90 protein-coding genes (1 of these 90 running past the window's edge) are annotated in these 115,343 nt (G+C 66.6%); 47 read left to right on the top strand and 43 right to left on the bottom strand.

Annotated elements, in window-relative coordinates; genetic code table 11:
- The 5 genes from DRB17_RS07400 to phnD form a co-directional block, all read right to left on the bottom strand.
- Positions 1-20,249: the 5' portion of a right-handed parallel beta-helix repeat-containing protein gene (locus DRB17_RS07400; RefSeq protein WP_114581566.1), read on the bottom strand. The gene continues 8,527 nt to the left of window position 1, outside the view; only the first 20,249 of its 28,776 coding nucleotides appear in the window; the start codon lies at positions 20,247-20,249; its stop codon lies beyond the left edge, outside the window.
- 531 nt (positions 20,250-20,780) lie between these two features.
- Complete coding sequence (phnE, locus tag DRB17_RS07395) at positions 20,781-21,587, bottom strand: phosphonate ABC transporter, permease protein PhnE (RefSeq protein WP_114581565.1); 807 nt, start codon at positions 21,585-21,587, stop codon at positions 20,781-20,783.
- Positions 21,581-22,375: a phosphonate ABC transporter, permease protein PhnE gene (gene phnE, locus DRB17_RS07390; protein WP_241503769.1), complete on the bottom strand. Its 795-nt coding sequence runs from the start codon at positions 22,373-22,375 to the stop codon at positions 21,581-21,583. Before phnE (DRB17_RS07390) ends, phnE (DRB17_RS07395) begins: the two co-directional genes overlap by 7 nt.
- A 2-nt stretch (positions 22,376-22,377) precedes the next feature.
- Positions 22,378-23,178, bottom strand: a complete 801-nt coding sequence (gene phnC, locus DRB17_RS07385; RefSeq protein ID WP_114581563.1) for a phosphonate ABC transporter ATP-binding protein — start codon at positions 23,176-23,178, stop codon at positions 22,378-22,380.
- An 85-nt stretch (positions 23,179-23,263) separates the two neighbouring features.
- Positions 23,264-24,247: a phosphate/phosphite/phosphonate ABC transporter substrate-binding protein gene (gene phnD / locus DRB17_RS07380; RefSeq protein WP_114581562.1), complete on the bottom strand. Its 984-nt coding sequence runs from the start codon at positions 24,245-24,247 to the stop codon at positions 23,264-23,266.
- Between the two features lie 188 nt (positions 24,248-24,435).
- On the opposite strand from phnD, the gene DRB17_RS07375 reads away from it, so the two are divergent.
- The 3 genes from DRB17_RS07375 (at position 24,436) to hutH (ending at position 27,715) form a co-directional block, all read left to right on the top strand.
- Positions 24,436-25,257, top strand: a complete 822-nt coding sequence (locus tag DRB17_RS07375) for a DeoR/GlpR family DNA-binding transcription regulator (protein WP_114581561.1) — start codon at positions 24,436-24,438, stop codon at positions 25,255-25,257.
- Positions 25,254-26,075, top strand: coding sequence for an HAD-IIB family hydrolase (locus DRB17_RS07370; RefSeq protein ID WP_114581560.1), 822 nt, complete (start codon positions 25,254-25,256; stop codon positions 26,073-26,075). Before DRB17_RS07375 ends, DRB17_RS07370 begins: the two co-directional genes overlap by 4 nt.
- Before the next feature lie 92 nt (positions 26,076-26,167).
- A complete protein-coding gene (gene hutH / locus DRB17_RS07365; RefSeq protein ID WP_114581559.1) occupies positions 26,168-27,715 on the top strand; it encodes a histidine ammonia-lyase in 1,548 nt (515 codons plus the stop codon).
- A 78-nt stretch (positions 27,716-27,793) separates the two neighbouring features.
- Here the strand turns inward: hutH and DRB17_RS07360 are convergent, their stop codons facing one another.
- The 10 genes from DRB17_RS07360 to DRB17_RS07315 all read right to left on the bottom strand — a co-directional run bounded on the left by DRB17_RS07360 (position 27,794) and on the right by DRB17_RS07315 (position 39,944).
- Positions 27,794-28,942 carry an acyl-CoA dehydrogenase family protein gene (locus DRB17_RS07360; protein WP_114581558.1) on the bottom strand — a complete coding sequence of 383 codons (1,149 nt, stop codon included), beginning with the start codon at positions 28,940-28,942 and terminating at the stop codon, positions 27,794-27,796.
- Positions 28,943-28,993: 51 nt separating this feature from the next.
- Positions 28,994-29,695 carry an SDR family oxidoreductase gene (locus DRB17_RS07355; RefSeq protein WP_114581557.1) on the bottom strand — a complete coding sequence of 234 codons (702 nt, stop codon included), beginning with the start codon at positions 29,693-29,695 and terminating at the stop codon, positions 28,994-28,996.
- A gap of 265 nt (positions 29,696-29,960) precedes the next feature.
- Positions 29,961-31,175: an ABC transporter permease gene (locus tag DRB17_RS07350; RefSeq protein WP_114581556.1), complete on the bottom strand. Its 1,215-nt coding sequence runs from the start codon at positions 31,173-31,175 to the stop codon at positions 29,961-29,963.
- Positions 31,175-31,912 carry an ABC transporter ATP-binding protein gene (locus DRB17_RS07345; RefSeq protein WP_114581555.1) on the bottom strand — a complete coding sequence of 246 codons (738 nt, stop codon included), beginning with the start codon at positions 31,910-31,912 and terminating at the stop codon, positions 31,175-31,177. The genes DRB17_RS07350 and DRB17_RS07345 overlap by 1 nt, the downstream gene beginning before the upstream one ends.
- 12 nt (positions 31,913-31,924) lie before the next feature.
- Entirely contained in the window at positions 31,925-33,208 is a 1,284-nt protein-coding gene (locus DRB17_RS07340; RefSeq protein ID WP_114581554.1) for an efflux RND transporter periplasmic adaptor subunit, read from the bottom strand.
- 119 nt (positions 33,209-33,327) lie between these two features.
- On the bottom strand, positions 33,328-34,500 hold the full coding sequence (locus DRB17_RS07335; protein WP_114581553.1) for an isovaleryl-CoA dehydrogenase: 1,173 nt from the start codon (positions 34,498-34,500) through the stop codon (positions 33,328-33,330).
- 119 nt (positions 34,501-34,619) lie between these two features.
- Entirely contained in the window at positions 34,620-35,657 is a 1,038-nt protein-coding gene (locus tag DRB17_RS07330) for a proline racemase family protein (RefSeq protein WP_114581552.1), read from the bottom strand.
- 27 nt (positions 35,658-35,684) lie between these two features.
- Positions 35,685-36,149, bottom strand: coding sequence for a PaaI family thioesterase (locus DRB17_RS07325; RefSeq protein ID WP_114581551.1), 465 nt, complete (start codon positions 36,147-36,149; stop codon positions 35,685-35,687).
- A 92-nt stretch (positions 36,150-36,241) separates the two neighbouring features.
- Positions 36,242-37,642: a magnesium transporter gene (gene mgtE, locus DRB17_RS07320; RefSeq protein WP_114581550.1), complete on the bottom strand. Its 1,401-nt coding sequence runs from the start codon at positions 37,640-37,642 to the stop codon at positions 36,242-36,244.
- Positions 37,643-37,649: 7 nt separating this feature from the next.
- Positions 37,650-39,944, bottom strand: a complete 2,295-nt coding sequence (locus tag DRB17_RS07315; protein WP_114581549.1) for an NADP-dependent malic enzyme — start codon at positions 39,942-39,944, stop codon at positions 37,650-37,652.
- A gap of 251 nt (positions 39,945-40,195) precedes the next feature.
- On the opposite strand from DRB17_RS07315, the gene lipB reads away from it, so the two are divergent.
- Positions 40,196-40,864 (top strand): lipoyl(octanoyl) transferase LipB, encoded by a 669-nt coding sequence (gene lipB / locus DRB17_RS07310; RefSeq protein ID WP_114581548.1) that lies wholly within the window; start codon positions 40,196-40,198, stop codon positions 40,862-40,864.
- A gap of 64 nt (positions 40,865-40,928) precedes the next feature.
- On the opposite strand, the gene DRB17_RS07305 is transcribed toward lipB, so the two are convergent.
- The 8 genes from DRB17_RS07305 to DRB17_RS07275 form a co-directional block, all read right to left on the bottom strand.
- Entirely contained in the window at positions 40,929-41,519 is a 591-nt protein-coding gene (locus DRB17_RS07305; protein WP_114581547.1) for an exopolysaccharide biosynthesis protein, read from the bottom strand.
- A 444-nt stretch (positions 41,520-41,963) separates the two neighbouring features.
- On the bottom strand, positions 41,964-42,308 hold the full coding sequence (locus DRB17_RS07300) for a hypothetical protein (protein ID WP_114581546.1): 345 nt from the start codon (positions 42,306-42,308) through the stop codon (positions 41,964-41,966).
- 394 nt (positions 42,309-42,702) lie between these two features.
- On the bottom strand, positions 42,703-42,870 hold the full coding sequence (locus tag DRB17_RS20190; RefSeq protein ID WP_161958735.1) for a hypothetical protein: 168 nt from the start codon (positions 42,868-42,870) through the stop codon (positions 42,703-42,705).
- 165 nt (positions 42,871-43,035) lie between these two features.
- Complete coding sequence (locus DRB17_RS07295) at positions 43,036-44,505, bottom strand: catalase (protein WP_114581545.1); 1,470 nt, start codon at positions 44,503-44,505, stop codon at positions 43,036-43,038.
- Positions 44,506-44,967: 462 nt separating this feature from the next.
- A complete protein-coding gene (gene gluQRS / locus DRB17_RS07290) occupies positions 44,968-45,825 on the bottom strand; it encodes a tRNA glutamyl-Q(34) synthetase GluQRS (protein WP_114581544.1) in 858 nt (285 codons plus the stop codon).
- A 93-nt stretch (positions 45,826-45,918) separates the two neighbouring features.
- Positions 45,919-47,157, bottom strand: coding sequence for an MFS transporter (locus DRB17_RS07285; RefSeq protein ID WP_114581543.1), 1,239 nt, complete (start codon positions 47,155-47,157; stop codon positions 45,919-45,921).
- A gap of 185 nt (positions 47,158-47,342) precedes the next feature.
- A complete protein-coding gene (locus tag DRB17_RS07280; RefSeq protein WP_114581542.1) occupies positions 47,343-48,023 on the bottom strand; it encodes a GntR family transcriptional regulator in 681 nt (226 codons plus the stop codon).
- 66 nt (positions 48,024-48,089) lie between these two features.
- The gene (locus tag DRB17_RS07275) at positions 48,090-50,165 is read right to left on the bottom strand and encodes an aminopeptidase P family protein (RefSeq protein WP_114581541.1); all 2,076 of its coding nucleotides are present in this window, start codon (positions 50,163-50,165) and stop codon (positions 48,090-48,092) included.
- A 141-nt stretch (positions 50,166-50,306) separates the two neighbouring features.
- Here DRB17_RS07275 and DRB17_RS07265 point away from each other — a divergent pair, with 141 nt between their 5' ends.
- Together DRB17_RS07265 and DRB17_RS07260 are read left to right on the top strand one after the other, a co-directional pair.
- Positions 50,307-51,278 (top strand): glucosaminidase domain-containing protein, encoded by a 972-nt coding sequence (locus tag DRB17_RS07265; RefSeq protein ID WP_147274835.1) that lies wholly within the window; start codon positions 50,307-50,309, stop codon positions 51,276-51,278.
- Between the two features lie 263 nt (positions 51,279-51,541).
- Entirely contained in the window at positions 51,542-52,072 is a 531-nt protein-coding gene (locus DRB17_RS07260) for a YjiS-like domain-containing protein (protein ID WP_114581538.1), read from the top strand.
- Here DRB17_RS07260 and DRB17_RS07255 read toward each other — a convergent pair.
- The 3 genes from DRB17_RS07255 to DRB17_RS07245 all read right to left on the bottom strand — a co-directional run bounded on the left by DRB17_RS07255 (position 52,045) and on the right by DRB17_RS07245 (position 54,582).
- Positions 52,045-52,971, bottom strand: coding sequence for a 50S ribosomal protein L11 methyltransferase (locus DRB17_RS07255; protein WP_114581537.1), 927 nt, complete (start codon positions 52,969-52,971; stop codon positions 52,045-52,047). The two genes, DRB17_RS07260 and DRB17_RS07255, sit on opposite strands and share 28 nt — an antisense overlap.
- Positions 52,972-53,009: 38 nt before the next feature.
- On the bottom strand, positions 53,010-53,630 hold the full coding sequence (gene gmk, locus DRB17_RS07250; RefSeq protein ID WP_114581689.1) for a guanylate kinase: 621 nt from the start codon (positions 53,628-53,630) through the stop codon (positions 53,010-53,012).
- A gap of 79 nt (positions 53,631-53,709) precedes the next feature.
- Complete coding sequence (locus DRB17_RS07245; protein ID WP_193725728.1) at positions 53,710-54,582, bottom strand: YicC/YloC family endoribonuclease; 873 nt, start codon at positions 54,580-54,582, stop codon at positions 53,710-53,712.
- 172 nt (positions 54,583-54,754) lie between these two features.
- Here DRB17_RS07245 and DRB17_RS07240 point away from each other — a divergent pair, with 172 nt between their 5' ends.
- On the top strand, positions 54,755-55,528 hold the full coding sequence (locus DRB17_RS07240; RefSeq protein ID WP_114581535.1) for an SDR family NAD(P)-dependent oxidoreductase: 774 nt from the start codon (positions 54,755-54,757) through the stop codon (positions 55,526-55,528).
- Here the strand turns inward: DRB17_RS07240 and mltG are convergent.
- From mltG to fabD, 5 genes are all read right to left on the bottom strand, one after another.
- Positions 55,525-56,508, bottom strand: a complete 984-nt coding sequence (gene mltG / locus DRB17_RS07235) for an endolytic transglycosylase MltG (RefSeq protein ID WP_114581688.1) — start codon at positions 56,506-56,508, stop codon at positions 55,525-55,527. The two genes, DRB17_RS07240 and mltG, sit on opposite strands and share 4 nt — an antisense overlap.
- A 13-nt stretch (positions 56,509-56,521) precedes the next feature.
- Positions 56,522-57,787, bottom strand: a complete 1,266-nt coding sequence (gene fabF, locus DRB17_RS07230; RefSeq protein WP_114581534.1) for a beta-ketoacyl-ACP synthase II — start codon at positions 57,785-57,787, stop codon at positions 56,522-56,524.
- A gap of 64 nt (positions 57,788-57,851) precedes the next feature.
- Positions 57,852-58,094, bottom strand: coding sequence for an acyl carrier protein (locus DRB17_RS07225; protein WP_114581533.1), 243 nt, complete (start codon positions 58,092-58,094; stop codon positions 57,852-57,854).
- Positions 58,095-58,249: 155 nt separating this feature from the next.
- The gene (gene fabG / locus DRB17_RS07220) at positions 58,250-58,984 is read right to left on the bottom strand and encodes a 3-oxoacyl-[acyl-carrier-protein] reductase (RefSeq protein ID WP_114581532.1); all 735 of its coding nucleotides are present in this window, start codon (positions 58,982-58,984) and stop codon (positions 58,250-58,252) included.
- A gap of 54 nt (positions 58,985-59,038) precedes the next feature.
- On the bottom strand, positions 59,039-60,007 hold the full coding sequence (fabD, locus tag DRB17_RS07215; protein ID WP_114581531.1) for an ACP S-malonyltransferase: 969 nt from the start codon (positions 60,005-60,007) through the stop codon (positions 59,039-59,041).
- Between the two features lie 307 nt (positions 60,008-60,314).
- Here fabD and rpsF point away from each other — a divergent pair, with 307 nt between their 5' ends.
- The 17 genes from rpsF to DRB17_RS07135 all read left to right on the top strand — a co-directional run bounded on the left by rpsF (position 60,315) and on the right by DRB17_RS07135 (position 74,327).
- Positions 60,315-60,695 carry a 30S ribosomal protein S6 gene (gene rpsF / locus DRB17_RS07210; protein ID WP_114581530.1) on the top strand — a complete coding sequence of 127 codons (381 nt, stop codon included), beginning with the start codon at positions 60,315-60,317 and terminating at the stop codon, positions 60,693-60,695.
- Between the two features lie 16 nt (positions 60,696-60,711).
- Positions 60,712-60,969 carry a 30S ribosomal protein S18 gene (gene rpsR / locus DRB17_RS07205; RefSeq protein WP_114581529.1) on the top strand — a complete coding sequence of 86 codons (258 nt, stop codon included), beginning with the start codon at positions 60,712-60,714 and terminating at the stop codon, positions 60,967-60,969.
- Between the two features lie 36 nt (positions 60,970-61,005).
- On the top strand, positions 61,006-61,620 hold the full coding sequence (rplI, locus tag DRB17_RS07200; RefSeq protein WP_114581528.1) for a 50S ribosomal protein L9: 615 nt from the start codon (positions 61,006-61,008) through the stop codon (positions 61,618-61,620).
- 243 nt (positions 61,621-61,863) lie between these two features.
- Positions 61,864-63,090: an SAM-dependent methyltransferase gene (locus DRB17_RS07195; RefSeq protein ID WP_114581527.1), complete on the top strand. Its 1,227-nt coding sequence runs from the start codon at positions 61,864-61,866 to the stop codon at positions 63,088-63,090.
- A 111-nt stretch (positions 63,091-63,201) separates the two neighbouring features.
- Positions 63,202-64,707, top strand: a complete 1,506-nt coding sequence (locus tag DRB17_RS07190; protein ID WP_114581526.1) for a replicative DNA helicase — start codon at positions 63,202-63,204, stop codon at positions 64,705-64,707.
- 19 nt (positions 64,708-64,726) lie between these two features.
- Positions 64,727-65,851, top strand: a complete 1,125-nt coding sequence (gene alr, locus DRB17_RS07185) for an alanine racemase (protein WP_241503768.1) — start codon at positions 64,727-64,729, stop codon at positions 65,849-65,851.
- 4 nt (positions 65,852-65,855) lie between these two features.
- Complete coding sequence (locus DRB17_RS07180; RefSeq protein ID WP_114581687.1) at positions 65,856-66,629, top strand: MlaE family ABC transporter permease; 774 nt, start codon at positions 65,856-65,858, stop codon at positions 66,627-66,629.
- Positions 66,626-67,420 carry an ABC transporter ATP-binding protein gene (locus DRB17_RS07175; protein ID WP_114581524.1) on the top strand — a complete coding sequence of 265 codons (795 nt, stop codon included), beginning with the start codon at positions 66,626-66,628 and terminating at the stop codon, positions 67,418-67,420. The genes DRB17_RS07180 and DRB17_RS07175 overlap by 4 nt, the downstream gene beginning before the upstream one ends.
- A gap of 119 nt (positions 67,421-67,539) precedes the next feature.
- Positions 67,540-69,690, top strand: a complete 2,151-nt coding sequence (gene uvrB, locus DRB17_RS07170) for an excinuclease ABC subunit UvrB (RefSeq protein ID WP_114581523.1) — start codon at positions 67,540-67,542, stop codon at positions 69,688-69,690.
- A gap of 117 nt (positions 69,691-69,807) precedes the next feature.
- On the top strand, positions 69,808-69,951 hold the full coding sequence (locus DRB17_RS20185) for a hypothetical protein (protein WP_153242365.1): 144 nt from the start codon (positions 69,808-69,810) through the stop codon (positions 69,949-69,951).
- A gap of 56 nt (positions 69,952-70,007) precedes the next feature.
- The gene (locus DRB17_RS07165) at positions 70,008-70,523 is read left to right on the top strand and encodes an MOSC domain-containing protein (protein WP_114581522.1); all 516 of its coding nucleotides are present in this window, start codon (positions 70,008-70,010) and stop codon (positions 70,521-70,523) included.
- A gap of 357 nt (positions 70,524-70,880) precedes the next feature.
- A complete protein-coding gene (locus DRB17_RS07160) occupies positions 70,881-71,264 on the top strand; it encodes a DUF6746 family protein (RefSeq protein WP_114581521.1) in 384 nt (127 codons plus the stop codon).
- Between the two features lie 189 nt (positions 71,265-71,453).
- Entirely contained in the window at positions 71,454-71,984 is a 531-nt protein-coding gene (locus tag DRB17_RS07155) for a universal stress protein (RefSeq protein WP_161958734.1), read from the top strand.
- A 9-nt stretch (positions 71,985-71,993) separates the two neighbouring features.
- Positions 71,994-72,569, top strand: coding sequence for a Pycsar system effector family protein (locus tag DRB17_RS07150; RefSeq protein ID WP_114581519.1), 576 nt, complete (start codon positions 71,994-71,996; stop codon positions 72,567-72,569).
- Between the two features lie 96 nt (positions 72,570-72,665).
- Positions 72,666-73,082: a peptide-methionine (R)-S-oxide reductase MsrB gene (msrB, locus tag DRB17_RS07145; protein ID WP_114581518.1), complete on the top strand. Its 417-nt coding sequence runs from the start codon at positions 72,666-72,668 to the stop codon at positions 73,080-73,082.
- Between the two features lie 2 nt (positions 73,083-73,084).
- On the top strand, positions 73,085-73,864 hold the full coding sequence (locus DRB17_RS07140) for an SDR family oxidoreductase (protein ID WP_114581517.1): 780 nt from the start codon (positions 73,085-73,087) through the stop codon (positions 73,862-73,864).
- Positions 73,865-73,907: 43 nt separating this feature from the next.
- Entirely contained in the window at positions 73,908-74,327 is a 420-nt protein-coding gene (locus tag DRB17_RS07135) for a dihydroneopterin aldolase (protein WP_114581516.1), read from the top strand.
- A 370-nt stretch (positions 74,328-74,697) separates the two neighbouring features.
- On the opposite strand, the gene DRB17_RS07130 is transcribed toward DRB17_RS07135, so the two are convergent.
- On the bottom strand, positions 74,698-75,348 hold the full coding sequence (locus DRB17_RS07130; RefSeq protein ID WP_114581515.1) for a CPBP family intramembrane glutamic endopeptidase: 651 nt from the start codon (positions 75,346-75,348) through the stop codon (positions 74,698-74,700).
- Positions 75,332-76,063, bottom strand: a complete 732-nt coding sequence (locus DRB17_RS07125; RefSeq protein WP_114581686.1) for a GNAT family N-acetyltransferase — start codon at positions 76,061-76,063, stop codon at positions 75,332-75,334. The genes DRB17_RS07130 and DRB17_RS07125 overlap by 17 nt, the downstream gene beginning before the upstream one ends.
- A 305-nt stretch (positions 76,064-76,368) precedes the next feature.
- On the opposite strand from DRB17_RS07125, the gene uvrC reads away from it, so the two are divergent.
- Genes uvrC through moaE form a run of 6 tightly spaced genes read left to right on the top strand, consistent with a single transcriptional unit; the run spans position 76,369 to position 81,449 of the window.
- On the top strand, positions 76,369-78,267 hold the full coding sequence (uvrC, locus tag DRB17_RS07120) for an excinuclease ABC subunit UvrC (RefSeq protein ID WP_241503776.1): 1,899 nt from the start codon (positions 76,369-76,371) through the stop codon (positions 78,265-78,267).
- 50 nt (positions 78,268-78,317) lie between these two features.
- On the top strand, positions 78,318-78,902 hold the full coding sequence (gene pgsA, locus DRB17_RS07115) for a CDP-diacylglycerol--glycerol-3-phosphate 3-phosphatidyltransferase (RefSeq protein WP_114581514.1): 585 nt from the start codon (positions 78,318-78,320) through the stop codon (positions 78,900-78,902).
- Between the two features lie 37 nt (positions 78,903-78,939).
- A complete protein-coding gene (gene mobB, locus DRB17_RS07110) occupies positions 78,940-79,470 on the top strand; it encodes a molybdopterin-guanine dinucleotide biosynthesis protein B (protein ID WP_114581513.1) in 531 nt (176 codons plus the stop codon).
- Positions 79,471-79,474: 4 nt separating this feature from the next.
- On the top strand, positions 79,475-80,728 hold the full coding sequence (gene moeA / locus DRB17_RS07105) for a molybdopterin molybdotransferase MoeA (protein WP_114581512.1): 1,254 nt from the start codon (positions 79,475-79,477) through the stop codon (positions 80,726-80,728).
- Positions 80,725-80,976 (top strand): molybdopterin converting factor subunit 1, encoded by a 252-nt coding sequence (gene moaD, locus DRB17_RS07100; protein WP_114581511.1) that lies wholly within the window; start codon positions 80,725-80,727, stop codon positions 80,974-80,976. Before moeA ends, moaD begins: the two co-directional genes overlap by 4 nt.
- A 5-nt stretch (positions 80,977-80,981) precedes the next feature.
- On the top strand, positions 80,982-81,449 hold the full coding sequence (moaE, locus tag DRB17_RS07095; protein WP_114581510.1) for a molybdopterin synthase catalytic subunit MoaE: 468 nt from the start codon (positions 80,982-80,984) through the stop codon (positions 81,447-81,449).
- Between the two features lie 28 nt (positions 81,450-81,477).
- Here the strand turns inward: moaE and DRB17_RS07090 are convergent, their stop codons facing one another.
- Complete coding sequence (locus DRB17_RS07090) at positions 81,478-82,977, bottom strand: leucyl aminopeptidase (RefSeq protein ID WP_114581509.1); 1,500 nt, start codon at positions 82,975-82,977, stop codon at positions 81,478-81,480.
- 241 nt (positions 82,978-83,218) lie between these two features.
- Between DRB17_RS07090 and lptF the strand changes: the two genes are divergently transcribed.
- From lptF to rsmA, 6 genes are all read left to right on the top strand, one after another.
- A complete protein-coding gene (gene lptF, locus DRB17_RS07085) occupies positions 83,219-84,346 on the top strand; it encodes an LPS export ABC transporter permease LptF (RefSeq protein WP_114581508.1) in 1,128 nt (375 codons plus the stop codon).
- Entirely contained in the window at positions 84,346-85,482 is a 1,137-nt protein-coding gene (lptG, locus tag DRB17_RS07080) for an LPS export ABC transporter permease LptG (protein WP_114581507.1), read from the top strand. The genes lptF and lptG overlap by 1 nt, the downstream gene beginning before the upstream one ends.
- A gap of 52 nt (positions 85,483-85,534) precedes the next feature.
- On the top strand, positions 85,535-87,688 hold the full coding sequence (locus DRB17_RS07075) for an LPS-assembly protein LptD (protein WP_161958732.1): 2,154 nt from the start codon (positions 85,535-85,537) through the stop codon (positions 87,686-87,688).
- 100 nt (positions 87,689-87,788) lie between these two features.
- Positions 87,789-89,039 (top strand): peptidylprolyl isomerase, encoded by a 1,251-nt coding sequence (locus DRB17_RS07070; RefSeq protein ID WP_114581505.1) that lies wholly within the window; start codon positions 87,789-87,791, stop codon positions 89,037-89,039.
- Entirely contained in the window at positions 89,036-90,097 is a 1,062-nt protein-coding gene (gene pdxA / locus DRB17_RS07065) for a 4-hydroxythreonine-4-phosphate dehydrogenase PdxA (protein WP_114581504.1), read from the top strand. The genes DRB17_RS07070 and pdxA overlap by 4 nt, the downstream gene beginning before the upstream one ends.
- A complete protein-coding gene (gene rsmA / locus DRB17_RS07060; protein WP_114581503.1) occupies positions 90,090-90,959 on the top strand; it encodes a 16S rRNA (adenine(1518)-N(6)/adenine(1519)-N(6))-dimethyltransferase RsmA in 870 nt (289 codons plus the stop codon). The genes pdxA and rsmA overlap by 8 nt, the downstream gene beginning before the upstream one ends.
- A gap of 43 nt (positions 90,960-91,002) precedes the next feature.
- Here rsmA and metH read toward each other — a convergent pair whose 3' ends face one another.
- The 5 genes from metH to DRB17_RS07035 form a co-directional block, all read right to left on the bottom strand.
- Complete coding sequence (metH, locus tag DRB17_RS07055; RefSeq protein WP_114581502.1) at positions 91,003-94,512, bottom strand: methionine synthase; 3,510 nt, start codon at positions 94,510-94,512, stop codon at positions 91,003-91,005.
- A 3-nt stretch (positions 94,513-94,515) separates the two neighbouring features.
- Positions 94,516-95,382, bottom strand: coding sequence for a methylenetetrahydrofolate reductase [NAD(P)H] (gene metF, locus DRB17_RS07050; RefSeq protein ID WP_114581501.1), 867 nt, complete (start codon positions 95,380-95,382; stop codon positions 94,516-94,518).
- The gene (locus DRB17_RS07045; protein ID WP_114581500.1) at positions 95,379-96,356 is read right to left on the bottom strand and encodes an ArsR/SmtB family transcription factor; all 978 of its coding nucleotides are present in this window, start codon (positions 96,354-96,356) and stop codon (positions 95,379-95,381) included. Before DRB17_RS07045 ends, metF begins: the two co-directional genes overlap by 4 nt.
- 562 nt (positions 96,357-96,918) lie before the next feature.
- On the bottom strand, positions 96,919-97,590 hold the full coding sequence (locus tag DRB17_RS07040; RefSeq protein ID WP_114581499.1) for a Fe2+-dependent dioxygenase: 672 nt from the start codon (positions 97,588-97,590) through the stop codon (positions 96,919-96,921).
- A 138-nt stretch (positions 97,591-97,728) separates the two neighbouring features.
- The gene (locus tag DRB17_RS07035) at positions 97,729-98,577 is read right to left on the bottom strand and encodes a methyltransferase domain-containing protein (RefSeq protein WP_114581498.1); all 849 of its coding nucleotides are present in this window, start codon (positions 98,575-98,577) and stop codon (positions 97,729-97,731) included.
- Between the two features lie 137 nt (positions 98,578-98,714).
- Here DRB17_RS07035 and DRB17_RS07030 point away from each other — a divergent pair, with 137 nt between their 5' ends.
- From DRB17_RS07030 to DRB17_RS07020, 3 genes are all read left to right on the top strand, one after another.
- Entirely contained in the window at positions 98,715-99,665 is a 951-nt protein-coding gene (locus tag DRB17_RS07030; RefSeq protein ID WP_421778532.1) for an ArgK/MeaB family GTPase, read from the top strand.
- Between the two features lie 100 nt (positions 99,666-99,765).
- Entirely contained in the window at positions 99,766-101,556 is a 1,791-nt protein-coding gene (locus tag DRB17_RS07025; protein WP_114581497.1) for a chloride channel protein, read from the top strand.
- Positions 101,557-101,643: 87 nt separating this feature from the next.
- Positions 101,644-101,859, top strand: coding sequence for a hypothetical protein (locus DRB17_RS07020; protein ID WP_114581496.1), 216 nt, complete (start codon positions 101,644-101,646; stop codon positions 101,857-101,859).
- 168 nt (positions 101,860-102,027) lie between these two features.
- Here the strand turns inward: DRB17_RS07020 and DRB17_RS20180 are convergent, their stop codons facing one another.
- Positions 102,028-102,201: a hypothetical protein gene (locus tag DRB17_RS20180; RefSeq protein ID WP_153242364.1), complete on the bottom strand. Its 174-nt coding sequence runs from the start codon at positions 102,199-102,201 to the stop codon at positions 102,028-102,030.
- Positions 102,202-102,510: 309 nt separating this feature from the next.
- Between DRB17_RS20180 and DRB17_RS07015 the strand changes: the two genes are divergently transcribed.
- Positions 102,511-104,790 (top strand): ATP-dependent helicase, encoded by a 2,280-nt coding sequence (locus DRB17_RS07015; RefSeq protein ID WP_114581495.1) that lies wholly within the window; start codon positions 102,511-102,513, stop codon positions 104,788-104,790.
- A gap of 25 nt (positions 104,791-104,815) precedes the next feature.
- Here DRB17_RS07015 and DRB17_RS07010 read toward each other — a convergent pair whose 3' ends face one another.
- Positions 104,816-106,402, bottom strand: coding sequence for a cisplatin damage response ATP-dependent DNA ligase (locus DRB17_RS07010; protein ID WP_114581494.1), 1,587 nt, complete (start codon positions 106,400-106,402; stop codon positions 104,816-104,818).
- Positions 106,399-107,454 (bottom strand): ligase-associated DNA damage response exonuclease, encoded by a 1,056-nt coding sequence (locus DRB17_RS07005; RefSeq protein WP_114581493.1) that lies wholly within the window; start codon positions 107,452-107,454, stop codon positions 106,399-106,401. The genes DRB17_RS07010 and DRB17_RS07005 overlap by 4 nt, the downstream gene beginning before the upstream one ends.
- Positions 107,455-107,613: 159 nt before the next feature.
- On the opposite strand from DRB17_RS07005, the gene DRB17_RS07000 reads away from it, so the two are divergent.
- From DRB17_RS07000 to pdeM, 7 genes are all read left to right on the top strand, one after another.
- Positions 107,614-108,312 carry a c-type cytochrome gene (locus tag DRB17_RS07000; RefSeq protein WP_161958731.1) on the top strand — a complete coding sequence of 233 codons (699 nt, stop codon included), beginning with the start codon at positions 107,614-107,616 and terminating at the stop codon, positions 108,310-108,312.
- Positions 108,313-108,315: 3 nt separating this feature from the next.
- The gene (locus DRB17_RS06995; RefSeq protein WP_206607810.1) at positions 108,316-108,681 is read left to right on the top strand and encodes a c-type cytochrome; all 366 of its coding nucleotides are present in this window, start codon (positions 108,316-108,318) and stop codon (positions 108,679-108,681) included.
- 58 nt (positions 108,682-108,739) lie between these two features.
- A complete protein-coding gene (locus DRB17_RS06990) occupies positions 108,740-109,870 on the top strand; it encodes a multicopper oxidase domain-containing protein (protein WP_114581490.1) in 1,131 nt (376 codons plus the stop codon).
- Positions 109,871-109,919: 49 nt separating this feature from the next.
- On the top strand, positions 109,920-110,873 hold the full coding sequence (locus DRB17_RS06985; protein ID WP_114581489.1) for a multicopper oxidase domain-containing protein: 954 nt from the start codon (positions 109,920-109,922) through the stop codon (positions 110,871-110,873).
- 159 nt (positions 110,874-111,032) lie between these two features.
- The gene (locus DRB17_RS06980) at positions 111,033-111,464 is read left to right on the top strand and encodes an Rrf2 family transcriptional regulator (protein WP_114581488.1); all 432 of its coding nucleotides are present in this window, start codon (positions 111,033-111,035) and stop codon (positions 111,462-111,464) included.
- A 90-nt stretch (positions 111,465-111,554) separates the two neighbouring features.
- Positions 111,555-114,029 carry a ligase-associated DNA damage response DEXH box helicase gene (locus tag DRB17_RS06975; RefSeq protein ID WP_114581487.1) on the top strand — a complete coding sequence of 825 codons (2,475 nt, stop codon included), beginning with the start codon at positions 111,555-111,557 and terminating at the stop codon, positions 114,027-114,029.
- Between the two features lie 12 nt (positions 114,030-114,041).
- Entirely contained in the window at positions 114,042-114,776 is a 735-nt protein-coding gene (gene pdeM / locus DRB17_RS06970; RefSeq protein ID WP_241503767.1) for a ligase-associated DNA damage response endonuclease PdeM, read from the top strand.
- A gap of 109 nt (positions 114,777-114,885) precedes the next feature.
- Here pdeM and DRB17_RS06965 read toward each other — a convergent pair.
- The coding region (locus tag DRB17_RS06965) for a transposase (RefSeq protein ID WP_147274834.1) at positions 114,886-115,343 on the bottom strand (458 nt) is incomplete at its 5' end.

Genomic DNA, 115,343 nt, shown 5'->3' with positions numbered 1-115,343 from the left:
TCGCTGTCGAAGCCGGTTTGGCTGTTATTTGCGACCGAGATCGCCGTCGTGCCGTCCAGGGCGAACAGGTTGTTGCGCAGGCGGACGTCGTGGGCCGTTGAATCGACCCGCACCGCCCAAGCACCCGCGATGTCGAAGGTGACGTTCTCGACCAGATGGTCGTCGCCGTCGCTCAGCCGAATGCCGCGCCCGTGGCCGGTGATCAGCGCATTCCGGATGGCCACGGTCTCCGAGCCGAAGACATCGACCCGGATCGCCTCGTCATTGCTGTCGTAGCGACCGCCCAACACCGTTGCCGGATCGGTGATCCGCACGCCGATGCTATTGTCGTAGACGCGGTTGTCGCGCAGTTCGCCGCCCGATTGATTGATGCCGATCCGGTTGCCGTAGACCACGTTGCCGTCGGCGAAGCCCGACTCCAGCCGCAGGCCGTAGTCGCCCGATCCCGTCTGACCATAGATCGTATTGTCGACGACGCGGCTGCGTGTTCCGGCGTTGATACCCCCGTCGTCATTGCTGTGCACGAGGTTGCCAGTGATCAGCGCATCGCGGCCGTCGATACGCAGGCCGGTCCTGTTGTCGTGGACGATCACCCCCTCGATCCGGGCGTCGTCGCCGTCGACCTCGATGCCCGTGCTGAAGAAGGCGAAGGTCCCGCCGGTAACGGTCAGGCGGTCGCCCCGGACAAATACGCCGGTGCGCCCCGACGACTCCACGCCGGAGGCTTCCAGATCGGTGATGGTCAGGTCGTGGTTGCCGTCCTCGAAACGCACGCCATAGTCGTCCATCCCGCCGAGCGTCAGGCGTTCCAGGTCGATATGATGGCTGCCGGCGTTGCGCTCGGCATGGATGGCGTTCTCGCCGCCCGTGACGGTGAGGTCGCGCAGCGTCAGGTAATCGGCGCCGGTGAACTCGAAGGTATAGGCGCCGGAAGCCTGGTTGGCGCGGTTCAGGATCGCCTCGCCGGCATCGGCGGTCGGCCCGACGATGTGGACGCGCTCGCTTTCCGAATCGCCGCTGCCCGAGAGCGAGGGGCCGAGTTGCACGGCCGTGGCCAGCTCGTAACGACCGGCATCCACGAACACCGTATCGCCCGGCTCAAGGTCGTAGCTGCGCAACAGCGTCGCCAAATCCGCCATCGGCTGATCCGGCGACTTGCCTGTGTTGGTATTGTCGCCAATGGCCGTCGTGTACTGGTCGCCCGCGGTGTCGCCGTCGTTGATGTAGAATGCCGCGCCGTTGTTCGCCAGGCGAAGCGGCTGCCGGCTTTCGCCCATCACCTGGCTTGTCTCGTCGACCACCCGGAACAGCACATCGGTGTCCGCGAAGGTGTCGGTCGGGGTCCAGGTGAACTGCCCGGCGCCGAAGCGCGAGACAGCGATGCCAGTCGCAATGTCGGTCCAGCTTGCGCCGCCGTCGGCGGAAACCTGGACGCTTGCCGTCGGCGCGACCTGGCCGTCCGGGTTCGCCTGCAGGATCTCGATGGCGTAGACCTCGGGCCGCCGGCTGGACTCGCCCCGCCGCAGTTCCAGGTTCAGGCCCTCGCCACCCTGGACCGCCGCCGCGACGTCGAAGGTGACCGGTACGTCCTCGCCACCGGCGAGGGCCCTGGGATCGACGCCGCTTGCCACGACGCTGCCATTGACCAGGACGTCGAAGACACGGTCGCCCGCATCGACGAAGCCGCTGTCCTCCATCAGATGCAGGCGCAGCGTATAGCTGCCGTCTGGCAGGCCGTCGAATTGGTAGTTCAGCGAGTCGCCATTGGTATAGGCGTAGCGTTCGTAAAGCCCGGCCGGTCCGGCAAGGGGATCGCTGAGTTGCAGATTGTCCGGGTTTCCGGATGTCGCATTCCCGTTGACCCGGAAATCGTCTTCCAGCCAGCGCCCGTTGCTGCCGGTCGAGATGGCCTCGCCGCCGGCATTGATCAGGGCCACCGGCCTCTCCGCCGTCAGACCGGCGGAGCGCCAGGCGATCTGCAACGGCTCTCCGACCTCGGGCTTGGCAAAGCGGTTCGGCGAGAGAAGCTGGATAAGCTGCGCCGGGCTGGCAGCGGCATCGGCGCTGTGGCCGTTGACGCCGATGTTCACGCGCTCGCCGCTCGGCACCGTTTCGGCGTAGTGAGCGCGGTTCGGGTTGCCAGCGTCGATGGCGGGCGAGCCGGTCTGCAGGCTGAAGTCGTCGTCCACGCCCTTCGCCCCGCCGATCTTCTGCAACAGCACCGCATCGGCGGCTACGCGCCCGTTGGCGTAAGCCTGCGGCAGACGCACGGTCAGGCTGTCGCCGACGACACGCACGAAGCCAAGCACCTGGAAGGGACGCCCGCTATCCTCGATGTCGCTGCGCGGGGCGTCGTCGCGCTGATTGATCTCGTAGCTGGCGACGACCTGCCCCTGGTTCTCGACCAGGAACCGGCTACGCGTACCCAGCTCGTTGAAGCCGAAGACATCGGCCCAGGTGACGGCGACCTGATACGTCGCGCCGTCGCTCAAACCGTCGAAAGTCCAGGTCGCCTCGGCGTCGGCGCCTTCCGAGCGGCGCTGCTCGCCGCCATAGCCGCTGGCGTGGCTGGACCATGTGCCGGTTTCCGTATAGCCGGCGGCCCCGCCGTCGATGATCGTGGCAGCACCGTCCGTGAGCGTATCGTAGCCGACCGTCCCGTCCAGTCCGGCCGGGTTCGCGAAGGCGGGATCGACCGCTAGACTGTTGGCGTCGCGGTCGATGCCGAAGAACCAGTCCGGCAGGCTGGCGTAGGCGACGCCGCCCCAGTTGCCGATCAGCGCGCTGCCGCGCGGATCGAACAGGTTGTAGTCGCTCTGGAAACCCGACTGGCTGTCGGCGGCCACGGACAGGACCGTGCCCGTGGCCAGGCTGAAGATGTTGCTCGTGATCAGTGTATCGACCGCGCCGTCACGCACCCGGACCGCGGTGCCACCGTTCTGATGGATCGTGTTCGTCTCCACCACGGCATCGCGCGAACTGTCCAGGATGACCGCGGTGTCCGAGCCGGTGATCAGGTTGTTCCGGATCCAGGGCGAATCGCGGTAGCCATCCGCGCGGATGCCGATGTGGTTGTCGAAAATACGGTTATCTTCGACGGTGGCGCTGTCCGACGTATCGATGCCGACGGTGTTGCGGTAGACGACGTTGTCCGCGATCAGGCCCCGGCCGAAAGCGTCGATGCCGATGCGGTTGTCGTACACCTCGTTGCCGATCGCGGTGGCGCCGCTGGAGACCAGGATACCCTGATCGTTGCGGGAAACCTCGTTGCCGGTGACGAGCGTATTGCCGCCGCGCGCGTTGATGCCCTGGTCGTTGTCGTTGAGACGGTTGTCTCGGACGATGCTGTCGTTGCCGTTGACCCGGATTGCCGTGCTCGTATTGCCCCAGGCGTGCACGCCCTCGACCAGGCTACGCGGACCGTCGAGGGAGATCGCGCGGGAATAGCCGTAGAACTCGCCGCCGATGATGCGGGTATCCGCGCCGTCGATGTCCAGCGCCTCGCGGGTGCCGACGAAATCGCGCCCGACGATGTTCTGCGCCGTAAATCGGTCGTTGCCGTCGTCCAGCCTGACGGCGTCGTCGTCGGCGCCGCGCAGGGTCACCTCGACCAGCTTCAGGTCGTCGCTGTCCACGCCCCGGTCGGCGAAGATGTTGTACTGCCCGCTGACCAGGGTCAGGTCCCGCAGCGTCACATAGTCGGCGCCGCGCATCTCGAACAGGTAGGCGCCGTTGTTCGTATTGGCGCGGTCGAGTACCGCCTCGGCCCCCTCGGCCGTCGGGCCAAGGATGCGCAGGCGCTCGGCGTCCGCGTCGCCGCTGCCCGAGACGTCGGCACCCAGGACGATATTGGTCGTCACCGTGTAGTTGCCGGTATCGACCAGGATCTCGTCACCGGCGCCGATGTCATAGCTTTCGAGGATGGCCCGGATGCTGGCCTTCGGCGCGTCAGGCGACAGGCCGCTGTTGGCGTCGTCGCCGATGGCGGCGGTGTACTGGTCGCCCGCCGTCGAGCCGTCGTTGACGTAGTAGCGGCTGATCGGCGGGGTGACGGCGAACGGCGTATCGCTTTCGTCGGCCAGGCTGGCATCCGCGCTTGGCGCCACGCGCAGAACGTACTCACCGGCACCGAATACGGCGGAATCGATGGTCCAGGCAAAGCTGCCGTCGTTCACCTCGCCGACCGCGATATCCTGGAAGCTTCCGCCCTCGGGCGCCACGGCGATGTCCACGTTGCCGGCGAAGCCGTCGGAGCGCCAGGAAATATCGACCGTCTGGCCCTGCTGGAAGGTCTCGCCGCCGTTCGGGCTCATCACCAGCACGTATTCCGCCGGGCTTCGGCTGGCCTGATCGGTGCCGCCATAGGCGCCGATATTGCGGAAGCCGCCATTGGTCGCCGGCTCGTTCCCCACGCCGTCCGCCGCCGCGCCCCGGTCGATGGCCGGCGATTGCATTGCATCCGCGGAAACTGTCGTCGAAGACAACACCGGCAGGCCGGTCGCGGCATCCAGCACGGGCACGAGGCCGCCGCCCTTCACGCTACCGACGACGCTTTGCAGGTGGAAGTTGTCGTCGCGGCCGTCGTTGCCGGCGTCCTGCCAGCCAAGGACACCGTCCGCGCCGTCGGCATCGACGAACAGCGGATCGCCGGTCACGCTCAAGCGGTCGGTGAAGGACGCGTTGCGCCAGTCGCTAAGTGTGGCGCGGTCCACGCCCTGCCAGTGCCCGACAGGGCCGCTGCCCCAGAACAGGTTGTAGTTCGCGGCGAAACCGGTTTGGCTGTCGGCGCCCACGGTGATCTGCGGGCCGACCTCGCTCCACAATATGTTGCTGACAACCGTTGCGCCGTCGGCGCCGTTCTCGATACGCAGCGCGCTGCCGCTGGTCTGATAGACCGTGTTGTTGGCGATCCGGTGGTCCTGCCCGCCCGACAGCCGGATGCCCCAGTCGGTATTGGCGTAGACCAGATTGTTTTCCAGCGTGGCGGTGTGCCGGAAGCCGCCCGTCGTGATGCCCCGGTCGTTCGAATAGACCACGTTGCGCCGGGCCGTCGCGTCGTCGCGGATATTGAGGCCGGTACCCTGGTTTGCGTAGATTCGGTTGTTCAGGACCAGCGCGGCGTCGAACGCCTCGATGCCGATGGCGTTGGCGAAGACCAGATTGAACTCCGCATCCGCCCCGCCCGTCAGCCGAATTCCGACATCGCCGCCGCGCTCGTCGTGGCCGTGCACGGTGTTGCCGGCCACCGTGATGCCGCCCCGCGCGCGGATGCCGTCGTCCCGGTTGTCGCGGACGACCAAACCGTTACCGCTGGACAGGTCGGAAGAGCCGACGATCGCCGAGCCGTTGCGATGGCGGATATCCAGGCCGACGTCGTTGCCGTAAATCTCGCCGCGCTGAATCAGCAGGTCGCCCTCGGTATCGAGGTCCGCGCCAGAGCGGGAATTGTCGTAAAGCCGCACATCCTCGATAGCGCCCACACTGCCGTCGACGACAAGGCCGTCCCCGGCATTATCGTGTGAAACGGGTGCCACAAGTCGATCCAGGGTGCCGGTGATGACAATTCCGTCGCCGGCGTTGTCATGGGCCACCAGGTCGCTGAACACGCCGTTCGGCGACTGCGTCGCCACGCGGATGCCTTCCTCGCTGTGCCCATAGGCGACAATGTCGCTGAGCGTCAGGTCATTGCTGCCGCCATACGCCCAGAGCCCGCGTGTCGCATCGCGCAGCGTCAGCCCGCTTACGGTGACGAAATCGGCGTCGTCCAGCTCGACCAACGCGGCAGGACGGTCGCCCGGAATCGCGGCGAAGAAGGACACTTGGGCCGAGCCCGCGCCCGTCATCGCAAAGCCTTCGTCGAGGCCGAGCCCGCGGTCGGTCGTGCCGGAGATCTGCGCCGGATAGATCAGTGGATAGTCGCCGGTGTCCACGAAGACCTCGGCGCCCGCCTGCAACTCGTACTCGCGCAGCAGGTTGATCGGGTTCGGCTTCGGTGCGCTGGCCAGTTTGCCGGTGTTGCGGTTGTCGCCAACGCCGCCGGGGGTGAACGCATCGCCCGCGTTCGAGCTGTCGTCCACCCAGTATGTCGAGCCATCCTCGGGCACCGTGAAGGTCTCGACCGAGCGGTCCACGGCGCCCGGCGAATCCACCAGCGACACCTGGATTTGCAGGCCATAGGTCCCGAAGTCGATGTCGTGCTGCTCCGGCGTCCAGATGAATGCGCCATCGTCGGGCGTGGCGGCGGCAAGCTCGCGGATGACGGCCGGACCGTCTGGACCGTCCTGCAGCAACTCGATGCGGACCGGCGATTCCTGTGTGTTGCCGAAGGTCTGCCAGCGAATCGTCTGCGGCTCGCCCCGCTCCCAGTCGGTGTACAGATCCGGGAACCGCAAGGCGAGCTGCGCGCCGGTGACGGAGGTCTCCACGATCTCGTTGCCATAGGCGCCCTGCCCCAGCCCGAAGCCCGCCTCGACGACGCTGGCGAAGGCGCTGTCCAGGCGTACGAGGTTGGCGCCGTCGCCCGCCCGCGTGCCTTCGAAGCGGAAGATGACGCTGCGCGCGCCCGTCGGGATCTCGACCCGCCCGCCGACAAGGTCCCACCGCTCGTCCGGGTTGTCGCTGGTGAACTCGCGGGTCAGCAGCGTCGCGTCGCCGCCGTCCAGCACCTCGACGATCAGGCGGCCGGTGTGGTGCGGGAAGTTGGCGTTGCTGGCGATGCGCGCGCCCACCAAAAGCTCGTGATCAGTGCTGCCAGCGCGATCCAGGGTTGCGGCATCAAGCCCGCTGGCCGGATCCAGAAGGTCGATTCGCTGCTCGGCGAAGCCCTGCTGCACGTCGCCCGGATCGAACATCGCCGCGCCGCTGTATGGCGTCCGCCCGTCCGCGTTGGCCGCGCCGGCGGTGTTCACGGTCCAGTTCGCGGTGCCGTCCTCGAAGCCGGGATTGGCCAGCAGATTGGCGTACTGGAACGCAAGGTCCCGGCCCGTCAGCGGGTCGGCCGCGTTCACGGCCGGGCTGGAGATGCGCTGCCCGCCGACAAGACCCAGGACCCGGAAGTCGTCGCGGCCACGGTCGGCGAAGCGCGGCTCCGAGAGGCTCGGGTTGATCCGCGTCGTGCCCACCGAGTGCAGGTCATGGCGCGCGACATCCGCTTGCCAGTCCAGGATGTCGGTGAAGTCCTTGGTCCAGTAGACCAGCTTGCCCGTCCCGGTGGCGTGCAGCGTGTTGTAATCGCTGTAGAAGCCGGTCTGGCTGTCGTTGGCGACGTAGATGTCGTAGCCGGATTCCGCCCACAGGATCGAAGAGCGGATCTCGACGTGCGCCGCGCCGTTGACCAGCCGCACGTTGTCGCCGGCCGGCGCGTAGAAGGTGTTCGCCGTGACCCGAACGTTGCTGGCGCCATCCACAAGCAGGCCGACACTCTCGTTCCGATAGATCAGGTTGTGAAGGACACGCTGCCCGTCGCTTGCCTCGATGCCGACATCGTTGCGAGCGATGCGATTAAAGTGGATATCGCCGGTGAAGCCGGTGACACCGGTCTCGTTCCCCGTGATCTGGTTCGCGTTGTCCAGTGTCTCGCCGCCCAGCGTGCCGCTGCCCGAAACGCCGGTCTGGTTGTCCAGAACCTGCTGGGCCTGCAGGCGGCCGGCAAGTTCGACGCCCAGTCGGTTGCCGGTGACGACGTTGCTGCCGGACCCCGTAACGAAACCAAGCGCGGCGGACGGATCGTCGACCTCGACCCGCATGCCGACGTCGAAGCCGGTGATGGTGTTGTCGCCGAACGGCGCTGCCGCCTGGTAGATCAGGCCGGTCGTCCCGTTCTCGATCCGATTGCCGGAGATCGTGCCGGTGAAGGCGGCGGCGATGTGGACGCCTGTCGCGCCGCTGAAGGTGTTCGCGACCACCGTGCCGTTCGCGGACCCCTCGATATGCAGCGCGGTCCCGGCAATCGCGCTGACGGTGTTCGCCCGCATGACCAGCGCGTCGGTGCCGTCGAGTGCGACGCCGCCCTCGATGACGTTGTCCACCACCTGCTGGCCGACACCGCCGGTCAGCGTCAGCCCGCCGCTCAGCTCCGACTGCGTCAGTACAAGACCATCGGCATTCGTCGCCGTCACCGTGCCCAGACCCAGGCGCGCCAGTGTCGCATCGCTGGCCCCATCGACGGTGAGCGTCCCGCTCAGCGTGGTGCCCTGACCCACGATGGTGACGCCAGAATCCGCGTCCGAAATGGTGACGTTGCCGGTGAACTCGCCGGGCGTCAGCGCGATGACGTCGCCCGCCCCCAAGTCCTCGTCATCCAGAATCTGCTGTAGCGCGGCGGTGCCGTCGGCGGTGAAGACCCGCTGCAAAGCGGTGGGATTGCCGAGAAGCTGCACCCCGGCCGCGTCCGGGCTGCGCTCCGCCCAGGCGGCGAAGGGGCTGCCGTTCGCATCGACCGCCAGCGCAAGGTCTTCGAAATCGCCGACGATACCGGCGATACCCGCGCCGGTCGCCTCGCCCGGAACCGCCTCTACGAACCGGCCGCCGTCGAGAACGCTCACATAAAGTCGGACGGGCGTGTCCGCGCTGTCCGGCACGGCGTCCTGCCAGAGAAGGTGAAGCTCGCCGCCGCCCGCCGCAAGCTGTGGACGCACCGCAAGGCTATCGGCCGCGTTGATGCGGTTGTCCCCGAATGCGCTTTCCACCGCGCTCCAGGCCGAGCCGTCATGGCGACGGACCTGAATCTCGGAAAGCTCGGCATCCAGTCCACCGCGCTCGTGCCACGCCACGAAAAGGTCGCCCGCATGGTACGCCAGGCTTGGCGCACCGGCGGACGTCGCTGTCGCACTGAGGCCGTCGCTGTCGGCGCTGCCCGATAGCCCGCTCCAGCTTCCTGCCTGCAATGTCTTCACGAACACCTGCTGCGTGCCGGCTCCCTCCGCCGTCCAGGCTACGGCAGCGTTGCCGCCCTCGCTGGCCACGGCGAAATCCGTCACGCCGCCAGTCGCCGCAGTGATACCATCGCCGGAGGCCGCGCCCGTTCCGAACGACACCCAGTTCGTGCCGTCGAAGCGCTTTGCGAAGACCTGCGCGCTGCCGCCCGACGTAGCGCGCCAGAACACGGCCACACCGGAATCCGTCGCCACGGCCTCCACCTGCAACGGCACCTGCCCGGCGCTGATGCCGCCAGCCGAAAGGGAGTCGCCAAGCCCCTGCCAAGCCCCCTCGCCCGCGTCCCAGCGCGCAGCCCGCACGTCGGCGTTGCCGCCGTCACCCTCGATCCAGGCCACGACCGGCGCGCCGGTGTCGTCCAGCACCAGGGCCGGATTGTGCGAAGCGGCCTCGGACAGCGAGATGCCGCCGCCTCCGGCACTGCCGCCAAGTTGCGTCCAGGCGCCGTTGCTTTCCACCGCGACATATATCTGCGACGTGCCCGAGCGCGTGTCGCTCCACGCCAGATAGCGCTGTCCCCCGCTGCCGACCGCAAGCGCCGGACCGTCGTCTTCGCGGATCGTGGCGCCGAGGCTCGCGCCCGGGCGTCCGGCCAGCGAGACCCAGCGTCCCGAGGTCGGCACCGATTGCGGCAGGCTTGCGGCGCCCGTCCAGCCGGCGACCGCCGCCTGGGTCAGGCTGCCGCCACCGAGACCGAGCGCCGTCTGGTCGCCCAGCACCACCCTGTCATCCGCGCCCGGCCCGGCATCGATGGTATCCGCGCCGCGTCCGCCATAAAGCAGGTCGTTGCCGGCCCCGCCGAATATCGTGTCGTCGCCGGCCCCGGTGCCGGTCTCGTCGGCACCGAAGTCGCCGAAGATCCGGTCGACCTCATCCGCCGCCCCGTCTACCGCATCGCTATGGCCGTAAAGCTCGTCCCCGCCGGCGCCCCCGACAATCAGGTCGCGTCCGGCGCCGCCCAGAACCCGGTCCGCCCCTGCGCCCGCGTCCACGATATCGTCGTCCAAGCCGCCGAGAATTACGTCATCTCCGGCGCGCCCGAACAGCCGGTCGCGGCCGGCCCCACCTTCGATCCGGTCGGCGCCTTCGTCGGAGCCATAAACGATGTCCTGACCGGCATCGCCATAGAGTTCGTCGCCGGTGCCGAAGCTCTCCTCAAGCACGTCGTTGCCGGCCCCGCCGCGCACCACGTCGGCGCCATAACCCCCGTCCAGCCAGTCGTCGCCGTCACCGCCATCGAGCGTATCGGCACCGCGTCCGCCGCGCAGCGTGTCCGGGCCGGTTCCGCCGGACAGAACATCGTCGCCCCGCTCGCCCCATAGCCTGTCGCCGCCGGCATCGCCCGCCAGCGTGTCGTTGCCGGTGCCGCCGTAGAGCAGGTCGTTCCCGCCATCGCCATGCAGCGTGTCGGCGCCCGCGAAGCCGCGCAATTCGTCGTCGCCTTCGCCGCCGTGAATGATGTCGCCAAGCTGAATGGCGCCGCCCTCATCAGCGCCATACAGCTTATCGTCGCCCGCCCCGCCAAACAGCTCGTTGCCAAGCCCACGACCGGCATAGACCAGGTCGGCCCCGTCGCCGCCGTCCAACGTGTCCGCGCCATGGCCACCGCGCAGCACGTCGTCGCCGCGGTTGCCGTAAACGGTGTCCGCGCCGAGGCCGCCAGAGAGCGTGTCGCCGTCTCGGCCGCCGCGCAGGGTGTCGTCGCCGGCCTGTCCCCACAGCGTATCTGCGCCGCGTCCGCCGGAAAGCGTGTCTCCACCTTCCCCGCCTTCCAGCACGTCGTTGCCGAGGTCACCGAACAGGTCGTCGGCACCGAGGCCGCCGACCACAAGGTCGTTACCGGACTGTCCACGAATGACGTCGCGCCCACCCTGGCCGTAAATCCGGTCGATGCCGGCGCCGCCCAGCAACATATCGTCGCCGGCCTCGCCGTGGATCTCGTCGTCGCCCGCGTTGCCCCGGATAAGATCGGCCTCGGTGCCGCCGAAGACGAGGTCCGCGCCCGCGCCGCCGTCGATCCGGTCCGCCCCGGCCTCGCCGTATATCTCGTCATCGCCCCCGCGCCCACGGATGCGGTCGCCGCCACCATCGCCCTCGATCAGGTCGGCCGCGGCGCCGCCGTCAATGTAGTCATCGCCAGCGCCGCCCCGGGTCTCGTCGCTCCCGCCCTGGCCGAAGATCTGGTCGTCGCCGCCACCGCCATGCAGCGTGTCGCCGCCCTCGGCAGCAGCATCAAAGCGCGGCTGGTTCGCCACCGCCTCGCGGAAACTCTCATCGTCCAGACCAAGGATGCTCTTGATCAGCGCCGAATCCTCGATCGCGCGATAATCGATACGATCGCCGAAGATCACGTCGTCGGAATCGTCCGACGAGGGTTCGCCGAACAACCCGGTGGCCGTGGCGTCCCAGGTCTCACTCAATCCACCGAGGTCCAGCCCGCCCGGATCGGCGCCGCCAATCACGGTATCGACACCATAGCCGCCGGCGGCCACGTCGGAACCCGCACCTCCCCAGACCGAGTCCGCGCCGGTGCCGCCGTCAAGCTCGTCGTTCCCGGACCCGCCGAATATGGCGTCGTCGCCGGCCTGCCCCTGTATCCCGTCGGCGCCGCCACCGCCATAGACGATGTCATTGCCTTCCCCGGCCAGGGTCGCGTCCATGCCCGCGCTGCCATAGACGACATCGTCGCCCTTGCCGGCCTCGACCGTGTTCGTTTCGTCGCTCGCGCCGGCGGCATTGCGCATTGCCGTGAAGATGCGGTCCGACCCGCGTCCGCCGCGAATCTGGTCGTTGCCCAGGCCGCCCACCAAGAGGTCGTCGCCGTCGCCACCCACCAAGAGGTCGTTGCCGCTGCCGCCGAAGAGCGTCGCCTGCATCGGGTCGCGGTTCTCGGTCGTCAGGCCGGATTCGATGACGATGGAGTCGTCGCCGGTTCCCGCGTCGCCGACGATGCGCTCCACGAACAGCCCGTCCTCGTCGCCGCCGTAGACAGCGGTGTGGCCGAAGGCCTCGATCTTCACGATGCCGCCGGCGATGTTGGAGATCTGGTATTCCTCGTCCTCGATACCCGAGGTGCCGCCGCCGCGCTCGTCCGCGCGGTCGCCCACGTTGAGGCGCAGGGTCCCGTCGCCCTCCAGCGTTGCCAGCTCCGGCGGCGGCACGCAGGTCGGGATGTCGAAGTCGACCAGCGTCACCTCGGCCAGGCGGAAGGTCTGCTCCGGCGTGAACAGCGTGTCGAAGAAAATCTCCAGCAGGCCGAAGAACCGGCCGCTTGCCTCGAAGAGGCACAGCGGGCCGCCGTGGCGCAGGTTCTCCAGGAACTCGTCGGAGCGAATCTTGCCATCGAAGACGCCCGGCTGATCCGGCTCTTCAAGATCGCGCAGGTTCATGTCGACGGCGGCCCCCACGCCGCCGCGCGCGCCCACCTCCGCAACCCCGGCACTGACCGACGCGCCGACCGTCAACTCGCCGAACAGGCTGGCCTCGACGACATCCTCGCCGTCGCGGGTGTCGCCGATATAGAGGCCGCGCTGAAGGTCGAGGGCATTGCGCGTGTCGATGAAGCTCGTCACGCCCACGGTGTCGAAGCCGAAGGTGAATTGCGCCTGCGCGCCCAGACGCCCGCCCAGCGACGGCACGATGGGCGGCGGCGACCAGATCGGCGCAAAGCTCTGCTCGTAGCGGAAACTGAGGTCGAGCAACGGCGTCGTGTAGGTGACGAGGTCGATGTCTTGGCCGAACAGCAGGCCAAGCGCGTTTTGCGGTTGCTCCCAGATCGGGAATTTGAAGCCCGGCCCCACCGCCTCCACCGACGACAGGAACCGCCCGCCGCCGGAGCCTTCGATGGCGTTGGTAATCTGGTCCAGCGTCTGGGTAACGATGTTGTCGCCGCCCAGCAGGTCCGCGAAGGCGTCCTCCCCCAGCGCGGCGCCGCCAGCCCCGCGGCCCAGGCGCAGATCGAAGCCGTCGAAGTCGATGCTGCCAAGCGAGATGAAGGCGTCGTCGCCGACGCTGCCAAGCTGGTTGGCAAGGGAAACGATGTTCGCCGCGGCCTCGATGAACTTGGCGCTCTCGCCGATCCCGCCGCCATATGCCTCTGCGAGATCCAGCATCGTCGTCGGTCGGCCGACCAGGTCGGAGACCACCGGCAGCGGCGTCAGCAGCACGTCTACCACCGGCTGCACCGGCGCCAGCACCGTCTCGATGGGCGAGATGAAATCGCCGACGAACTCGCTGACGAACTCGCCGAAGTTGAGCTGGATGTTCTCGAAGGCGACGCTCGGCATCGCGCCCGTCAGGCCGTCGCCGCTGAGGAATTCCCAAGCCAGGGTGAAATCGCTGGTCAGCGTCGGGAAAGAGCCGATGCGCTCATAGGCGCCGGTGTTCGGATCGCGCTCGAAGCCGAAGGCGAGCGCCAGGTCCAGGTTGGCAAAGGCGTCACCCTCGAAGTCGGCCGCCAGCCGCTCGGACAGTCCGCCGCCGACGATCTCGGCGAAGGTAAGCTGCCGGCCCGGCGCGTCATCCAGGTCCACCGACAGCGTGCCGCCGACGCCGGTGGGCGCGCCGCCTTCGTCGGCCTCGATCAGCATCTCCAGGAAGCCGAGACGCCCCCGCGCCTGGAAATTCTGCGACAGCCCCACGGTCATGGCGGCCATGAATTCCGGGTCCATGCCGTCGGTGACGAGGTAGAAGCCGCTGTCGCGGTCGACGCCGAATGCCAGGTCCAGCGTCCAGTCCAGCGCGACCTCCAGGGCGCTGCCGTCGAGGACTTCAAGCTCCAGGCCTGGCAGGCCAAGCTCGAAGCCGATGCCGCTGGCCGCCTCCCAGATGTCGCCGAGGGTCAAATCGAACTCGACCTGATCCAGGTCCAACGGGTCGATGGCCGAGCCGTCGGGATCGTAGTCCTGCAGGCTGCCGCTGCCGTCGTCGTAGCGAACACCGACATCGCCTTGCAGCAAGCCCAGGTCTGTGCCGAACAGGTCTTCCAGCGCCGTCGCGAAGCCGTCCAGCGAGGCGACGCCGGCGAATTCCTGACTGGCCCGCACGCCCTCGCGGATGTCCGCGATGAAGTCGGCGGCGCCGGAAAGGTTGTCGCCCACCAGCGGCAGCGGCACGCCGAACACCTCGCCGTCAAAGACGTCCTGCAAGCCGCCCAGGATCAGGTCGAGCGCTTCCAGGAAGCCCTCGGGGCCAGAGAATAGGTCGGTGTCGGCGATGATCTGCGCGAAATCCGGCGTCGTCAGGATCTGGTTGGCGTCGATGGCCCGCCCGGCGGCGAGGTCGTCCACGAACTGGCCCAGATCGGCGATGTCGAGCGCGATGTCCCCGACACGATCGCTCTCGCTGGGATAGTAGGTTGGCAGCGTCGCCTGCGCCCGGCCATCGATGGTGAGTTGCACGGGCGAGCTGCTGCCACTCACCGGCGTCGCGCCCGATAGCAGGTCATCCAGCGTGTAGCGGTCCTGGCCCTCGTCCAGCGCGATGGCGATGGTGGCCGGCGCCGAGGTATCGGAGGCCGCGCTCAGCGAGACGGTGCCGCCGCGCACGAAGGCGCCGATCGGGCCGATAGCGAGGTTGAGATCGAAGGGGCTCGGCGTTCCCAAATGCAGGCCAAGGGACGCCCCGGTGCTCTGGTGCAGGTAGCTGACCGGCGCCAGCGGATCGGTGAGGTCCAGCCCGAACGCCAGCGTGAGGGAACCGGTCGGCGTAACCTCCACGGTACCGCTGCCCGAAACGTCGAGCAGGGCGCCGACCCCCGGCAGTTCCGCGATACTTCCCAACCCCAGGTTATCCAGGTTGAGGTCGAGCGGCAGGGTCGTCGTGCTGAACGGATTGGCGATATCCAGCGTCACCCGCAGGTCGTCGCCGCCTGGCACCGCGAACTCGATCAGGTCGCCGGTGAGCCCGAAGGCGTCCCGCAGGGCCGTGTTCACCCGGTCCTCGATGGCCTGCAGCGTTGCGAGGCCTTCCTGCTCAAGCTCCGCGACCGCGTCGTTCAGACGGCCGGCAAGGCCGAAAATCTCGCTTGGCCGCACGTCGACGACGGGAAGCTCGACGTCGAGGGCGGTGTCCTGGAACAGTTTCTCCAGGAAGTCCGCCGCCTCGACAACGGCGGCGATCAGAGATTCGGCTGTCACCTGCCCGACGGAGCCAAGGTCGCCAAGGGCGCTGAGATCGACCGCCCAGGAGTCCGGCTGGAAGAGGTCGCTGGCGCTGGCCGTCAGGCGCGCGTCGCTGGGCAACGACAGACCCGTGGCGACCGCGCCGGACAGGCTGACCGGCAGGTCCAGGCTGCCCGTGCCCGCGAAGTCGGCCTCGCCACCGGCCACGAACTGCGCCAGCGAATCGCCCGCGTCGAAGATATCCGACAGTAGGAAGACGCCGGGACCGGAGGACAGGGCGAGAGAAGCGTCGGCGTCCAGGTCGGCCGTGCCCCCGGCAATCGCCACGTCGAACAGGCCGAAGCGGGCCGCCGCATCCAGGGTGCCGTTGGCCGAGAGGGAGCCGGAGAGGCTGAGTTCGTCAATGAAGCCGCGCCCGGAAGCCGCCGCCGTCGCGGCGGAGAGCGCGGTACCGCCCTGCACGACCTCCTCCGTGCCGATGCCAAGCTCGCTCGCCGCGATGGAACCGGCGGCCGCGCGCACCTCGATGGTCGGCAGCGTGCCGCCGGTGCGGAACACCAGACGGCCGTCCGCGCCCAGTTCGGCGCTGACCGGCGCATCGCCCGCGTCCGTGCGCGCGCCGTTGAAATCGGCCAGGGCGGCGTTGATGTCGTCGATCAGGTCGGCGCGGCTGGCGTTGTCCGCCGTCTGACCGGCCGCGACCGTGACGCTGGTGAGCGCCCCGCTATTCATAGAAATGCGGAAGGTGGCATCGCCCGAAAGCTGGCCGTCGCCCGGCAACGGCACACCGGAAACCGCCAGCTTGGCTACGCTGTCGGACGGCGCCTGCGCCAGGCCCAGCACGCTGACGGCCGGGTCGTCGGGCGCGGCGATTGCCAGGATCTCGCCGCCCTCGCCGCTGCCCTCCAGCCGCAGCCGGTCGCCGTCGAGCGTCGCCGTCACAGCCGCCGGGTCAAGGCCGGCCGCCCGCAGGGCGTCGTTGATCGCGGCCTCGACGTCGTCGACGAGATCCTGGGCGTCCTGGTTGGTCTGCGTGACCGCCGTTGCGACCTTGACGGAGACGCGCCGCGTGCCGCCCAGCAGCAGCTCGAAGCGGGCGTCGCGCTCGGCCGGCAGCCGCCCGTTGCCCGGCAGCGCCGTGTTGCCGGTGAGGCTGAGGCTGCGGCTGGCAAGGTCCAGGCCGAAGGTCAGCGACAGCGCGCCCGAGGCGGCCAGGGTCAGCGTGCTGTCGGTATCGATACCGCCCAGGCGGCCCAGGTCCACGTCCCACGCCACGTCGGCGTCCACGTCGGCGAAGTCATGGCTGAGATCGAAGGAATAGAGCAGGTAGTCGCGATCCGGATCGTAGCGCTCAGTCACCGAGCCCGCGTCGATGCCCGCCAGTCCGGCCAGCGCCGTCACGAAGTCGCCGCCGGTCTCGAACTGCGGCACCCCGGCCGCGTCGATCAGGCCGGAGATGCCTTCCTCCCGTAGCGCCTGACCGAACTGCAGCACATCGCCAATGCTGGCATCGACCAGCGGAATGTCCTGCGCCAGCAGATCGGAATCCGCGAAGGTGGCGAGCACGCTTGCCACCTGTTCCAGAACCGCCAGCACGTCGCCGGAATCCGCGCGGCCAAGGTTGCGCAGCTCCTCCGCCGCGTTGCCGGTGATCTCGAACGCCGGCGCATTGCCGGAAAGCGGGTCGGCGGTGACGCGAATCTGGGCGTCGGCGTCGAGCAGGCCGTCGACGCCCGCAGAGACCGGGAAGTTGGCGTCAAGAACGGAATTGCGGACATTCAGGCCCAGTAGCCCGGCCGGCGAGAGGCCGCGCAGATCGTTCAGGGACAGCAGGCCACCGCCCGCCGCCTCGCCCAGCGTCATGTCCAGGCCGACCTCGTATTGCAGGCTGGCGTTCTCGACCGTCACGTCGGCGAAACCGAGGCGCCCGGCCAGGCTGGCGTCCGGAATCCCCAGAGCCAGATCCGCCTTCAGATCGCTTGTGCGGACGAAGAGTGCATCAGCCGGTGTCAGACCCGCACTGGCGTCGAAGCCGAAAGTTATCTCGAAAGCCAGCTTCGCGGTCGCCTCCGTGGGCGCGTCCAGCGTAAAGCCGGTGTCGTTCGCCCCGCTGGCAAAGGCCAGTTGCGGGCCGGCCGCAGTGCGCACCAGTTCCAGGCCGACGTTGAAGACATAAAGATCTGCCCCGGTCGGCAAGCCCAGGGTCTCCGCCGTCTCCACGTCCGTTGCCGGGATCAGCCCGGCAAAGACACTCGCCGGGTCGGCGGATATGGAAAGCCCGTCGGCCGCCACCGCACCGAGATCGCTGGCGATGCTGGCGGCGAAGTCGCTGGCGGTCGCTCCCGGATCCTTGGAAAACGCGATCAGGGCCGAGGCCAGATCCGGGAAACTGCCGGCAAGGTCGAAGGTATCGGCCAGGCTCTGCTCGATCAGCGGCAATTCGGTCTGGAAGACCGGCAAGTCGGAAATCGAGTTCCACAAATCGGACAGCCAGCTTTCCAGCTCGGGCAGCGCGTCGATGACCGCCTGCGGCAGCGTTCCGTCGGAAAGCAGCGAGCCTGGGTCCGGCAGCAACGTGGCCAGTTCGTCCGTGTCGACATCGACGGTGAGATCGCCGCCCAGGGCGTACGACAAACCGACCTCGACCGGCGTCGCCGTCGTCGGGTCGGCGCTCGGCCCGATCAGCGGCAGCGTCACCTCCGCCGCGCCGTCAAGCGTCGGTGTGCCCACGATGGCGGCTGGATCCTGGCGAAGCTGGCGCAGCGTGATGCGGCCGTCGCCGTCGGCATCGACCAGCCGCAGCTTCGCCGTCGCCCGCTTGGCGGGGTCGAGCGCGCCGCTGGTGCGGCCGGCCAGCGTCACGGTGCCGTTCTGAACGGCCGCGCGCACCGGGCCAAGGGCCGCGCTGGCAACCAGCGGCTGCGTCGTCGCCAGCTCGAACGCGAGGTCGATGAGGCTGTCCGGGCCGGCGACGATGTAGACTCGTTCGTCCGCCGTCAGCCCCTCGTCGAACGACATACCCAGACGGAAGCCGGCCGTCGCCTCGGCTTGCAGGCGGCCCTGGCCGGATAGGCCGATCCTTGCCGGGCCGAGGTCCGCGTCGACGTCGAACGCCGCGGTCTCGTCCACCGTGTTGCCGGCAGCGAAGGCGATCTGCAGGTCCTGGCCGGTGACGCTCAGACTCGCGGTGCCGCCGAAGGCGGCGTTCAACGCATCGCGCAAGGCGCTGATCGTCGGCGTCTCCGGCAGGGCCGCAATCTCGCCCTCCAGCTTGTCCGCCAGACCCAGCGCCGCGCCCAGCTTGTCCCCGATTAGCGGTATGCCATCCAGGCGGCCGCCGGCGGCAAGTTGGCGCAGCACCTCGGGAAGCTGCGCCAGCGCGTCGCGCAGCGAGCTTGCATCCAGGCTGTCGAAGCTCGGCAGCGGTCCAAGCGCGTCGATGTCCGCCATGATCGCGTCTGGATTGCCGAGATCACTCCAGCTTGCGTTCAGCGTTGCCGAGCCGGAGGCGCCCAGCACGCTTGCGGTAAGCGGGATCGTCGCCGAGGCCGTTCCGTCCAGGTCCGCATAGTCGCGGGGCAGCGCGGCCGGTGCGGCGATGTCCGCGCGGGTGATGCGGCTGGCGCTGTCGGGCGTGCGCAGGTAGACCGCCGGCGCCATCGACACGCTGGCGCCCGCGACATCGACCTCCAGCGGTCCGATGGTCCCGCTCGCGTCGAACGGATCTATCGTAAAGTCGACCGCGGCCAGCGGCTCGCTGTCGGAGGTCGCCAGGAAAAAGCCGGTCGCGGGATCGATCAGGTCAATGCCGATGTCCAGGCTGGCGTCGACCTGCAGGCTGACCGGCGCGTCGGCGACGTCGAGCGAAAGCCCCAGCAGATCCTGCTCCGTCCACGAAAGGTCGATGGCCCCGCTGCGCGTCGTCGAGAAGTCCAGCGAGAGCAGCAGGCTCTCGTCCGTACCGTCGCCGGTCACGTCGGCAACGCCGGCCGACACTGCCGCACCCTTGCTTTCCAGTGAGGCGACGAGTTCGTCCACCGTCGCGAAGGGGTCCAGGCCGGCAAGCGTGTCGGTGAAAAAGCCCTCGATGTCCGCAAGCGGCGCGATCTGGGAGCCCACCAGCGGCAGGTCGCCGCCGAGCAGCGCGCCATTGTCGAGACCGCCCGCGAATTGGACGGTCTCCGAGAAGAAGCTCTCCCATTCGCCGGCCGTCAGCGGCTCCAGCCCCTGGTAGAGGGGCAGGCCGTCGATATTGCTGCTCGCGCTGGCCGGATCGGCGCTCGTCCAGGATAGCGACAGCGTCTCTGTCCCCGGCACCACGCTGCTGGACAGCGGCAAGTCTAGGGAGGCGGAACCGCTGACGGTGACGTTGACCAACTGGTCCAGCGGCGTCGACTCGAACTCGCTTCGGGTAATGCGGTTCTCGTCGTCACTATTGTCCGGGTCCACGAGGGCGATCCCGGCATCCGCGCTGAGTGTGGCGGCGGCGCCCGTCACCTGCGCGTCGACAAAGCCCAGCCGGGCCGACGCATCGATGCCGGTCGCGCTCGCATCCGCCGAAAGGTCGAAAGCGCCGGGCCGGATAAAGAAGGCGTTCGCGTCGTTGCTGTCGATACCGAAGCCGAAGTCGAACGCCACGCCGCCGGTCACCGGCACGTCCGCGCCCGCGATCTGAAGATCGAGACCGCCCGCGCCGCCGGAGAGGTCGAGGGCCTTGGGCACCGCCGCCCGGCTATCGCGCAGCGACAGGTTGAACAGGTATTCGCCGTCCGCGAAGCTTTCCGTCACCGGGCCGTCCACGAAACCCTGAGCCTCGATGGCGTCCGCAAGGTCGCTCAAGGATCGGCTGGACGAGGTGTCGTTGAAATAGGCGCGGGCCGGCTCGACGAGGCCGCTGTCGATGGACGCGGAGACATCGCCGACGTCGCCGATGCTGCCGGCGACGGCGGGCAGCGTCTGCATGAGCTGCCCATGCTTCTCCACACCGTCGGTCCAGTCCCGCAAGGCGACCAGGCCGGACAGAATCGCGTCCTGCTCGCCCTGCGTCAGATCGTCGGCGGAGAGTAGCAGGCGCGGCTCCATCGGCTCTATGCCGATGGGTCGGCGCGGCGCCTTACGGCTACCGGCCCGGCGCTTCTTTCGATTGTCGGAAGGGCTTGTGGCAGGCGCATCCGTCGTGCGCTGCCCGCTCATCAGCGCGAACGCCGATGAGTAAAGCGCACGTCCCCATCCTTGCCAACGTCGCCGCCGACCAGTCGACAAGCCGTCCGCTCCCCACCTGCAACCGACGCACCGGCCGCCCCCACGCGACAAGTCGATGCGTCCAAAATACCAACGCGCCCCACCCACACCGGAAACGCGCGGCCCTACTCATATCGACGGAACGATCCGCCTGCTGGAATACCCCGCCGATCTGTCCCCGCCGAGGTAGAATTTTGTCATACCATACCATGCGGGACGGGCTGGCGAGACTCACCTAAAAGGATTAGACGACAGTCGGGAGAGATGGCTGGACGCGGACCATGGCCAACTAATAACAAGCGAAAACAACCGGAATCTCTCAAAAGGCGGGTAGCATCGTTCCCCGTTCGATTGGGGTGGGACGATAAGCCGCACGCTGCGTCGATGGTTTTCGGCGAAGGTAACGAAAGCGCCGAAGCTTCGACTTGAAAACAACGGCCGGTTGCTCTTGCCGGGTGAACCGGTCAGGAACACCGACGCAGCCTAGATCACCTTCCGGCGCAGCCAGCCGGAAACCGCCTCGCCAAGAAGCACCATGGCGATGATGGCCAGCAGTATGGTCGCGACCGTCTGCCAGGCGAAGGTGTCGATGGCGGACTGAAGCAGCAAGCCGATGCCGCCCGCGCCGACCAGCCCCAGAACGGTGGACTCACGCAGGTTGATGTCCCAGCGCAGAATGCTGACGGCGAAGAAGTTGGGAACCACCTGCGGAACGATGCCGTAAAGGATCACCTTCGCACGCGAGCCCCCGGTCGCCTGGATCGCCTCGACGGGACGGCGGTCGATCTCCTCGATCGCCTCGCCCATCAGCTTTCCAAGGAAGCCGATGGAACGGAAGGCGATGGCCAGAATGCCGGCCAGCACGCCGGGGCCGAAGATCGCTACGAACAGCAAGGCCCAGATCAGGGTATTCACCGAGCGGCTGCTCACCAGTATGACCCGCGCCAGCCAGAGGGTTGCCCGGTTCGGCGTCGTGTTCTGCGCGGCAATCAGCGCCACCGGCATCGCCAGGATGATCGCGAGGATCGTGGCGATCACCGCGATGTTCAGCGTATCCAGCAGCGCCTCGACGATGGAGCGCGACGAGGAGAAGTCTGGCGGAACCATGCGGGCGAAGAGGTCGGCGATCTGCCAGGGCGCATCCACCACCCACGGCCAGAAGATATCGACCGTCCTCAGCGACCAGACGACGGCCGCCGCCACCGTAAGCTGGAGAAGGAGCCGCCGGACCGTCTGTGCCGGACTGCGTCGGCGCCAAACCCGATGCGATGTCGCCTCAGCGTCTACCATAGATGCTTCCGTATCCGCCCGCTGATGCCCTCGGCCACCAGGATTGCCGCCACGATCACGATGAGGATGGCAAACGCGAAGTCGTAGTCGTACCGCCCGAACGCGTTCATCAGCGTGGAGCCAATGCCGCCGGCGCCCACGATTCCCACCACCGCCGAGGCGCGCAGATTGCTGTCCAACTGATAGATACCAAGCCCGATTTGCCGCGGCATGATCTGGGGGAACACCGCGAAGAACAGTACCTTGAAATACCCGGCACCGGCCGCGCGAACGGCCTCCACCTGGCCCCAGTCGATCTCCTCGATACGCTCGGCCAAAAGCTTCCCGACGAAGCCGATGGAATAGACCGTCAGCGTCAGGATTCCCGCAAGCGGCCCGAAGCCCACCGCCTTCACGAACAGGATGGCGACAATGACCGGGTGGAAGCTGCGCGCGACGATCACGATCGCCCGGCCCAGCAGATAAACCGGCATGATCGCCATGTTCCGCGCCGCCATGAACGCGATCATTACGCTGAGCGACACGCCCAGCGCCGTGGCGATGATTGCGATCTTCAGGGATTCCAGGAATCCCTCGATCAGAAGTTCGCCGCGCGCGAAGCTGGGTGGGAAAGCGCCGCCGAAGATGCGCGCGGCCCTCGGAAAGCCCTCCATGATCCGCTGCCAGTCGAAGGGCAGCGTGGAGAGGGCCCAGACGAAATAGACGACTGCTCCGATAATAAGCGCGTAGCGCAACCACGGGTTCTCAATGAACGGAGGCTTGCGCCAGCGGCGCGATTGCGTCGCCATGCTCATTGGGCCGCCGCGCGCACCGCGCCTTCCGCGTGTTCCTTCGCCGCTTCGCGCTCGTCGGCGGGCGCGCCGGCGTAGATCTCGTCCTGCGCCGCGCGGGTCAATTCGCCCGGCTTGCCGTCGAATACGATGCGGCCATGGCGCATGCCGACGATCCGCTCGGTGAACTCGCAAGCCTCGTGGACGTTGTGGATGTTGATCAGCACCGGCAGCGACAGCTCGTCGGAGAGGTTGCGCAGCAGCGCCATCACCTGTTCCGAGGTTTTCGGATCGAGAGACGCCGTCGGCTCGTCCGCCAGCAGGATTTCCGGGCGCTGCATCAAAGCGCGAACGACGCCGACACGCTGACGCTCGCCGCCGGAGAGTTCGTCCGCCCGCTTGTTGGCGTAGTGCGCGATGCCGGCGCGTTCCATCAGATAGAATGCATGGTCGATATCGTCCTGCGGGAATCGCCGGGTCAAAGCCCGCCAGAAATTCACGTAGCCGAGGCGGCCGGAGAGCACGTTCTCCATCACCGTCAAGCGGTCGACGAGATTGAAGCCCTGAAAAATCATGCCGATACGACGGCGCGCGTGGCGCAGTTCCCGGCCCCTGAGCCCGGTCAGCTCGGTGTCGTTGAGCTGGATGGAGCCGGATGTCGGCTCCACCAGCCGGTTGATGCAACGCAGCAGCGTGCTCTTGCCGGCCCCGGAGGCGCCGATGATCGCCACCATCGACCGTTCGGAGACGCCCAGGTCCAGTTCCTTGAGAACCGGCTGATCGCCGCCGTATCGCTTTGTCAGCTTGGAAATCCGAAGCATGTCGCCCCTTCAAGTGTGGTGATGGGACCGCGGCGGCGTGCCACGGTCCCGATTATATCAGATCACCACAAGCGGCCCGCCCTGGTTATTTCAGGTTCTCGGCGGTGTACTTGACGCCATTGGCCTTCTGAATGTCGCGGATGACTTCCCAGTCCTCCTTGTAGGAGATCGGGATGAACTTATCGACGCCGGTAAACTCCTCGCCCAGGGCCGTACCAGCCAGCTGGAACGACAGGAACGCCTCCTCGATCTTCTTCTTGAGGTCCGGGTCCAGATTGTGGGCGTAGGCGTAGGACGTCGTCGGGAACGGCTTCGATTCAAAGATGATCTTCACCTCCGACGGATCGTAGAGGTCGCGATCCGCCATGCGCTCCACCACCTCGGAAGCGACCGGCGCGGCGTCATAGTCGCCGGCGACCACGCCCAGCATCGACTGGTCGTGCGAGCCGGAGTAGACAACCTCGTAATCCTCGCCAGGCACGATGCCATGCTTGGGGAACAACGCACGCGGCGCCTGGTTGCCGGAGTTCGAGGTCGGCGAGGTGTGGGCGATGCGCTTGCCCTTCAAGTCCTCGAAGCTGTCGATGCCACTATCCTTGCGGGTGTAAAGCTGCAGGGTATAGCCGAAACGGCCATCCTCGGAGCCCATGATCGCGAAGGGTACCGCGCCCGCGAGATTGACGGCGAACGGCGTCGGGCCGGTCGAGAAGCCGGCGATATGCAGCCGGCCGCTGCGCATCGCCTCGACCTCCGCCGAGTTCGACTGTACCGCGAAGAAGCGCACGTCCTTTCCGGTCACCTCGGACAGGTGATCGATGAACGGCTGCCAGATGTCTTCATAGATCGCCGGATCCTCAACCGGTGTATAGGCGAACACCAGCGTATCCGGGTTTGCCAGCTTCTCGGGATCGCTCGGGGCGTCGGCCACGAGATCACCGTTCTCATCGCAATAGAGTGCGTCGAGCTGGCCGCGGTTGGAGCATTCCTCGGCATGCGCACTTGTCGCCGCAAATAGCGCGGCGGCGGCAAACCCGAGAAAGCGTAACGGCCCAAGCTTGGTCCAGTTCATGCCGTCCCTCCCCTGATCTTTATGACCACGGCTCGCTAACAACCATGCCGTGGATACGACGGAAATGTTACGGTGGGGGCGTGGAGTATCGCAACCCGTAAAAGGCCTTTTTGTGTATTTTTCCAAAAATCTGCTTGCGATTCAGGGAGGCTTCGCAGCAGCATTCGGATGTCAGGGGGAGGTTTTCAGTGGCACGGTTGAGCAAGGCGCAGCGGCAATCGCGGATCGTCCAGGAATTGCGGACGACGTCGCATCTGCGAATAGCCGACCTCGCGGAGCACTTCGAGGTGTCGACGGAAACCATCCGGCGCGATCTGGAGGAACTGAGCCAGGAGGGCCTCGTCAGCCGCGCGTATGGAGGCGCGCTTTCCCGCAGGGCCATGGCCGTCCAGCCCGCATTCGGCGAGCGCGAGCAGGCCAGCGTCAACGAGCGCTGGCGGATCGGCGAACTTGTGGCTTCGCTTGTCGCGCCGGGCGAGGTGCTGATGGTTGATTCGGGCGCCACAACCACGCAGTTCGCGCGCAGCCTTGCGGCACAGCAGAAGGCATCGACGGTGCTCACTAACAGCCTTTCGATCGCCCTCGCCCTGGGGGAAAGCGAGGGCGCGCGCGTGATCCTGTGCCCCGGCGACTTCAGCCCGGGGGAAAACGGCGTCTATGGGCCCGATACGCTGGACTTCCTGCGTCGCTTCCGCGCGAACAAGGCGATCCTTGGCGCGAGCGCCATCGACGTCGACGGCGTCATGGACGTCAATTCCGCCGCCGCATGGGTCAAGCGGACCATGATGGAAAAGGCGGACGAGACGCTCCTGCTTGTGGATTCCTCCAAGTTCGGACAGCGCCGCCTGGAAATCGTCAGCCCTCTGAACGCAGTCGATGCCCTGATCACGGACGCCGAACCGGGGCCGGAATTGATGAAGGCCCTGACGGATTCCGGAACACGCGTCCTTGTCGCCGACCCCGATGCCATTGCCGCGACGGCTCCCGAACCGCGAAATCTCAGGCAATGAAGCCGATCGCATCCCTGACGGCCGCCGCTTGCTCCAATCTGCGTCTGTTGCTGAGCGACATTGACGACACGCTTACCACGGACGGGCGCCTCACCGCCGAGGCCTACACGGCGCTCGAAGCCCTCCGGAACGCGGGGATGCGCGTCGTCCCGGTCACCGGGCGTCCCGGCGGCTGGTGCGATCACATAGCCCGGATGTGGCCGGTCGACGCGGTGGTCGGCGAAAATGGCGCGTTCTATTTCTGGTACGACGCTCAAGCCCGCCGCCTGCGGCGTCGCTTCGTCCAGGACGAGGCGACGCGAACGCGCAACCGCGAAGCCCTCGAACGCCTGCAAAACCGGGTTCTCGATGCCGTACCCGGCGCGGCGATCGCTTCGGACCAGCGTTACCGCGAAAACGATCTCGCAATCGACGTGTGCGAGGACGTGCAGCCCCTGGACCGGGCGTCCGTTGCACGGATCGTCGAAATCTGCCGAGACGCCGGCGCGAATGCCAAGGTCAGTTCCATCCACGTCAATGCGTGGTTCGGCGACTACGACAAGCTCACGACGACGCGGCTGATGACGGAGAATCTTTTCGGTCTCGATATCGGAAGCGACAATGCTTCCGCCCTGTTCATCGGCGATTCACCGAACGACGCCCCGATGTTCCGGGCATTCGGCAATTCCGTCGGCGTCGCGAACGTCCGCGATTTCGCGGACCGGATTGACGACCTGCCGACTTACGTCACACAGCGGACAGCCGGCGCCGGTTTCGCGGAAGCCGCCCGGCTCATCGTCGAGAAACGCGGAAAACAGGTGGCCCGGGCGCGCGTTTGACACGTTCAAAAGCGCATAGCCGACCCTCGTCGCCGAACGGCGTCCGTGCTAAACCGGCATACATAGGACGACGAACCCTGGGGGATTTCGCCATGAGCGACGCGCCGCGGCGGCTGGTGCCTGGAGAGATCGGGCTCGGTGACCTGCGCGCGATGTGGCGCGATCCGGGCCTTGGGATTACCTTGGACGATTCCGCGTGGCCACGCGTGGACGCGGCGGCGGAGACCGTGGAAAAGCTGGTCCGCGAGGGCGCCACGCTCTACGGCATCACCACCGGCTTCGGCAAGCTGGCGAAGACGCGCATCGGCGCCGACAGTGTTGCGCAATTGCAGACCAACCTCGTCCGCTCCCACTGCGTCGGGGTGGGCGATCCGCTGCCGGCGCGGGTCGTGCGTCTCGTCCTGGTTCTGAAGGTCGCCTCGTTGGCACGCGGTCACTCCGGCATCCGGCGCGACACGCTCGCCGCGCTGTTGCGGCTGATCGATGCGGGGGCGGTTCCCATAATACCGGCCAAGGGGTCTGTCGGCGCGTCCGGCGATCTGGCGCCGCTGGCCCATCTCGCCGCCGTGTTGATCGGCGAGGGCGAGGTCGAGCTTGCGGGCGAACGTCTCGACGGGGCGACGGCGCTCGCCCGGATCGGCCTGTCGCCGGTCACGCTGCAGGCAAAAGAGGGATTGGCGCTGCTGAACGGCAGCCAGGTCTCCACCGCCCTGGCGCTCGACGGCCTGTTCCAGGCGCTGGACGCCGCCGCGGCAGCGCTGGCCGCCGGCGGGTTGAGCACGGACGCCTGCCTTGGCACGCCCGTCGCCTACGACCCACGTATTCAGGCCCTTCGAGGCCACCCCGGCCAGATCAAGGCGGCGGAAGTACTGACCCGTTTGCTGGCGGGCAGCGAGATTCGCGACAGCCACCTTGCCTGCGACCGGGTGCAAGACCCCTACTCGCTGCGCTGCCAACCGCAGGTGATGGGCGCGGTCCTCGACCAGCTCGACCACGCCGCGGCCGTGCTGCTGCGCGAGGCGAACGCCGTGTCCGACAACCCGCTTGTCTTTCCCGACACCGGCGAGGTGCTATCCGGCGGCAATTTCCACGCCGAGCCCGTGGCCCTTGCCGCCGACGCCATCGCCTCGGCGATGTCCGAGATTGCCGCCCTGTCCGAGCGGCGCACCGCACTTCTCATCGACTCCAACTTCTCCGCGCTGCCGGCTTTCCTGGTCGCCGAGCCGGGGCTGAACTCCGGCTTCATGATGGCGCAGGTCACCGCCGCCGCGCTGGCCAGCGAATTGAAGCAGCGCGCGGCGCCGGCGGCTACGGACTCGCTGCCGACCAGCGGCAACCAGGAAGACCATGTTTCCATGGCGACCCACGCCGCGCGCCGCCTGGGCGAAATGGCGCCCGACCTGCGCGCCGTTGTCGCTATCGAGCTGCTGGCCGCCGCCCAGGGCATCGACTTCCGCGACCCGCTGCGCACCGGCGACGCGCTGCGTCACGCCCAGGCCGCAGTCCGTGCGCGCTCGGCCTTCCTGCGGCAGGACCGTTCCCTTGCCCCCGACATCGCCGCGGTCGCCGAATTGATTGCGGACGGCTGGTTTTTCGAGGAATTGCTGGGTCCGGAAGAGCGGCCACTGATCGCCGAGTAACCTTTTACCCGTGTCGCCGGTCCGGCCGCCTTTTCGAGTTGTCTCGCCGAAAGGCGCTCTACCGCGACGCGCCGAACGCTACGCGCCAGCGTCCCCCTTCATGAGTTCCCGGGCGATGATCAGCCGCTGAATGTCGCTGGTCCCTTCATAGATCTGGCAGACCCGGACATCGCGGTAGATGCGCTCCACGGCATAGTCCGCCAGATACCCGTATCCGCCATGGATCTGAACGGCGGCGGAGCACACCCGCTCGGCCATCTCGGACGCCTGGAGCTTGGCCATGGCGGCCTGTTTCAGGCATGGCTCCCCGGCGTCGCGCAGCCGCGCGGCCTCCAGCACCATGAGCCGCGCCGATTCGATCTCCGTCGCCATGTCGGCCAGGCGGAAGGCGACGGCCTGGTGCTCCATCAGCGGCTTGCCGAACGACTGCCGCTCCCGCGCGTAACGCAGCGCTTCCGTATAGGCGGCGCGGGCCATGCCGACGCTTTGCGCGGCGATGCCGATGCGCCCGCCTTCCAGGTTGGAAAGCGCGATACGATAGCCTTCGCCCTCCCCGCCCAGCATCAGGTCGGGTGTAACCTTGCAGTCCTCGAACACGATCTGGCAGGTGTCGGACGCCTTCTGCCCCATCTTGTTCTCGGTGCTGGCCACGGTGTAGCCGGGCGTTCCGGTCGGCACGACGAAGGCCGAGATTCCCCGCTTGCCCTGCGCCGGATCCGTCACGGCGAAGACGATGGCAAGGTCGGCGTTGCGGCCGGAGGTGATGAACTGCTTGGTGCCGTTGAGAACCCAGCGGTTGCCGCGCCGCTCGGCGCGAGTGCAGATCGCGGCGGCGTCGGAGCCCGCCTGCGGCTCGGTCAGGCAGAACGCGCCCAGCATCTCCCCGCGCGCCAGCGGCTTCAAAAACCGCTCCTTCTGGGCGTCGCTGCCGAACTTCAGGATCGGCATGCAGGCGACCGAATTGTGCACCGACATGATGGTGGAGCAGCTTCCGTCGCCCGCCGCCACCTCGATCAAGGCCAGTGCGTAGGCGACATGGTCCGTACCCGCGCCGTCCCATTCCGGCGGCACCAGCATGCCCATGAAGCCAAGCTCGCCCATCTCCCGCACGGCCTCCGCCGGAAACCGGGCGTCACGATCCCATTCGGCGGCATTCGGCCATAGCCGCTCGCGCGCGAACTGCGCGGCGGTGTCGCGGATCAGGCGCTGATCCTCACTCAGATGCATGAACGGCCTCGAAGTCGGCGGGCGGCGGAAAGCGCCGCTTGAAGGTGAAGGCTACCACGGGAGCGAGGTGCCGTCATAACTGTAGAAGCCGCCGCAATCCTCCTCGCCAAGGCCGTCGATCACGCCAAGCAGGCCGGCCACGCTGTCGCGCGCACTCGTCGGCGCGTCCTTCCCGCCCATATCGGTGCTGACCCAACCTGGATTCAGCGCGGCCACAACGATGCCACGCTCCTTAAGGTCGATGGAAAGGCACTTGGTCACCATGTTGAGCGCCGCCTTCGACGAGCGGTAGATGTGGGCGCCACTTCGTTCATTTTCCGCGATGGAGCCCAGGCGGCTGGAGATGTTGACCAGCTTCGGCCACTCGGCGCGGGCCAGGTGCGGGGCGAACGTCTCGGCCACGTGCATCGGCGCCAGCGTATTGACGTTGAACACCTGCAACCAGTCCTCGTAGGCGATCTTTCCGAAGCCACCGCGAGGCCCGAAGATGCCAGCGTTATTGATCAGCAGATCGATGGACTCGTCGGCCAGTTCGCGCCCCAGCGCCGCAAGCTGCAAACCGTTGGTCACGTCCAGCCGATGGCGCAGCACCTCGCCCGCCGCGTCCTCCGTCTCCGCCGCCAGCGCCTTCAGCGCACGCGCCCTGTCGGGCAGCCGGCAGCACGCGTGCACCCGCCAGCCGCGCTCACGGAGCTGGCGCGTGAACTCGTACCCCAGGCCGCGGTTGGCACCGGTTATCAGCGCGGTCGGCACAGTCGCTCTCCCACTTGGTTGGCAGGGATCCCGGCGCTATCGCCGGGTGCCCACAGCGCGCGGACACTAGCGCGACGCGACCCTGTATCCTAGAGGCCTTGCGACGGTTGGCATTCGAAATACGACATCAATACAGGCACATGACGATGAAACACGAAAATACTTCTGCAACACATCTTCGCTTCGCCAGGTTTCCCGGAAGCATTTACAAAAGGCCGCAAGCCTCTGTTTTTTGGAATTAATCGCCCAAGTTCGTGGCCTTTGCCTACTCATGACGCAGCGCCTCGATCGGGTCGAGCCGCGCCGCCCGTCTTGCCGGCACGAAGCCGAAGATCACGCCCACCGCCGCCGAGAACACGAACGCGATCACCACGATGGCCGGGTCGAATACAAAGGGAATGTCGAGCAATTCGACCGCGGCACCTGCTAGCCCGAGGCCCAGGACGATGCCGACGGTTCCGCCAAAGAGAGACAGCACCACGGCCTCGACCAGGAACTGCAGGAGCACCTGGCGCTCCAGCGCGCCGACGGCGAGGCGGATGCCGATCTCGCGCGTCCGCTCGGTCACGGAGACCAGCATGATGTTCATGATCCCGATGCCGCCGACCAGCAGACTGACCGCCGCCACCGCGCCCAAAAGGCCGGTCATCACGCTGGTGGTTCCGGCCATCATGGTGATCACCTGCTTCATGTCGCGGACATAGAAGTCATCATCCTCGCCCGGCGAGATGTGCCGGCGCTCGCGCAGCAGCCGCTCTATATCGGCCTGCACCTTGGCCGTATCGGCTGTGTCGGCGGCCGAGACCATAATCGTGGCGATATCGGTGTCCCCGGCAATGCGGCGGTGGAACGCCCGCAGTGGCAGCAGCACCGTGTCGTCCTGATCGGTGCCGAAGCTGGTTTCGCCTTTCGCTTCCAAGAGGCCGATCACCTCGCACGGAATCTTTCGCAGGCGGATACGCTCGCCAATCGGATCGCGCCGGCCGAAAAGTTCCTGACGCACGGTTGCGCCGATAATGCACACCGCGCGTCCGGCCCGCAGTTCGCTGTCCAGGAACCGCCGGCCCGCCACCAGGTTCCAGTCCTGCACCGCAAGAAAGGCGTTGTCCGTGCCGGTGACCCGCGTATTCCAGTTCTCGTTGCCGAAGACCGCGGTCACCGCGCGGGAGGCGACCGGCGCGACGGCGCGCACCTCGTAAAGCTGTTGCCGCAGCGCCTGGAGATCCCGTTCCTTGAAGGGATCCGCCTCGGCGCCGGCCGCGCCGGGCCCGCGCATCGCGGACTGGCCTGGGCGGACGATCAGGAGGTTGCTGCCAAGCTTTTGCAGGTCGGAGGTGACGCGTTCCGTCGTGCCGTGCCCGATGGTCACCATCGCGATGACCGCCCCCACGCCAATGACGATTCCCAGAACTGTCAGGAACGAGCGCAGCGCATTCCGCCGGATCGCTTGCAGGGCCAGTCTGATGGCGCGCCACAACATCACGCGGCATCCCTGTTGCGGACGTCGGAGGCAATCCGGCCGTCCAAAAAGCTGACGATGCGCGGCGCGTAGGTAGCAATGTCGCGCTCGTGCGTGACCATGATGACGGTGATCCCCTGGTCGCGGTTCAGGCTGGTCACCAGCTTCATGATCTCCCGGCTGGTGCCGGTGTCCAGGTTGCCGGTGGGCTCGTCCGCCAGCAGCACGTCGGGCGCGGTGACGATGGCGCGGGCGATCGCCACGCGCTGCTGCTGGCCGCCGGAAAGCTCCGCCGGCGTATGTGCTTCGCGCCCGGAAAGGCCGACGCGTCCGAGTGCGTCCGCCGCCCTGCGCCGCCTCTCGCGCGCCGGCATGCCGCGATAAACCAGGGGCAGTTCGACATTCTCCAGGGCCGTGGTCCGGGCCAGCAGGTTGAACCCCTGGAATACGAAGCCGATGAAGTGGCGGCGCAGCAGGGCGCGCTGGTTGCGCGCCAGGTTGCCGACATCGACCCCCTGGAACAGATAGCGGCCGGCCGTCAGCGTATCCAGGCAGCCCAGCACGTTCATCGCCGTGGACTTGCCTGAACCGGACGGCCCCATGATGGCGACGAATTCGCCCGCCTGGATCGCGAAGTCGATGCCGTCCAGCGCGCGCACCGAGGCCGCGCCGCCGCCATAGACCTTGACGGCCCGTTGCAGCTCGATCAGCGCGGCCTTGCCGTCTGCACGTTGCGGATACTGGCGGGCTGCCTGCATGGCAACAAAACCTCAATCCCGCGCGGCGGTGACATCGACGATCACGCGCTGCCCCGCCGCGATATCGCTTTCGGCGATAACCGTGTTCGCACCGTCGCTTGGCCCGACCTCCACGGTTACCGGCGCGGGCGCCCCATCCTTCAGGATCCACAGCGTGCGCCGGCCGTTGGCGGCGACATTTTCGCTGGGCGCCCGGAACTGCGGCGGGCGGGGCAGCAGGATTTCCAGGAAACCGTCATCACCCCCGTTGTCCTCGGTCGCGGGCGGGGTGAACCGCAGGGCAGCGTTGGGGACAAGCAACGCGTCCGTCACGTCCCGCACGACGATATCGGCCACGGCCGTCATGCCCGGACGCAACGACAGGTCCGAATTGTCGATGCTGAGAACCGCCGTGTATGTCACCACACCTTCAACGGTTTCGGGCGCATAGCGGACTTCGGAAATGCGCGCCGGGAAGGTCCGGTCGGGGTAGGCGTCCACGGTGAAGGTGGCTTGCTGCCCCTCCCGCACCTGGCCGACATCGGCCTCGTCCACATCCACCTGAAGCTCCATCCGCCGCAGATCGTCGGCCAGGGTGAACAGAACCGGCGCCTGTAGCGACGTGGCCACGTACTGGCCCGGATCGACGTTGCGATCCAGCACCACGCCGTCGATGGGCGAGCAAATGCAGGCCTTTGCCAGGTTCGTCTCGTCGACGTTCAGGTCGGCGCGCGCCACCTCGACGTCGGCTTGGGCGCTTGCAAGCCCCGCCTTCGCGCGCTCGTGCGCCGCCCTCGCGGCGTCCAGGGTCTGCTGCGAGGCGAAGTCCTTGGCGGCCAGTTGGCGCATGCGCTCGAAATCGGCGGCCTTCTCGGCCACAGTGGCGCGCGCCTCATCCACCGCGGCCTCTCGCGCCATCAGCGTGGCGCGCGCATGGCGGACCTGGGCCTCCAGCTTGTCGGTGTCCAGCCGGGCGAGGCGCTGGCCCTTCTCCACGCGGTCATTGTAGTCGACCAGCACTTCCTCGATCATGCCGGAAAGTTCGCTGGAGATCTCGACCTCGTCCGTGGGCTCGATGGTCCCGGTGGCGGTCACGGTGACCGTCAGGCTGCCGCGCGTCACCGCCTGGGTGATATAGCGCCGCTCGCCGTCGGGTCCCGCCGCAACGTAGGTTAGATAAGCCGTGGCGCCGCCCCCCAGCACGAGCAGGGCAAGCGCCAGCGGCCAGGCCGGCAGCAGCCGTCTCCACCCCCGGCGTTTCGCGCCGACGATGGCTTCGAGATCCGGCTTGTCGTCCTGATTGTCCGCGTCACTCATGGTTCGCCGCGCTCGATCACTATCGGATGCGGTATCGCAGGCGTCCCGGGGCCGCGGCCATGACGCGGATCAAGCGGCGCGATGAAGCTTGCGCGAAATCGGCGCCAGTGCAGGAAGTGCTATGCCGTTTCCTCGAACAGCTCCCGGCCGATCAGCCAGCGGCGAATCTCGCTGGTTCCCGCGCCGATCTCGTACAGCTTGGCGTCGCGCAGCAGCCGGCCCGTCGGCGTCTCGTTGATGTAGCCCATGCCACCCAGCGTCTGGATCGCCTCCAGCGCCATCCACGTCGCCGTCTCGGCCGCCAGCAGGATGGCGCCCGCCGCGTCCTTGCGGGCCGTGCGCCCGGCGTCGCAGGCGCGGGCGACGGCGTAGACATAGGCCTTGGCGGCGTTCATTCGCGTGTACATGTCGGCCAGCTTGCCCTGCATGAGCTGGAACTCGCCAATGGCTTGGCCAAACTGTTTACGCTCGTGAAGATAGGGTACGACGAGGTCCATGCACGCCTGCATGATGCCTAGCGGCCCGGCGGCCAGCACCGCGCGCTCGTAGTCAAGGCCGCTCATCAGCACGCGCACACCCTTGTTCTCCTGGCCAAGCACGTTCTCCGCCGGCACCTCAACGTTGTCGAACACAAGCTCGCACGTCGGGGAACCGCGCATGCCCAGCTTGTCCAGCTTCTGCGCGATGGAAAAACCCTTGAATCCGTTCTCGACAATGAAAGCGGTGATGCCGCGCGGACCAGCGTCCGGATCGGTCTTGGCATAAACCACCAGCGTCTCCGCCTCCGAGGCGTTGGTGATCCACATCTTGGAGCCGTTCAAGACGTAGCGGTCGCCCTTCTTCTCGGCGCGCAGGCGCATGCCGACCACGTCGGACCCCGCTCCAGGCTCGCTCATCGCCAGCGCGCCCACGTGCTCGCCAGAGATCAACTTGGGCAGGTAACGCCGCTTCTGTTCCTCGGTGCCATTACGGCGAATCTGGTTGACGCAGAGGTTGGAATGCGCGCCGTAGCTGAGCCCGATGGACGCGGAGGCGCGACTGACCTCCTCCATCGCAACGCAATGCTCCAGATAGCCCATGCCGGCGCCGCCGTACTCTTCCTCCACGGTGATGCCGTGCAGGCCCAGGTCGCCCAGCTTCGGCCACAGTTCGCGCGGAAAGGTGTCGTTGCGGTCGATTTCGGCGGCGAGCGGCGCGATCCGGTCGGCCGCGAAGGTCGAAACCGTGTCGCGCAGCATATCGGCCGTATCGCCGAGGCCGAAATCGAGGGATGGCAACTGATTGGCTGGCATGGGGGACCTCTCCGGATTCTTGGCCGACCTTTGACGCCCCAGTATTACGTCACCAAACGGCGGGCGTCATCCATCACGGTTCCAGAACACCGTTCCTGCTTGTCATTCCGCCGGCAATCCTAGTCCCCGAGTATCGCCGACAGTCCAGCGTCCTCGATCAGCGGATCCGCGAGATCCACGACGATCTCGCTGCGCGCGAGCGTCCAGGCGCGGCCGGTGATGGCGGTGAGGACGGCGGGGTGGTTGCCGACGCTGGTATCGCCCAGTAGTTCGCCGGTGAAAGTGCCGCCGAATGGCGAGACCGTGCGAAGCCTTGCGCCCGCTTCCATGACGCCGTCCGCCGCCAGCAGGGCAAGCTGGGCCGAGGTGCCGGTACCCGTCGGGCTTCGGCGGATCACGTCGGGACGCACATAGACCGCCGCGTCGCGCTGGTACACGCCGTCCTCGCCAGGCTCCAGCCGTCCCGTCAGAAGCACGAACGACAGCGGCCCGGCTTGTCCGTGGACAGTGTGCGGAACGCCGGCAGCGGGGCGAGCCGCCTGCAGAAAGCGGCGCGCGAATTCCTTCAGAGCCGGCACTGATTCGCGGTCGAGCGCCAAGCCCAGGGCGGCGGCATCGACGACCGCATAGAGCACACCGCTCCAGACAAGGTCGAACACGACGCTGCCGTGCTCCGCCACGTCCGCGCGGCAAGCCATGCGAGCGACATATGCAGGCCCCGCTTCATAGGTGACGCCGACGGCCCGGCCCGAGCAAGCCTGCACAGTGACGCGGGTGGTGCCCACAGGCGCCTCCAACTCGAACTCGTTGGCGCCGTCCGCGGGCCCACCGTTACCCGCTTCTGCAAGTGCCGTGGCGGTGCAGATGGTGTTGGAGCCGGAGAAGCCGGGATAGCCCATCGTCTCCATAATGATATGCCCCGCCCGCGCGCGGGGGTCACGCGGCGGGACGATCAGGTTGGCGGACATTTCCGGCCTGCCGTGCGGTTCCGACAGCAAAAGGCGCCGCAGCCCGTCGGCCCTGTACTCCAGAAACCGTGCAGCCTCCAACAGGCTATCGCCGGGAAGCGTGCGGATGCCGGACGTCACGACGCGGCTGACGTCCCCCGCGGCGTGCAAGTCGATGACCGATAGGCTTGCACGCCGGGCCCGCGCCATCCCTGTCTCCTCTGCCCCGCAAGCGTCCTAGCCGGCCTCGGCGATATCACTGCGATGGCCAAGCCGTGCCAGCGTCTGCAGGCCCTTGGCGATGAGCTTGCGGCTACCGTCGGCCTGCTCGGCATGAACCTCGATATCGCAGGTCGTGAGCGTCCGTCCCGGCTTGATGACGCGCCCTTCCGCGATCACGCGCGTACCGGACGCGGGTGCCAGCAGGTTGATCTTGAACTCCGCCGTCAGCACCGAGGCATCCGCCGGGAACAGCGTGAAGGCCGCGTAGCCGCCCGCACTGTCGGCGATGGTCGAGGTGGCACCGGCGTGAAAGAAGCCGTGCTGCTGGGTCAAATCCTCGCGGAACGGCAAGGCGATAGCCGTATACCCAGGCGCGACATCGGTCATCTCGGCGCCGATCAGATGCATGATCTTCTGGCGGTCGAAGGACGCGCGGGTGCGGGCCTCGAAGTCGGGATTGGCGGGTTGGAATTCCGTCATGCTGTCACCCACGAAACGTAACGCGAGTTCAAGACCTACACCAAATCGAGATCCCCGCAAGAGGGTATATCGACAACGGCGTTATTCAGATCTTACAGGATGAACAACGCCGCCAGGCCCAGGAACGCAAAAAAGCCCACAACATCGGTGATCGTCGTCAGGAAGACGCCCGAGGCGACCGCCGGGTCGATGTTGAGACGATCCAGCGTCAACGGCACCAGCGTGCCGGCGAGACCCGCCACGATCATATTGATGATCATCGCCAACCCGATGATGACACCGATGTCCGGACGACCGAACCACAGCCACGCCACAATCCCTGTGAGGACCGCGAAGATCATCCCATTAAAGCAGCCGACCGTCAGTTCCTTGACGATGAACCGCATGGCGTTGGCGGTGGACAGGTCTTTCATCGCCAGCGCGCGCACGGCCACCGTCAGCGTCTGTGTGCCGGCGTTGCCGCCCATCGAGGCGACGATCGGCATCAGCACGGCCAGCGCAACCACCTCCGCCAACGTCGCCTCGAACAGCCCGATCACGATGGACGCCAGCACCGCCGTGCCCAGGTTCACGACGAGCCAGGTTCCCCGGCTCTTCGTGGTTTCCAGGACGCGGCCGTAAAGGTCGCTTTCGCCCACGCCGGCCAGCTTCATCAGGTCGTCCTCGGCCTCTTCGTCGATGACGTGGACGATATCGTCGACGGTGATCATGCCGATCACCCGTCCGGCATCGTCCACCACCGGCGCCGAGACAAGGCCGTACTGCCGGAACAGGTAGGCCACCTCCTCCTGGTCGGTCGAATAGGAGATCGTCTTGAGGTCGCTTTCCATGATCTCGCTGACCCGCTCCGGCCGGCGGGCGCGCAGGACACGGGACAGCGGGATGTAACCCTGCGGCTTGTGCTTGGGGTCGACCACGAAGAGGTCGTAGAAGTCGTTCGGCAGGTCGTGGGCCGAGCGCATGAAGTCGATGGTCTCGCCCACGGTCCAGGCGGCGGGAATCGCCACCACCTCGCGCTGCATCAGGCGGCCGGCGGACTCTTCGGGGAAGGCGATGCCTTCTTCCAGGACCAGCCGGTAGCCCTCGGGCAACTGCGTCAGGATGCGGCGCTGGAAGTCCTCGTCCAGGTCCTCGAAGATCTCGACGGCGTCGTCGGATTCCAGCGCCGACAGGACGGTCGCCAGGCCTTTCGGTCCGATGTGCTCGATCACCTCCTGGCGCACCGCCGGCACCAGATAGCTCAGAACCTCCGGCTCCATCGCCCCGCCGAGGGTATCGAGCAGCACCACCCGCTCGTCCGGCGCCAGGCTCTCGATCAGGTCGGCCAGGTCCGCCGCGTGCAGCGAGGCGGCAATCTCTTCCAGGCGGGCGATGTCCCCCTGTTCGAGCGCCTCCTCGGCCTGTTCGATCTGCTCGTTGCTCAGGCCGTATTCCTCGGCCGGAGGGGCGGCCTGCGGATCGATGGCCTCGTCTTCGGGCGGCGTGACGGTCATGCGCGCCTCACTTTCCGGGACGCGGGTGATTGGCGGCGGCGTGCTCCTGCGCATCGACGACGGCGACCGCGCTCATGTTCACCACGCCGCGCGCCGTCACCGAAGGCGTGAGGATGTGCGCGGGCTGACGGCTGCCCAGCAGCAGCGGTCCCACGGGCAAGCCCTCGCCGAGAATCTTGGCAAGGTTCATCGAGATATTGGCTGCGTCCAGCGTGGGCAACACCAGCAGGTTCGCGGCTCCTTTCAACCGCGAGTTCGGGAAGATGCGGCCGCGGATGTCCTCCGACAGCGCCGCGTCCGCGTGCATCTCGCCCTCGACCTCCAGATCCGGATGGTCGCGGTGCAGCAGGCGCACGGCCTCGCGCATCCTGTTCGCCGACGGGGAGTCGGCGTTGCCGAAGTTGGCGTGCGACAGCAGCGCGATCTTCGGCTCCATCCCGAAGGCGCGCACCGCCCCGGCCGCCTGCAGCGTCATTTCCACGATCTCCTCCGCCGAGGGGTCCTGGGTGACGTAGGTGTCGGTAAGGAAATACGTCCCCTGCGGCGTGATCAGCAGCGACAGCGCCGAGAGGTCGCGCACGCCGTCGGCCTTGCCGATCACGCTGGAAACGTGGCGCAGATGCCAGTGGTAGGTGCCCTCGACGCCGCACAGCATGGCGTCGGCATCGCCCAGGTAGAGCGCCAGCGCCGCGATCGCCGTGGTGTTGGTGCGCACGACGGTGCGCGCGCCGTCCGGCTGCACGCCCTGGCGCTCCATCAGGCTGTGATAGGTCTGCCAATAGGTATCGTAGCGCGGGTCGGATTGCGGATTGATGATCTCCACGTTCTCGCCGAGCCGCAGGCGCAAGCCCAGCCGCTCGATCCGGTTCTCCACCACGTCCGGGCGGCCGATCAGGATTGGCCGGGCGAGCCCCTCGTCGATCACCACCTGGGCGGCGCGCAGGATGCGCTCGTCCTCGCCTTCGGCATAGATCACGCGCTTCGGATCCTGGCGCGCCCGCTCGAACACCGGCTTCATCAACAGCCCGGAGCGGAACACGAACTCCGAGAGCTTCTGGTGATAGGCGTCGAAGTCCTCGATCGGCCGCGTCGCCACGCCGCTGTCCATCGCCGCCCTGGCCACCGCCGGCGCGAGGCGCAGCATCAGCCGCGGGTCGAAGGGACGCGGGATCAGATAATCCCGCCCGAAGCCGCGCGATTCGCCATAGGCCTTGGCCACCACCTCCGACGTCTCGGCGTGCGCGAGGTCCGCCAGCGCCTTCACGCAGGCGGTCTTCATCGCCTCGTTGATGTGCGTCGCGCCGACGTCCAGCGCCCCCCGGAAGATGAAGGGGAAACACAGGACGTTGTTGACCTGGTTGGGATAGTCGGAGCGCCCGGTCGCCAGGATGGCACCGGGCGCCACCTCGCGCGCCTCCTCCGGCATGATCTCGGGAATCGGATTGGCAAGCGCCAGGATGATCGGCGGATCGGCCATGCGCTTCACCATTTCCGGTTTCAGGACTCCGGGTGCGGAAAGGCCGAGAAAGATGTCGGCCCCCTCGATCACGTCGCCCAGCGTGCGTGCGTTCGTCTTCTGGGCGTACTTCGCCTTCCAGCGGTCCATTTCGGCCTCGCGGCCTTTGTAGACCACGCCGTGGATGTCGGTGACCCAGACGTTCTCCCGCTTCAGCCCCAAGGTCAGCAGCAGGTCCAGGCAAGCCAGCGCCGCCGCCCCGGCGCCGGAGCAGACCAGCTTCACCTCGGCGAATTTCTTGTCCAGCAGGCGCAGCGCGTTGAAGATTGCCGCCGAGACGATGATCGCGGTGCCATGCTGGTCGTCGTGGAACACCGGGATCGACATGCGCTCGCGCAGCGCCGCCTCCACCTCGAAGCATTCCGGTGCCTTGATGTCTTCCAGGTTGATTCCGCCGAAGGTCGGCTCAAGCGCAGCAATGATGTCGGTCAGCTTGTCGGGGTCGCTTTCCTGCAGCTCGATGTCGAAGACGTCGATGCCGGCGAACTTCTTGAACAGGACGCTCTTGCCCTCCATCACCGGCTTGGCGGCCAGCGGGCCGATGTTGCCGAGGCCCAGCACCGCCGAGCCGTTGGTGATCACCGCGACCAGGTTGCCGCGCGCGGTGACCGTTGCCGCCTCCTTCGGGTCGTCGACGATGGCCTCGCAGGCGGCTGCGACGCCGGGGGAATAGGCCAGCGCCAGGTCGCGCTGATTGCCCAGCGGCTTGATCGGCGCCACTTCGATTTTGCCCGGCCGCGGCAGACGGTGGTAAGCAAGCGCGGCCTCGCGCAGGTCCTCGGCCATGCGTCCCCTCCGTGTTCTGGTTATAAGACGACGGCGGCGGACAAACCGCGGGGTCGCGCACGATAAAGGCCCGCGCGCATAAACGGCGGGCCTGGGCTCTTGGGAGGGGCGCGTGACGGGCCTCTGCCACGGCGTAATGCGGAAAGGTGTGCGCGCCCGCGATCGCCATTGCCCTCCCGGCACTGTTTCGGGGCGTTGGCGATGCCCCGGGATTGTCCTATACCTTCCGTGTGGGAGATAGCAGATTGACCATGCATTCGCAAGTTGCCGCCCCGGCTAACCCCCGGCAAACCGCGCCTGTCGAGTGGTGGGTCAGCGATTGGCCGGTAGCCTATCCGGACGCGCTGGCCTACATGGAGTCGCGGGTCGCGGCGATTCGCGCCGGCGAGATGGCCGAAATGGTCTGGCTGCTGCAGCACCCGCCGCTTTACACGGCCGGCACAAGCGCGCGCGAAGCCGACCTCCTGACCCCCCAGCGCTTCCCTGTCTACAAGAGCGGTCGCGGCGGCCAGTACACATACCATGGTCCCGGCCAGCGCGTCGGCTACGTCATGCTGGACCTGAAGCAGCGCAACGCCGATGTCCGCCGCTTCGTCGAGGATCTTGAGGAATGGCTCATCCGCACCCTCTCGCGCTTCAACGTGCGTGGGGAGCGCCGGCAGGGCCGCGTGGGCATCTGGGTGCAGCGCGGCAACCGCGAGGACAAGATCGCCGCCATCGGCGTGCGCGTGCGCCGCTGGGTCACCTTCCACGGCGTCGCCCTCAACGTCGACCCCGACCTCGACCATTTCTCCGGCATCGTCCCCTGCGGCATCGCCGACCACGGCGTCACCTCGCTCAACGACCTCGGCGTGGCGGTGACGATGGAGGACGTGGACGTGGCGATGCGCGAGGCGTTCGCGGAGGTGTTCGGGGGTTAGGGGATAAAGTAGGCGGCGAACGAAAGCACAAAAACCGCGACGGCGGCGATGCGACCTGCCCACTTCACAGTAAGCGGCCTGCTTCCACCGCGCCCCATACGATAGCGGCCGTGATGGCGAGCGAAACCGCGGCAGCGCAGAGTGCAATCGTCAGCAGTGCGCCATCCTCCTCAAGGAATGCGAAAGCAATCAGCATGATCGTGAGGATGGGGATGACGTGACTGAACGGGATCGGGGCCAGCATGGTTCCGCCCAGGAGCAGTATCACAACGCCGACGACCCGCTTGGTTGTCTCGAACGGTATCGGCCAGCGGGGGCGCACCAGCCGCTCCATGCGCCTCATCGCCGGGATCACGCGGCCCAGAAGGCGTGCCAGCCTGTCGGACGAGACCCGGCGAGCCGCCACCCTCCTTGGTAGCACCGGCTGCATTCGGCCCGAAATCATCTGGATTGCCGGCACCGCAAGCAGCAGGCCAACGAACGTCGAGGCCCCCGGTACCAGCCCGACCAGCGCAACGATCAGGACCACGATGCCGAACGATCGCTCCTGAAGACTGCCCACCAGCCAGGCAAAAGTGGCCCCTTCGGGTGGTGCGTCCCGCACGATCCCCTCGAGAATGACGGACGTCGGAATGCGTTTTTCTACATCGACCAATCTTGTCCTCGAACACGTCTATTAGCGTTCGAACACCGTCTTGATATCTGAGGAACTATCTTCACTCAAACGCGGGCATGGTCGAAGCTGCGCGCGAGGCAGGGGCACCGCGCTCAGTCGGAACGACTGGACCCTCGGCCGTGGCTGCTTTTGGACGGGACGCTTCGGAGTGTCTCGCCGCTCTTCCAGGCCTGCGAATTCTTGCATGATCCGCAGATGCGCTCACCCGACCACGTGCTCTCGAAACGCGTCCGACAACGCAAACACTGGCGGGTCTTGGTGCGTTCCTCAGAAATCTGCGCAGTTGTTACTGTCATTCTTACCTGCTCAAGAGACTGGCCTGCTGAAGAGACTGAAGGCCGACCCCTGCGATACGATTTTGCGAGTATACGGCCCCCTTCCGCCGCAACGCTACGCGAAGAAGCGCGCGGCGGGGGCCATTAATTAGGCGGCTCGCAATAGGTCTTCGCAGCGATCGACGATGCCCCGGCTCAGGGACGTGTCCGAGGAAAGGTCCTTGGCGAATTTCTCGGCGAGCGCCTCACGCTCGTCGTTCCGCCAGCCGTCGAGCGCAGCAATCTCCTTGCCTTGGCTCTGCCAATGCGCGCGCGCGTTTCGGTCGCAAATCTGGCTGAAGGCCTCGATTCGCGCCTGCGTGACCTTCTCTTCCATGGTGCCGGTGCTAACCAGCATGTTGCCGGAGAAGCCCACTATCAAAGCCGCGACTGCACCGACCACACCGCCGATGACAAAGGGTTTCGCGGCCGAGATTCTGTCGGAAATGTTCATTATCGGATCCCTTGGCTGCTGCCTAAATGCCAGGTTTCAGTAATCCAAATCGTCATCTAGACGCCAAACCTGCCAATATAAAAACGCTAGATTTCCGTAAATGGTGATGCGACCACAAATTTACAATAAATATTTTCCCAGTTTAAATTTTACGGATTTCCGCCAAATATGATTGTTGAACACCGCCGGGACCACGAATTTTTTCCAGGATGGCGGGATGAAGCGATAAAGTCCCGAAACACGGCCTTGTCTGGCACGCCTCGCATTGGCGGCGGACGTCCATGGATTTTTGACACCCACTCTCCAGCCGCTACCCGCGCCATTTCCATCACCTTTTCCGCTGCATAGCCCTGCTCCCGCGGGCTGCGGACCGTGATGCCGTCCTTGGGTTAGGTCAGCCGTTCGCCGCGCTCATCGCGGCGAAGGCGGTGGGTGATGTCAGGTTGGTTGGGGGGCCAGGAAGAGCCTGGAGGGTGCGGTGAAGGTAGGTGATCTCGAACAGGTCTTCGCCACGCGTCAGTTCGCTCACACCCTGCACGGCGTCGTCCGCTACGATCACCAAGTGGTAGCTGATCGCGATTTTCTCGCAACCACCCAGCTCAGCCCAGACAGACGATACGAGCCGACAAGGAAATGAACCAGCCGCCTTCCCGGCCCTACGGTGCGCGAGAAGGCGGCTGCTGGTATGGCGCACGGTCCCGTTTTGCGGCGGGGACGCGTGCTCGGTCTATTCGGCCGCGGCGCGCGCCCGGTCGCGCACGCCCCGTTCGATGCGCTCGCCGATATCCTTGTCGATGTTGCGCCAGTACTCGAAGGCGCGTTCCAGAACCGGCTCGGAGACGCCGGCCGAAAGGTGGCCGGCGACGTTCGACACCAGGCGCTCTCGCGCCGGCTCGTCCATCACCTTGCGGATCAGGTCGCCGGCCTGGCTGAAGTCGTCATCGTCCTTGCGCGGCGTGTAGGCGTTGCGCACGAAGTCTCCGTTGGCGCTCCAGGTCGCGGACTCCGGATAGCTCTCGGGATCGGCCTTCGGACCGCCCTTCGAGTTGGGTGCGTAGACCGGGTCGGAGACGTTCTGCACTCGCATGACCCCGTCCTTGCTGTAGTTGTGGACAGGACACTTCGGTGCGTTGACCGGGATCTGCTTGTAATTGACGCCGATCCGGGCCCGGTGGGCATCCGCGTAGGAGAAGACACGGGCAAGCAGCATCTTGTCCGGGCTGAACCCGGTGCCGGGCACCTGGTTATTCGGCTCGAAGGCCGCCTGCTCGATCTCCGTGTGGTAGTCACTCGGATTACGGTCGAGCGTCAGCTTGCCGACCTCGATCAGCGGATAGTCCGCGTGCGGCCAGACCTTCGTCAGGTCGAACGGGTTGATCCGGTAGGTCTCGGCCTCCTCGAACGGCATGATCTGCATGTAGAGCGTCCAGCTCGGATAGTCGCCGCGCTCGATGGCGCTGTAGAGATCGCGCTGGTGGTAGTCGCCGTCGGTGCCGGCAAGGCGGTCCGCCTCCTCCTGCGTCAGGCACTTGATGCCCTGGTCGGTCTTAAAGTGATACTTCACCCAGAACTTCTTACCCTCGGCGTTGACCCACATGTAGGTATGGCTGGAGTAGCCGTTCATGTGGCGCCAAGTCGCCGGAATGCCGCGATCGCCCATCAGCCACGTGACTTGATGCGCGGACTCCGGCGACAGCGTCCAGAAGTCCCACTGCATGTCGTGGTCGCGCAGATTATTGTTCGCGCGGCGCTTCTGCGAGCGGATGAAATGCTGGAACTTCATCGGGTCGCGGATGAAGAACACCGGCGTGTTGTTCCCCACCATGTCGAAGTTGCCTTCGCTGGTGTAGAACTTGAGCGCGAAGCCGCGCGGATCGCGCCAGGTATCGGGGCTGCCGCGCTCGCCCGCCACGGTGGAGAAGCGCAGAAGCACGTCGGTCTTGGCGCCGGGTTGCAGGAACGCGGCCTTGGTATAGGCGCTGACGTCCTGCGTGACCTCGAAGTGGCCGAACGCACCGCCGCCCTTGGCGTGCGGCTGCCGCTCCGGAATGCGTTCCCGGTTGAAGTTGGCCATCTGCTCGATGAGGTAATGATCGTGCAGGACCACCGGCCCGTTCGGGCCTACCGTCAGCGAGTATTCGTCGCTGGAAACGGGGGCGCCTCCGTCGGTCGTGGTCGGCTTCGTCTTGTCACTCATGGCACCGCCTCCTCGTGATTCGTGTGAGCCCGCGGCCGGGTTCAAATTTGTTGGCGCATAGGCTTTCGTATTGAACGCGTGGAAGTGATTCGGCGTTCCTCTCCCGGCGCGTCAAAACGCATCGCGGGGAGCTTGTCGTGCGCGGTCTGTGAAGCCGGTTCGCGCGATACCCATGAAGGCGCTCCCTTCGGTTTGGGTCCGTGAAGGCGACCAAGCCGGGCCGCCGGCCCATGTCGCGCTTCGCGTGACCGTACCGCCGTCGCCGATGCTCCAGGCCCCTTCGTCAGATGGAAGTCGAGCGAAATCCGCTTGACGTTCCCTATGTTTCCCGACGACATGTCAGGTTATCGCTGTTTTTAGAATTATTATAAATATAAGCAGGGATGGTCAAGCGTCGTATCGTTGACGACGGCGTCACCGCAGGGTCGCGGCCCGGCGGCAAGCGGCAGCGCTTCACTCAGGTTATTTGCCGGCCGATGCCCGTGCCAACGCCAGCACCTCTACCGCCGAATAGCCCTGCTCCCGCAGGCTGCGGATCGTCGTGCCGTCCTTGCGTTTCGCCAGGCGCTCCCCCTGCTCGTCCCGGCAGAGGGGGTGGTGGTGCCAGATGGGCTCTGGAAGGCCGAGGAGGGCCTGGAGCATGCGGTGGAGGTGGGTCACCTCGAACAGGTCCTCACCGCGCGTCACCTCGGTGATACCCTGCGCGGCATCATCCACCACGACGGCAAGGTGATAGCTGGTCGCGATATCCTTGCGGGCCACCACGACGTCGCCCAGGCGGCCGGGATCCGCGGGCTGGCGTCCCTTGCGGCGGTCGGTCCAGGCGATATCGCCTGAAAGCCGGGCCGCGCGCGCACTGTCGAGGCGGATGGCATGGGCCTCGCCGGCCTCCAGCCGTTCGGCCCGCCGTGCCGGCAGCAGCTCCCGGCAAGTGCCGGGATAGAGGGCGGAGCCGTCCGCCGTCACCAGATGCGGCGCCCGGCCGGCGGCCTCGATCTCCCGGCGGATGTCCTTGCGCGTACAAAAACAGGGATAGACCGTTTCCATCGCCCCCAGCCGCGCCAGGGCGTCGGCATAGAGATCCATCCGCTGCGACTGCCGTACCACCGGACCGTCCCAGTCGAGGCCGAGCCAGTGCAGGTCGTCCAGGTTGCGCTCGACGAACTCCTCGCGGCAGCGGCTGGTGTCGATGTCCTCCATACGTACAAGAAACCGTCCGCCGGCCTGCCGCGCCGTGTTCCAGGCGACAAAGGCCGAATAGGCGTGACCCAGATGCAGGTCGCCGGTCGGGCTGGGCGCGAAGCGTGTAACGACGGGCATTGCAAGCGGAGCGGTCGGAATAGGACGCGATCCTGTGAACGGGTAAAGACTGAACCGATATAGTCACTGCCGGCCCACGCCAACAGGGGCTGGTTACCTGTTCCCCCCGGCCAGCCGCGCCGCCTCGGGCCGCGCACGCAGGGCCGCCATCGCCCAGATCCCCAGGAACGGCCCTATGGCGAGCGGCGCGAAGCCGAAGGTCCAGCCCAGCCACTCGATGGAATACGGGATCAGATGGATTGTCGCCAGCGTCAGGATGAAGCCCAGGCTGGTCTGCAGGGTCAGCATCGTGCCGACAAGCTCCGGTGGCGCAAGCTCGGCGATGGAGGCCGAGAACTGCGCCGAATCCGCGACCACCGCCACGCCCCAGACCAGGCAGACGATGACAACCAGCGTCGGGGGCGCGCCGAACAGGAAGCCGATCAGACAGGCGCAAAGACCGCTCACCCCCATCGCCAGCATGGTCAGCGTCGTCCGCCCGATCCGGTCGGCGACCAATCCGCCGGCAACGCAACCGAGCGCGCCAATACCGATGGTCGCAAAGGTGGCGTACTTCGCCGCGACAATGGACGTCTCTCCCGGTTGCGCGGCCAGGAAGCTCGCCTGCATGAAGACGCCCACCCACGCCCACATGGCGTATAGCTCCCACATGTGGCCGAGGTAGCCGAGGTTGGCAAGGCGCATCGGCACGTTGCGCCAGGCCGCCAGCACCGCGCCCGGCCGCAGCCTCGCCGCACGGCCGAGGTTCGGCCCAAGCTCGGCGAAATTGATCGCGACCCCGGCAACTCCGGCGGAGATCGAAGCCGCCAGGATGGTGAAACGCCAATCCACGCCGCCAAGCGCATTGAACAGGTGCGGTGAGGCCGAGCCCAGGGTCAGCGCCCCCACCAGCAGCCCGACGACAAGCCCCATGTCACGCCGCGCCCAGGTCCCCGCCAGCTTCATACCGACGGGATAAACACCTGCCATCGCCGCCCCGGTCAGAAAGCGAAGCACCGGCGTCAGCGCCGATGCCGGTCCCGCCAGCAGGATCGCCGCGTTTACAATGCTGCCGAATAGCGCGCACAGCATGAAGATGCGCCGGGGGTCGAAGCGGTCGGGCAGCGAAAGCAGCGCGCTCGCGAAACTGCCGGCGACGAAGCCGATCTGCACGCTGCTCGTGAACAACGACTGGCTGAACGCGCTGAGATCGTACTCGCGCATCAGCGCCGGAACCACGGCGGAGGCCGAGAACCACAACGCCATCGCCGCCACCTGGCTTGCGGCGATCACCGTCAGTGAGCGCCATTTGCGTGCGTTGTCCACCGTGGCGATGGCGTCTCCTGATGTCATTCCGGCTGCCCTTCCCGCATCCAACATACTATTGAAATGTCAGTGATATGTTAGAAACATGTCAAGCGACACCACGGTGACGGCGGTCACACCGCGCAAGAAGCGCACCGCCGCCGACCAACCCGCCTCATGGGCGGGGCACCGGTATTCAGTCCAATTCAATCAAGGGGAAATCGCCGTGCCTGTCAGTCGAGCAGCGTGTTGCGAGTCATCCGCTCGACATAATCGCAGCGTGCCTCGCACGCCGCCTTCGCTTGCTCCGCGTCGCCAGAGGCGATGGCGCGCACGAGTTCGGCCTGCCGGTGGGCCGCCGTGCCGAGATCGTCGGCGTGCTGGAAATGGTAACACCAGAAGCGGCGCGACATCGGCTGCATCAGGCGGATGCACTTGGCCGCCCACTCGTTGCGCGCGGCATTGAGAACGAGGTCGTAGAATTCCGCATCCAGCCGCAGGAATGCCTGCGCGGCGTTCGCACTAGCGGCGGCCTCCATCTCTTCTCCGATCTCGCGGAACCGCTGCCGGTCACCCGAAGCCGCCTTGATCGCCGCGTAGCAGGCGACCAACCGCTCCACCTCGCGCCGGGTCTCAACCAGCTTGACCTGGGAACGCACGTCGATCTGAGAAACCATGATGCCCCGGCGAGGCAGGATCAGCACCATGCCCTCCGCCGCCAGACGCTGCAGCGCCGAGCGAACGGGCGAGCGGCCCAGCCCGAAGCGCCGGCTTAGCTGGACTTCGGATACCGAGGTGCCGGGCGCCAACTCCAAGGTGACAATCGCCTCTTCGATTGCCTTGTAGGCGCGTTCGCCGAGGGAATCGGAGTCCGCCGCCGCTTCGATGTCGGGTGCCGCCGGGTTCGAGGACATGGAACTCACTTTAAATGCCTTGCCCCCGGCGCGCCAATCGCGGGATGCAGTGGCCGCGGCGTATGCTCAAGCCGGCGTTCCGACAGCACCGGCCAAGGGCGCAGTCTCGGCCCTGACCCACACGGCCGTTTGATCATCCAGCAGTGGCGTCAGCGTCTCCGCGACACGGGCGTGGTAAGCGTCGATCCAGGCCAGTTCGGCCGCGTCCAGCAGCGCGGTGTCGATCAGCGCCCGGCAGAACGGCGCCAGGGTCAGTGTCTCGAACGCCAGCATCTCGCGCTCGTCGCTTCCCTCCCTGACGTCCTCGCGCACCGCGACGAGATTCTCGATGCGAATGCCGTAAGCGCCCTCGCGGTAGTACCCCGGCTCGTTGGAGCAGATCATGCCCGGCTCCAGCGGCACGCGATTCGGCACCTTGGAAATCCGCTGCGGCCCCTCGTGGACCCCCAGATAGCTGCCGACGCCGTGGCCGGTGCCGTGGTCATAGTCGAGCCCCGCCTGCCACATCGGCGCACGGGCGAGGGTGTCGATCTGGCTGCCTGTCGTACCCTTGGGGAAGCGTGCGGTCGCCAGCGCGATATGCCCCTTGAGCACGCGGGTGTAGTGCGCCTGCATCTCTGGCGTGGGCGTCCCCACGGCGATGGTACGGGTGATGTCGGTGGTGCCGTCCAGGTACTGCGCCCCGGAATCGACGAGGTAGAGTTCCCCCGCGTTGAGCGCCCGGTTGCTGGCCTCGCTGACCCGGTAGTGCGGCAGCGCGCCGTGTGGCCCCGCGCCGGAGATGGTCTCGAAGGACAGGTCGCGGAACAGGTCGAGGCCGCGGCGCAGGGCGGCCAGCGCCTCCGCCGCCTCGATCTCCGTCACCGGCTCGCCGCGTTCGGCCCTGGCGGGCGCCTCGCGCGACAGCCAGGCCAGGAAGCGCGACATTGCCGCGCCGTCGCGGCGGTGCGCCGCGCGGCTTCCCTCAAGCTCCGCCGTGTTCTTGCGAGCCTTGGGCCGCTGCACCGGGTCCTCGCCGCGTACCGGCTCCGCGGCCGCGTTCTCCAGGCGGTCGAATACCCAGGACGGCGCGCTGGCCGGATCGGCCATGACCCGCTGGCCGGCGGCAGCCAGCGCATCCAAGGCTGGCCCCAACTCGTCCGGCCGGCGCAGGCGAACGGTTTCGCCCAGCGTGTCGCGAAGCTCGCCTGTCAGCTTGCGCGGGTCGACGAACCAGTCCACCTGCCCATCCGCATCGATAATCGCGAAGGACAGCACGAGCGGTGTATGCGCCACGTCGCCGCCGCGCACGTTCAACAGCCAGGCGATCGAGTCCGGCAGCGTCAGCACCGCCGCATCCGCATCCCGCCGGCGCACCGCCTCGGCAACGGCGACCTGCTTGTCGCGCGCGGGTTCGCCGGCATAGGCGAGATCATGCGGCACGGCAGGAGAAACCGGCTCTGCAGGCCGGTTGTTCCAGACGGCGTCGATGGGATTGCCCTCGATAGCCACGGCACTGCCGCCGGCCCGCTCGGCCGCCGCGCGAAGAGAGGCCAGCCCCTCCGGGGTGTGCAGCCAGGGATCATAGCCCAGTTTGCCGCCCTCCCCCAGGTTCTCGGCGATCCAATCGGACGGCGGCTCTTCGGTGACGTGGCGCGGCGTGAACAGCCCGGTGTCCACTTCCTCGCGCACCTGTATCGTATAGCGTCCATCGACGAAGACCGCCGCCGTATCGCGCATGACGACGGCGAGGCCAGCCGAACCCGTGAAGCCTGTGAGCCACGCCAGGCGCTGCGCGTGCGGCGGCACGGACTCGCCCTGGTGCGCGTCGGCGCGCGGTACCACGAAGCCGTCCAGCCCGCACCGCGCAAGTTCCGCGCGTAAGAGCTCAATCCGCTCCCCGCTTGCCGCCTTGCCCTCGCAAAGCCCGCCGTCCGCCCCCGCCTCCGCTTCCTGCCGCAGGGCGCGCAGACGCTGACGCAAGGTATCGGTCGGGGCATCGGCAACGAGGCGCATCCAGGCATCGCCATTTACCGTCGGCGTCGGCGCGGCAACGACACCGGCCACGAGGTCGCGAACGCCGGCCGCGTCCAGCCGGGCGCCTTCGGACCGCAGCAAACTGTCGATCTCGCGGTCCTGTCCGCCGTTCCCGTCCGCCGTCATTCAGCCACCCCTTTGCCTGCCTGCCGTGATTCCGCTGGCAGGCTATGCCCGGCATCGGCGTCGGGCAAGCGCGGCGTCTGGCCAAGGCTTCGGGGTTCGTGCAAACTATTGGGGTATCTTTACCCTGAAGGACGGCGAAAGGTGTCTCTCAAGCAACCTCTCCACCTGCGCCACCTGCGGTGGCCCAGCGGGCGGGAAAGCCTGTTCTGGGCCAAGAGCCTGCTGCTGGGCGGCGTAATCCCGGTCTGGCTCGCCCTCTGTCTCGCCGTCGCACCAGGAACAGGCAAGGGCGTCCCACTGGAAACCGGAGAGGTCGCCGGCATCCCTGTACGCGGCGTGCAGCTCGCCTCGCTCACCAGCCTGTTCGACAGCCACGACTACGATCTCGATGACGTCGCGGAGGGGCGGCGCGACGTTCCGCCGATATTCGTTCGAAGCCTGCCGCCCGACTGGCGCGCGATGAAGGCGAAAAAGCGCAAGCGCGCCTTCGTCAAGACGGTGCTGCCCTTGATCTTGAAGGCCAATGCTCGCATCCGGGCCGAGCGGGCAAAGCTGCTCGACCTCATCGCCGCGGCCGATGGAGACCTGTCCAGATTGCCGGAAGCGCGGCGCGGGGATATCGAACGCCTGGCGAAACGCTACCGCACAGAGCCCGACGATCTCGACACCCTCAAGCGGCGGGCGGACATCGTGCCGGTTTCCCTTGCGCTGGCACAGGCGGCCAACGAGTCCGCCTGGGGCACCTCCCGCTTCGCTCGCGAAGGCAACGCCCTTTTCGGCCAATGGACCTGGGACGCCGAGGACGGCATCGCGCCCAAGGACCCGCAGGCCGACAAGGGCGATTACACCGTGCGCGCGTTCGACAGCCTGGGGCATTCCGTGGCCGCCTATATGAACAACCTGAACACCCATCCTGCATACGCAGACTTCCGCGAGCGCCGCGCCCGGCTGCGAAAAGCGGGCAAGCCGCTCAGCGGCGTCAGTCTCGCGGGCGGTCTGCTCAAATACTCCCAACGGGGCGCCGATTACGTCGCGGAGATTCGCGAGATGATCCGCTACAACGATTTCCAGAGTTTAGAGCAAGCCCGCCTCGCCATCGTCCCGCTGGGCTGAATCTTCGTCGCGGAACCGCAAAATCTTGGAAAACCGCCAAATTTAGCTATGCACCAATTGCATTGCTGCAGCGCAAAAAATCCTCTCTCAGAACTGTGAAATAGGGACTATATCTCTCCTAACACGGATCGGCGGACGGCTGGGGACGGTTTCCGGCATCCACCGCTCGCCGTTTCCCGGACTCTGGACCCGCTGTCGGCCTGGAGCCCATCCGCGAATATCGCTACCAGACCGCAACGACGAAACCTACAGGAGTATATCCGATGACCCGCGCGACCAGTTCTATGACCGCACGGGCCGGGCAGCGGTTCGAGGGGCGCCGGCTGGATCGTGCCGACGTCTACCTGCTGTCCCGGCAGTTGCAGAGCGAAGCCATCGCCGACATGACCGCCCGCGGCGCCCGCTACCTTGTGCGTGCCACCGGCCTTTCGGCGCTGTTCACTGGCCTTGCCGCGCGCCTGCGCAAGTGGGCGCGGCGCCGTGCGACGATCGCCCAGCTCAGCAAGCTCGACAACCGCACGCTCTGGGATATCGGCGTCAATCCCCATGGGATCGAGGCGGCGGTCGACGCCATGCTGAACCCGGCGAACGACCAGAACCGGGCCCACCTCGGCGACGTGATCCGCCAGATCGACACCCGCACGGTCAGCTCGCTGCGCCACGCCGGCATGGCGAAGCCCGCCAAGAGCCCGAAGCGGAACGCCGAGGCCGATGCCCTTTCCGCCGAGCTGGTCGCCCGGGCGGCGAACCGCAACCAGGACCACACTCAGGAAGCGACCAAGCGCCCGGCCTGAGTTCCGGCATCCTGGCCCGGCTTGCGCAGGATAAGCGTCGTCCAGCCACCGACCGGAAGGCGCTGCCAAAGCACCAGCCCCTGGGCCAGATGACGGTACAGAACCTTCCGCGCCTGGTGGTCGAGCAGTCCGGAGAGGACCGCCCAGCCGCCGGGCGCGAGGTTTGCTTCCAGATCGGCCGCCATCGCCGTCAGCGGCTCGGCCAGGATATTGGCGCAGATCAGGTCATAGGGACCGTTGTGCCGCACCTCGCGCGAGCGGTAGCCGTCGCTCACCACCGCGCGCACCCACTGGGCGACGAAATTGTCCCGCGCATTCTCCCGGCAGATCGTGATCGACGGCGCATCGTTGTCGGCGGCTAGGACCGGCACCCGCCACAGCCGCGCGATCGCGAACGCCAGGATGCCGCTTCCCGTGCCCATATCCAGCGCCCGCTCGACGTTCACGCCGCGCTTTGCCAGCTTTTCCAGCGCCAGCAGGCAGCCTTGCGTCGTCTCATGCCGGCCGGTGCCGAAGGCTTGGTTCGCCTCGATCCGGAAGGCGATGGCGCCCGGCGGCCGCGGCTTCGACAAGTTGTGCTGGCCGTAAACAAAAAAACGCCCCGTCACGATAGGCGGAAGCCCCTCGTAGGCCTTCGCCAACCAATCCACGTCCGGCAGCGGCGCGCTATCCACCGCGGGCTCCGGCACATGCGCGGCCGCGGCGGCCGTGGCAATCAGAGACGCCAATTCGCCCCCGTCCGGCACCTCGCTCAGGTACAGGTCGATCGGCACCTCGCCGTTTTCGTCCGGTCCGCCGGTAACGATCGCGCCACCCAGCGTTTCCAGCGCCGCCTCGAAAATCTCCAGGGCTGCCTGCGGCACCTTGAGGTGCACGTGATGGCCTTGCGATTGTTCCATTCGTTCCTCGTCAGAGGGCTTCGCGCCACCGGCGCGGCTTAACCCCCGGCCTTCTCCGCCTGGTGCGATAGCTGCTGGACAAAGTCGCGCAGGCCCGTCTGGCGGTCGCGGCGCAGACGCTCGGCCTCCAGGATCGCGGTCACGCGGCGGACGCTTTCCTCCACGTCCTCGTTCACCACGATATAGTCGTATTCCGCCCAGTGGCTCATCTCGTCGGTCGCCTTGGCCATGCGCTGGCGCACCACCTCCTCGGGGTCCTGCGCGCGCTTGTGCAGCCGGCGGGCAAGCTCCTCGGTCGAGGGCGGCAGGATGAACACGGACACAAGGTCGTCGCGCGCCGATTCCCGCAGTTGCTGCGTTCCCTGCCAGTCGATGTCGAAGAGGACGTCCTGGCCCTGGTTCAACGCCTCCTCCACCGCCGCGCGGGGCGTGGCATAGTAGTTGCCGAAGACGCGCGCGTGTTCCAGGAACGCGCCCTCCTCGCGCATGCGGGCGAATGTGGCGTCGTCGACGAAGGTGTAGTCCACGCCCTCCCGCTCGCCGGGCCGCTGCGGCCGCGTGGTGACCGAGATCGACAGGCGCAGGTTCTGTTCCCGCTCCAGAAGGGCGCGGGAGATCGTGGTCTTCCCCGCCCCGGATGGCGAGGAGAGCACCAGCATCAATCCGCGCCGCTTGATGATTCCGTCCTGCACGTCGTCCTGTCCGAGGTTCGCGTTGGCGGGCCAGCGATGCGCCCTGCTACTCGATGTTCTGCACCTGCTCGCGCAACTGCTCCACCGCGTTCTTGAGCGCAAGGCCGATGCGCGTCAGCTCCACGTCCTGCGCCTTGGAGCACAGGGTATTGGCCTCCCGGTTGAACTCCTGGCAGAGGAAGTCAAGCCGCCGGCCGATCGCCCCGCCCTCTTCCAGCAGTTCGCGAGCGGCGGCGTCGTGGGCGCTGAGGCGGTCCAGTTCCTCGCGCACATCGGCCTTGCTGGCGATCAGCGCGGCCTCCTGCGCCAGCCGGTCCTCGGGCAGGCCGGCCTGCGCCTCCAACAGGTCGGAAACCTGACGGCGCAGGCGCTCGCGCAGGGCTTCCGGTTGCGCCGCCGCGCAGTCGCGCGCCTGGGCCGTCAACCCGGCGATGTGATCCAAATGCGCCATTGCCGTTTCTTTCAGGCGGCCACCTTCCAGCCGGCGCGATTCGACCAGGTCCTCCAGCAGCGCGGTCAGATCCGCCTCCAACCTAGCCTCCCGTGCCTTGCGGATGGCCTCCTCCTCCGTCTCCTCGGCGGTTTCCAGCACGCCGCGAATCGCCAGCAGTCCGTCCAGGCGCGGCGGAGCGGCATCGATCTCTTCCCGAAGTTCGCGCGTCAGGTGGATCACCTGATCCAGCACGTGCCGGTTCACCTGCAACCGCAGGCCCCGGTCGCCCCGATCCATGTTGAGCGAGACCGTGACGTTGCCGCGCGCGCAGGCCTTGGGCACCGCCGCACGCACCTTGGCCTCCAGCGCCTCGCTCCCCGCGGGCACGCGGCAGCGCACCTCCAGCCCGCGGCCGTTGACGCTTTTCGCTTCCCAGGTCCAGGTCAGCGTTTCGTCCCCGCCCTCGCGGCGGGCGAATCCGGTCATGCTTGAAACTGACACGCGGGAATGGTCCTTATCCGGCGCTGGTGGGTCGGTTGGGCGCGCACTATATCCGCGCCATGCGCCGTGTCACAAGGCCGTGCATTCGGTTGAGACAGGGGACGCGCTGACCGCCTGTCTTTCAACCGCCGCACTGCCGCACTACAGTCGTCGCACCATGACACTGCGCAATTCGAATCCCCGTTCCGTCCTCATCACCGGCGCGTCCAGCGGCATCGGCGCCGCCCTGGCGCAAAGCTATGCCGCGCCGGGCGTTCATCTGGCGCTCAGCGGCCGCGACTGGCGGCGCCTGGACGAGGTGGCCGAATCCTGCCGCGCCTTGGGGGCCGAGGTGCGCAGCCGCCACGTGGACGTGCTTCATCGCGTGGCGATGGCCGACTGGATCGCAGAGGTCGACGACCACGCACCGCTGGAACTGGTCGTCGCCAACGCAGGCGTCTCCGCCGGGACCGGCCAGGGCGGGGAAAGCGACGCCCAGGTGCGCCGCATCTTCGCCATCAACATCGACGGCGTGGTGAATACCGTGCTGCCGGCGGTCGAGCGCATGCGGCCGCGCCGCCGGGGCCAGGTGGCCATCGTCTCCTCGCTTGCCGCATTCCGCGGCTTCCCCGGCGCGCCCGCATACTGTGCCAGCAAGGCGGCGGTGCGCGTGTGGGGCGAATCACTGCGCGCGCACCTGAAGGCGGAAGGCATTGCCGTCAACGTGATCTGCCCCGGCTTCGTCAAATCGCGTATGACGGCCGTGAACGAATTCCCGATGCCGTTGCTTATGGACAGCGACAAGGCCTCCCGCATCATCCGCCGTGGCCTGGCCCGCGACAAGGCACGCATCGTCTTTCCCTGGCGCCTCTGGGCAGCCGTCTGGCTCCTGGCCGCGCTGCCCCCCGGGCTGACGGACAGGCTTCTGGCTCGCTTGCCGGAGAAGGGTTAGTTGGACCGGTCGTCCCTGACCCGACGCCATTTCGCAACGTTGCGGTTGTGCTCGCGCAGGGTCCTGGCGAAGGCGTGGCCGCCGTCTCCGTTGGCGACGAAGTAAAGGAAATCGGTGTCGGCCGGGTGCAACACCGCCTCTATTGCGGCGCGGCCGGGATTGGCGATGGGACCCGGCGGCAGGCCGCCGGCGTGGTAAGTGTTGAAGGGATGCTCAAGGTCCAGGTCGCCACGGGTCAGCGGCCGGTCCAGCGGTTCCTTGCCTTCCGTCAATGCAAAACGCACGGTGGGATCGGACTGGAGCCGCATGCCACGCCGTAGCCGGTTGACGAACACATTCGCCACCAAGGCACGCTCGTCCGGAACCGCCGTCTCCTTCTCGACGATTGACGCCAGCGTCACGGCTTCATGCCGCGTATCGAACGGCAGGTCATCGGCCCGACCGGGCCACAACTCTGCGAGCAGCGCGTCCATCCCCTCCCGCATCCGCCGGATCAGGGCCACGCGCGAGTCGCCACGGCGGTAGTGGTAGGTTTCCGGCAGCAGGCTGCCCTCCGGCGGCACACTCTCCACCTTGCCGACAAGAACAGGCGCTTCCCGCACCAGCGCCACGACCTCCGCGCTGGTCAGACCCTCGGGCACGGTCAGTTTCCGCGCCACGGTCTTGCCGGAAACGATGATGTTCAGCGCGCGCTCGGGGCTGACGCGGGCGGGAAAGGCGAACTCGCCGGCCTTGAGTTGCCGGGCCTTGCCGGTCAGCCGCGCGCCCCAGATGAAAATCGTCGGACGCGCGATCACGCCTTCGCGTGCCAGGGTCTCGGCAATGCTCTCCAAGCCCGATCCGGGCGGAATGAATACGATCGTCCGCGTCTCCAGGGGACCCGGCGATTCGAACCGGGCCTTTCCCCATGAGTACACGAAACCCGCGGCAACGATCGCGGTAGCGATCAGGAAGGTCGCGGCGACCAGCAGCCGCTTCACGGACACCCCACGCTCAGTGGTAGGCGGCGACGACCAGACTTGCGTTCGTGCCGCCGAACCCGAAGGAGTTGGACAGCGCGTACTCCGCCTCGAACTCCTGCGCCTTGTAAGGCACAAGGTTCACGTCGCCGCAACCCGGCGAGGGATCGTCCAGGTTCAGCGTCGGCGGCGCAATCCCGTGCTTCAACGCCAGGATGGAGAAGATCGCCTCCACCGCTCCCGCGGCGCCGAGAAGATGACCGATTGCCGACTTCGTCGACGACATGCGGAGCTTGTAGGCGTGGTCGGCGAACAACTGTTTCACGGCGCCAAGCTCGATCTCGTCGCCCTTCGGCGTCGAAGTGCCGTGAGCGTTCACATAACCGATCTTTTCCGGGTCGAGACCGGCGGAGCGCAGCGCATTCCGCATGGCCCGATAGCCGCCGTTGCCATCCTCGGCGGGCGCGGTGATGTGGTAGGCGTCGCCCGACATGCCATAGCCCACGACCTCGCCATAGATATGCGCGCCGCGCTGCTTGGCGTGCTCCAGCTCCTCAAGGACGACGATCCCCGCGCCCTCGCCCATGACGAAGCCGTCGCGCCCCTTGTCCCAGGGCCGGGAGGCACGCTCCGGCGTATCGTTGAAACCGGTCGACAGTGCCCGCGCCGCCGAGAACCCCGCGATCCCGACCCGGCAGACCGCCGCCTCGGCACCACCGGCCACCATCACGTCGGCATCGCCAAGCCCGATCAGGCGCGATGCGTCGCCGATGGCGTGCGCGCCGGTCGAGCAGGCCGTCACGACCGAATGATTGGGCCCACGGAAGCCGTATTTGATCGAAACGTGGCCGGACACCAGATTGATCAGCGACGAGGGGATGAAGAACGGCGACAGCCGGCGCGGTCCGCGCTCGTGCACCGTCAGCGCGCCCTCGTAGATCGTCTGCAGGCCGCCGATGCCCGAGCCGATCATGACGCCGGTGCGCTCCAGCGCCTCCTCGTCGTCGGGCTTCCAGCCCGAATCCTCCACCGCCTGCTGCGCGGCCACGAGACCGTAGACGATGAACTCGTCCAGCTTGCGCTGATCCTTCGGCGCGACGAAGTCGTCGGGGTTATAGTTTCCCTCGGACGTTTCCCCGCGGGGAACCTGCCCGGCCACCTTCGCCGGCAGGTCCGACACGTCGAAGCTCTGGATACTGCGGATACCCGATTGCCCGGCCACGAGGCGGTCCCAAACCGCCGGCACACCGCATCCAAGCGGGGTGACTAGGCCCAGGCCGGTCACGACAACTCGTCTCATATGATCCGAACGCTTGGCATGACCACCCGCATCGCGCAAGCGGGGCGCCGGGCGCCCCACATGCTCAAGCGGCGTGCTCTTGGATGAAGTTGACCGCGTCCTTCACGGTCACGATCTTCTCGGCCGCGTCGTCCGGAATCTCGCATCCGAACTCTTCTTCAAATGCCATCACGAGTTCGACGGTATCCAGACTATCCGCGCCAAGATCGTCGATGAAGCTGGCACTGTCGGTGACCTTGCCCTCTTCGACACCCAGGTGTTCCACAACGATCTTCTTCACGCGCTCGCCGATGTCGTTATCGCTCATGCCCTCTTAGACCCTTTGGTAAATGTAATCGCCCCACGGGACTCGCCCGCATCATCTTTCGACTGCGCCACCGCTGAATGGGCGCCGCCTCTTATCACAGTTGCCAACCCGTGACCAGCATTTGCGACACCCTTGTCAAGTACGGGAAAAGCCGCTCATATCATGGCCATTCCGCCATTCACGTGCAAGGTGTGCCCGGTCACATATCCGGCCTCCTGGCTTGCCAGGAACGCCACGCAGGCGGCGACGTCCTCGGGCTTGCCCAGACGCTCGGCCGGAATGTTGGCGAGGATACGTTCGCGCTGCTGGTCGTTCAGGGCATCGGTCATCGCCGTCTCGATCATTCCCGGCGCCACGCTGTTCACCGTAATGCCGCGGCTTGCAACCTCCGCCGCCAGCGACTTCGTCAAGCCGATGAGACCGGCCTTCGAGCTGGCATAATTCGCCTGGCCCGGATTGCCGGTGACGCCCACAACAGAGGTGATGTTGATGATACGCCCCGAGCGGCGCTTCATCATACCTTTCAAGACCCCGCGCGACAGCCGGAAGGCAGCCGTCAGGTTGACTTCCAGAACCGTCAGCCAGTCCTCGTCCTTCATCCGCATCGCCAAAGTGTCGCGCGTCAGTCCAGCGTTGTTGACCAGGATGTCGAGCCCGCCCAGCGCTTCCTCCGCCTGCCCCGGCAGCTTGGCGACCGCCTCGGCGTCGGACAGGTTGCACGGCAGGACGGCCGCGCCGTTCAGCTCCGCCGCAAGCGCATCCAGTGCTTCGCGCCGCGTCCCCGACAGGGCGACACGCGCGCCCTGGGCATGCAGGCTGCGGGCGATGGCGCCGCCGATACCCCCCGATGCGCCGGTGACGAGGGCCGTCTTGCCGCTCAGATCGAACATGTTGCCGCCTCTTCCCCTCTTCGCTTCGGCCCGAACGTGCCCGCGGACGCATGTTCAGGCGTCTTGTTCCTGCGTGTATTCGTGCAATTCCGTAAGAAAGGCCTCGACGTCGCGGGGTCCATTGATCGCGGCCGTCTTGATCGACCGGTCGATACGGCGAATCAAGCCCGTCAGCACCTTCCCGGCGCCGAGTTCCAGCATGCTTGTCACCTCCTTGTCACGCATATATTCGACGCTCTCGCGCCAGCGGACGGGATGGGTGATCTGCTCGACCAGCCGGTGGCGGATCTCGTCGGGCGATTCCAGCGCATAGGCCGTGACGTTGGACACCACGGGCAGGTTCGGCGCCTGGATCTCCACATCGGCCAGCGCCTCCTCCATGCGCTCGGCGGCGGGCGCCATCAGGCTGCAGTGGAACGGCGCCGAAACCGGCAGCATCTGGACCTTGCGGGCGCCTTTCTGCTTGGCGATCCCGGCGGCCCGCTCGACCGCCGATTTGTGGCCGCTGATGACGATCTGGCCGGGAGCGTTGTCGTTCGCGGCCTCGCAGACCTCGCCCTGCGCGGCCTCTTCGACGACGGCCTGCACCGCCTCCATCTCCAGGCCGATGATGGCGGCCATCGCGCCCTCGCCGACCGGCACGGCGTCCTGCATCGCCTTGCCGCGAATCCGCAGAAGCTGCGCGATCTCGGGCACGGTGAGACCGTCCATCGCGGCCAGCGCCGAATATTCGCCCAGGGAATGGCCGGCAACGAACTCACCCATGCTGGACAGGGCAAATCCGCCCTGCTCCTCGATCGCCTTCACGGCGGCCAGGCTGACGGCCATGATCGCCGGCTGGGCGTTCTCGGTGAGCGTCAGTTCTTCCTCCGGTCCCTCGAACATGAGCCGTGACAGGTTCTGGTTCAGCGCCTCGTCGACCTCTTGAAAGATATAGCGGGCGGCCGGAAAGGATTCGGCCAGCTCCACCCCCATGCCGACCGACTGCGATCCCTGACCGGGAAAGACGAACGCGCGCGCCATAGTTGATGCTCCTTGTGGTCTGCTAACCGGACCCGGTCGCGAATGGGGGCCGAGTCATAGCCACTGGCGATCCGGTGTCAAGCGATGGCCACGGCAGACCCCGGTATGATAACGCGCCAACCCCTTGCGTACAGGGGCGCGCTGTGTATATTGCCGGCTTCTCGCGAAAACTCCTCGCCGGTTCCGCGCGAACCCGCGCCACGAAACCGCGTGGCCGGGCCAAGGGATCGGCTAGGGCCGCCCGGCTTCCCCGACCGCTATCCGGGGCAGCTACGGCCCACGAAACAGCCACGGGGAGTGGAAATCGATGGCTTATTACGAAAGCGTGTTCATTGCACGCCAGGACATCTCGTCCTCCAACGTCGAGGAGTTGGCCGGCCAGCTTCAGCAGCTTGTCGAGGCCAATGGCGGCCAGGTCACCAAGACCGAGCACTGGGGCCTGAAGAACCTGGCCTACCGCATCCGCAAGAACCGCAAGGGTCACTACGTCCTGTTCAATCTCGATGCGCCGCCGGCGGCCGTGCACGAGATGGAGCGCACCATGCGCTATAACGAGGATGTGATCCGCTATCTCACCGTCCGGGTCGATTCACTCGATACCGGTCCCTCGGTGATGATGGAGCGGAAGGACAAGAAGGAAGGCCACCGCGGCGACCGGCGCGGCGGCGGCCGCCGGCGCGGCGAGTAGAAGGAGGACGTAAGCGATGGCCCTACGTGTCGTCAGTCGCGGCGCCGCAGTCCGGCGCCCGTTTTTCCGCCGGCGCAAGAGCTGCCCGTTCTCGGGCCCGAATGCGCCGAAGATCGACTACAAGGACGTGAAGCTGCTGCAACGCTTTACCAGCGAACGCGGCAAGATCGTGCCGAGTCGGATCACGGCCGTGTCCACCAAGAAGCAGCGCGAGCTGGCCCGGGCGATCAAGCGGGCCCGCTACCTTGGCCTGCTGCCCTACCTGATCAAGTAACGTGCTGGCCGGGGTAAGGAGGATAACACCATGCCTATGCAGGTGATTCTGCTGGAGCGCATCGAGAATCTCGGCCAGATGGGCGACGAGGTCTCGGTGAAGCCCGGCTTCGCGCGCAACTATCTGCTGCCGCAGAAGAAGGCGCTACGCGCCAACGATGCCAACCGGGGCTATTTCGAGTCTCGCCGGGCCGAGTTGGAGGCCCGCAACCTGGAGCGGCGCAAGGAAGCCGAGCAGGCGGGGGAAAAGATCGGCGGCATGACCGTCGTGATGATCCGCCAGGCCGGCGAAGGCGGTCAGCTCTACGGTTCCGTCAGTGCCCGCGACATCGCGGATGCACTGCGCGATCAGGGTGCCAACATCGAGCGCGGCCAGGTGCAGCTCAACCGTCAGATCAAGACGGTCGGCCTGCACCCGGTCACGCTGCGCCTCCACCCGGAGGTCACGGCGGAAATCACGGTGAACGTGGCCCGCTCCGAGGCCGAGGCGGAGACTCAGGTGGCTGCCGGCGAGGAGGTTTCGCCGGAAGAGCAGCAGGAGATTGCCGAGCAGGCCGTCGAAGAGGTGCTGTCCGAGGTGGAGGCCCTCGAAGAAGAGGAAGCCGCCGCCGAGGAAGGCGAGGAAGAGGCGGGGCAATCGGGCCAAACCTGACCCCGCTGTTTACACGCCAGACTTTAAAACCGCCCGGTGTAAAACACCGGGCGGTTTGTTTTGGCCGCTTGTAACAGGGCCCTGAGTGATCAAGGTCACGCAAGCAGATGGAAAGATACGTCCCGGTATCATGGACAAGCCACGCAAGGCTCCGCTACGCTTTTACCATAGTCGATGGTATTCGTGCCGGGGGCGCCACGTGCGGTCGGGCGCGATGGGATCACAGGGAGCGCTCGACGGGTCATGCTGGCCGCGTTTCTGTTTCGCCGGATCGTTCGCGAGGGCACACTAACCGTCATCGATGCTGCGGGAGCGTCGGAAACCTTCGGCAGTGGCGAGCCGCGGGTCACCATCCGGATCAAGGATCGGGCGACCGAAGCCAAGGTGCTGTTTCACCCGAAGCTCTATATCGGCGAAGCCTATATGGACGGCAAGCTCGATATCGAGGACGGCACCCTCTACGACTTCCTGGATATCTGTGGGCGGAACTCGTTGCGCCTGGAAAGCCATCCCCTCTGGGGCATGTTCGAGGAAGCCGGCCGAGTCCTGCGCCCGTTGCAGACCTACAACCCGGTCAGCCGGGCACGCCGGAACGTTGCCCATCACTACGACCTGTCGGGCGAACTCTACGACCACTTCCTCGATCAGGATCGTCAGTACTCCTGCGCGTACTTCACCGATTCCTGTGATTCGCTGGAGCAGGCACAGGCGAACAAGAAACGCCACCTGGCGGCCAAACTGCGCCTGACCGAGCCGGGCCTCGACGTTCTCGACATCGGCTGCGGCTGGGGCGGTCTGGGCCTGCATCTGGCGGAGGAGGCCGGGGCGACCGTCACTGGCATCACGCTTTCGGAAGAACAGGTGAAGATAGCGCGCGATCGTGCGCGCGGCGCCGGGCTGGACGAGCGCGTGCAGTTCCGGTTGGAGGACTATCGGAACCTCTCTGGCCGCTATGACCGCATCGTCTCCGTCGGCATGTTCGAGCACGTCGGCACCCGCCATTACCGCGAGTTCTTCCGCCGGATTCGCGAACTGCTCACCGAGGATGGCGTGGCGGTCCTGCACGCCATCGGCCGCATGTCGCCGCCGGGCGGCACCAACGCCTGGCTGCGTAAGTATATTTTCCCCGGCGGCTACACCCCCGCCCTCTCGGAGGTCATGCAGGCGATCGAGCGTGAGGGGCTGTGGGTCACCGACATAGAAATTCTGCGCCTGCACTATGCCGAAACGCTGCGTCACTGGCGCGAGCGTTTCGCGCGCAACCGCGACCGGGTGAAGGAGATCTATGACGAGCGTTTCTGTCGCATGTGGGAATTCTATCTGGCGGGCTGCGAGATTTCGTTCCGCTACATGGCCCATATGGTGTTCCAGATCCAGTTGACTCGCCGGCAGGACGCCGTGCCATTGACGCGCGACTACATCACCGATTGGGAGCGCGCGCAGATGCGCCAACAGACGGCGGCGGAATAAGGGGTCCGCCGATTCGAACAATTGACGAACTTAGTTATCCCCAGTAATCCCGTTATCCACAGAGGTTAAAATCTCTACGGTGCAGGGAAGCGTCTGTTAGGCTCCGCCCCCATGAACGCGCAGCAAGGTTCCCTGGCCCAGCTCCCCACCGGCAACGACGGCGAACACGATCGCACGCCGCCCGTCAATTACGAGGCCGAGCAGGCGCTCCTCGCGGCCATCCTGGCCAACAATCAAGCGCATGAGCGCGTCTCGGAGTTCCTGCGCGCGGAACATTTCGCCGACCCCGTCCACGCCCGCATCTTCGAGGCCTGCAGCAAGCTGATCGAGCGCGGCCAGATCGCCAACGCGGTCACGCTGAAGAACGCGTTCGAGTCGGACGGCGCGCTGCAGGAGGTCGGCGGCGCCAACTACCTGGCCGAGTTGCAGGCGGCCTATGTCACCGTCATCAACGCCGAGCATTATGGCAAGGCGATCCACGACCTGCACTTGCGCCGTGAGCTGATCGCGCTTGGCGAGGAGGTGGTGAACGAGGCCTTCGACTTCGACCTTGACGTACCCGCCACCGACCAGATCGAAGCGGCGGAGCAGAAGCTCTACCAGCTCTCCGAAAGCGGGCAGAGCGAGGGCGATTTCCAGTCGTTCCGGCATGCCCTGGTGACGGCCGTGGAAATGGCGGAGGCGGCGCACCGCCGCGACGGGCAGATTGCCGGCGTCACCACCGGCTTGACCGATCTCGATGAGTTAATGGGCGGCCTGCACAACAGCGACCTCGTGGTGCTGGCCGGCCGGCCGGGCATGGGCAAGACGGCGCTTGCCACCAACATCGGATTCTCCGCGGCCAGGCGTTACGCGGAGAGCGACGGGGCGGAAGGCGCCGTCGTCGGCTTCTTCTCCCTGGAAATGTCGGCCGAGCAGCTCGCCACCCGTATCCTCTCCGAGGAAAGCGGCGTCGGCTCGGAGAACATCCGCCGGGGCAAGCTCTCCTCCGAAGACTTCGAAGAGGTGGTACGGGCCAGTCACGAGCTGTCCGCCCTGCCCTTCTTCATCGACGATACGCCGGCGACCTCGGTCGGGCAGGTGCGCACCCGCGCCCGAAGGCTGCGCCGGCAGCAGAACCTTGGTCTGATCATCGTGGACTACTTGCAGCTCATGCGCCCGACGGCCGGCCGCCAGCCTGAAAGCCGCGTGCAGGAAATCTCCGACATCACCCGTGGCCTCAAGGTGATCGCCAAGGAACTCAACGTACCGGTGCTTGCCCTGTCGCAGCTTTCCCGCGCGGTCGAGCAGCGCGAGGACAAGCGCCCGCAGCTTTCCGACCTGCGCGAATCTGGGACGATCGAGCAGGACGCCGACATGGTGATGTTCGTCTACCGCGAGCAGTATTACCTGGAGAAGGCGGAACCGACGCAGCGCCCCGACGAGGCCGACGAAAAATACCACGAGCGCCATCACAATTGGCAGGAACGACTGGAGCGTGTCTACGGCACGGCGGAGGCCATCGTCGCCAAGCAGCGTCACGGCCCGACCGGCAAGGTCCGACTCTCGTTTGACGGGGCCACGACGAAGTTCGGGAATCTGGCCGCCGACGACTATCTGCCCGATGAAACCGGATGATCCACCAGGGACGGACAGCTTGACGGGCCTGGCCGGCCGCGCCGGCGCCATACTGACAATCGACCTGGATGCGGCGGCCCGGAACTATCGCCAACTGCGTGCGCGACTGACCAACGCCGAGTGCGCGGCCGTGGTGAAAGCCGATGCTTACGGCCTGGGAATGGACCGGCTTGCGCCCGTGTTCGCGCGGGCGGGCGCGGAGAGCTTCTTCGTCGCTACCATCGACGAGGGTATACGCCTGCGCGCCATTCTGGACGACTCGGGCCATCCCGAGTGCACGATCTACGTTCTGAACGGCCCCCTGCCGGGCACCGAGGGCGATCTGATTGCCGCGCGGCTGATCCCCTCGCTGAACAGCCTGGGCGATCTCGACCTCTGGACCGCCGCCGGACGGCAGCGCGGCGTGCGCCTGCCAGCCGCGCTACAGGTCGATACCGGCATGAGCCGGCTTGGCCTGCCCGACGACGAGTTGGAAACACTGGCTGAGTCGCCCAAGCGCCTTGAAGGTATCCAGCTTCAACTCGTCCTGAGCCATCTGGCCTGCGCCGATATGGCTGACGATGCCGGGAATCCGGCACAGCGGGATCGCTTTCGCGCTGCCCTGGATTCGCTTCCGAAGGCGCCGGCGTCGCTCGCCAACTCCTCCGGCATTTTCCTTGGCGAAGACTACCACTTCGACCTCGCCCGGCCGGGCGTCGCGCTCTTTGGCGTAAACCCGACGCCGGGACACGACAATCCCATGGAGCGGGTCGTCACGCTGCAGGCGCGCGTATTGCAGGTACGCCAGATTGACGCCCATCGGGGGGTTGGCTACGGTGCGACCTTCCGAGCGGCCGGGCCGACGCGCATCGCCACGATCGCGGCCGGCTACGCCGATGGATATTTGCGTCACCTGTCCAATCGCGGCCAGGTGGCTATTGGGGAGCGGCTCGCGCCGGTTGCCGGACGGGTGTCGATGGATTCCATCACGGTGGATGTGACAGCACTGCCACATGACGCGGTGAAGCCGGGCGATTTCGTCGAACTGATCGGCGATTCGCACGACCAGGACGCGCTGGCGGAGGAGGCCGGAACGATCGGCTACGAGATCCTGACGGCGCTGGGGGCGCGCTACCAACGTGTCTATCGCGGCGGGGATGCCTGACGCGATGGCCCTGCTGCAAATCGTCGGCCGTACGTTCCTTAGCTTCCTGGCCGCTGTCGGGCGGCTGTTCCTGTTCATGTCGCTGTCGATCTCGCACGCGGTGCGGCCCCCGTTCTACGGGCGCATCCTGGGCCGGCAGTTGCTGGAAGTCGGCTATTACTCGCTGCCGGTCGTGGGACTGACGGCGATCTTCACCGGGATGGTGCTGGCGCTGCAGAGCTACACCGGCTTCGCGCGCTTCTCGGCCGAGAGCGCCATTCCCAACGTCGTCGTCGTCTCGATCACGCGCGAGCTGGGACCAGTGCTGGCCGGCCTGATGGTGGCAGGGCGGATCGGTGCGGCGATGGCGGCGGAAATCGGCACCATGCGCGTCACGGAGCAGATCGACGCGCTGACGACGCTGGCCACCAATCCGTACAAATACCTGATCGCCCCACGGCTGTGGGCCGGGCTGATCTCCCTGCCGCTCCTGGTGCTGACGGCCGATATCATCGGCATTTTCGGCGGCTACCTGGTGGCAACCTACAAGCTGGATTTCAACGCGGCCACCTACCTCAAGAACACCCGCGAGTTCCTTGAGGTGATGGACGTCGTGTCGGGCCTGGTGAAGGCGGCGGTGTTCGGCTTCCTGATCGCGCTGATGGGCTGCTATCACGGCTTCCACTCCAAGGGCGGCGCCCAGGGTGTGGGTGCGGCCACCACGAACGCGGTCGTGTCGGCGTCGATCCTGATCCTCTCGTCCAACTACATCATCACCGAGCTGTTCTTCGCGCGATGACACCTCGATCCACCAATAGCCAGACGCCGAAGATCCGGGTCCGCGGCCTTTCCAAGTCCTTCGGCGACAATCAGGTCCTGCGCGGCCTCGACCTGGATGTGGACGAAGGCGAATCGGTCGTGGTCATCGGCGGCTCCGGCACCGGCAAATCGGTGCTGTTGAAGTGCATCCTGGGCATCCTGGAGCCGGACTCCGGCAGCATCGAGGTCGACGGCGAAGAGGTCGTCGGCCTGCGGGGGGGAGACATGGACCGGGTGCGCCGCAAGTTCGGCATGCTATTCCAGAACGCGGCGCTGTTCGATTCCCTACCCGTCTGGGAGAACGTCGCCTTCGGCATGATCCAGAGCGAGGGCGTCGCGCGCAAACGGGCGCGCGAAACGGCGGCGGAGAAGCTGGCCGCCGTCGGCCTGCGCCCGGAGGTCGCCGACCTTTTCCCTGCCGAGCTTTCCGGCGGCATGAAGAAGCGCGTCGGGCTGGCCCGTGCCATCGCGACGGAGCCGGAGATCGTATTCTTCGACGAGCCGACGACGGGCCTGGACCCGATCATGGGCGACGTCATCAACAGCCTGATCGTCGAAATCGTCCAGAAACTGGGCGCGACCGCGCTGTCCATTACCCACGACATGGCCAGCGCCCGCAAGATCGCCCACCGCATCGCCATGCTGTACGAGGGTCGAATCATCTGGAACGGCGCGACCGAAGAGATCGACAGCACCGACAACGCCTACGTTCAGCAGTTCGTCAACGGCCGCGCCGAGGGCCCCATCGAGATGCCGGTGCGCCAGGCGTAGGGGGCGTATTCGGTTCGACCTGCGGCACCGCCCCCTGGCCTTCCCCCGCCCCGGCACCCTACATTGTCGGTATGCAACACGACCAAGCCACTGCTCAGCCCGAATCCGGCGCGCCGGTCATGCACAAGCCGGAGTCGCGCCCCTTCGACCTGCAATCGGAGTACACCCCCGCCGGCGACCAGCCGCAGGCTATCGCCGAGATTCAAGGCGGATTGCAGCAGGGGGAACGGGACCAGGTCCTGCTTGGCGTTACCGGCTCGGGCAAGACCTTCACCATGGCGCACGTCATCCAGCAGCAGCAGCGCCCCACGCTGATCCTGGCACCGAACAAGACCCTGGCCGCGCAGCTTTACGGCGAGATGAAGAGCTTCTTCCCCGACAACGCCGTGGAGTACTTCGTCAGCTACTACGACTACTACCAGCCAGAGGCCTACGTCCCGCGCACCGACACCTACGTCGAGAAGGAATCCTCGATCAACGAGCAGATCGACCGCATGCGCCATGCCGCCACGCGCGCGCTGTTCGAGCGCGACGACGTGATCATTGTGGCCTCGGTCTCCTGCATCTACGGCATGGGCGCGCCGGAGACCTATTCGCGCATGACCGTGGAACTCCACACCGGCGACCGGGTGGAGCGAAACGATCTGCTGAAGCAATTCACGGAACTGCAGTACAAGCGCAACGACATGAGCTTCGTGCGCGGCACCTTCCGTGTGCGCGGCGACACGGTGGAGATCTTCCCGGCCCACTACGAGGACCGGGGCTGGCGCATCTCGCTGTTCGGCGACGAGGTGGAGCAGATCAACGAGTTCGACCCGCTGACCGGCGAGAAGACCGACACGCTGGAGCGCATCAAGCTCTACGCCAACAGCCACTACGTCACCCCGCGCCCGACGCTTCAACAGGCCGCCAAGCAGATCAAGGAGGAGCTGAAGGAGCGCCTGGAGTATTTCAATCGACATAACATGCCGCTGGAGGCCGAGCGGCTGGAGCAGCGCACCACCTTCGACCTGGAGATGATGGAGGCGACGGGAAGCTGCCCCGGCATCGAGAACTACTCGCGCTACCTCACCGGCCGCAATCCGGGCGAGCCGCCGCCGACGCTGTTCGAGTACCTGCCCGACGACGCGATGCTGATCGTGGACGAGAGTCACGTCACCGTGCCGCAGTTGAACGGCATGTTCCGCGGCGACTTCGCCCGCAAGTCCACGCTGTCCGAGTACGGCTTCCGCCTGCCGTCCTGCACCGATAACCGCCCGCTCAAGTTCGAGGAGTGGGACGCGATGCGCCCGCAGACGGTCTATGTCTCTGCGACGCCGGGCAAGTGGGAGCTGGCGCAGACGGGTGGCACCTTCACCGAACAGGTGATCCGGCCCACCGGCCTCATCGATCCGGTCTGCCTGATCCGGCCGACGGCGGAACAGGTGGACGACCTGATCGCCGAGGTGCAGGGCGTCGTGCAGAACGGCACCCGGGCGCTGGTGACGACGCTCACCAAGCGCATGGCCGAGGATCTGACGGAGTACCTGCACGAGGCCGGGCTGAAGGTGCGCTACATCCACTCCGATGTGGACACGCTGGAGCGTATCGAGATCATCCGCGACCTGCGCCTGGGCGTCTTCGACGTGCTGGTGGGCATCAACCTGCTGCGCGAGGGGCTGGATATTCCCGAGTGCGCGCTTGTCTGCATCCTTGACGCCGACAAGGAGGGCTACCTGCGCTCCGCAACCGCGCTGATCCAGACCATCGGCCGGGCGGCGCGCAACGTGGATGGCCGCGTCATCCTATATGCCGACAAGCGCACCGACGCCTTGCAGAAGGCGCTGGACGAAACCGAACGCCGGCGCGAAAAGCAGCAGGCCTACAACGCCGAGCACGGCATCACGCCGGAAACCATCCGCAAGCAGATCTCCGACATCCTGCAAAGCGTCTACGAGCGCGGCGACCACGTCGACGTGAAGGCCGGCGAGGAGGAAGGCGCGCTGGTCGGCCACAACATTCAGGCCACGATTCAGGACCTGGAACAGCGCATGAAGGACGCCGCCGCCAATCTTGAGTTCGAGGAGGCCGCCCGCCTGCGCGACGAGATCAAGCGCCTGGAGGAAGCGGACCTCGGGCTGCCGCAGGACGGCGCGGTGGGCGGCGGCGGCTTCGCACAGCGCGTCGCCCGCGCCGATGCGCAATCGAAGTCGAAGCGCGGCACCGGCGGCAAGGGGAAGGGCAAGACCCGCTCCGGCAAGCCGAGCGGGCGGCGGCGCAAGAGTTCCTGATCGCACCACCGGTTGATTCAACCGCGTCCATGTTTAAGTTGAAACACAAGCCGCCGGACGGCATGTCATCCGGCGACGAGTGCAAGTAAGCCTGCAAGAATGAATGGGAGGGGCGCGATGCAGGACCCGGTGGAAATGGTAAAGCGCACCGAGACGTTCCGGAAACTCGACCAGAAGGTGAACTGGGCGATGGTGACGATCTTCGGAACAGTCACGGTACTCGTCATCTACGCGGTGGCGGAAAACGTCCTGGTTGCCTGACGGCAACGTCTCTCCCGGCGGAAAGTCGGGGCGCGAAATCAGGGAATCCCGGGCCGATGGCGGCTGTTCTCGAACGCATCTTCATTGCCGCCGCCGCCGGCCAGGCGATGCAGGAGGTCGAGGAGGTCCGCGCCCTGCCCGGCAAGGGCCTTGAGGGCGACCGCTACGCCAGCGGGCGCGGTTACTGGTGCCCGCACGACGTCTGCCAGGTCACTATCATCGGCGTAGAGCCGCTGGAGCGGATCGAGCGGGAGATGGGCGTTCGGGTGCTGGACGGCCAGCACCGCCGCAACCTCGTCGTTCGCGGCCTCGACCCGATGGACCTTGCCGCCAAGCGCGCACGTATCGGCGAGGCCATCCTGACCTACGACCGCATCCGCCCGCCCTGCGCCTACATCGCCAAGCTGACCGAAAAGCAGATGACCAAGGCCCTCTACCGCCACGACCGCAGTATCTGCGTCACGGTCGAACAGGGCGGCCTGATCCGTCGCGGCGACCCGGTGGAGATCCTGGGCACCAACCGCGACCTGTTCTCCGCCTCTTTCGAACGGTTCCTGCGGGCGTTCCGATAGACCCCGTGACAGCAAATGTCTCCTTGTCTCTCCGCGAGGGTGCGCGCCAAGGGTTCTCCTCCGTCACCTTCATGGGCTCCGGATCAGCGAAGCATAGAACTAGGAATATTGACCTATATCCCGAACCCCGCTACGCTCCCCCGTCCGACTTTTCACGACGAACCGACGGGAGCGATGCATCAACGAGGAACCGACGCCACCGCGGGAGATTCCGTTTCCGTATGCAAACGTCATCATTCGTCAACATGACGTTACAAGGCGGCTTCATCTCCCCGTCGGGAACGCTTGCGTTGGCGGTCCTGCTCTGACATTGATTGCGGATGCAACTCATTCGCATTTTCTGAAGGAGGAAACGGCATGCGTAGGACCTTGGCCACTGTCGGTCTTGCCGCCGCGACTGCCCTGGCCGCCGGGCCGCTTCAGGCCGACGAGGCGCGCGTCGAGCATTACGGCGGCAAGCCGGCGGCCAACCTGGAACAGGCAGTCAAGAACCTGCGCGAGACCAACCGCGAGCTCCAGACGCGGCTGTCGCAGGAGATGACCGCGGCCAATATCGACCGCATCCACCGGCTGAGCTACACGCTGGAAAACGCGCTCAAGCGCCTCGACGACGATCTGGACAAGATTGCCGATGTCCTGGAGGGCATGCACCTCGCCAGCGAGCGGATGAACGCCGACGCCGTAGAGAGCTATGGCAGCGCCTATCTGGAGAACATGCAGATGGTGCTCGGCGAGGAATAGGCCGCTGGCCGCCCGCGCCAGCGCGATGGCGGGGCGGCGATTGGGCAGGAAGTGAGGCACTCCAGCTCGAATTCACAGCCGTCCCGTTCCCCTTCTCCTCTTTGCCAATCCGCCTAACATGCGCATACCATGACCTGGGCTGCGCTGGAGACGATTGGTGAAACCGATGACATTGGGGATCTCCCGGCCATGAAGCATATCGTGACAGCCATCGACGGCTCGGACCATGCGTACAAGGCGTTCGATTTCGCGGTCGATCTGGCGCAGAAGTACGGCGCCAGGCTGACCGCCGTCCACGTCATCTCGGACCGTCCGCTGACGGAGGGCGAGCGGCGGATGGCGGAGAACGAATATCTGGGCGACGTGGTGGAGGGACTGAACCTGGGCGGCCTGATGGAGAGCAAAGGCGACCCGCGCCTGTTCGCACGCGAGCTGCTGGGCAAGCACGGCGAAACCGGCCTGCGGGTGCGCCGGGCCATCGGGCACCGCTATCTGGACGAGGCCAAGTCCCGCGCACACCATAAGGGCTTTCGCGAGATCGACACCAGCGTCGAGGAAGGCGATCCCGCCGACGAGATCCTGGCCGCCGCCGAGCGTGTCGGCGCGGACGTGATCGTCACCGGCAGCCGCGGCCTTGGCAATATCACCGGGGCGCTGCTGGGCAGCGTCTCGCACAAGGTGGCACAGCGCGCCACCTGCACCTGCATCAATGTGAAGTAGCAGGCTGGCATGGTGTTGAGCGAACGGAACGCGGCCGGCGCACAGGCAGAGCCCCTGCCGACGCCGACGGTCGAGCAGGAACGGGTCGGCGACTTCGTCCATACCTCGCTGATGCAGAACATCACGCTGGCCGACCGCAAGGCCGGCATCCTGTTCACGCTGGTGTCCGCCGCGCTGCTGTTCCTCTTCACCCGCCTGCCGAAGGACTTCGCCTCGGCCACGGGCGCGCTGTGGCTGGTTGTCGTCGTTCTGCTCGTGACCGGCGCGGCCTGCGCCTTTCTGGTGGTCTTCCCGCGGTTCCGGCGTAGCGCCGACAGCACGAACGGCACGTCGAGCGTCCTGTTCTGGGGCGAGGTGGCGCGCCAGCCGGACACGCAGGCCTATATCGCCGAGGTCTGCCGCCGCGACCCGGCAGAGCTGGCACGCGGCAAGCTTGGCTATTGCTACGACCTGGCCTGCATCTGCGCGCGGAAATTCCGGCTGCTGCGCATCGCGATGGGATGTTCCGCCGCCGGGCTGCTGCTGTTCCTTGTGGCGCTGGCCGTGGGGCTTCCCGCTGGCGGAGCCGGTCCGCCGATGTCGTGATCGCCGGCGAGATCTCTTAAAGATTTGCCATCGGCTGTTGCGGTTACACATATTGAGCAGCCGAAACACATCATTCGCCGTAAGGGAGATGCCGCCATGGCCGATACACCCACGAAGGAGAAGGTCCAGAAAACCGACAAGGAGTGGCGCGAGCAACTGACGCCGGAGCAATACCGCGTTACCCGCCGCGCCGGCACCGAGCGGCCCTTCAAGAACGAGTACAACGACTGCAAGACGCCCGGCGTCTATGCTTGCGTGTGCTGCGGCCAGCCGCTGTTCGATTCCGACACGAAGTTCGACAGCGGCACCGGATGGCCCAGCTTCTACGCGCCGATCGGGGACGGCTCCGTCGCCTACAAGTCCGACCGAAGCCTGCTGCTGCGCCCGCGCACCGAGGTGCTGTGCAGCCGCTGCGACGCCCATCTGGGCCACGTGTTCGACGACGGGCCGGAGCCGACCGGCAAGCGCTACTGCATGAACTCGGCGGCGCTGAAGCTGGATCCGAAGTCCTAGCCTTGCAGCGCCATCCGGAAAGCTATCCGCGGGCCGCGCTCATCACGGGTGCGGCCCGGCGTATCGGCGCGGCCATCGCCCGCGATCTCGGGGCCAAGAAATGGGCCGTCGGCGTCCACTACAACACCTCCGAGGCCGACGCCAACGCGGTTGTCGATTCGATCGCCGCCGCCGGCGGCCGCGCGGTCGCACTGCAGGCTGACCTGGGCGACGAGGCGGCGGTGGCCGGCCTTATTCCGTCCGCCGAGACAGCGCTGGGGCCCATCGGGCTTCTGATCAACAATGCCAGCGTGTTCGAATGGGACGACGTCGGCACGGCAACGCGAGATAGCTGGGACAGGCATCTGGAGCCGAACCTGCGCGCACCCTTCGTGCTGACCCAGGCGCTGGCCTCCCGGCTTCCGGCCGATCATGGCGGGGTGGTCGTGAACCTGCTGGACGCACGGGTGTGGAACCTGTCGCCGGGTTTCACCAGCTACACGCTGGCCAAGGCGGGCCTGTGGACGCTGACCCGCACGCTTGCGCTCGATCTCGCCCCGCGAGTCCGCGTCAACGCCATCGGCCCTGGCCCCGTCCTACCCTCACCACGGCAGACCCAGGCGGACTTCGACGCGCAGTGCTTGCAAATGCCCCTTGGAATCGGCACTTCGCCGCAGGAAATCTGTGAAACCGTGAAGTTCATTCTTGCCGCGCGCGCCATGACGGGGCAGATGATCGCCCTCGACGGTGGGCAGCATCTGGGCTGGGCGATGCCCGGCATGGACGGCCCGCCGATCGAATAGGTCAAGGGACGGCACGGGCCGACGGGCGACAAGGGGCAAGACGATGACGAAGGCCGAGACGGCGCAGGACGCGGGCAAGACGACGGCACACAAGACCAGGGTGACGCGCCAGCGGATTTTCGTGCGCGACCTTACCGTCACCTGCAAGCTGGGCGTCACCGAGCGCGAGCGCGCCAAAACGCAGCGCATCCGCATCAACGTGGAACTGGAGGTGGAGCCGGAGCGGCCGATCCACGACGACCCGGCCTACGTCGTCGACTATCGCCACATCGTTCCCTCGATCCGCGACATCGCCTGGAACTGCGCCCCGCTGTTGCTTGAAAGCCTGGCCGACCAGATCGCCGCCGCGTGCCTTTACGACACGCGCACGAAGGTCGTCAGGGTGCGTATCGAGAAGCTGGACCGGTACTCGGATACCGCTGGTATCGGGATCGAGGTGGAGCATACGCGCGACGGCGAGTAAGGATCGTATAGCCAAGCTTTTGAAACGGCGTCGTTTCCACGACTGCGTAAGCACTTCTAACTTGTACACAAGAGAAATTCCCGTTTCGCTGGGACGCAACCAGTAGGCGACGAGGCGGTTTCATGACTCTTTGATTGCAGTTGACTTCTGAAAAATATAGTAAAATCAATATCTTAGGATTTGTGCCTATTTTTTAGGCAGTTTGAACGGAAGGTTGGTTTCCTGCGGGCGAGAGACAGCAGTCACATGGCTGCCCACATGGTTATCCACAAGTTCCGTGGACCACTCCACCGATCGAATTAGAACAGATGTATAAGGTTCCTGGACGCGGTCGGAGTCGCCTGGAATCGAGACCGATGCACGCAAGCCTCTACGGGATCGCACCGTGATAGAAGTAAACGCCGAGGCCAAGCGTGAAGATCGCCTGCCCCGCCAGCCCATGCAGAATGAAGACCAGCGGAAACGACCCGCTTCGCGCATACACCCAACCGAACACCAGCCCGCCAAGGAACGTCAGGGAGAGCGCGACACCATTCTGGTAGAAAGCGTGGGCAAGCGCGAAGACGACGCCGTTGGCCAGGACCGCAGCGCGTTGTGAGCCGAATAGGTGCCCATAGCGGCGAAAGAACAAGGGGCGGAACAGGATCTCCTGCCCCAGCACCGACACAAGTGGGTAAAGCACCATGATCGCCGCCCACAGACTCGGCTGATAGCGGGGCAGCGAGAGCAACCGCTCCGGCACCAGGGCCAGCGTCAGCCCGCCGATGATGACCACGCTGGCGACCGCGAAGGCGACGATGAACGGAAGCCAGCCGCTGAGGGCGCGCACGTCCGCAAGCTCCCGCCAGCCGAAGCCGGGCGTCGCCGCCAACAGAACGACACCCGCAAGCATCAAGACGCCAAGCGGCGCAAAGACGCCAAGCGTGTCGAAGAACGCGAAATGCACCAGCGGCGCGGCGATGTAGATCAGCGCGAACTCCGCGCCGCGCCAGCGCTGGACGGCCTCACACTGCACCGACATCGCCCGCTGCCGTCATCAGGGCCGGGAGGCTATCCCGCTGCCGGCCCTCGCCGTCGAAGTTTCCGGGATCGAGCCAGCGTTCGAAAGCGGCGCGCAGCCGGGGCCACTCGCCGTCGATGGCGGCATACCACGCCGTGTCCCGGTTGCGGCCCTTATAAACCGTCGCCTGCCGGAACACGCCTTCGTAAGTCAGCCCCAGCCGCTGTGCCGCCCGGCGCGAGGCGGCGTTGAGCGCATCGCACTTCCACTCATAGCGGCGATAGCCCAGTTCCTCGAAAGCCCGGTACATCATCAGGTACATCGCCTCGGTGGCGGCGCGGGTCCGCTGCAAGGCCGGGGAAAAGGCGATATGCCCCACCTCGATGGACCCCGCCGCCGGCTGAATCCGCAGATAGCTTGCCACGCCCATAGCCCGGCCGCTCTGCGCGTCGACGATGGCGTGAAACAAGGGATCATCGCCCCGCGCCGCCCTCGCCGCCCATTCCAGATAGCTTTCGCGTTTCTCGAAAGGACCGTAAGGCATATAGGTCCACATCCGGCCTTCCGCATCCGCCGAATTGGCGGCGAAGAGGTCATCGCCATGGCGATCCGGATCAAGCGCCTCCACATGGCAATAGCGGCCCCGCATCGGCGTGCGCGGCGGCGCGGGCCGGGGCGTCCAGCCGGGCACCTCGGGGCCGATGGGCTGGCCCAGGCTATTTGCTCGTTGCTGCATCGCTGCTTCATCCTCCATACGAGGCACTGGAGCATGGAGACGGAGTCCATGGAAGGGCCGGTGTCATCCGGCCTTCGGGCACCGCTTCTCGCGGCCCCCGCGTTGACGGCATCGGCGGCTTGGGAAAACATGAAGGGACGATGGCGAAGCTTCGCGGACATAGATTGCGCAAGGACCCCTCCGCCGGCGGCAAACGCTCGGCCATGCGGCCGGACGAGGACCCCGGCGACTCCTTCACGCAGGTCGCCGCGCTGAACGGCGCCGGGGACGAGGGCACCGGGTCGGCAAACGCCCCCGCCGTGTCGATGGAGCGCGGGCGGGACGTGCTGGTGCGTGCCGTGAAGACGCTGCCCGGCGGTCCCGGCGTCTACCGCATGCTCTCGCGCAAGGGCGAGCCGCTTTATGTGGGCAAGGCGCGCAACCTGAAGAAGCGGGTCTACACCTATACCCAGCTTGCGAAGCTACCCTACCGGATACAGCGCATGGTGGCGGAAACCGCCAGCCTGGAAGTCGTCACCACGCACACCGAGGTCGAGGCGCTGCTGCTGGAAAGCAACCTCGTGAAACGGTTGATGCCGCGCTACAACGTGCAGCTTCGCGACGACAAGTCATTCCCCTACATCCTGCTGACGGGCGACCACGACTTCCCGCGCATCATGAAGCATCGCGGCGCGCACACGCAGCCGGGCGACTACTACGGGCCCTTTGCCTCCGCCGGCGCGGTCAACCGCACGATCACGGCGCTGGAGAAGGCGTTCCTGCTTCGAAGCTGCACGGATCACGTGTTCGCCGCGCGCTCCCGCCCGTGCCTGATGTACCATATCAAGCGCTGCTCGGCACCGTGCGTGGACTACATCTCCAAGGAAGACTACGCAAAGCTGGTGCAGCAGGCGCGCGACTTCCTCTCCGGCCGCAGCCAGGAGATCCAGCGCGAGCTGCAGGAGGCGATGCAGGACGCCTCCGACCGCCTGGACTTCGAAAGTGCCGCCATCTATCGCGACCGCGTGCGCGCGCTTGCGCATATCCAGTCGCACCAGGACATCAACGTCGCCGGCGTCCACGACGCCGACGTGATCGCCCTGCACCAGGAGGCCGGGCAGACCTGCATCCAGGTGTTCTTCTTTCGCGCCGGCCGGAACTACGGCAACCGCGCCTATTTCCCCGGCCACGACCGGACGCTGGAGCCGGGCGAGATCCTGGCCTCGTTCCTGGCGCAGTTCTACGACAACAAGCCGGTGCCACGCCTGCTGCTGCTGAGCCACGCGCCCGACGACCGCGAGTTGCTGGCCGAGGCGCTGGCCGAGCGGGCGCAGGCGAAGGTTGAGATCCACGTGCCGCAGCGGGGCGACAAGCGCAAGCTGGTGGACCACGCGCTCACCAACGCGCGGGAGGCCCTGGCCCGCCACCTGTCGGAAAGCAACAGTCAGCGCCGGCTGCTGGAAGGGCTGGCGGAGCACCTGGGCCTGGAACAGGCGCCCGAGCGGATCGAGGTCTACGACAACAGCCACACGCGCGGCAGCGAGCCCTATGGCGCCATGATCGTCGCCGGGCCCGAGGGCTTCCGCAAGAACCAGTATCGGAAGTTCAAGATCCGGACGACCCGGAAGCTGGCCGAGGAAACGGAAGGTGCCGCGCCGCATAAGAATGGCGAATCGACCGCGGCCCCCGGCGACGACTATGCCATGATGCGCGAGGTGCTGACCCGCCGCTTCCAGCGCGCGATGAAGGAGGACCCGGACAACCAGAGCGGCCAGTGGCCCGATCTCGTGCTGGTCGATGGCGGCCGCGGGCAGCTCAACACCGCGCTGGAGGTCTTCGCCGACCTGGGAATCTCCGACGTGCCGATGGTCGGCGTGGCGAAGGGGCCGGACCGCGACGCCGGGCGGGAGCGCATTTTCCTGCCCGAGCGTCAACCGATGCTGTTGAACAAGGACGACCCGGTCCTTTACTTCATCCAGCGCCTGCGCGACGAGGCGCACCGCTTCGCCATCGGCACGCACCGCGCGGGTCGGGGCAAGGCGCGGCTGCGCTCCGCCCTGGACGACGTGCCGGGCATCGGCGCCAAGCGCAAGCGCGCGCTATTGCTGCATTTCGGCTCGGCCAAGGCGGTGGCGGCGGCCGGGCTCGCGGACCTTGAAGCGGTCGAAGGAATCAGCAAAACAGTCGCGCGCAAGGTATACGACCACTTCCACAGCGCCGCCTGATCCGGCACAAATGCGCCGGTTGACGCTGAAGCGCGAGGACTTTCGCTGTCATGCTGACCAGCCTGCCAAATATCCTGACGCTGTCGCGCATCGTCGTGCTGCCGGTGATCGTGGCCCTGCTGTACTGGACCGGCCCGTGGGCAAGCTGGATTGCGCTTGCCATCTTCGTCGTGGCCTCGGTGACCGACTGGCTGGACGGCTACATCGCCCGGCTTTGGAACGAGGTCTCGCCGTTGGGCCGGTTCCTCGACCCCATCGCCGACAAGCTGCTGGTGGCGGCGGTCATCGTGATGCTTGTGGCCAGCGAGCGGGTTACGGGCCTTGTCGTTCTACCGGCTCTCGTGATCCTGTGCCGGGAGATTCTGGTTTCGGGCCTGCGTGAGTATCTGGCGGAAATCCGGGTGCCGATGCCTGTCTCCAGGCTGGCCAAGTGGAAGACCGCACTGCAGATGGTGGCGCTGGGCATCCTGATCGTCGGCGAAGCCGGCCCGCCGGAGATTCCCCTGCGCCTGATCGGCGAGGTCGGATTGTGGATCGCCGCCGGGCTTACCATGATCACCGGTTATGACTACCTGGTGCGCGGCCTGCAGCACATGCGCGGCGACGCGGCGAAGCCGGCGGAGAAGAAGGCTTGAGGGTGAGGGAGTAGCCGCGGGAAAGCGAGACGGAAACATGACGAGGAACCCACAGGTTATCGGCATCGCCGGCTGGAGCGGCAGCGGCAAGACGACGCTGGTGCGCGCGCTGATCCCGGCGTTGACCGCGCGGGGCCTTCGCGTGTCCACGATCAAACACGCGCACCACAACTTCGACGTCGACAAGCCCGGCAAGGATTCCTACGAGCATCGCCAGGCCGGTGCCGCCGAGGTTCTGGTGTCCAGCGCGAACCGCTGGGCGCTTATGCATGAGCATCGCGGCGCGCCGGAGCCGACGTTGTGGGAACTGCTGCCCCGGCTGTCGCCGGTCGACCTGGTTGTGGTGGAGGGCTTCAAGCACGAGGGCCACGACAAGCTGGAGGTCCATCGCCCGGCGGTCGGCAAGCCGATGCTGGCGGGCGACGACCCGCACGTGGTCGCCATCGCCAGCGACGAAGCAATGCCGGATGCCCGCGTGCCCGTCCTGGACCTGAACGACACCGAGGCCGTGGCCGACTTCGTGATCCGGCATTGCGGGCTGTCGCCACGAGCTGAGGGAGTTGCGTAGGGCAATGGCGCAGTTAAGCGACGATTGCTTCGCGCATGGCGGCCGGCTGATCCGCGTGGACGAGGCATTGGCGGAGATTGCCGCGCGCGTCACACAGGTGACGGAGGCCGAGGAGGCCGGGCTGCACGATGCGCTGGGCCGTATCCTGCTTGAGGATGTGGTGGCGCCCACCGACGTGCCGCCCCACCCGAACGCCGCCGTCGATGGCTATGCCGTATTCTTCGACGACCTGAACACCGATGCCGAGACACGCCTACCCGTCGGCGGCCGGGCGACGGCGGGCCATCCCCTGCCCGGCCCGGCGAGGCGCGGTGAGGCCGTGCGCATTTTCACCGGCGCGCGCATGCCGGAAGGGCCGGACACCGTGATGATGCAGGAGGACTGCACCGAAGCGGACGGCCACGTTGCCATCCGCCCCGGCATCAAGCGCGGCGCCAACATGCGCGCCGCCGGCGAGGACGTGCGCGCGGGCGAGACCGTCCTGCACGCGGGCCAGCGGCTGCGCGCCCAGGATCTGGGTCAAGCGGCGGCGGTCGGGCGCACGGTCCTCCGGGTATCCCGACCGCTGAGGGCCGCCGTGTTCTCCACCGGCGACGAACTGCGCGAGCCGGGGCAGCCACTGGAACCCGGCTGCATCTACGACTCCAACCGCTACACCGTCTGCGCCCTGCTGCGCGGCCTCGGCTGCGAGGTCGCGGACCTCGGCATCCTGCCGGACCGGCGCGACGCGGTGGAGCGGGCGCTGCGCGAGGCCGCCGGCGGCCACGACATCGTCCTCACCTCGGGCGGCGTTTCCGTGGGCGAGGAAGATCACGTCAAGCAGGCGGTCGAGGCCCAGGGCACGATCCACACCTGGCGCCTCGCCATTAAGCCGGGCCGGCCCATTGCACTGGGCCAGGTCGGTCGCGTGCCTTTCGTCGGCCTGCCGGGCAACCCGGTTGCCGTCATGGTCACCTTTATGAATGTCGTGCGGCCAATGCTGCTGCGCCTGATGGGCGGCCGGACGGAGCGGCCGCATACCTTCCGGGTGCGCGCGGATTTCGACCACAAGAAGAAAAAGGAGCGGCGGGAGTGGGTGCGCTGCCGCCTCGTGGCCGGCGACAGTGGCCTCGTGGCCCGCAAGTTCGAGCGCCAGGGAGCCGGCATCCTCTCCTCGATGGTCGAAAGCGATGGGCTGGTGGAGTTGCCCGAGGAGATGACCTATCTTGAGGCCGGAAGTTTCGTGGACTTCCTGCCGTTCAGCGAGGTCGCCACATGAAAGTTCTGTATTTCGCCTGGCTCAAAACCAAGACCGGTGTCGGCGAGGAGGAACTGTCCCCGCCCGCCGGGGTTGCCACCGTGGCGCAGCTTCTGGATTGGCTGGAGGCACGCTCCCCCGGCCACGGCGAGGCGCTGGCCGACCGTCATGCCATCCGCATCGCAGTGAACCAGGAGTACGCACGCCCTGGGGATCCCGTGAAGGCGGGCGACGAGATCGCCCTGTTCCCGCCGGTGACGGGAGGCTGAGCGCCATGATCCGGGTGCAGCGTGAGGACTTCGACCTGGGCGCGGAGGTAAAGGCGCTGACCGCCCGCAACCCGCGAATCGGCGGCCTCTGCAGCTTCGTTGGCCTGGTTCGCGACATGCACGGCGACGACAGCGTGCGCGCCATGACGCTGGAGCACTATCCCGGCATGACCGAAAAAATGCTGCAGCGTATCGATGACGAGGCACACTGGCGGTGGCCGCTGGAAGCAAGCCTCGTCATTCACCGCCATGGCCGTCTGGATCCCGGCGACCAGATCGTCCTCGTCGCCACCGCCAGCCCGCATCGCCAGGCCGCCTTCGAGGCCTGTCAGTTCCTTATCGACTGGCTGAAGACCCAGGCGCCCTTCTGGAAGAAGGAGGAAACGCCGGAAGGCGAGCGCTGGGTCGAGGCGCGCGAGAGCGACGATGCCGCCGCCGAGAGATGGGCCGGCACAGGGAAGGCGGCGGGATAGCCACCGCCTCCCACGCGTACCTGCTCGCCTAACCCTCGTAGCGATCGGCGATAAGGCGGTCCAGCAGACGCACGCCGAATGCCGTGCCGCCCTTGGGAACGGTCGGCTTGTCCTTTTTCGACCATGTCACGCCGGCGATATCCAGGTGCGCCCACTTGACGTCCTTCTGGATGAACCGCTGCAGGAACTGCGCCGCGACGATCGAGCTGGCCGAGCGGCCCTCGCCGGTGTTCTTCATGTCGGCGGCATCGGTGTTGATGTCGCGGTCGTAGTCCTCGCCAAGCGGCATCCGCCACAGAGGCTCAGCGACGGACTTGCCGGCCGTGGTGAGCGATTCCGCCAATTCGTCGTCGTTGGAGAACACACCAGCGGTGATGCTACCCAGCGAAACGATGATCGCCCCCGTAAGGGTCGCGAGGTCGATCACGGTTTCCGGCTCGTAAGTCTTCTGCGCGTACCACAGCGCGTCGGCCAGCACGAGGCGCCCCTCGGCATCGGTATTCAGAACCTCGATGGTCTGCCCGGACATCGACGTCAGGATGTCGCCGGGACGATAGGCCGCGCCCGAGGGCATGTTCTCCACAAGGCCCACCACGCCGACGGCGTTCACCTTCGCCTTGCGGCCGGCCAGCGCCTTCATCAGACCGATGGTAACGCCGGCGCCGCCCATGTCCCACTTCATGTCCTCCATGCCGGCGGCCGGTTTGATCGAGATGCCGCCGGAGTCGAAGCAGACGCCCTTGCCGACGATAGCCAGCGGCGTCTTCTTGCCCTTGCCGCCGTTCCAGCGCATCGCCACCAGCCGCGGCTCGCGCGTCGAGCCCTGGGCCACGGCGAGCAGCGCGCCCATGCCCAGCTTCTTCATCTGCTTGCCGTCCAGGACCTCGACCTCGACGCCCAGCTTCTCCAGCTTCGCGCATTCCTCGGCCAGGCTCTCCGGGTAGAGCACGTTCGCCGGCTCGGATACGAGGTCGCGGGTCAGGAAAACGCCGTCGGCCACCTTGTCCAGAGTATCGAAGCGCTTCTTTGCCTTGGACTCGTCATCGACGGCAATCGACAGCTTCTCCAGCGTCGGCTTGTCCTCGGCCTTCTCGCGGGTCTTGTACTTGTCGAACCGATAGGCGCGAAGGCGGGCGCCGAAGCCCATCCGCGCCGCCATCTCGACCGCGTCCACGGGGCTGCCGGGGAGCGTGTCGAGAACCACGGTCGCCTGCGTTTCGCCAAGCGCGTTGAGACGGGCCAGCACCTCGCCGCCGGCAGCCTCGACATCCAGTTCGCTCAGCTCGTCGCTCTTGCCCAGGCCGAACAGGATAAGCCGGCTGTTATCCACCTGCGCCGGCGCCAGGATTTCGAGTATCTGCTTCTTGCGGCCCTCGAAGCGTCCGCCGGCATTCAGCGCGCGACGCACCGCGCCGCCGGTGGCCTTGTCCAGTTCCTCGGCGGCCGGCGTCAGCGTGCGGTCCTGGAGAACGGCGACGGCGATGGCGCCGCTCTTCGGCAGGCTGCGCGCGGCGTAGGATATCTTCATGGCAATGTCTCTCGCTGATCCCGGTGACGTTTCCCGGAAACGTGGCCCGGCGCCGGGCCCGGTTCCCCATGTCCGATACGCGGGGGCAGCCGACAGTGTCAATGCCCCGCACGGCTAGCGCCGCTCGCGGTTTCGCTGGACGAGCGGGCCGCCAAGCCGTTAAGAGGGGCGGCCAACGTGTGGAAGGGGACAGCCCCGGAACCACCCGACACTGACGGAATCCCGGCGCCGGCACCGCAAGATGCGCGCGATCACGCGATATATACTTCGCCAGCTTCTTACCGTGTCCCTGTTCATTACAGGCGCGCTGACGTTGGCTGTCTGGCTGTCACAGTCGCTGCGGTTCATGGACTATATCGTCAATCGCGGTTTGCCGGTCAGCGATTTCCTGCTGTTCATCCTCCTGCTATTGCCGGGCTTTCTGGGTATCGTCCTGCCGATTGCGGCCTTCTCCGCCGTGCTGTTCGTCTACAACAAGCTTGCAAACGAGAGCGAGCTTGTCGTGCTGCGTTCGGCCGGTCTCAGTCACATGCAGTTGGCGCGGCCGGCAATACTTCTGGCAATCGTCGTGACGGCGTTTGTCTATCTCGTGTCACTCTACGGGCTGCCAGCGAGCTACCGCGCCTTCAAGGATCTTCAGTTCAAGATCCGCAACGACTATTCGACGGTCCTGCTGCAGGAGGGCGCGTTCAACACGCTGGGCGAGGACATGACCGTCTATGTCCGCGAGCGCGGGCCCGAAGGCGAGCTGAGGGGTATTCTGGTGCATGACGCCAGCGATGCCGAGAAGCCGGTGACGATGATGGCCAGTCGCGGCGCGCTGGTGCAAAGCGAGGAAGGCCCCAGGGTTGTGCTGGTCGACGGCAACCGGCAGGAGGTTTCTCCCGATACCGGCCGTCTTTCGGTCCTGTACTTCGACCGCTACACCGTGGATGTGGGCGAACTCAGGGAATCGGTTCATACGCGCTGGCGCCAACCGAAGGAGCGGTTCCTGCCCGGCCTGCTTTCGCCAGGCGCCAGCCCCAACGATCAGCGATACCGGGCGGAGCTTATTGCCGAGGGCCACAACAGGCTTGTTTTCCCGGCCTACACGATCGTCTTCGTCGCTATCGGCCTTGTCGCGATGCTGGGCGGCGAGTTCAGTCGCCGTGGACAGCTTCGACGCCTGCTGGTTGCCGTGATCGCGGTGGCGGCATTGGAGGCGCTCCAGCTTACGCTTAAGGACCTGGCGACGCGCAGTGAGAGCGTCTGGCCGGCGATGTACGTGCTGCTGGGAGCCGCGATGATCGTACCATTCGTGCTGTTGTTTCGCCAGCCGTCACGCCGAGGCGAAAGCCCACCGCTCGCGGCAACGGCGGAGGCGGCGTGATGGCCCGCTCGGCGGTGGCGGTACGGCCGCGAATTCGCAGCCTGCGCCTGTCGCTTACCATGTCGGGCTATATCGCCCGGCACTTCACGGCCCGCTTCGTCTCGCTGCTCCTGGTGCTGCTGGGCATCATCCTGCTTGTCAGCACGGTGGAATTGCTGGACCAACTTGCCACGAAGGAAGGCGTGTCGCTTTGGTTGACCGTCCAGCTCGCGCTGCTGAAACTGCCGCATCTTGGCCAGGAGGTCATGCCGTTCACAATCCTATTCGCGGCAATGGCGACCTTCTGGCGCCTGACACGCTCGAACGAGCTGGTGGTCGTGCGCGCGGCCGGGGTTTCCGTGTGGCAGTTCCTGCTGCCCATCATCGCGGTCGGGCTTGCTATCGGGATACTCACGACGACGGTCATCAATCCGGTCGCCTCGGTGATGCTGCGCCGCTACGAGCAGCTCGAAGCGCAGTATACCGGCAAGCCGGGATCGACAACGGCGGTGTCGAAGAACGGGCTGTGGCTGCGCCAGGCGGATGGTGACGGCGTTTCCGTCATCCACGCACGCCGGGTATCGCAGGAAACGATGGTCCTGCACGACGTGATCGTCTTCCGCTATGCCGAAGAAGACAGGTTCACGAGCCGAATCGATGCGCAGACGGCAAAGCTCCAGGACGGCCATTGGCAACTTTACGATGCGCTGAAAACCCGGCCCGGCGATGAAGGCGAATCGGTCGAGCAAATGCGCCTGCCCACGGAGCTGACGGCGGACAAGATCTACAACAGCTTCGCTCCGCCCGAGACCGTTTCGTTCTGGGCGCTGCCGGGCTTTATCGACCTTCTGGAGAACGCCGGCTTCACGGCCGAGCCGCAGAAGCTGCAGTTCCACAGGCTGCTTGCGAAACCCGTCCTGCTTGCCGCCATGATCCTGCTTGCGGCCACGTTCTCGCTGCGCCCGCATCGGCGCGGGAAGGTCGCGATCATGATTGTTTCTGGCGTCCTGGTCGGTTTTCTGTTGTACATCCTTTCGAACCTGGTGTTCGCCTTGGGGCTGAGTTCGAAGCTGCCGGTGGTTCTCGCGGCCTGGACACCGGCGGGGGTTACCTTGATGCTGGGGATTGCGAGCTTGCTTCATCTCGAAGACGGTTGACCGGGGCACGATGCGGGGGGATCGCAGGGGAATCCGTTGGGGGCTGTTGTGCGTGCTGGCGATATTCGCCAGCCTGCTACGCGTGGCATGGGCGCAAGAGCCGGTATCGCGCGAAATCCCCGCGCTATTGCAGGCGGATGACGTCGTTTACGACAAGGAACTTCAGACGGTTACCGCCCGCGGCGAGGTGGAGGTGGCGCATGGCGAGCGCATCCTGCTGGCCGACAGTCTGACCTACAACCTCGATACGGATGTGATTACCGCCCAGGGCGACGTCAGCCTGCTGGAACCCTCGGGCGAAGTGATTTTCGCCGACTATGTCGAGGTGACGGGCGACCTGCGGGAAGGCGCGATTCGCAGCTTCCGGATGCTACTGACCGACCGCTCCCGCCTCGCCGCCGCCAATGCCGTGCGCGTGGACGGCCGCCTGACCCAGATGCGCAAGGTCGTGTTCAGCCCGTGCGAACCCTGCCGGGAGGACCCTGAGCGTGCGCCGCTGTGGCAGATCAAGGCCGAGAGGGTGACGCACGATCAGCAGGAAAAGATGCTGAAGTACCGCAACGCGCGGATGGAATTGTTCGGTGTCCCGGTCATCTACACACCCTACTTCGAGCACCCCGACCCCACGGTGAAGCGCAAGAGCGGCTTCCTCAGCCCCTCTTTCGGCTTCTCGGACGAACTGGGGACCCGGTTCCAGATCCCCTACTACTGGGCCATCTCGCCGCAGCGCGACCTCACGGTCGAGCCGATCTACACGACCAAGCAAGGTGTCGTGATGACGGGCCAGTACCGGGCTCGCACGACCGGCGGCCAGTACTCCCTGGCCGGCAGCGCGACGGTCGCCGACAAGACGACGGGGCGGGAAACCAAGACCGATGTTTTCCGCGGTCACCTGGATGTCGAGGGCGAGTTCAATATCGACCGGATCTGGCGCTGGGGCTTCGATGCGCGGCGGACGAGCGACGATACCTACCTGCGCGTCTACGACTTCGAGTTCGACCGTTTCCTCAGGAGCGAGGCATATCTGGAGGGCTTCCGCGGCAGCAACTACTTCTCGGCGCGCACCTTCAGCTATCAGGGCCAGTCGCGCCGGGACGAGGATCGCGAGCTGCCGATCGTGCTGCCGGAAATCCGCTATAGCTATGTCGGCAAACCAGGGACCGCCGGCGGTCGCTTCTTCGCCGAGGCCGGCGCCCTTGGCCTGACCCGCATTGATGGCCGCGACAGCCGCCGCCTCTCCTCAAGCGTCGGCTGGACGTTGCCGTATACGGATAACCTGGGCGGCATTACCGAACTGACCACCGTGGTCCACGGCGATGTCTACGCAGCGAATGGCGTCGACGAGACCACCGATGCGGTCAACCCGCCCGACGCGTCCGCCGCGGGGGAGGATTTCCAAGGCCGCCTGTTCCCGCAGGCCGCGCTCAGCTACCGCTACCCGATGGCGCGCCAGGGATTCCTCGGCCGGGAAGTGTTGGAGCCTCGGGTGCAGCTCGTCGTCGGCCCGAACGGAGGGAATCCGGGCGAGATTCCGAACGAGGACAGCCGGGACTTCGAATTCGACGACACGAACCTGTTCCGTCTCAACCGTTTCCCCGGACGCGATCGGATCAGTTCCGGCCAGCGGATCGACTATGGCGCGACCTACTCGATTTTCGGCGAGGGCTATTCCTATGCCTCCGCTTTCCTGGGCCAGAGCTACCGGATCAACAGCGACGATGCCGTTCCGGATTCGGCCGGCGAGGACGGCGACTTCTCAGACATTGTCGGACGTGTCGACGTCAGGCCGCTACGATACCTCGATCTGAGTTACCGCTTCCGCCTGGATGAGGACAATTTCTCCGCCCAGCGCAGCGAGATCGGTATGCGAGCGGGACCGCCCAGCCTGCAGACACGGATCGATTATACCTTCCTCAAGGACGAAACCGACTCCGATTCCGCCTCGTTCGGGCAGCGCGAGGAGATTTATGCAGAGGTGAGGAGCCGGTTTGCCCGCTACTGGTCGGCTTACGCAAGCCAGCGGCGCGATTTGACGACAAACCAGACGCTTCGGACACGCCTGGGCCTCGTTTACCACGACGAATGCTTCCTCGTGGACCTGCGGGCCCAGCGCGACGAGTTCCGCGACCGCGACGTCGAGCCCGACGACCAGATTTTCGTCACGATCACATTCAAGCATCTTGGACAGTTCGTCGCCGAGCAATAGGTCCTGCCGCGTTGTGAGCGAAGGGCCAAGGGCTTATAGTCCGACAACGCAAATGCCGTCGTGGCGGAATCGCGGCAGAATGAATCGTGGAAACGGGTGAATGCATATGATGCGCGGGCTCCGCAGCCTGCTTCTCGCGCTGGCCATTGTCGGGCTGGCCGCACCGGCCGCCGCGCAGCAGGCACTGCGCGCGGCGGCACTGGTGAACGACGAGGTCATCTCCATCATGGACCTGGAAATGCGGGTCCGGCTGGTCATGACCGCCTCGGGGATATCGGGCTCGGCCGAACAGCGTAACCGGCTGGCGCCGCAGGTCCTCAGGTCCATAATCGACGAGCGCCTGCAGATGCAGGAAGCCGCGCGCCTTGGGATCGAGGCACAGGATGCCGAGATCGACAACGCAATCGCCAGGATCGCCCAACAGAACAATATGGCGCCGCGGCAGTTCCTGGATGTCCTACGACGCAACGGCATCCTGCCGCAGGTCTTCCGCAACCAGATCCGGGCCAAACTGCTGTGGCAAAAGGTCATCGCGCGCGAGATCCGCCGGGAGATCCAGATCAGCCCGGAAGAAGTCGATTCCGTGGTGGAGCGTCTGATGGCCCAGGAGGGCGAACGGCGACTGCGCGTGCGCGAGATATTCCTTTCCGTCGATGCCGGTGACGAGGAGCAGGAGGTCAGGGCCACGGCCCAGCGGCTTACTCAGCAGCTTCGTAACGGCGCCGAATTCTCTTCCCTGGCCCGCCAGTTCTCGCAGGCCGCGACGGCGGCCGTCGGCGGCGATCTCGGCTGGCTGACGCCCGGCAGCTTGCCGGATCAGGTCGCCAATACGCTGGACGAGATGCAACCCGGCCAGATCGCGGGTCCGATTCGCACCTTCGGCGGCTATTATATCGTCCGACTGGAGGATACCCGCCAGATCGCGGCCATCGAGGAGACCGTCAACCTGAAGCAGATCTACCTGCCGCTGCCGGGCGATGCCGCGTCGTCGGATATCGAAGAGGCCCGCGCCCGCGCGGAGGAGCTGGCAGGACAGGTGGATAGCTGCGAATCGATGAGCAACGTCGCGAAATCCGCCGGTAGCGCCAACTCGGGCAGCCTTGGCGAGGTCAAGCTCTCCAGCCTGCCGGAGAATATCCGGGGCGCCGTCGCGGACCTGCCCATCGACACGCCGTCGCGGCCCATCGAAGTCAACGCAGGCATCGCTGTCCTGATGGTGTGCGAGCGAAGCCAGTCGGGCATCGATCGCGACCAGATCCGCGAGAACCTCGCGCGCCAGCAATTGGACTTGCGGGCACAACGCTACATGCGCGATCTCAGGCGCGCCGCCCACGTCGACATCCGCCTATGACTGCCGCCGCCAATGCCGAGCGGCCCAACCCGGACGCGCCGCTCCTCCTGACACCGGGCGAGCCCGCTGGTATCGGCGCGGAGATCGCCTTCGGCGCGTGGCGGGCGCGCGAGGCTGACGGCGTTCCACCCTTCGCGCTGCTGGACGATCCCGACCGGCTGGGCGGCTTGCTCCATCGGCTGGGCTGGGACGTTTCGCTCAAGGTCATCGACAGCCCCGGCGAAGCGGAACACGTCTTCCCCTCGGGCCTGCCCGTCCTGGCGCAGCACTTCCCGGTGCACGTCGAGCCGGGCCACCCCACCCCGGAGAACGGCGCCAGCGTCCTGCAGGCCGTCGACCGTGCCGTCGACCTCGTGCGCACGGGCGAGGCGGCGGCGCTGGTCACCAACCCCATCGCCAAAAGCGTGCTTTACCAGTCCGGTTTTCGCCATCCCGGCCACACGGAATACCTGGCCGCACTTGCCGCCGATGGCGGGGAGGCGCCCGTTCCGGTCATGATGCTGGCGTGTCCTGTGCTGCGCGTGGTACCGATCACGATCCACATACCATTGCGCGAAGTCCCGGAACGACTGACGGGAGAGGCAATCATCCACGCCGGGCGCGTGACGGCCGCCGCCTTGCAGCGCGATTTCCGCCTCAAGAGCCCACGCCTCGCGCTTGCAGGCCTGAACCCCCACGCCGGCGAGGGCGGCGCCATGGGCCGGGAGGAGATCGAGGTGATGGCCCCCGCGGTCGACGCCCTCAAGGCCGAGGGCATTTCCATCCAGGGTCCCCTGTCGGCGGACACGATGTTCCATGCGGCAGCGCGCGAACGCTATGACGCCGCCCTGTGCGCCTATCACGATCAGGCGCTGATCCCGATCAAGACGCTGGATTTCGCGCGAGGCGTCAACATCACGCTTGGCCTGCCGTTCGTCCGCACCTCGCCCGATCACGGCACCGCCTTCGCGATTGCCGGCACCGGCGAAGCCGACCCAACCAGCCTGATCGAGGCGCTGAAGATCGCCCGCGCGCTGGCCGAGGGGCGCGCGCATTCCATGCAGGCAGCCGTTGCCTGAACCCGGCGACAGCCTGCCGCCCCTGCGCGAGACCATCGCGCGGCACGACCTGCGGGCACGCCGCTCCCTGGGTCAGCATTTCCTGCTCGACCTCAACCTCACTGGCCGTATCGCCCGCGCCGCCGGGGATCTGAGTGCGGGGACCACAGTAGAGGTCGGTCCCGGTCCGGGCGGCCTGACGCGGGCGCTATTGGCGCACGGCGCGAGGCATGTCCTGGCGGTGGAGAGGGACAGCCGCTGCCTCGCCGCGCTGGAAGAGCTGGCCGCCGCCTATCCAGGCCGGCTGGAGACGGTGGAGGCCGACGCGCTTGAACTGCGGCTCGACGCGCTGGGCGGAACACCGCGTCACGTGGTGGCCAACCTCCCCTACAATATCTCGACCCAGCTTCTCGTGAACTGGCTGCTGGAGGTTGCGAGGAACCCCGGCGTGGCCGACGGTTTCACGCTGATGTTTCAGAAGGAGGTGGCGGATCGCCTGGTCGCTCGGCCCAACACGAAGGACTACGGACGCCTGTCGGTCCTGACGCAGTGGCTGTGTCAAACGCGCGTGCTGTTCAACGTACCGAAATCGGCCTTCACGCCGCCGCCCAAGATCGACTCAAGCGTGGTGCAACTTGTGCCGCGAGCGAAGCCAGCATATCCAGCCGATCCTGAAACGCTGCAACAGGTGACAGCCGCCGCCTTCGGGCAGCGCCGCAAGATGCTGCGGCAAAGCCTCAAGAGCCTGGCTGTCGATCCGGCCGCCCTGACAGCGGCCGCCGGCGTGACCCCGACCGCGCGCGCCGAGACCCTGGCCGTCGCCGACTTCTGCGCGCTGGCCAGGGCGCTTGCCCAGATGCGCGAAAGCCGGCCGAACGCGTGAAGCGCACGGCCGGCTTCCTGTCCCAACCGAAGTCGGCTTCGGCTTAAATCGCGAAATACTTCGCGTGCTTGTTCAAGAGCACGATAGCGGAAGTGCTCTGCTCGGGATGGAGCTGGTAGCCGTCGGATAGCTCCACGCCGATCCGGTTCGCGCCCAGCAGGTCCAGCAGCGGTACCTGGTCCTCCAGGTTCGGGCAGGCCGGATAGCCGAAGGAGTACCGGCTGCCGCGATAGGCCTGGTGCAGCAACTGGTCCATGTCCTTCGCATCCTCGCTGGCGAAGCCAAGCTCGGCGCGAATGCGCTTGTGCACGTACTCGGCCATCGCCTCGGCCATCTCCACGCCTAGACCGTGCAGGTAGAGATAATCCTGGTAGCGGTCCTCGGCGAACCATTCGCGCGCCACCTCGCTGGCGCGCTGGCCCATGGTCACAACCTGCAAGGCCACCACATCGCGGTTCTCCGGCCCTTCGGAGATGTCGCGCACGTAGTCGGCGATGCAGCGCCGGTCCTTGGTCGGCTGGCGCGGCAGCGTGAAGCGCGTCGCTTCGGTCTGGCCGTCCTCCTCGAAGAGGACCAGGTCATTGCCTTCGCCAGCAGCCTTCCAGTAGCCGTAGCAGGCCTGCGGGATCAGGATGTCCTGCTGGATGGAGACATCCAGCATCCGCCGAAGGATCGGCCGCAGTTCCGTCTTCGCCCAGGACATGTACTCGTCCAGCTTGCGGCCCTGCTTCCGGTAGCCCCACTGGAACTGATAGAGCATGCGCTCGTTCAGGTACGGCACCACCTGCTGCGCCGGCACGCGGGCCAGCACGGTGGAGCCCCAGAACGGCGGCTCCGGGGCCGGCTCGCCGTCGTAGAGCGAGCGCCGTCGCTCAAGCAGCTCCGCCGGTTCGAGCTGGGCGTAAGCGTCGTTCGCGGCCTTGCGCTCGCGCTCCTTGCGCTTCTCGCCGGTGTTGCCGCTTCGACCCTTGCCGCTTTCCTTGATGTGGCTGTCGAACTCGCCGTTGACGACCTTGTCCATCAAGGTCAGGCCGTCGAAAGCATCGCGGGCATAGGCGACGCCGCCGGTCGAATAGGCCTGCTGGCAGTCCTGCTCCACGTAACTGCGGGTCAGCGCCGCGCCGCCCAGGATCACCGGCACCTTCCAGCCCTGGCGGGTCATCTCCTCCAGGTTCTCGCGCATGATCACGGTGGACTTCACGAGCAGGCCGGAGAGGCCGACCACGTCGGCCTTGTGCTCGTCGGCGGCCTTCAGGATGTCGGCGATGGGCTGCTTGATGCCCAGGTTCACCACCTTGTAGCCGTTGTTGGTAAGGATGATGTCCACCAGGTTCTTGCCGATGTCGTGGACGTCGCCCTTCACCGTGGCGAGGACGATGGTGCCCTTCTCCTGGCCGTCGGCACGCTCCATGTACGGCTCGAGGTAGGCGACCGCCGCCTTCATGGTCTCGGCCGCCTGCAGGACGAAGGGAAGCTGCATCTTGCCGGCGCCGAACAGCTCGCCCACCACCTTCATGCCGTCCAGCAGGAAGTTGTTGATGATGTGGAGCGGCTCGTACTCGGCCAGCGCGATGTTGAGGTCGTCATCCAGGCCCTTGCGGTCGCCGTCGACGATGCGTTGGGCAAGCCGCTCCTCAACCTTCTCGGAGCGCGCGGTCTTCTTCTCGACCTCGCCTTCGCGGCCCCTGAACAGGTCGATGAAGGCGTGCAGCGGGTCGTAGCCCTCGGCCCGGCGGTCGTAGATCAGGTCCTGCGCCGCCTTCACCTCCTCCTCGGGAATGGCGTGCAGCGGCTGGATCTTGCTGACGTGCAGGATCGCGCCCGTCAGTCCCCGCTCAAGCGCCTCGTGCAGGAAGACCGAGTTCAGCACGCCGCGCGCCGCCGGGTTCAGCCCGAAGGAGATGTTGGAGAGGCCCAGGATGATCTGACACTGAGGAAGCTCTTTTGCGATCTTCTCGATCGCGTCCAGGGTTTCCAGACCCAGCTTCCGGTCCTCGTTGTTACCGGTGCAGATCGTAAAGGTCAGCGGATCGAAGATCAGGTCGCTTTCGGGCAGACCGCGGGCGACGGCAAAGTCGCGCAGACGCTTGGCCACCTCGACCTTCCGGTCGGCCGTCTTCGCCATGCCCTCTTCGTCGATGGTGAGTGCGATCATCGCCGCGCCATACTTCGCGGCAAGCTCCAGGCGCTTGGCCGGTGGCTCCTCGCCGTCCTCGAAGTTGATCGAGTTGATCGCCGCCTTGCCCCCGTAGAGCTTCAACGCCGATTCCAGCACGTTCAGCTCGGTGGAATCGATCACCAGCGGCGGCGTCACCTGGCCGCGCATGCGGGTCAGCACCTCGTGCATGTCGGCAACCTCGTCGCGCCCGACGAAGGCCGTGCAGATATCCAGCGCGTGGCTGCCCTCGCGCTGCTGCTCCTTGCCGATATCGATGCAGGTGTCCCAGTCCTCGCGGTCCTGCGCCTCGCGGAACCGCTTCGAGCCGTTCGCGTTGCAGCGCTCGCCGATCGACAGGTACGCCTTCTCCTGGCGTAGTGGTACGGGCGTGTAGAGGGAGGCCAGCGACGGCACCCACTCCGGGTTCCGCGTTGCCGGTGCCGGACGCAGGATCTCCTGCCCCTGCTCCTTCGCGACCTCCTGCAGCATCTGGTGCAGCGCGGCCGTATGCTCCGGCACGGTGCCGCAGCAGCCGCCGATCATGTTGACGCCGTCCTCCTGAACGAAGCGGCGCAGCCAGTCCGCAAGCTCGCGCGGGGACAGCGGATAGACGGTCTGCCCGTCCTTCAGCTCCGGCAAGCCGGCGTTCGGCTGGATAGTGATGGGCTTCGGCCAGTTCTCCGACAGCCACTTCAGGTGCTCGGCCATCTCCTGGGGGCCGGTGGCGCAGTTGAGGCCCAGCGTATCGACGCCGAGCGCGTGCACGATGGTCCCGGCCGCCGCGATGTCGGTGCCCACCAGCAGCGTGCCAGTCGTCTCCACCGTCACCTGAACCATGATCGGCACTTCGCGCCCGGACTTCTTGAAGCCGCGCCGCGCGCCGTTGATGGCGGCCTTGATCTGCAGCGGGTCCTGACAGGTCTCGATCAGGATGGCGTGCGCCCCGCCCGCCGTCAGCCCCTCGGCCTGCTTGGCGAAGCCCTCCTCCAGGCTGTCGTAGTCGATGTGGCCCAGTGTCGGCAGCTTGGTGCCCGGACCGATGGAGCCGATGGCAAAACGCGGCCGGCCATCGTCCTTGAACTCGTCGATGGTCTCCAGCGCCAGCTCGGCGGCCAGATAGTTGATGGAAAACGCCTCGTCCGACAGGTCGAACTCACCCAGGGTAATCGGCGATCCGCCGAAGGAGTTGGTCTGGATGACGTCGGACCCTGCCTTCAGGAACGAGCGGTGAATCTCCCTCACCGCGTCGGGACGGGTTACGTTCAGAATCTCGGTACAGTTCTCGGCGCCCTGGTAATCCTTCTCGATGTCCAGGTCCATGTTCTGCACGGTGGAGCCCATGCCGCCATCGCACAGCAGGACCCGTTCCTTCATTGTCGCGAGGATGTCGCTCATGCCTTACGCGGCCTCCTCAAAATGTGGTTTGACCCCCAGCAGCCGGCAGACCGCGTAGGTCAGCTCGGGCCGGTTCAAGGTGTAGAAGTGGAATCGCTCGACGCCCTCGGCCTGCAGCCGCTGGCACAGGTCCGCGGCAACTGAGGCGGCAACCAGGCGGCGCGTGTCGGGATCCTCGTCGAGCCCGGCGAAAGTCTCGTTCATCCACGCCGGGATGCTGGTCCCGCAATCCTCGGAGAACGCGGCGACCTTGGCGAAGTTGAAGACCGGCATGATGCCCGGAATAAGCGGTACGTCTATACCGTGACGCACCGCGTTGTCGCGAAAACGCAGGAACATCTCCGGCTCGAAGAAGTACTGCGTGATGGCGCGGTTGGCGCCGTTGTCGACCTTGGCCTTCAGATTGTCGAGATCCGCTTCCAGCGAGGGTGAGTCGGGATGCATCTCTGGATACGCGGCCACGGAAATGTCGAAATCGGCAACCTGCTTCAGGCCCGCGACCAACTCGGCGGCGTTCGCGTAGCCGCCGGGGTGCGGCCTGTAGGTTCCCGCCCCGCGCGGCGGATCGCCACGCAGCGCGACGATGCTGCGCACGCCGGCGTCCCACCAGCCGCGGGCCAGTTCGGCGATCTCCTCCTGGCTTGCGCCGACGCAGGTCAGGTGCGCGGCCGCGACGTTCGGCGTCTCCGTCGTGATGCGGCGCACCACCCGGTTCGTGCGCTCCTGCGTCGTTCCGCCAGCCCCGTAGGTGACCGACAGGAACTCCGGCGTCAGCGGGGACAGCTTCTGGATCGTATCCCACAGTCGGTCCTCGCCGGCCTGGTCGGCGGGCGGGAAGAATTCGAAGCTGAGGTGAATGGGCGCGTTCATGGGGCGCTCCTTTCGGTTTGAGAAGGGGCGGCAGCGGCGGCGTCGTTCGCGGCTCTGCGCCCGCACCAGAGACAAACGGTGAGTGAGCGGCCCGGAAGCCGCACCGTCGAGGAAGGCGCCAGGCCGGCAGCGCGGAACCAGCGGTCCACCTCGTCGTCGGAGAAACCAAGACGCCGGTGGGCGTGTTCGTGGCGCAGCACCTCGGAATGGTGCGGCGCGAAGTCGATGATGACCAGACGGCCGCCAGGGCGCAGAACCCGCGACGCCTCGGCGATCACCCTTTCGGGCTGCTCCGCATAGTGCAGGACCATGTGCACGGTCACGGTGTCGAACGATGCCGACGGCAGCGGCAGCGCGTACATATCGGCCTGGCGGACCTGCCAGTTCCGCACGCCGAAACGATCCAGCCGCGTCCGCGCCACACCAAGCATCTCGCGCGAGCTGTCGATTCCCACCGCGCGGGTGTAGCGGTCGGCGAAGACCTCGATCATCCGGCCGGTGCCGGTGCCGATGTCCAGCAGTTCGCCGAGCCCGTCCTCCGGCACCAGACGGCGCAGCGCGGCCTCCACCTCCGCATCGTCGACATAGAGCTTGCGGATCTCGTCCCACTGCGCGGCGTTCTTGCGGAAGTACGCCTCCGCCTTCTTCGCGCGCGCCTGCTTCACCTGCTCCAGACGTTCCAGGTCCAGCGTGTGCGCCGCGTCGTTGTCGGGCAGCAGATCGACCAGGGTGCCCGCCAGACTGCCGGAACAGCCCTTTTCCGAGATGCGGTAGAAGGCGTACTGCCCTTCCTGGAACCGCTCGAGCAAGCCGGCGTCGACCATGAGCTTCAGGTGGCGCGACACTCGCGGCTGGCTTTGCCCCAGGATGTGGGTGAGGTCGCTGACGGTCAGTTCTCCATGTGCACAAAGGCCGAGAATACGCAGCCGCGTCGGTTCGGCGACGGCCCGCAGGCCTTGCAGCAATTCGTCCATTTCGCCTCCCCCGCACGAAGGCTGCCGCTCGCAGCCAGGATCATCAAAATCAAGAGATAAGGATATCTTTATGTGGTTATTGCCCAGGTGTCAACATACAGCAAACGGACGTCGCCGATGGGCCATTCAACAAACCGCGTGCAAGCGACGCGGACCGCGGCGGCAATTGATGCGGTCGCGCGGTTGCGTTCGCGGAAACCGGTAACGGATCGCGCGCCAGACAAACGAAAAAAGCCCCGGCCAGAGCGGCCGGGGCTTTACGGGGGTCGTCGGAGTGCGCGGGACTTAGCCGGTGACGAGGGTCGCGAGGGTCAAGATAGCGATCGCCGCCACATACGACAGGCCGACTTGGTTGAAAGCAGCCATTGCCAGCTCCTATTCGTAGCGACGCCGCCCTGTGCGGCGTTTCTAGTTAGCCAATCTACGCTGTCATGAAGAATAGACAACTGCGATTCCCGTAGCCCTCGCCTGTTCAGCACGCATAGCGCCCCAACGACTTGCGCCGATTGCGACAATCATCTGTAAAAGCGCGACACTTTGAAGTCATGGGGGCAAAGCGATATCAGGTTTCCGCCCACATCCGCAGCAGGTTCGCATGCGATTTGGAGAGCAGATCGAACTCCCGGCTCTTGCCTTCCCGCTGGAAAAGGCTGCGCCGGGCGGTATCCAGGTCGAGCAGGATCTCCCGCTGCTCCGGCGCGCGGATCAGGCTCTGCGCCCAGGACACGGCAACCTCACGCACGCCGCCTGTCACCGGCGCAACCCGATGCAGTGTGTTCGACGGGTAGATGATGGCGGCACCGGCATCCAGCTTGTAGCTCTGCTCCCCGCCCGTCGTCTCCATGACCAGTTCGCCGCCCTCGTAGCTGTCGGCGTCGGCCAGGAACACGGTCATCGAAACATCGCTTCGCATCCGCTCGCCGTCGCGGCCCATCAGCGCGTCGTCGACATGCGCGCCGTATTCCATGCCGGGCTCGTAGCGGCTGAACAGCATCGCCCGCAATTGCCGGGGCTGCACCGCCGCACGAAAGACCTCGTTGCCCATCAGCGCCTTGCGGACGATATCGCTGGCCTTCGTCGCGGTGTCGGTGGCGGCAAGCTGCGTGTTGTGCTTCACCAGCCGGGCGTGCCACCCGGCCGTCTGCTTTCCATCAACATGTGTCCCCTCGCCCAGCAGGCGGCGCACTTCTCCAAGCTGTTCCGGCGAAAGCACGTTGGCGATGCAAAGAATCATGGCTGCGGCTCCTTGTCGTTCGACGAAGCTTGCTTGAGCCGTGTTCTATTGCAATTGCAAGTCATTCTCAACAATTGGATGCGCCGCTTCCGACAGCATCCAGCCAAGCCGCCCTTGGTAAACGGGACCGTTTTTTTCTCAGGGCTTGCGCCAGATCGCTTCGACGACGCCGACGCGCCCCTCCTCCAGATTGCGGGCGAGGTTGCGCCGCATCTCAAGGAACTCCGGCCCCATGACGAGATGCGGGCCTGGCGGCTCCGGCTCGCCGGACGCGGCGGCGGCACGGGATTCGCGGATGCGGGTCAGCGCGTCGGCCGTGTTGTCGTGCCACCAATCCTCCATGAGACCGGCACCGGCGAGCCGGGCATGGATCTCGTTCGCCGGCAGCAGGAACGACGCGGCGGGGGTGCTGGCCCAGGGCACGGGAAAGTGCGGTTCACGGCCCGGCCCGGCCACGATGTCGTGCATGATGAAGCGTCCGCCGGGGGCAAGGACGCGGGCAACCTCCTGATAGAGGCGTGCCTTGTCGGGAATGTTCATCGCCGCGTGCTGCGTCCAGATCACATTCCAGGCCCCTTGGGCGAACGGCAGATCGAGCGCGCTGGCACAGACGAACCGGGTGCGCTCGCCAAGGCCGACAAGGCTGCTGAGCCGCCGGGCCGTGGCGCAGTATCCTTCCGTCAGGTCCAGCCCCGTGACGTCGCAGCCGTACTCGGCCGCCAGCATGCGCGACGGCCCGCCAATGCCGCAGCCGAGATCCAGCAACGGCAGGCCACGTGCCTCCGCCTTCTCGGCCAACTCGCGGGTGGCGACGGGGCCGCCCAGATGGAACTGGTCCAGTTGATGCAAGGCCGCGTATTCGGGTTTTGCCGGATCGCCGCCGGCCGCGGGTAATGTTGCAAGGATGCGTTCCACCAGATCGCCGTGGCGCGCGTAATGCGCGGTAACGGTCTCGTTCGGCGAGCAAGGCGCGGCGTCGGTTGGCATATCCGCAAGGTGGCATGGGCCGCGCCCCCGCGACAAGCCGCACTTGACCCGCGCCAACCCGCCCGGCTACAGCCTGGGCCGATCGCCCGGCCACGCCTCCCCGGCCGCGCCGGGCGCGGAACAGGAGCAGCCGGTCCGTGTCCATCGCCGCCGAAGCCTCGCCGAAGCAACGCCTCGACATCATGCGCGGCGGTGACAAGGCTGCGGTGGCGCGCGCCCTGGCGCATCTGGAGCGCGCGCCCGAGGGCTCAGACACCCTGGCGCTGCTCGACGCCGCTTATGCCGCGCCGCGCGCTCATGTCATCGGCGTCACGGGTCCGCCCGGTGTCGGCAAATCGACATTGCTGGGCGCCCTGGTCCGGGCGTTCCGTGGACAAGGGCACAGCGTCGGCGTGATCGCCGTCGATCCGTCCTCGCGCCGCACCGGCGGCGCCCTTCTCGGCGACCGCGTAAGGCTGCTGACCGACCCGGAGGATGCCGGGGTGTTCGTGCGCTCGATGGCGGCGCGCGATCGCCTGGGCGGCCTTGCCGAGATGACCGTCGCGGCGATGGTGCTGATGCGCGCCGTCTATGACGTGGTGCTGATCGAGACCGTCGGCGTGGGGCAGTCGGAGACCGACGTCGCGGGCGTGGCCGACACCGTGCTGTTCTGCGTCCAGCCGGGCTCCGGCGACAGCCTGCAGTTCATGAAGGCCGGCATCGTCGAGATTCCGGACGTCGCCGTCGTCACCAAGGCGGATATGGGCCGGCCCGCCCGACGTGCGCTCGTCGCCCTCAAGGGTGCGCTCAGCCTGAACGCCGCGGGGCGGGACGGCTGGGAGGTTCGCGCACTGACGGTCTCGGCGCAGGGCACGTCCGGCGAGGCGGGGGAGATCGACGGGCTGATCCAGGCCCTCGACACGCACCGTGACTGGCTTGCCGAAGGCGATCGTCTGACCCGGCAGCGGCACCGCCAGTCCGAGCAATGGCTGCGGGAGGCGCTGCGCGACCGTCATGGGAGGGTCGGCCTTGCCCGCGCGGGCTCCCTTTCGCTCGGCCCTGGCGAGTCGCCCTTCAGCCGGCTGGCGGAGATCGCCGCGCGGCTCTGAAACACCCCCTTGCGCTGCGGCGCAACACCGGCCTTTCGCCGTGTGCCTGACGTGCTATGAATGCGCGCGTAGGGGAACCGCGAAAAGCTCGTTTCGATTCATGGCCTTGCCGGTCGTCCAAAAGTTGCGTTGGCGCGCGCTTGCCTACTTGCGGCGCCTGAGCCATTCCGGGCAGCTCGCGCCGCCGCTGGTGGCGCTTGTCATCGGACTCCTCGCCGGGGTTGCCTCCATCGTATTCCGTCTGACGCTGGCCGGCGTACAGACCGTCGCCCTGGGTTTCCCAAGCGAGCGCGTGGTGACGATGGTGGCGGAGCAGCCCTGGTGGCGGCTTCTTCTGGCGCCCGCCCTGGGCGGGTTGCTCGTGGGCATCATTGTTGACCGCTTCATGCCGCAGCGCCGCCCCCAGGCGGTTGCCGAGGTGATCGAGGCGAACGCACTGTCGGGCGGCCGGATGTCCCTGCGCGACGGCCTGATGGCGGCGTTCATCAGCGCGACCTCGCTTGGCGTCGGCGCGTCGATGGGGCGCGAAGGACCGGTCGTGCATCTGGGTGCGGCCGTTGGCAGCTTCCTCGCCCAGCGCCTGCATCTTGGCCGGGCGTTGCGGCGGACCTTGCTGGGCTGCGGCGTCGCCGCGGCGATTGCCGCCTCGTTCAACGCGCCCATCGCCGGCGTGTTCTTCGCTCTGGAAGTGGTGGTGGGCCACTACGCGCTGTCCGCCTTCGCGCCCATCGTGATCTCGTCGGTCACGGGAACGGTGATCTCGCGGATGTATTACGGCGACTATCCGGCCTTCGTCCTGCCGGAGGTCTATGAGATCGCCAGCTTCTGGGAATTCCCGGCCTTCGCGATCCTGGGCCTGATCTCCGCCGTTGTCGCCGTCGTGTTCATGCGCTCTGTCATGTTCGCGATGGATACCTTCGAGCGGTCCCGCCTGCCGATATGGAGCCGCCCCGCCATTGCCGGGCTTGCGGTTGGCGCGGTGGCGGTCAGCGGCTTCCCGCACATTCTGGGCGTTGGATACGAGGCGACGGACGCTGCCCTGTCGGAGCTTTACCCGCTGTGGCTTCTAATCGCGCTGGCCGTGCTGAAGACCGCCGCGACAGCGACCTGCATGGGTGCCGGATTCGGCGGCGGCGTATTCTCACCGTCGCTGTTCCTGGGCGCCATGACCGGCGGGGCCTATGGTATCGTTGCGACGCAGTTGTTCCCCGAACTGTCGTCGGGCTACGGCGCGTACACCATCGTCGGCATGGGCGCGGTCGCCGGCAGCGTGCTGGGCGCGCCGATCTCCACCATCCTGATGATCTTCGAATTGACTGGCAGCTATGCGCTGACCATCGCGGTCATGGTCGCCACCGTGCTGGCCAGCACCATATCGCAGCAGGTGCACGGGCCGTCGCTGTTTTACTGGCAACTTCAGCGCCGTGGCGTGAATATCCGCAGCGGCCAGGAGGTCGGCCTGCTGCGCAACATCCGGGTACGCCGGCTGCTGGACCGGGAATTCGAGACGGTCAAGCCCGACGCGCCCATCGCCGAGGTGCGCGACAAGCTGGTCCACGCCCCCTGGGGGGAGCTTTTCGTCGTGGAGGACAGCGGGCGGCTGGCCGGGACGATCTCCTTCCATGACCTGCACGAGGCGGCGTTCGACCGCAGCCGGGACGGCAGCCTGACGGCCGCCGACACCATGCGCCGCAGGCCGCCGGTCCTGCAGCTCGACGACGACCTGGAACGCGCGGTGGACATCTTTGGCACGTCGGGTGAGGTGCATCTCCCCGTGGTGGCGGACCGCGAGGGCATGCGGCTTCTTGGCGTCGCGCACGAACACGAGCTCATGGCGACCTATCACCGTGCGCTGACCCAGGCCAGGCGCGAAGAACGAGGCGAAATTTGATATATGATTCCGATATGTTATTAATAATGGTTAACAGAGGGTGAGGAATATCGGTTATTGTGCCGGGAGGGCATCGGGCAGGAGTGTATGACGGTGAAAGCGGAAGGAGACTCGATGCCCTTGAAGCTGTCGGAACCGTCGGGAGACGCGGCGCGTTCCCATGCCAGCGTTGCCGAGCAAGCCCGCCGCCTGCGGGAGGCCGGCGAACTGTTGCGCGGCGCACACCCGGAACACGCGGCCGCCTGCGTCTTCGCCGCCGTGATCCTGGAAGCCGAAAGCGAACCGGAGCAGTTCCGCCGCTAAACCGCGATGAAGGGGATCCGGCGCACCCTCGCGCAAGCCCGTCGGACCTCAGCCAAGGTCACGCGTCGATTCTAACCGCTGGTTGATCGGCCATGCCGGTCGGCCGATGGCCCCGCCACCCCAAATACGTGCGATAAATCATCCTATGTTAAGGGAACCGCCCGGCAGTCAGTTCTTGTAGGTCGTACTGTCCTCTTCCGAGGCAAGGCTTTCCAGCACAGCCGCCGCGAGGGCAAGCGCGCGCCTTCGGTCCTCTTCATGGGACGGCTGTTCCGACATCAATTCATAGAGCACCCGTGCATATGCGCGAAGTCGCTGGGCGTGCGTAAGATCGGAGACCATGCTGTAACCGTCCGCCAGATTCCGCGTGTGACGCCGATCCCGCCAAGAGATCGGTTGTAGATGGTTAACTCACATACCTCTTTACGGGTCTACAAACAAGAGTTGTAGCATTTTCCCGACAATTCCGTGTTGCTGTCGCGTGGATCCAGTTGGGATTCAACGTGACGTCGCATCTCGGGCGAATCGGACGCGTTGTGGTTTATCTTTCCGGATCGTTCGGCTTTTCCAGGGCGTGTGCGCGATAGCCCGCCTCGCTCCTCGCGATCCGGGGCTGATTCATGGGTGGCGTCTGCGCTATATATAGCGGCCATGACACATCCCGATCCGCATCATCCCGAGGTCGCCGAGGTCCTGCTTTCGGCGCTGAACGATTCGCAGCGCGCGGCCGTGGAGGCCGTGGATGGCCCCGTGCTGGTTCTCTCCGGCGCCGGCACGGGCAAGACGCGCGTGCTGACCACGCGGCTGGCGCACATCCTGACGAGCGGCAGGGCCCGGACGGCGGGGGAGATCCTGGCCGTCACCTTCACGAACAAGGCGGCGCGGGAAATGAAGGACCGCGTGGCGCACCTGACAGCCGCGCGCTCGGTCGAGGGGTGGTGGCTGGGCACCTTTCACGCGCTGGCCGCGCGGATGCTGCGCGACCACGCCGAGAAGGTCGGGCTGGCGCGGAACTTCACGATCATCGATACCGACGACCAGATCCGCCTGATGAAGCAGCTTCTGCAGGCGGAGGGTATCGACGACAAGAAGTGGCCGGCCCGCGCCGTCCTGCACGCGGTGCAGCGCTGGAAGGATGCCGGCAAGACCCCGGACAAGGTGGGCACGGCCGAGGCCGGCGACATGGCCGGCGGGCGCGCGGTGGAGCTTTACCGCGCCTATCAGGAGCGGCTGCGCACCCTGAACGCGTGCGACTTCGGCGACCTGCTGTTGCACTGTCTGACGCTGTTCCAGACGGACAGCGAGGTGCTGAAAAGCTACCAGACGCGCTTCAAGTACATCCTGGTGGACGAGTACCAGGACACCAACGTCGCCCAGTACCTCTGGCTGCGGCTGCTGGCCCAGGGGCACAAGAACATCTGCTGTGTCGGCGACGACGATCAGTCGATCTACGGCTGGCGCGGCGCGGTCGTCGACAACATCCTCCGCTTCGAGCAGGACTTCCCCGGCGCACGGGTGATCCGGCTTGAGAAGAACTATCGCTCCACCGGCAACATCCTGGCAGCCGCCTCGGCGCTGATCGCGCACAACGAGGGCCGACTGGGCAAGACGCTCTGGACCGAGGTGGAGGAAGGCGAGAAGGTCCGCGTGCGCGGCCTGTGGGACGGCGACTCGGAAGCCCGCTTCGTCGGCGAGGAGATCGAGGATCTGCACCGCCGCGGCGATCCGCTCTCGGAGATCGCGATCCTGGTGCGCACCGGCGCCCAGACGCGCGAGTTCGAGGAGCGCTTCATCACCCTGGGGCTGCCCTATCGCGTGGTCGGCGGCCCACGCTTCTACGAGCGCATGGAGATTCGCGACGCGCTGGCCTACCTGCGGCTGGTGCAATCGGTGGATGACGACCTGGCGTTCGAACGCATCGTCAACACGCCAAAGCGCGGCCTCGGCAACGCGGCGCTGCGCACGCTGCACGGCGCGGCGCGGGCCGGGCGCACGTCGCTGATGCGCGCGGCGATGCAGGTGCTGGAGACCGACGAATTGCGCCCGCAAGCGCGCCGCGCGCTGCGGGAGCTGATGGAGAGCTTCGCGCGCTGGCGATTGCTGGCGCAGCAGACGAGCCACGTCGAGCTGGCCCAGGTGGTGCTGGACGAAAGCGGCTACACCGAGATGTGGCAGAACGACAAGTCGGTGGAGGCCCCTGGACGGCTGGAGAACCTGAAGGAGTTCGTGCGCGGCATGGAGGACTTCGATTCCCTCGCCGGGTTCCTGGAGCACGTCAGCCTGGTGATGGAGAACACCGCCGGCGACAACGGCGACATGGTCACCGTGATGACGCTGCACGCGGCCAAGGGGTTGGAGTTCGACACGGTGTTCCTGGCCGGCTGGGAGGAAGGGCTATTCCCCAACCAGCGCGCCATGGACGAACACGGCGTGAAAGGGCTGGAGGAGGAACGGCGCCTCGCCTATGTCGGCCTCACCCGCGCCCGCAAGCGCGCCATCGTCAGCTTCTGCGCCAACCGCCGCATGTATGGAAGCTGGAGCGCCGCCGTTCCCTCGCGCTTCGTCGATGAACTCCCGCCCGCGCATGTGGAGGTGGAGAGCGAGGCCGGCCTCTACGGCGCGGCGCAGCCCACCTGGGGCGGAACGGGCGGCATGGCTGGCTTAGCGGATGCAGGGCCGTCGCGATATTCCCCCGGCATGGCGCGCGCGCGGCAGCGCCAGGGACAAGGCACCCGCTTCATCGAGGGTACGGCCGAGGTGGTGGACAGCCTGCCCGGCCGCTGGAGCCGCGGGGACCGGGTGTTCCACCGGAAGTTCGGCTACGGCACCGTCAGGGCCACCGAGGGCGAGCGCCTCACCATCGCCTTCGACAAGGCCGGCGAGAAAAAGGTCATGGCCGGCTTCGTCATGCCGCCGGAGCAGGCGGATTAGCCCGGTCGCGTGCGAGGCTACGCCCTCACCGCTCGACCATCGCTTCGAGCGTTTCCAGCAGGTCCGCCTCCGACGCCGGCTTGTCCCAGCGGATGCGGCTGACGCGCGGGAAGCGCATGGCCACACCCGACTTGTGGCGGGTGGAGGGATGCACGGCATCGAAAGCGATCTCCAGCACCAGTTCCGGCGAGACCGCGCGGACAGGGCCGAAGCGATCCACTGTATGATCGCGCACCCACTTGTCGAGCCGGCGCAGTTCCACGTCGGTGAAGCCGAAATACGCCTTGCCGACAGGCACCAGTTCCCAGCCGCCATTTTCCCGGTCCGGCCGCCACGTGCCGAAGGTGTAGTCGGAAAAGAACGACGAGCGCTTGCCGTGGCCGCGCTGGGCGTACATCAGCACGGCATCCACCGATAGCGGATCGCGCTTCCACTTGTACCAGGGTCCCTTCGGCCGGCCGGCGACATAGGCGCTGTCCGCGCGCTTCAACATCAAGCCCTCGATACCGCGCTGGCGCGCTTCCTCGCGAAGCTGCCTCAGATCGTCCAGCGCCGCGACGGGCAGCAACTCGGACAGGTCCATCCGCGCCGGCCGGGCGCGGGCATGCCATCGCTCAAGGCGCGCGCGGCGGTCATCGAATCCGAGGGGGCGCAAGTCCTCTTCCCTCTCGAACAGGATGTCGTACAGCCGGACGTGGGCGGGCGAGTCCCTGAGCATCTTCTGAGTCACGGTCTTGCGGTTCAGGCGTTGCTGCAGGTCGTTGAAGGACGCCACTTCCCCGTCGCGCACCACCAGCAACTCGCCATCCAGCACCGCGTCGAAGTCCATCGCCTCGGCGATCTCGGGGAATGTATTGGTGATGTCCTCGCCGGTGCGCGAGAACAGGCGCCGATTGCCGTTGCCGGCAACGATCTGCACGCGGATGCCGTCCCATTTCCATTCGGCGCGGTAGGCCTCGACGTCCAGCCGCTCCACCTCCTCGTCGGCCAGCGGGTTCGCCAGCATCAGCGGGCGGAACGCGGCGCGGGCGTCGATGATGGGCTTCTCCCGCCGGCCCTCCAGCCAGGCGAACAGCTCTTCATACGGCGGCGAGAGGCCGTGCCAGACCTCCTCGATATCGGTAAGGTCGGCGCCGAACGCCTCGGCCAGCGCGGTCTTGGCCAGCCGCTGCGACACGCCGACGCGAAGGCCGCCGGTGATCAACTTCAGCAGCGCCCAGCGCTCCGTCGGGTCCAGCGCATCGAGCCAGCGTTCGATCAGGTCCGGCACGCGTTTGCGGTGCGCGCGTTCCAACTCGCCAACCACCTCGGCGATGTCGGGTGGCCGGTTGGCGCCATGGCGCGCCGGCCAAATCAGGGCGACGGTTTCGGCAAGGTCGCCCACGTAATCGTAGGACCAGCCGAACAGCACCGGGTCCACGCGGGTCGCCACCAGATCGCGCACCTGCCCCGCTTTGGCCGAGCGGAAATCCAGCGCCCCTGTCAGCGCCGCCAGCGCATAGCCGCGCTGCGGATCGGGCTGATGCCTGAAATAGTCGCCCATCAGCCGCAGCTTGGCATTGCGCGACGAGGTGAAGACGAGACGGTCGAGCAGTTCGGCGAAGGCCCTCATCGCCCGCCCTCCCCGCCAACCTGCCCCTGGTCCTCGGGGTCCGCGTCCTCCTCGCCCCAGCCGACAACGGCCAGCGCGCGGGCGTCGAAGCCGCGCCCACGGGCCCAGTGGCACAGCGCCTCCTCGCTGCCGTGGGTCACCCAGACCTTCGGTGCCGCCACCTCTTCCAGCGTGGCGGTCAATTCGTCCCAGTCGGCATGGTCGGAGATGATAAGCGGCAGCTCCACCCCGCGCTGCCGGGCACGCTGACGCACCCGCATCCAGCCCGACGCCATGCAGGGCAGCGGCTCCGGCAGGCGCCGCGCCCAGCGGTCGTTCAGCGCCGCCGGCGGGGCCAGCACGATCTCGCCCGCCAGCGCCGGCTTTGCCTGTCCCGTCGCCGGTTCCAGCGGCCCCAGGTCGACGCCGTGCCGCCGGTAAAGCTCGCACAGGCCCATCAGCGCGCCGTGCAGGTAAATCGGCCGGTCGTAGCCAGCCTGCCGCAACAGGGCGATCAGCCGCTGCGCCTTGCCCAGCGCATAGGTGCCGACGAGGATCGCGCGCTCGGGGAACATCCGGCGTGCGTCCAAAAGCCGCATCGCCTCGTGCAGCGGGTCGGGATGGCGGAACACCGGCAGGCCGAAGGTGGCCTCGGTGACGAAGGCGTCGCAGGCGAACGGCTCGAACGGCGCGCAGGTCGGATCGGCGCCGCGCTTGTAGTCGCCCGAGACGACGACACGGCTGCCCGCATACTCCAGTACCGCCTGCGCGCTGCCCAGGACATGTCCCGCCGGCGCCAGCCGCAGCGTGACGTCGCCGATCCGCCGCGTTTCGCCGTAGGCCATGGGCTCGTGGCTGCGTCCAGCCCGCTCGCCATAGCGATGGCGCATGATCGCCAGGGTTTCCGCCGTCGCCAGCACCGCGCCGTGGCCTGGCCGGGCGTGGTCGGCATGGCCATGCGTGACGACCGCCCTCGGCACGGGCCGTGTCGGATCGACATGGAAGTCCCCCGGCGCGACGTAAATGCCGCGGTCGGTGACCTGGATCCAGCTTTCCGGGTTCGGTGCGCTCATCTGCCTTACATAGCTGGGACAACCGATGCTCGCGTCAATGGAATCGCATCGCCCTTAATTAATGTATTGACGATACATGTATGTGCTGTACATGTTTTGGCCGCGGCGCACCTTTCAGCCATGGGGAGCCGAAAACCAACCGCCACAAAGGAGAGAGCCATGTGGGGGCAACCCCGCCGGGGACCATGGACGTCCCTCCTCTTCGCGGCCCTGCTTGCAACATCCGGGCAGGCCGGGGCCGCCGACTCCAAGGCGTTCGTCGAGGGCGAATGCGCGCAGTGCCATACGCTGGAAAAGCCTGCCGAATTCACGGTCGAGCGCATGCTCAATCGCGAGGCACCCGACCTCTACTATGCCGGCAACAAGTTCCGGCGGGAATGGCTGGTCGAGTGGCTGCAGGAACCTAAGCGCATCCGCCCGGCCGGCACCTACTTCGGCCAGAACGTGGTCATGGGCGACGAGCGCGACATCGTGCCCGACGACAAGCTGGAGCCGCATCCCGCCTACTCGGCCGAAGAGGCCGAAAAGGCGGCCGAGTACCTGATGACGCTACGGCCCTACGACGACCTCATCGCTGAGGCGAGCTATCAGGAGAAGCCGGTCTCGGGGATGATGGGCAAGATGAACTTCGGCAAGTTCAAGGGCTGCGATGCCTGTCATCAGCCGACACCGGGAACCGGCGGCCTGTCGGGGCCGGAAGTGCATACCGCCTTCGCACGGGCGACGCCGGAATTCCTCTTCAGCTTCATCAAGAATCCGCAGGCCTGGGAACCGCGCACCTTCATGCCCAATCCGGGTCTGAACGACGGCGAGGTGAACAAGCTGGTCAACTACCTACGGTTCCTGAGCGAGGAGTGAGAGATGCGAAGAGCGAACCTCATGATCGGTGCCGTTACCGCCGCCGGCATCCTGGCCGCCAGCCCGGCCGGGGCGGAGGAACCCAGCGGCAAGCAGCTCTATGACCTGTTCTGCACGCAGTGCCACGGCGTCAACGGCGACGGCTGGGGCCTGAACACCGGGGACATCCGCGTCCTGCCCCGCGATCATACCGAGAAGGCGGAGATGGCCGCGCGCACGGACGACCACCTGTTCAAGGCCATCAAGCACGGCGGCACGGCCGTCAACAAGTCGAACCTCATGCCGGCCTGGGACGCCAACATGACCGACGCCGAGATCCGCCGCGTGGTCGCCTACCTGCGGGAACTGTGCGACTGCTCGGCCGACTAAGTGCCCATTTTTTTGGGCTTGAAGATGTAATAATTATACATCTAAAGGGAGCGAGCCAATGCTTGAACCGCCAAGCGCGCTGCGGCGCGTCCTGCCGACAACGCTCGGCTGCGCCATTCTGGGCCTGGCCCTGGGCGCACCCGCATGGGCGGGCGAGACCCATCATGTCGAGATGACCATCGAAGAGCGCATCACCGAGGTGGCGCCGGGCTTCAAGGCGAAGGTCTGGGCGTACAACGGCCAGGTTCCCGCCCCGCTGATCCACGTGAAGGAGGGCGACACCATCGAGGCCGAGGTCACGAACCTCTCCACCCTGGCCCACACCATCCACTGGCACGGCACCTATCAGACGGGGACGTGGGAAAGCGACGGCGTGCCCGACATCACGCAAAAGGCGATTGCGCCGGGAGAGACGTATACCTACCGCTTCGTCGCGGATAAGCCCGGCAGTCTCTGGTACCACTGCCACGTCAACGTGCCCGAGCACGTCGGCCTGCGCGGCATGTGGGGGCCGATGATCGTCGAACCGAAGGATCCGCTGCCGATCGAGGAGGAGGTCACCAAGGACGCCGTGCTCATGTTCTCCGGCTGGAACCCGGAGGTGGCGATGCAGTACGGCAAGGGCGGTCACCCGACGGAAAAGCTGTCGTACTTCTCCATCAACGGAAAGTCCTTCCCGACGACGCAGCCCTTCCGCGTGAAGGAGGGCGACGTGGTGCGCCTGCGCCTGTTCGCGGTCAGCAACAACGTGGCATTCCACCTGCACGGACACGACATGCTGGTGACCCACAAGGACGGCCTGCCCATCGAGGACCCGTACTGGGCGGACGTCGTCAGCCTGCAACAGGGCGAGCGCAAGGACGTCATCGTGCGCATGGACAATCCCGGCCGCTGGATCGTCCACGATCATATCGAGCATCACGTCAGCAACAACGGCAAGACGCCGGGCGGCGCGGTCTTCGTCGTGGAGTACGAGTCCGTGGCGCGCGACGACCCCTGGTACGTCTGGAAGGACAAGGAATACAACCCGGACTTCTACCTGACCCAGAGCCTGGAAGAGGACCACGGCCTCATCGAGCAGCCGTTCTTCAAGGGCGAATCGGCCGAGGAAGCCGCGTCCAAAAGTGGGCGCAGCCGGAACAGCGGGCGAAGCCGGGGACGCAACAGCGGCCGCTCGGCCGACGAGTAGCCGCACCGACAGCAAAAAACCATTCAAAGACTTCGAGGAGGAGCATCCGATGAATGCGAAGCGCATCCTGTGCGTCGCCGCGGCGGCCGTGGCCCTCATGGCGGCACAGACGGCGGATAGCCTGGCCGAGACGGTCAAGGTGGAACTGCCGGTGATCGAGAAGGACCTGCCGGTCGACAATGCAGGCAATACCCAGCCGATGTGGACCTTCGGCGGCACTATTCCGGGGCCGACCATTCGCGTCACCGAAGGCGACACCATCGACTTCACCCTTGTGAACCAGAAGGGTAACAAGCAGAGCCATTCGATGGACTTCCACGCCGCCATCGTCTCCGCCGCCGACGAGTTCGAGGCCGTGAAGCCGGGGCAGAACAAGCATTTCACCTTCGAGGCCAGGAAGCCCGGCGTCTTCATCTACCACTGCGGCGCGGACCCGATGATCGAGCACATCGGGCGCGGCATGTACGGCGTCATCATTGTCGACCCGAAGGAGGGCTACAGCGAGGAATTCCCCGAGCCGGACCGGGAGTACATCCTGGTCCACGGCGACCTCTTCGAGACCGGCACGACCGCAGAGCAGATGATCCGCAACGAGAACCGCAAGGGCACGCTCGTCAACGGGCGCATGTTCCACTACGACCCGCTGCACGACCCCAACGCCGGCATGATGCTGATGGCCAAGCCGGGCGAGCGGGTGCGCATCTACTTCGTGAATGCGCAGGTGAACGAGCCGGTCTCCTTCCACCCGATCGCCAACATCTGGGACAAGGTGTGGAACAGCGGTAACCCGAGGAACGTCGAGCACGACTTGCAGACCCGCATCGTGCCGGTCGCCTCGGGCGCCATCTTCGACATCATCCCCCCCAAGGGCCGCGAAAGCGTGAACGTGCTGGTCGACCACGCGATGAAACACGCGCTGACCGGCGGCATCTCGGTCCTGATGAACTCCGAGGCCGCCGACGACAGCCTCGGCCACGGCGACAACCTGCTGCCCCGGCCCTAACCCCCTATCCCCACACAGGGGGCCGGGCAGTGCCGGCGTGGGCGTGTTCCGCACGCCCACGCCGGATTTTTTTATGCTGGCATATCAGATGTCTAACATATGCATCTTGTCCACACGCCGTTGTGCGTTATCGTGAGTGGGAACAAGCCGGAGGGCGCAATGCAGCTTAAGTTCTTCACGGATTACGGACTTCGGGTCCTGCTTTATGTGGCCGCCAATGACGGGCGGCTGGTCACGATCGACGAGATTTCACGCTCTTACGGCATATCCCACGAGCATTTGCGCAAGATCGTCCACAAGCTGGCGCAGAGCGAATTCCTCGCCACGCGGCGGGGCAAGGACGGCGGCATGTCGCTGGCCCGGCCGGCAAGCGAGATCCGCCCCGGCGACGTCATCGAGGCGCTTGAGGATGTACGGACCATCATCGACTGCGACCGCGACCCCTGTCCGCTTCGCGGCGTCTGCCGCCTGCGCACTGCCCTCGACGATGCCCGCGACGCCTTCATCGACACAATGAACAAGCACACCCTGGCCGACCTCGTCGGCGGCGAGACCGGGGCGAAGCTCTCGGAACTGCAGCCGGCCGAGTAGCGCACCGCCGCCCGCCGTACGCGGCTCCACGCGGCGGACCAATCTTGCCCCTGTTCCCGTCTCGGCCATTGACGCTATCATCCCGCGGCGATGGACGGAATCGCCGCCAGCCCTGAAAGCCAGAACCTGCCCGCCCCGATTGCCGCGTGGTTCCACTCGCACGGATGGCGGCCGCACGCGCATCAGTTGGAGATGCTGGCCGCGGCACGGGCCGGGCGTTCCGCCCTGCTGATTGCGCCGACGGGCGGCGGCAAGACGCTGGCCGGGTTCCTGCCGACGCTGGCGGAACTGGCGGAAGCGCCGCGCGAGGGCCTTCACACCCTTTACATCTCGCCGCTGAAGGCACTGACGCAGGACATTCACCGTAACCTGAGCGAGCCGGTCGAGGGCATGGGCCTCGACATCGCCGTCGAGACGCGCACCGGCGACACGCCGCAGAACCGCCGTCAACGACAGCGGCGGCGGCCGCCGCAGATCCTGCTGACGACGCCGGAAAGCCTGGCGCTGCTGCTGTCCTACCATGATGCGGGGACGGTGTTCGGCGGCCTTCAGGCGGTCGTCATCGACGAATTGCACGCGCTGGCCGGCACCAAGCGCGGCGACCTGCTGGCCCTCGGACTCGCGCGGCTGGCACGCCTGGCGCCGCAATGCCGGCGCATCGGCCTGTCCGCCACGGTGCGCGACCCGGAAGAGTTGGCCGGCTGGCTCTCCATCGGCGGCAAGGACGGGACCGCAGTGACGCGGATCGACGCCGGCCCCGGCCCGAAACCCCGCATCGACATGCTGACGACGCGCGAGTACCTGCCCTGGGGCGGCCATATGGCGGTGCATGCCCTGCCCGAGGTGTACGAGCGCATCAAGGACGCCGGCACCGCCCTTGTCTTCGTCAACACCCGTGCCCAGGCCGAGATCGTGTTCCAGGAACTGTGGCACCTGAACGAGGATGCCCTGCCGATCGCGCTCCACCACGGTTCCCTCGACGTGCAGCGGCGGCGCAAGGTGGAGGCCGCAATGGCGCGTGGCGAGTTGAAGGCCGTTGTCGCGACGTCGTCCCTCGACCTCGGCATCGACTGGGGGGCGGTGGATCTCGTCGTACAGGTGGGCGCCCCAAAGGGCGTGGCGCGGCTGCTGCAGCGCATTGGCCGCGCCAACCATCGCCTGGATACGCCCTCCCGCGCGCTGCTGGTGCCCGCCAACCGCTTCGAGGTGCTGGAATGCCGCGCCGCCATGGACGCCATCACAGCCAGCACGCTGGACGGCGAGCCGCTGCGTCCGGGCGGCCTGGACGTCCTGGCGCAGCACGTCCTGGCGACCGCCTGCGCGGGGCCGTTCGAGCCCGACGATTTGCATGCGGAGGTGCGGACCGCGCAGCCCTATCGCGATCTGGAGCGGAGCGACTTCGACGACATCCTGGCCTTCGTCGACCACGGCGGATACGCGCTCACCGGCTATCGCCAGTTCCGGCGGCTGCACCGCGACAGGAACGGGCGATACCGCGTCGCTTCCGCCCGCGACGCCCAGCGCTACCGTATGAACGTCGGCACCATTGTCGAGGCGCCCACGCTCAAGGTGCGGCTGAAGCGCGGCCGCGTTCTGGGCGAGGTCGAGGAATACTTCGCACAGCACCTGCAGCCGGGCGACACTTTCATCTTCTCGGGCGAGCTGCTGCGCTTCGAGGGTATCCGCGAGATGTCGGTGGAAGTCACGCGCGCCAAGGGCACCGAGGAACCGAAGGTGCCGGCCTACATGGGCGGGCGGCTGCCGCTGTCGACGCACCTCGCAGACCGGGTTCGCGGCATCCTGGAGGACGGGCGCGCATGGCGCGACCTGCCGCGGCCGGTCGCGCAGTGGCTGGGACTGCAACGGTGGCGCTCGCTGGTGCCGGGGCGCGGCGGGCTGCTGGTGGAAAGCTTTCCGCGTGGGGACAAGGAGTTCCTGGTGGCCTACTGCTTCGAGGGGCGGAACGCGCACCAGACGCTGGGCATGCTGGTAACGCGCCGGATGGAGCGCATGGGCCTGAAACCGCTGGGTTTCGTTGCAACGGACTACGTGCTGGCGGTGTGGTCGCTGGCCGCGCCGGACGAGGCGCAGGTGGATGCGCTGTTCGACCAGGACATGCTGGGCGACGACCTGGAGGAATGGATGGCGGAATCCTCCATGCTGCGCCGGACCTTCCGCAACGTCGGCATCGTCGCGGGGCTGCTGGATAAGCAGTTGCCCGGGCACGAGAAGACGGGCAAGCAGGTGACTTTCTCGGCCGACCTGATCTATGACGTGCTGCGCAAGCACCAGCCCGACCATGTGCTGTTGCGCACCACGCGGCAGGAGGCGGCGGGCGGCTTGACCGACGTGCGCCGCGTGGCGGACATGCTGGCGCGGGTGCGCGGCCGGATCCGCACGCAAAGGCTGACGCGCATCTCGCCGCTGGCCGTGCCGGTGCTGCTGGAAATCGGCCGCGAGCAGGTTTACGGCGAGGCGGTCGACGAACTGCTGGACGAAGGCGCGCAGGCGCTGATCGACGAGGCGACCGCAAGCGACCTGGACCAGGCCGAACTGCCCCTTTAGGAGCCGATCCCGGTGGATGGAGATGGCCGGATTTCAAGCGAAGCCATGAAGGCGCCCGGATTGCGCGGCGAGACGGCGCGATTGCGGGTCAATGGCGCGGACCTTCTGGCCGACCTCTCGGGCGCTCTTGTCTGGCCCGACAAACGAACGCTGGTCGTTGCCGACCTGCACCTTGAGAAAGGCAGCAGCCTTGGCCGGCACAAGCGGCCGCTGCCGCCCTACGACAGCGCGGCGACGCTCGGCCGGCTGGAAACGGTCATTGCACGGTATGAGCCCGAAACCGTGATCTGCCTAGGCGACTCCTTTCACGACGGAGATGGCGCGACCCGCCTGAGCGACGGGGATCGCGGCCGGCTGCGCGCCCTCACCAACGCCCGCGAATGGGTCTGGATCGCCGGTAATCACGACCCCGCGCCAAGCCCCAAGATTGGCGGTCAGGTGGCTGAGGAGCTTGTGATCGGCGGCCTGCTTTTCCGGCACGTCGCGGCCGACGGCCGGGCACCGGCCGGCGAAATCTCCGGCCACTATCACCCCAAGGCCGCCGTCTGGGCGCGCGGACGGCGGATGAGCCACCGTTGCTTTGCCGGCGACGGCCGCCGTCTCGTCCTGCCGGCCTTCGGCGCCTACACGGGCGGGCTGAGCGTCCTCGACCCTGCGATTCGTGCGCTCTTCCCACGGCGTTGCGAGGTCCATCTGCTGGGGCGCCAGCGCATTGTCAGTGCCGACCGGAGCGCGCTGGTGGCATGAGAGCGGCGCGAAAATAAGAAAATAAAAAGGGACGGTGCCGAGTCAGGGGGAGGTAGGCTTGGCACCGTCCCGAGGAAGGGTCGCAATGGGGGTGAGCAACTGTCTTTCATCATGCCGCTTTTGGCTGCCAGGGCGTGTTGTCGCGAAGCATGGCGTTGAGGATGGTGATCATCTTGCGCATGACGGCGACAATGGCGACTTTGGGCTTCTTGCCGGCGGCGTCGAGGCGTTGTCGAAAGGGCCTGATGACGGGATTGTGGGTGCCGGCGACCATGGCGGCCATGAACAACGCCGCGCGGGTGTCGGGGCGACCGCCCTGGATGTATCGGACGCCTTGGTGCTTGCCGCTCTGGTCCTCGAAGGGAGCGACGCCGACAAGAGCGGCGATTTGCTTGCGCGAGAGTTCGCCGAGCTCGGGCAGGAGGGCGATGAGGGTGTGGGCGAGCCCCGGCCCGACGCCCTTCATGGAGAGCAGGAGGGTTTTCTTCGCCTGCAGCGCCGGATCGGCCTTGATGAAGGCGGTGATACGCTTGTCGAGGGCGGCGATGTCGGCCTTGAGGGCTTTGG

The sequence above is a fragment of the Ferruginivarius sediminum genome (assembly GCF_003344765.1).
Classification (GTDB): domain Bacteria; phylum Pseudomonadota; class Alphaproteobacteria; order Kiloniellales; family Rhodovibrionaceae; genus Ferruginivarius; species Ferruginivarius sediminum.
The sequence above is the reverse complement of the archived record's forward strand: the minus strand, read 5'-3'. Positions and strand labels throughout refer to the sequence as shown.

Excerpts from the sequence above, each read along its gene's own strand:
- phnE (WP_114581565.1), bottom strand. The coding sequence starts at position 21,587 with ATGGTAGACGCTGAGGCGACATCGCATCGGGTTTGGCGCCGACGCAGT.
- phnE (WP_241503769.1), bottom strand. The coding sequence starts at position 22,375 with ATGGCGACGCAATCGCGCCGCTGGCGCAAGCCTCCGTTCATTGAGAAC.
- phnC (WP_114581563.1), bottom strand. The coding sequence starts at position 23,178 with ATGCTTCGGATTTCCAAGCTGACAAAGCGATACGGCGGCGATCAGCCG.
- phnD (WP_114581562.1), bottom strand. The coding sequence starts at position 24,247 with ATGAACTGGACCAAGCTTGGGCCGTTACGCTTTCTCGGGTTTGCCGCC.
- DRB17_RS07370 (WP_114581560.1), top strand. The coding sequence starts at position 25,254 with ATGAAGCCGATCGCATCCCTGACGGCCGCCGCTTGCTCCAATCTGCGT.
- hutH (WP_114581559.1), top strand. The coding sequence starts at position 26,168 with ATGAGCGACGCGCCGCGGCGGCTGGTGCCTGGAGAGATCGGGCTCGGT.
- DRB17_RS07360 (WP_114581558.1), bottom strand. The coding sequence starts at position 28,942 with ATGCATCTGAGTGAGGATCAGCGCCTGATCCGCGACACCGCCGCGCAG.
- DRB17_RS07350 (WP_114581556.1), bottom strand. The coding sequence starts at position 31,175 with ATGTTGTGGCGCGCCATCAGACTGGCCCTGCAAGCGATCCGGCGGAAT.
- DRB17_RS07345 (WP_114581555.1), bottom strand. The coding sequence starts at position 31,912 with ATGCAGGCAGCCCGCCAGTATCCGCAACGTGCAGACGGCAAGGCCGCG.
- DRB17_RS07340 (WP_114581554.1), bottom strand. The coding sequence starts at position 33,208 with ATGAGTGACGCGGACAATCAGGACGACAAGCCGGATCTCGAAGCCATC.
- DRB17_RS07335 (WP_114581553.1), bottom strand. The coding sequence starts at position 34,500 with ATGCCAGCCAATCAGTTGCCATCCCTCGATTTCGGCCTCGGCGATACG.
- DRB17_RS07330 (WP_114581552.1), bottom strand. The coding sequence starts at position 35,657 with ATGGCGCGGGCCCGGCGTGCAAGCCTATCGGTCATCGACTTGCACGCC.
- DRB17_RS07325 (WP_114581551.1), bottom strand. The coding sequence starts at position 36,149 with ATGACGGAATTCCAACCCGCCAATCCCGACTTCGAGGCCCGCACCCGC.
- mgtE (WP_114581550.1), bottom strand. The coding sequence starts at position 37,642 with ATGACCGTCACGCCGCCCGAAGACGAGGCCATCGATCCGCAGGCCGCC.
- DRB17_RS07315 (WP_114581549.1), bottom strand. The coding sequence starts at position 39,944 with ATGGCCGAGGACCTGCGCGAGGCCGCGCTTGCTTACCACCGTCTGCCG.
- lipB (WP_114581548.1), top strand. The coding sequence starts at position 40,196 with ATGCATTCGCAAGTTGCCGCCCCGGCTAACCCCCGGCAAACCGCGCCT.
- DRB17_RS07300 (WP_114581546.1), bottom strand. The coding sequence starts at position 42,308 with ATGAACATTTCCGACAGAATCTCGGCCGCGAAACCCTTTGTCATCGGC.
- DRB17_RS07295 (WP_114581545.1), bottom strand. The coding sequence starts at position 44,505 with ATGAGTGACAAGACGAAGCCGACCACGACCGACGGAGGCGCCCCCGTT.
- gluQRS (WP_114581544.1), bottom strand. The coding sequence starts at position 45,825 with ATGCCCGTCGTTACACGCTTCGCGCCCAGCCCGACCGGCGACCTGCAT.
- DRB17_RS07285 (WP_114581543.1), bottom strand. The coding sequence starts at position 47,157 with ATGACATCAGGAGACGCCATCGCCACGGTGGACAACGCACGCAAATGG.
- DRB17_RS07280 (WP_114581542.1), bottom strand. The coding sequence starts at position 48,023 with ATGTCCTCGAACCCGGCGGCACCCGACATCGAAGCGGCGGCGGACTCC.
- DRB17_RS07275 (WP_114581541.1), bottom strand. The coding sequence starts at position 50,165 with ATGACGGCGGACGGGAACGGCGGACAGGACCGCGAGATCGACAGTTTG.
- DRB17_RS07260 (WP_114581538.1), top strand. The coding sequence starts at position 51,542 with ATGACCCGCGCGACCAGTTCTATGACCGCACGGGCCGGGCAGCGGTTC.
- DRB17_RS07255 (WP_114581537.1), bottom strand. The coding sequence starts at position 52,971 with ATGGAACAATCGCAAGGCCATCACGTGCACCTCAAGGTGCCGCAGGCA.
- gmk (WP_114581689.1), bottom strand. The coding sequence starts at position 53,630 with ATGCTGGTGCTCTCCTCGCCATCCGGGGCGGGGAAGACCACGATCTCC.
- DRB17_RS07245 (WP_193725728.1), bottom strand. The coding sequence starts at position 54,582 with ATGACCGGATTCGCCCGCCGCGAGGGCGGGGACGAAACGCTGACCTGG.
- DRB17_RS07240 (WP_114581535.1), top strand. The coding sequence starts at position 54,755 with ATGACACTGCGCAATTCGAATCCCCGTTCCGTCCTCATCACCGGCGCG.
- fabF (WP_114581534.1), bottom strand. The coding sequence starts at position 57,787 with ATGAGACGAGTTGTCGTGACCGGCCTGGGCCTAGTCACCCCGCTTGGA.
- DRB17_RS07225 (WP_114581533.1), bottom strand. The coding sequence starts at position 58,094 with ATGAGCGATAACGACATCGGCGAGCGCGTGAAGAAGATCGTTGTGGAA.
- fabG (WP_114581532.1), bottom strand. The coding sequence starts at position 58,984 with ATGTTCGATCTGAGCGGCAAGACGGCCCTCGTCACCGGCGCATCGGGG.
- fabD (WP_114581531.1), bottom strand. The coding sequence starts at position 60,007 with ATGGCGCGCGCGTTCGTCTTTCCCGGTCAGGGATCGCAGTCGGTCGGC.
- rpsF (WP_114581530.1), top strand. The coding sequence starts at position 60,315 with ATGGCTTATTACGAAAGCGTGTTCATTGCACGCCAGGACATCTCGTCC.
- rpsR (WP_114581529.1), top strand. The coding sequence starts at position 60,712 with ATGGCCCTACGTGTCGTCAGTCGCGGCGCCGCAGTCCGGCGCCCGTTT.
- rplI (WP_114581528.1), top strand. The coding sequence starts at position 61,006 with ATGCAGGTGATTCTGCTGGAGCGCATCGAGAATCTCGGCCAGATGGGC.
- DRB17_RS07195 (WP_114581527.1), top strand. The coding sequence starts at position 61,864 with ATGCTGGCCGCGTTTCTGTTTCGCCGGATCGTTCGCGAGGGCACACTA.
- DRB17_RS07190 (WP_114581526.1), top strand. The coding sequence starts at position 63,202 with ATGAACGCGCAGCAAGGTTCCCTGGCCCAGCTCCCCACCGGCAACGAC.
- DRB17_RS07180 (WP_114581687.1), top strand. The coding sequence starts at position 65,856 with ATGGCCCTGCTGCAAATCGTCGGCCGTACGTTCCTTAGCTTCCTGGCC.
- DRB17_RS07175 (WP_114581524.1), top strand. The coding sequence starts at position 66,626 with ATGACACCTCGATCCACCAATAGCCAGACGCCGAAGATCCGGGTCCGC.
- uvrB (WP_114581523.1), top strand. The coding sequence starts at position 67,540 with ATGCACAAGCCGGAGTCGCGCCCCTTCGACCTGCAATCGGAGTACACC.
- DRB17_RS20185 (WP_153242365.1), top strand. The coding sequence starts at position 69,808 with ATGCAGGACCCGGTGGAAATGGTAAAGCGCACCGAGACGTTCCGGAAA.
- DRB17_RS07165 (WP_114581522.1), top strand. The coding sequence starts at position 70,008 with ATGGCGGCTGTTCTCGAACGCATCTTCATTGCCGCCGCCGCCGGCCAG.
- DRB17_RS07160 (WP_114581521.1), top strand. The coding sequence starts at position 70,881 with ATGCGTAGGACCTTGGCCACTGTCGGTCTTGCCGCCGCGACTGCCCTG.
- DRB17_RS07155 (WP_161958734.1), top strand. The coding sequence starts at position 71,454 with ATGAAGCATATCGTGACAGCCATCGACGGCTCGGACCATGCGTACAAG.
- DRB17_RS07150 (WP_114581519.1), top strand. The coding sequence starts at position 71,994 with ATGGTGTTGAGCGAACGGAACGCGGCCGGCGCACAGGCAGAGCCCCTG.
- msrB (WP_114581518.1), top strand. The coding sequence starts at position 72,666 with ATGGCCGATACACCCACGAAGGAGAAGGTCCAGAAAACCGACAAGGAG.
- DRB17_RS07135 (WP_114581516.1), top strand. The coding sequence starts at position 73,908 with ATGACGAAGGCCGAGACGGCGCAGGACGCGGGCAAGACGACGGCACAC.
- DRB17_RS07130 (WP_114581515.1), bottom strand. The coding sequence starts at position 75,348 with ATGTCGGTGCAGTGTGAGGCCGTCCAGCGCTGGCGCGGCGCGGAGTTC.
- DRB17_RS07125 (WP_114581686.1), bottom strand. The coding sequence starts at position 76,063 with ATGCAGCAACGAGCAAATAGCCTGGGCCAGCCCATCGGCCCCGAGGTG.
- uvrC (WP_241503776.1), top strand. The coding sequence starts at position 76,369 with ATGGAGCGCGGGCGGGACGTGCTGGTGCGTGCCGTGAAGACGCTGCCC.
- pgsA (WP_114581514.1), top strand. The coding sequence starts at position 78,318 with ATGCTGACCAGCCTGCCAAATATCCTGACGCTGTCGCGCATCGTCGTG.
- mobB (WP_114581513.1), top strand. The coding sequence starts at position 78,940 with ATGACGAGGAACCCACAGGTTATCGGCATCGCCGGCTGGAGCGGCAGC.
- moeA (WP_114581512.1), top strand. The coding sequence starts at position 79,475 with ATGGCGCAGTTAAGCGACGATTGCTTCGCGCATGGCGGCCGGCTGATC.
- moaD (WP_114581511.1), top strand. The coding sequence starts at position 80,725 with ATGAAAGTTCTGTATTTCGCCTGGCTCAAAACCAAGACCGGTGTCGGC.
- moaE (WP_114581510.1), top strand. The coding sequence starts at position 80,982 with ATGATCCGGGTGCAGCGTGAGGACTTCGACCTGGGCGCGGAGGTAAAG.
- DRB17_RS07090 (WP_114581509.1), bottom strand. The coding sequence starts at position 82,977 with ATGAAGATATCCTACGCCGCGCGCAGCCTGCCGAAGAGCGGCGCCATC.
- lptF (WP_114581508.1), top strand. The coding sequence starts at position 83,219 with ATGCGCGCGATCACGCGATATATACTTCGCCAGCTTCTTACCGTGTCC.
- lptG (WP_114581507.1), top strand. The coding sequence starts at position 84,346 with ATGGCCCGCTCGGCGGTGGCGGTACGGCCGCGAATTCGCAGCCTGCGC.
- DRB17_RS07070 (WP_114581505.1), top strand. The coding sequence starts at position 87,789 with ATGCATATGATGCGCGGGCTCCGCAGCCTGCTTCTCGCGCTGGCCATT.
- pdxA (WP_114581504.1), top strand. The coding sequence starts at position 89,036 with ATGACTGCCGCCGCCAATGCCGAGCGGCCCAACCCGGACGCGCCGCTC.
- metH (WP_114581502.1), bottom strand. The coding sequence starts at position 94,512 with ATGAGCGACATCCTCGCGACAATGAAGGAACGGGTCCTGCTGTGCGAT.
- metF (WP_114581501.1), bottom strand. The coding sequence starts at position 95,382 with ATGAACGCGCCCATTCACCTCAGCTTCGAATTCTTCCCGCCCGCCGAC.
- DRB17_RS07045 (WP_114581500.1), bottom strand. The coding sequence starts at position 96,356 with ATGGACGAATTGCTGCAAGGCCTGCGGGCCGTCGCCGAACCGACGCGG.
- DRB17_RS07040 (WP_114581499.1), bottom strand. The coding sequence starts at position 97,590 with ATGATTCTTTGCATCGCCAACGTGCTTTCGCCGGAACAGCTTGGAGAA.
- DRB17_RS07035 (WP_114581498.1), bottom strand. The coding sequence starts at position 98,577 with ATGCCAACCGACGCCGCGCCTTGCTCGCCGAACGAGACCGTTACCGCG.
- DRB17_RS07025 (WP_114581497.1), top strand. The coding sequence starts at position 99,766 with ATGGCCTTGCCGGTCGTCCAAAAGTTGCGTTGGCGCGCGCTTGCCTAC.
- DRB17_RS07020 (WP_114581496.1), top strand. The coding sequence starts at position 101,644 with ATGACGGTGAAAGCGGAAGGAGACTCGATGCCCTTGAAGCTGTCGGAA.
- DRB17_RS20180 (WP_153242364.1), bottom strand. The coding sequence starts at position 102,201 with ATGGTCTCCGATCTTACGCACGCCCAGCGACTTCGCGCATATGCACGG.
- DRB17_RS07015 (WP_114581495.1), top strand. The coding sequence starts at position 102,511 with ATGACACATCCCGATCCGCATCATCCCGAGGTCGCCGAGGTCCTGCTT.
- DRB17_RS07010 (WP_114581494.1), bottom strand. The coding sequence starts at position 106,402 with ATGAGGGCCTTCGCCGAACTGCTCGACCGTCTCGTCTTCACCTCGTCG.
- DRB17_RS07005 (WP_114581493.1), bottom strand. The coding sequence starts at position 107,454 with ATGAGCGCACCGAACCCGGAAAGCTGGATCCAGGTCACCGACCGCGGC.
- DRB17_RS07000 (WP_161958731.1), top strand. The coding sequence starts at position 107,614 with ATGTGGGGGCAACCCCGCCGGGGACCATGGACGTCCCTCCTCTTCGCG.
- DRB17_RS06995 (WP_206607810.1), top strand. The coding sequence starts at position 108,316 with ATGCGAAGAGCGAACCTCATGATCGGTGCCGTTACCGCCGCCGGCATC.
- DRB17_RS06990 (WP_114581490.1), top strand. The coding sequence starts at position 108,740 with ATGCTTGAACCGCCAAGCGCGCTGCGGCGCGTCCTGCCGACAACGCTC.
- DRB17_RS06985 (WP_114581489.1), top strand. The coding sequence starts at position 109,920 with ATGAATGCGAAGCGCATCCTGTGCGTCGCCGCGGCGGCCGTGGCCCTC.
- DRB17_RS06980 (WP_114581488.1), top strand. The coding sequence starts at position 111,033 with ATGCAGCTTAAGTTCTTCACGGATTACGGACTTCGGGTCCTGCTTTAT.
- DRB17_RS06975 (WP_114581487.1), top strand. The coding sequence starts at position 111,555 with ATGGACGGAATCGCCGCCAGCCCTGAAAGCCAGAACCTGCCCGCCCCG.